Origin of the sequence: Atopomonas hussainii (assembly GCF_900109735.1) — a bacterium.
Lineage (GTDB): Bacteria > Pseudomonadota > Gammaproteobacteria > Pseudomonadales > Pseudomonadaceae > Atopomonas > Atopomonas hussainii.
Window position 1 is genome coordinate 55,305 of the sequence record NZ_FOAS01000011.1, and the last position, 108,515, is coordinate 163,819.

101 protein-coding genes and 8 tRNA genes are annotated in these 108,515 nt (G+C 58.3%); 70 read left to right on the top strand and 39 right to left on the bottom strand.

From position 1 onward, the window contains the following. Positions 1-59 precede the first annotated feature (59 nt). Positions 60-440, top strand: a complete 381-nt coding sequence (locus BMX80_RS11850) for a rhodanese-like domain-containing protein (RefSeq protein ID WP_074868759.1) — start codon at positions 60-62, stop codon at positions 438-440. 7 nt (positions 441-447) lie between these two features. On the opposite strand, the gene BMX80_RS11855 is transcribed toward BMX80_RS11850, so the two are convergent. After that, entirely contained in the window at positions 448-954 is a 507-nt protein-coding gene (locus tag BMX80_RS11855) for a DUF4442 domain-containing protein (RefSeq protein ID WP_074868762.1), read from the bottom strand. Between the two features lie 145 nt (positions 955-1,099). Continuing rightward, entirely contained in the window at positions 1,100-3,709 is a 2,610-nt protein-coding gene (gene acnB, locus BMX80_RS11860; protein WP_074868765.1) for a bifunctional aconitate hydratase 2/2-methylisocitrate dehydratase, read from the bottom strand. Between the two features lie 433 nt (positions 3,710-4,142). On the opposite strand from acnB, the gene BMX80_RS11865 reads away from it, so the two are divergent. The 4 genes from BMX80_RS11865 (at position 4,143) to BMX80_RS11880 (ending at position 8,179) form a co-directional block, all read left to right on the top strand. Beyond that, complete coding sequence (locus BMX80_RS11865) at positions 4,143-4,613, top strand: DUF1289 domain-containing protein (protein WP_071871287.1); 471 nt, start codon at positions 4,143-4,145, stop codon at positions 4,611-4,613. Between the two features lie 150 nt (positions 4,614-4,763). Continuing rightward, a complete protein-coding gene (locus BMX80_RS11870; RefSeq protein WP_074868767.1) occupies positions 4,764-5,546 on the top strand; it encodes a PP2C family protein-serine/threonine phosphatase in 783 nt (260 codons plus the stop codon). Next, a complete protein-coding gene (locus BMX80_RS11875; protein ID WP_083394320.1) occupies positions 5,485-7,290 on the top strand; it encodes a serine/threonine-protein kinase in 1,806 nt (601 codons plus the stop codon). Before BMX80_RS11870 ends, BMX80_RS11875 begins: the two co-directional genes overlap by 62 nt. A gap of 61 nt (positions 7,291-7,351) precedes the next feature. Further along, positions 7,352-8,179 (top strand): FHA domain-containing protein, encoded by an 828-nt coding sequence (locus BMX80_RS11880; RefSeq protein WP_074868960.1) that lies wholly within the window; start codon positions 7,352-7,354, stop codon positions 8,177-8,179. Positions 8,180-8,242: 63 nt separating this feature from the next. On the opposite strand, the gene BMX80_RS11885 is transcribed toward BMX80_RS11880, so the two are convergent. Together BMX80_RS11885 and BMX80_RS11890 are read right to left on the bottom strand one after the other, a co-directional pair. Further along, positions 8,243-9,856 carry a M28 family metallopeptidase gene (locus tag BMX80_RS11885; protein WP_074868773.1) on the bottom strand — a complete coding sequence of 538 codons (1,614 nt, stop codon included), beginning with the start codon at positions 9,854-9,856 and terminating at the stop codon, positions 8,243-8,245. Between the two features lie 223 nt (positions 9,857-10,079). Next, positions 10,080-10,943: a universal stress protein gene (locus BMX80_RS11890; RefSeq protein WP_074868775.1), complete on the bottom strand. Its 864-nt coding sequence runs from the start codon at positions 10,941-10,943 to the stop codon at positions 10,080-10,082. A 204-nt stretch (positions 10,944-11,147) separates the two neighbouring features. On the opposite strand from BMX80_RS11890, the gene miaE reads away from it, so the two are divergent. Beyond that, the gene (gene miaE / locus BMX80_RS11895) at positions 11,148-11,765 is read left to right on the top strand and encodes a MiaE family protein (protein WP_074868777.1); all 618 of its coding nucleotides are present in this window, start codon (positions 11,148-11,150) and stop codon (positions 11,763-11,765) included. On the opposite strand, the gene BMX80_RS11900 is transcribed toward miaE, so the two are convergent. Continuing rightward, complete coding sequence (locus BMX80_RS11900; RefSeq protein WP_074868780.1) at positions 11,766-12,488, bottom strand: UDP-2,3-diacylglucosamine diphosphatase; 723 nt, start codon at positions 12,486-12,488, stop codon at positions 11,766-11,768. 3 nt (positions 12,489-12,491) lie between these two features. Continuing rightward, positions 12,492-12,986, bottom strand: a complete 495-nt coding sequence (locus BMX80_RS11905) for a peptidylprolyl isomerase (protein WP_074868783.1) — start codon at positions 12,984-12,986, stop codon at positions 12,492-12,494. Positions 12,987-13,129: 143 nt separating this feature from the next. Between BMX80_RS11905 and BMX80_RS11910 the strand changes: the two genes are divergently transcribed. Together BMX80_RS11910 and cysS are read left to right on the top strand one after the other, a co-directional pair. Then, complete coding sequence (locus BMX80_RS11910; RefSeq protein ID WP_074868786.1) at positions 13,130-14,797, top strand: glutamine--tRNA ligase/YqeY domain fusion protein; 1,668 nt, start codon at positions 13,130-13,132, stop codon at positions 14,795-14,797. Positions 14,798-14,799: 2 nt separating this feature from the next. After that, positions 14,800-16,185 (top strand): cysteine--tRNA ligase, encoded by a 1,386-nt coding sequence (gene cysS / locus BMX80_RS11915; RefSeq protein ID WP_074868787.1) that lies wholly within the window; start codon positions 14,800-14,802, stop codon positions 16,183-16,185. A gap of 201 nt (positions 16,186-16,386) precedes the next feature. Here the strand turns inward: cysS and BMX80_RS11920 are convergent, their stop codons facing one another. After that, on the bottom strand, positions 16,387-17,187 hold the full coding sequence (locus BMX80_RS11920; protein WP_074868790.1) for a class I SAM-dependent methyltransferase: 801 nt from the start codon (positions 17,185-17,187) through the stop codon (positions 16,387-16,389). A 47-nt stretch (positions 17,188-17,234) separates the two neighbouring features. Next, entirely contained in the window at positions 17,235-19,115 is a 1,881-nt protein-coding gene (locus BMX80_RS11925) for a sigma-54-dependent Fis family transcriptional regulator (RefSeq protein WP_074868793.1), read from the bottom strand. Between the two features lie 324 nt (positions 19,116-19,439). Between BMX80_RS11925 and BMX80_RS11930 the strand changes: the two genes are divergently transcribed. From BMX80_RS11930 to BMX80_RS11955, 6 genes are all read left to right on the top strand, one after another. Beyond that, positions 19,440-20,534 carry an ABC transporter ATP-binding protein gene (locus BMX80_RS11930; protein WP_074868796.1) on the top strand — a complete coding sequence of 365 codons (1,095 nt, stop codon included), beginning with the start codon at positions 19,440-19,442 and terminating at the stop codon, positions 20,532-20,534. Next, positions 20,534-21,631, top strand: a complete 1,098-nt coding sequence (locus tag BMX80_RS11935; protein WP_074868798.1) for an ABC transporter ATP-binding protein — start codon at positions 20,534-20,536, stop codon at positions 21,629-21,631. Before BMX80_RS11930 ends, BMX80_RS11935 begins: the two co-directional genes overlap by 1 nt. Further along, positions 21,628-22,494, top strand: a complete 867-nt coding sequence (locus tag BMX80_RS11940; protein WP_074868801.1) for a carbohydrate ABC transporter permease — start codon at positions 21,628-21,630, stop codon at positions 22,492-22,494. The genes BMX80_RS11935 and BMX80_RS11940 overlap by 4 nt, the downstream gene beginning before the upstream one ends. A 7-nt stretch (positions 22,495-22,501) precedes the next feature. Further along, positions 22,502-23,302 carry a carbohydrate ABC transporter permease gene (locus tag BMX80_RS11945; RefSeq protein WP_071871303.1) on the top strand — a complete coding sequence of 267 codons (801 nt, stop codon included), beginning with the start codon at positions 22,502-22,504 and terminating at the stop codon, positions 23,300-23,302. 10 nt (positions 23,303-23,312) lie between these two features. After that, positions 23,313-23,585 carry a DUF2160 domain-containing protein gene (locus tag BMX80_RS11950; RefSeq protein ID WP_074868803.1) on the top strand — a complete coding sequence of 91 codons (273 nt, stop codon included), beginning with the start codon at positions 23,313-23,315 and terminating at the stop codon, positions 23,583-23,585. Between the two features lie 84 nt (positions 23,586-23,669). Next, positions 23,670-25,412 carry an ABC transporter substrate-binding protein gene (locus tag BMX80_RS11955; RefSeq protein WP_074868806.1) on the top strand — a complete coding sequence of 581 codons (1,743 nt, stop codon included), beginning with the start codon at positions 23,670-23,672 and terminating at the stop codon, positions 25,410-25,412. Positions 25,413-25,510: 98 nt separating this feature from the next. Here BMX80_RS11955 and folD read toward each other — a convergent pair whose 3' ends face one another. Beyond that, a complete protein-coding gene (gene folD, locus BMX80_RS11960) occupies positions 25,511-26,365 on the bottom strand; it encodes a bifunctional methylenetetrahydrofolate dehydrogenase/methenyltetrahydrofolate cyclohydrolase FolD (protein WP_071871306.1) in 855 nt (284 codons plus the stop codon). 257 nt (positions 26,366-26,622) lie between these two features. On the opposite strand from folD, the gene BMX80_RS11970 reads away from it, so the two are divergent. The 10 genes from BMX80_RS11970 (at position 26,623) to BMX80_RS12015 (ending at position 35,525) form a co-directional block, all read left to right on the top strand. After that, a tRNA-Arg gene (locus BMX80_RS11970) sits at positions 26,623-26,699 on the top strand. A 42-nt stretch (positions 26,700-26,741) separates the two neighbouring features. Continuing rightward, positions 26,742-26,817 (top strand) — tRNA-His (locus BMX80_RS11975). A gap of 48 nt (positions 26,818-26,865) precedes the next feature. Next, positions 26,866-26,950 (top strand) — tRNA-Leu (locus BMX80_RS11980). Positions 26,951-27,091: 141 nt separating this feature from the next. After that, positions 27,092-28,399 (top strand): trigger factor, encoded by a 1,308-nt coding sequence (gene tig, locus BMX80_RS11985; RefSeq protein WP_074868813.1) that lies wholly within the window; start codon positions 27,092-27,094, stop codon positions 28,397-28,399. 77 nt (positions 28,400-28,476) lie between these two features. Beyond that, positions 28,477-29,118, top strand: a complete 642-nt coding sequence (gene clpP / locus BMX80_RS11990) for an ATP-dependent Clp endopeptidase proteolytic subunit ClpP (RefSeq protein WP_071871308.1) — start codon at positions 28,477-28,479, stop codon at positions 29,116-29,118. 105 nt (positions 29,119-29,223) lie between these two features. After that, on the top strand, positions 29,224-30,504 hold the full coding sequence (gene clpX, locus BMX80_RS11995; protein ID WP_071871309.1) for an ATP-dependent Clp protease ATP-binding subunit ClpX: 1,281 nt from the start codon (positions 29,224-29,226) through the stop codon (positions 30,502-30,504). Between the two features lie 161 nt (positions 30,505-30,665). Next, entirely contained in the window at positions 30,666-33,062 is a 2,397-nt protein-coding gene (lon, locus tag BMX80_RS12000) for an endopeptidase La (RefSeq protein ID WP_071871424.1), read from the top strand. Positions 33,063-33,197: 135 nt separating this feature from the next. Then, positions 33,198-33,470: an HU family DNA-binding protein gene (locus BMX80_RS12005; protein WP_071871310.1), complete on the top strand. Its 273-nt coding sequence runs from the start codon at positions 33,198-33,200 to the stop codon at positions 33,468-33,470. Between the two features lie 40 nt (positions 33,471-33,510). Continuing rightward, positions 33,511-33,587, top strand: a tRNA-Asp gene (locus BMX80_RS12010). 87 nt (positions 33,588-33,674) lie between these two features. Next, positions 33,675-35,525, top strand: a complete 1,851-nt coding sequence (locus BMX80_RS12015) for a SurA N-terminal domain-containing protein (RefSeq protein WP_074868816.1) — start codon at positions 33,675-33,677, stop codon at positions 35,523-35,525. Positions 35,526-35,627: 102 nt separating this feature from the next. Here the strand turns inward: BMX80_RS12015 and fabI are convergent, their stop codons facing one another. Genes fabI through BMX80_RS12045 form a run of 6 tightly spaced genes read right to left on the bottom strand, consistent with a single transcriptional unit; the run spans position 35,628 to position 43,897 of the window. After that, on the bottom strand, positions 35,628-36,422 hold the full coding sequence (fabI, locus tag BMX80_RS12020; protein ID WP_071871312.1) for an enoyl-ACP reductase FabI: 795 nt from the start codon (positions 36,420-36,422) through the stop codon (positions 35,628-35,630). A 29-nt stretch (positions 36,423-36,451) separates the two neighbouring features. Continuing rightward, entirely contained in the window at positions 36,452-38,050 is a 1,599-nt protein-coding gene (locus tag BMX80_RS12025; protein WP_074868818.1) for an ABC transporter ATP-binding protein, read from the bottom strand. A gap of 3 nt (positions 38,051-38,053) precedes the next feature. Continuing rightward, positions 38,054-39,091, bottom strand: coding sequence for an ABC transporter permease (locus BMX80_RS12030; RefSeq protein ID WP_074868821.1), 1,038 nt, complete (start codon positions 39,089-39,091; stop codon positions 38,054-38,056). Between the two features lie 3 nt (positions 39,092-39,094). Further along, positions 39,095-40,168 carry a microcin C ABC transporter permease YejB gene (locus BMX80_RS12035; protein WP_074868823.1) on the bottom strand — a complete coding sequence of 358 codons (1,074 nt, stop codon included), beginning with the start codon at positions 40,166-40,168 and terminating at the stop codon, positions 39,095-39,097. Continuing rightward, the gene (locus tag BMX80_RS12040; protein WP_235821643.1) at positions 40,169-42,034 is read right to left on the bottom strand and encodes an extracellular solute-binding protein; all 1,866 of its coding nucleotides are present in this window, start codon (positions 42,032-42,034) and stop codon (positions 40,169-40,171) included. A 33-nt stretch (positions 42,035-42,067) separates the two neighbouring features. Then, positions 42,068-43,897, bottom strand: coding sequence for an extracellular solute-binding protein (locus BMX80_RS12045; RefSeq protein WP_074868828.1), 1,830 nt, complete (start codon positions 43,895-43,897; stop codon positions 42,068-42,070). A 161-nt stretch (positions 43,898-44,058) separates the two neighbouring features. Here BMX80_RS12045 and BMX80_RS12050 point away from each other — a divergent pair, with 161 nt between their 5' ends. Next, complete coding sequence (locus BMX80_RS12050; protein ID WP_074868831.1) at positions 44,059-45,498, top strand: HDOD domain-containing protein; 1,440 nt, start codon at positions 44,059-44,061, stop codon at positions 45,496-45,498. A gap of 101 nt (positions 45,499-45,599) precedes the next feature. Here BMX80_RS12050 and BMX80_RS12055 read toward each other — a convergent pair whose 3' ends face one another. Together BMX80_RS12055 and gloB are read right to left on the bottom strand one after the other, a co-directional pair. Then, complete coding sequence (locus BMX80_RS12055; RefSeq protein WP_074868832.1) at positions 45,600-46,967, bottom strand: LysM peptidoglycan-binding domain-containing protein; 1,368 nt, start codon at positions 46,965-46,967, stop codon at positions 45,600-45,602. Positions 46,968-47,044: 77 nt separating this feature from the next. Next, positions 47,045-47,839 carry a hydroxyacylglutathione hydrolase gene (gene gloB / locus BMX80_RS12060; protein WP_074868835.1) on the bottom strand — a complete coding sequence of 265 codons (795 nt, stop codon included), beginning with the start codon at positions 47,837-47,839 and terminating at the stop codon, positions 47,045-47,047. A gap of 141 nt (positions 47,840-47,980) precedes the next feature. Between gloB and BMX80_RS12065 the strand changes: the two genes are divergently transcribed. From BMX80_RS12065 to BMX80_RS12080, 4 genes are all read left to right on the top strand, one after another. Beyond that, positions 47,981-48,748, top strand: a complete 768-nt coding sequence (locus BMX80_RS12065; protein ID WP_071871425.1) for a class I SAM-dependent methyltransferase — start codon at positions 47,981-47,983, stop codon at positions 48,746-48,748. A gap of 9 nt (positions 48,749-48,757) precedes the next feature. After that, positions 48,758-49,192, top strand: coding sequence for a ribonuclease HI (gene rnhA, locus BMX80_RS12070; protein WP_074868836.1), 435 nt, complete (start codon positions 48,758-48,760; stop codon positions 49,190-49,192). A 55-nt stretch (positions 49,193-49,247) separates the two neighbouring features. Continuing rightward, the gene (dnaQ, locus tag BMX80_RS12075; RefSeq protein ID WP_074868839.1) at positions 49,248-49,997 is read left to right on the top strand and encodes a DNA polymerase III subunit epsilon; all 750 of its coding nucleotides are present in this window, start codon (positions 49,248-49,250) and stop codon (positions 49,995-49,997) included. Positions 49,998-50,252: 255 nt separating this feature from the next. Then, positions 50,253-52,508 carry an Orn/Lys/Arg family decarboxylase gene (locus BMX80_RS12080; protein WP_074868841.1) on the top strand — a complete coding sequence of 752 codons (2,256 nt, stop codon included), beginning with the start codon at positions 50,253-50,255 and terminating at the stop codon, positions 52,506-52,508. 70 nt (positions 52,509-52,578) lie between these two features. Here the strand turns inward: BMX80_RS12080 and nhaB are convergent, their stop codons facing one another. Beyond that, positions 52,579-54,090, bottom strand: coding sequence for a sodium/proton antiporter NhaB (gene nhaB / locus BMX80_RS12085; protein ID WP_074868844.1), 1,512 nt, complete (start codon positions 54,088-54,090; stop codon positions 52,579-52,581). 350 nt (positions 54,091-54,440) lie between these two features. On the opposite strand from nhaB, the gene BMX80_RS12090 reads away from it, so the two are divergent. Both BMX80_RS12090 and nudC read left to right on the top strand, forming a co-directional pair. After that, positions 54,441-56,105 carry a ferrous iron transporter B gene (locus tag BMX80_RS12090; protein ID WP_074868847.1) on the top strand — a complete coding sequence of 555 codons (1,665 nt, stop codon included), beginning with the start codon at positions 54,441-54,443 and terminating at the stop codon, positions 56,103-56,105. 2 nt (positions 56,106-56,107) lie between these two features. Beyond that, positions 56,108-56,929, top strand: coding sequence for an NAD(+) diphosphatase (gene nudC, locus BMX80_RS12095; protein ID WP_074868849.1), 822 nt, complete (start codon positions 56,108-56,110; stop codon positions 56,927-56,929). Here the strand turns inward: nudC and BMX80_RS12100 are convergent. Then, positions 56,903-57,676, bottom strand: coding sequence for a TSUP family transporter (locus BMX80_RS12100; protein ID WP_074868851.1), 774 nt, complete (start codon positions 57,674-57,676; stop codon positions 56,903-56,905). The genes nudC and BMX80_RS12100 overlap by 27 nt on opposite strands. A 96-nt stretch (positions 57,677-57,772) precedes the next feature. Here BMX80_RS12100 and BMX80_RS12105 point away from each other — a divergent pair, with 96 nt between their 5' ends. Next, entirely contained in the window at positions 57,773-58,423 is a 651-nt protein-coding gene (locus BMX80_RS12105; RefSeq protein WP_071871328.1) for a hypothetical protein, read from the top strand. Positions 58,424-58,486: 63 nt separating this feature from the next. On the opposite strand, the gene BMX80_RS12110 is transcribed toward BMX80_RS12105, so the two are convergent. Further along, entirely contained in the window at positions 58,487-59,254 is a 768-nt protein-coding gene (locus BMX80_RS12110; RefSeq protein ID WP_074868853.1) for an SDR family oxidoreductase, read from the bottom strand. Positions 59,255-59,266: 12 nt separating this feature from the next. Next, positions 59,267-60,340: a phosphotransferase family protein gene (locus BMX80_RS12115; protein WP_074868856.1), complete on the bottom strand. Its 1,074-nt coding sequence runs from the start codon at positions 60,338-60,340 to the stop codon at positions 59,267-59,269. A gap of 187 nt (positions 60,341-60,527) precedes the next feature. On the opposite strand from BMX80_RS12115, the gene BMX80_RS12120 reads away from it, so the two are divergent. The 16 genes from BMX80_RS12120 (at position 60,528) to nadA (ending at position 72,864) form a co-directional block, all read left to right on the top strand. After that, positions 60,528-61,649, top strand: a complete 1,122-nt coding sequence (locus tag BMX80_RS12120; protein ID WP_074868860.1) for an ATP-binding protein — start codon at positions 60,528-60,530, stop codon at positions 61,647-61,649. A gap of 29 nt (positions 61,650-61,678) precedes the next feature. Continuing rightward, the gene (locus tag BMX80_RS12125; RefSeq protein WP_074868862.1) at positions 61,679-62,473 is read left to right on the top strand and encodes a mechanosensitive ion channel family protein; all 795 of its coding nucleotides are present in this window, start codon (positions 61,679-61,681) and stop codon (positions 62,471-62,473) included. Between the two features lie 59 nt (positions 62,474-62,532). Further along, entirely contained in the window at positions 62,533-63,072 is a 540-nt protein-coding gene (gene ruvC, locus BMX80_RS12130; RefSeq protein WP_074868865.1) for a crossover junction endodeoxyribonuclease RuvC, read from the top strand. Continuing rightward, entirely contained in the window at positions 63,069-63,674 is a 606-nt protein-coding gene (gene ruvA / locus BMX80_RS12135; RefSeq protein ID WP_074868867.1) for a Holliday junction branch migration protein RuvA, read from the top strand. Before ruvC ends, ruvA begins: the two co-directional genes overlap by 4 nt. A 64-nt stretch (positions 63,675-63,738) precedes the next feature. Further along, a complete protein-coding gene (gene ruvB / locus BMX80_RS12140) occupies positions 63,739-64,794 on the top strand; it encodes a Holliday junction branch migration DNA helicase RuvB (protein WP_074868870.1) in 1,056 nt (351 codons plus the stop codon). A 51-nt stretch (positions 64,795-64,845) separates the two neighbouring features. Next, positions 64,846-65,280 (top strand): tol-pal system-associated acyl-CoA thioesterase, encoded by a 435-nt coding sequence (ybgC, locus tag BMX80_RS12145; protein ID WP_074868871.1) that lies wholly within the window; start codon positions 64,846-64,848, stop codon positions 65,278-65,280. Positions 65,281-65,295: 15 nt separating this feature from the next. Continuing rightward, positions 65,296-65,991, top strand: coding sequence for a protein TolQ (tolQ, locus tag BMX80_RS12150; protein WP_071871337.1), 696 nt, complete (start codon positions 65,296-65,298; stop codon positions 65,989-65,991). 10 nt (positions 65,992-66,001) lie between these two features. Next, entirely contained in the window at positions 66,002-66,466 is a 465-nt protein-coding gene (tolR, locus tag BMX80_RS12155) for a protein TolR (protein WP_071871338.1), read from the top strand. Further along, entirely contained in the window at positions 66,463-67,416 is a 954-nt protein-coding gene (gene tolA, locus BMX80_RS12160) for a cell envelope integrity protein TolA (protein WP_407922795.1), read from the top strand. Before tolR ends, tolA begins: the two co-directional genes overlap by 4 nt. A gap of 44 nt (positions 67,417-67,460) precedes the next feature. After that, positions 67,461-68,708, top strand: coding sequence for a Tol-Pal system beta propeller repeat protein TolB (tolB, locus tag BMX80_RS12165; protein WP_217641979.1), 1,248 nt, complete (start codon positions 67,461-67,463; stop codon positions 68,706-68,708). Positions 68,709-68,764: 56 nt separating this feature from the next. Continuing rightward, the gene (gene pal, locus BMX80_RS12170; protein WP_071871341.1) at positions 68,765-69,265 is read left to right on the top strand and encodes a peptidoglycan-associated lipoprotein Pal; all 501 of its coding nucleotides are present in this window, start codon (positions 68,765-68,767) and stop codon (positions 69,263-69,265) included. A 60-nt stretch (positions 69,266-69,325) separates the two neighbouring features. Beyond that, the gene (gene ybgF, locus BMX80_RS12175) at positions 69,326-70,123 is read left to right on the top strand and encodes a tol-pal system protein YbgF (protein ID WP_074868874.1); all 798 of its coding nucleotides are present in this window, start codon (positions 69,326-69,328) and stop codon (positions 70,121-70,123) included. A gap of 121 nt (positions 70,124-70,244) precedes the next feature. Beyond that, on the top strand, positions 70,245-70,892 hold the full coding sequence (queE, locus tag BMX80_RS12180) for a 7-carboxy-7-deazaguanine synthase QueE (RefSeq protein ID WP_074868877.1): 648 nt from the start codon (positions 70,245-70,247) through the stop codon (positions 70,890-70,892). A 1-nt stretch (position 70,893) separates the two neighbouring features. Next, entirely contained in the window at positions 70,894-71,571 is a 678-nt protein-coding gene (gene queC, locus BMX80_RS12185) for a 7-cyano-7-deazaguanine synthase QueC (RefSeq protein ID WP_071871344.1), read from the top strand. Positions 71,572-71,628: 57 nt separating this feature from the next. Then, positions 71,629-71,704: transfer RNA gene (locus tag BMX80_RS12190), tRNA-Lys, on the top strand. 101 nt (positions 71,705-71,805) lie between these two features. Then, positions 71,806-72,864: a quinolinate synthase NadA gene (nadA, locus tag BMX80_RS12195; RefSeq protein ID WP_074868878.1), complete on the top strand. Its 1,059-nt coding sequence runs from the start codon at positions 71,806-71,808 to the stop codon at positions 72,862-72,864. Positions 72,865-72,940: 76 nt separating this feature from the next. Here the strand turns inward: nadA and BMX80_RS12200 are convergent, their stop codons facing one another. Genes BMX80_RS12200 through BMX80_RS12210 form a run of 3 tightly spaced genes read right to left on the bottom strand, consistent with a single transcriptional unit; the run spans position 72,941 to position 75,195 of the window. Then, positions 72,941-73,492 (bottom strand): peptidylprolyl isomerase, encoded by a 552-nt coding sequence (locus BMX80_RS12200; protein ID WP_074868881.1) that lies wholly within the window; start codon positions 73,490-73,492, stop codon positions 72,941-72,943. Further along, the gene (locus BMX80_RS12205) at positions 73,485-74,288 is read right to left on the bottom strand and encodes an alpha/beta fold hydrolase (RefSeq protein WP_074868882.1); all 804 of its coding nucleotides are present in this window, start codon (positions 74,286-74,288) and stop codon (positions 73,485-73,487) included. Before BMX80_RS12205 ends, BMX80_RS12200 begins: the two co-directional genes overlap by 8 nt. A gap of 13 nt (positions 74,289-74,301) precedes the next feature. After that, positions 74,302-75,195 (bottom strand): LysR family transcriptional regulator, encoded by an 894-nt coding sequence (locus BMX80_RS12210; protein WP_071871348.1) that lies wholly within the window; start codon positions 75,193-75,195, stop codon positions 74,302-74,304. A 33-nt stretch (positions 75,196-75,228) separates the two neighbouring features. On the opposite strand from BMX80_RS12210, the gene BMX80_RS12215 reads away from it, so the two are divergent. Then, on the top strand, positions 75,229-75,546 hold the full coding sequence (locus BMX80_RS12215; protein WP_074868884.1) for a hypothetical protein: 318 nt from the start codon (positions 75,229-75,231) through the stop codon (positions 75,544-75,546). 3 nt (positions 75,547-75,549) lie between these two features. Here the strand turns inward: BMX80_RS12215 and BMX80_RS12220 are convergent, their stop codons facing one another. After that, entirely contained in the window at positions 75,550-75,870 is a 321-nt protein-coding gene (locus tag BMX80_RS12220; RefSeq protein WP_071871350.1) for an Arc family DNA-binding protein, read from the bottom strand. 259 nt (positions 75,871-76,129) lie between these two features. Here BMX80_RS12220 and BMX80_RS12225 point away from each other — a divergent pair. Continuing rightward, positions 76,130-76,206: transfer RNA gene (locus tag BMX80_RS12225), tRNA-Arg, on the top strand. Positions 76,207-76,331: 125 nt separating this feature from the next. Here BMX80_RS12225 and BMX80_RS12230 read toward each other — a convergent pair. Next, positions 76,332-76,408, bottom strand: a tRNA-Met gene (locus BMX80_RS12230). Positions 76,409-76,468: 60 nt separating this feature from the next. Then, a tRNA-Met gene (locus BMX80_RS12235) sits at positions 76,469-76,545 on the bottom strand. A gap of 146 nt (positions 76,546-76,691) precedes the next feature. Here BMX80_RS12235 and dinB point away from each other — a divergent pair. After that, positions 76,692-77,747: a DNA polymerase IV gene (gene dinB / locus BMX80_RS12240; RefSeq protein WP_074868887.1), complete on the top strand. Its 1,056-nt coding sequence runs from the start codon at positions 76,692-76,694 to the stop codon at positions 77,745-77,747. A gap of 35 nt (positions 77,748-77,782) precedes the next feature. Here the strand turns inward: dinB and BMX80_RS12245 are convergent, their stop codons facing one another. Genes BMX80_RS12245 through BMX80_RS12260 form a run of 4 tightly spaced genes read right to left on the bottom strand, consistent with a single transcriptional unit; the run spans position 77,783 to position 82,456 of the window. Next, the gene (locus tag BMX80_RS12245) at positions 77,783-78,190 is read right to left on the bottom strand and encodes an META domain-containing protein (protein WP_074868889.1); all 408 of its coding nucleotides are present in this window, start codon (positions 78,188-78,190) and stop codon (positions 77,783-77,785) included. Continuing rightward, on the bottom strand, positions 78,187-78,621 hold the full coding sequence (locus BMX80_RS12250; protein ID WP_074868892.1) for a hypothetical protein: 435 nt from the start codon (positions 78,619-78,621) through the stop codon (positions 78,187-78,189). Before BMX80_RS12250 ends, BMX80_RS12245 begins: the two co-directional genes overlap by 4 nt. A 48-nt stretch (positions 78,622-78,669) precedes the next feature. Beyond that, on the bottom strand, positions 78,670-79,662 hold the full coding sequence (locus BMX80_RS12255; protein WP_074868895.1) for a 2-hydroxyacid dehydrogenase: 993 nt from the start codon (positions 79,660-79,662) through the stop codon (positions 78,670-78,672). Then, positions 79,643-82,456: a response regulator gene (locus BMX80_RS12260; protein ID WP_074868898.1), complete on the bottom strand. Its 2,814-nt coding sequence runs from the start codon at positions 82,454-82,456 to the stop codon at positions 79,643-79,645. The genes BMX80_RS12255 and BMX80_RS12260 overlap by 20 nt, the downstream gene beginning before the upstream one ends. A 161-nt stretch (positions 82,457-82,617) precedes the next feature. On the opposite strand from BMX80_RS12260, the gene cysM reads away from it, so the two are divergent. From cysM to BMX80_RS12300, 8 genes are all read left to right on the top strand, one after another. Next, a complete protein-coding gene (gene cysM, locus BMX80_RS12265) occupies positions 82,618-83,523 on the top strand; it encodes a cysteine synthase CysM (RefSeq protein WP_074868900.1) in 906 nt (301 codons plus the stop codon). After that, positions 83,513-84,859: a 23S rRNA (uracil(1939)-C(5))-methyltransferase RlmD gene (rlmD, locus tag BMX80_RS12270; RefSeq protein ID WP_074868903.1), complete on the top strand. Its 1,347-nt coding sequence runs from the start codon at positions 83,513-83,515 to the stop codon at positions 84,857-84,859. The genes cysM and rlmD overlap by 11 nt, the downstream gene beginning before the upstream one ends. Positions 84,860-84,929: 70 nt before the next feature. Further along, entirely contained in the window at positions 84,930-87,173 is a 2,244-nt protein-coding gene (relA, locus tag BMX80_RS12275; RefSeq protein WP_074868906.1) for a GTP diphosphokinase, read from the top strand. After that, positions 87,173-88,012, top strand: a complete 840-nt coding sequence (gene mazG, locus BMX80_RS12280; RefSeq protein WP_074868910.1) for a nucleoside triphosphate pyrophosphohydrolase — start codon at positions 87,173-87,175, stop codon at positions 88,010-88,012. Before relA ends, mazG begins: the two co-directional genes overlap by 1 nt. Before the next feature lie 14 nt (positions 88,013-88,026). Beyond that, a complete protein-coding gene (locus BMX80_RS12285; protein WP_071871359.1) occupies positions 88,027-88,551 on the top strand; it encodes a DUF2058 domain-containing protein in 525 nt (174 codons plus the stop codon). A gap of 325 nt (positions 88,552-88,876) precedes the next feature. Further along, positions 88,877-90,619, top strand: a complete 1,743-nt coding sequence (locus BMX80_RS12290; protein WP_074868913.1) for a DEAD/DEAH box helicase — start codon at positions 88,877-88,879, stop codon at positions 90,617-90,619. A gap of 151 nt (positions 90,620-90,770) precedes the next feature. Further along, positions 90,771-91,823, top strand: a complete 1,053-nt coding sequence (locus tag BMX80_RS12295) for an alpha/beta fold hydrolase (protein ID WP_139214112.1) — start codon at positions 90,771-90,773, stop codon at positions 91,821-91,823. Positions 91,824-91,904: 81 nt separating this feature from the next. Then, positions 91,905-93,485, top strand: a complete 1,581-nt coding sequence (locus BMX80_RS12300) for a Na/Pi cotransporter family protein (protein ID WP_074868916.1) — start codon at positions 91,905-91,907, stop codon at positions 93,483-93,485. A gap of 10 nt (positions 93,486-93,495) precedes the next feature. On the opposite strand, the gene BMX80_RS12305 is transcribed toward BMX80_RS12300, so the two are convergent. Together BMX80_RS12305 and ppnP are read right to left on the bottom strand one after the other, a co-directional pair. After that, positions 93,496-94,848: a substrate-binding domain-containing protein gene (locus tag BMX80_RS12305; protein ID WP_407922796.1), complete on the bottom strand. Its 1,353-nt coding sequence runs from the start codon at positions 94,846-94,848 to the stop codon at positions 93,496-93,498. Between the two features lie 174 nt (positions 94,849-95,022). After that, complete coding sequence (ppnP, locus tag BMX80_RS12310; RefSeq protein ID WP_071871364.1) at positions 95,023-95,304, bottom strand: pyrimidine/purine nucleoside phosphorylase; 282 nt, start codon at positions 95,302-95,304, stop codon at positions 95,023-95,025. Positions 95,305-95,465: 161 nt separating this feature from the next. On the opposite strand from ppnP, the gene BMX80_RS12315 reads away from it, so the two are divergent. Next, positions 95,466-96,329, top strand: coding sequence for an NAD(P)-dependent oxidoreductase (locus BMX80_RS12315; protein ID WP_074868922.1), 864 nt, complete (start codon positions 95,466-95,468; stop codon positions 96,327-96,329). Between the two features lie 122 nt (positions 96,330-96,451). Here the strand turns inward: BMX80_RS12315 and BMX80_RS12320 are convergent, their stop codons facing one another. Then, entirely contained in the window at positions 96,452-96,790 is a 339-nt protein-coding gene (locus BMX80_RS12320; RefSeq protein ID WP_071871366.1) for a DMT family protein, read from the bottom strand. Positions 96,791-96,876: 86 nt separating this feature from the next. On the opposite strand from BMX80_RS12320, the gene BMX80_RS12325 reads away from it, so the two are divergent. From BMX80_RS12325 to BMX80_RS12340, 4 genes are read left to right on the top strand one after another with little or no spacing between them, the layout of a single operon-like run. After that, on the top strand, positions 96,877-99,129 hold the full coding sequence (locus BMX80_RS12325; protein WP_074868924.1) for an alpha-glucosidase: 2,253 nt from the start codon (positions 96,877-96,879) through the stop codon (positions 99,127-99,129). 8 nt (positions 99,130-99,137) lie between these two features. Continuing rightward, a complete protein-coding gene (locus tag BMX80_RS12330) occupies positions 99,138-99,389 on the top strand; it encodes a YkgJ family cysteine cluster protein (protein WP_071871368.1) in 252 nt (83 codons plus the stop codon). Continuing rightward, a complete protein-coding gene (locus tag BMX80_RS12335; RefSeq protein ID WP_074868927.1) occupies positions 99,386-99,766 on the top strand; it encodes a DUF4345 family protein in 381 nt (126 codons plus the stop codon). The genes BMX80_RS12330 and BMX80_RS12335 overlap by 4 nt, the downstream gene beginning before the upstream one ends. A 52-nt stretch (positions 99,767-99,818) precedes the next feature. After that, positions 99,819-100,433 carry an START domain-containing protein gene (locus tag BMX80_RS12340; RefSeq protein WP_071871370.1) on the top strand — a complete coding sequence of 205 codons (615 nt, stop codon included), beginning with the start codon at positions 99,819-99,821 and terminating at the stop codon, positions 100,431-100,433. A 69-nt stretch (positions 100,434-100,502) separates the two neighbouring features. On the opposite strand, the gene BMX80_RS12345 is transcribed toward BMX80_RS12340, so the two are convergent. After that, positions 100,503-100,817: an SCP2 sterol-binding domain-containing protein gene (locus BMX80_RS12345; protein WP_071871371.1), complete on the bottom strand. Its 315-nt coding sequence runs from the start codon at positions 100,815-100,817 to the stop codon at positions 100,503-100,505. 58 nt (positions 100,818-100,875) lie between these two features. Continuing rightward, entirely contained in the window at positions 100,876-101,586 is a 711-nt protein-coding gene (locus BMX80_RS12350; protein WP_074868930.1) for a histidine phosphatase family protein, read from the bottom strand. A 212-nt stretch (positions 101,587-101,798) separates the two neighbouring features. On the opposite strand from BMX80_RS12350, the gene sohB reads away from it, so the two are divergent. Together sohB and BMX80_RS12360 are read left to right on the top strand one after the other, a co-directional pair. Continuing rightward, entirely contained in the window at positions 101,799-102,833 is a 1,035-nt protein-coding gene (gene sohB, locus BMX80_RS12355) for a protease SohB (RefSeq protein ID WP_071871373.1), read from the top strand. Positions 102,834-102,844: 11 nt separating this feature from the next. Continuing rightward, positions 102,845-103,834, top strand: a complete 990-nt coding sequence (locus tag BMX80_RS12360; protein WP_074868932.1) for a YhdH/YhfP family quinone oxidoreductase — start codon at positions 102,845-102,847, stop codon at positions 103,832-103,834. 24 nt (positions 103,835-103,858) lie between these two features. Here the strand turns inward: BMX80_RS12360 and BMX80_RS12365 are convergent, their stop codons facing one another. Next, entirely contained in the window at positions 103,859-104,452 is a 594-nt protein-coding gene (locus BMX80_RS12365; protein ID WP_074868937.1) for a TetR/AcrR family transcriptional regulator, read from the bottom strand. Positions 104,453-104,555: 103 nt separating this feature from the next. Between BMX80_RS12365 and BMX80_RS12370 the strand changes: the two genes are divergently transcribed. Then, positions 104,556-105,764 (top strand): oxygenase MpaB family protein, encoded by a 1,209-nt coding sequence (locus BMX80_RS12370; protein WP_083394321.1) that lies wholly within the window; start codon positions 104,556-104,558, stop codon positions 105,762-105,764. A 61-nt stretch (positions 105,765-105,825) separates the two neighbouring features. Beyond that, the gene (locus BMX80_RS12375; RefSeq protein ID WP_074868941.1) at positions 105,826-106,119 is read left to right on the top strand and encodes a putative quinol monooxygenase; all 294 of its coding nucleotides are present in this window, start codon (positions 105,826-105,828) and stop codon (positions 106,117-106,119) included. A gap of 51 nt (positions 106,120-106,170) precedes the next feature. Here the strand turns inward: BMX80_RS12375 and BMX80_RS12380 are convergent, their stop codons facing one another. After that, complete coding sequence (locus BMX80_RS12380; protein ID WP_074868943.1) at positions 106,171-106,608, bottom strand: hotdog fold domain-containing protein; 438 nt, start codon at positions 106,606-106,608, stop codon at positions 106,171-106,173. 95 nt (positions 106,609-106,703) lie between these two features. On the opposite strand from BMX80_RS12380, the gene BMX80_RS12385 reads away from it, so the two are divergent. Further along, positions 106,704-107,282 (top strand): TetR/AcrR family transcriptional regulator, encoded by a 579-nt coding sequence (locus tag BMX80_RS12385; RefSeq protein WP_074868946.1) that lies wholly within the window; start codon positions 106,704-106,706, stop codon positions 107,280-107,282. A 54-nt stretch (positions 107,283-107,336) separates the two neighbouring features. On the opposite strand, the gene BMX80_RS12390 is transcribed toward BMX80_RS12385, so the two are convergent. Continuing rightward, positions 107,337-108,074, bottom strand: a complete 738-nt coding sequence (locus tag BMX80_RS12390; RefSeq protein WP_074868949.1) for a phosphoadenylyl-sulfate reductase — start codon at positions 108,072-108,074, stop codon at positions 107,337-107,339. A 169-nt stretch (positions 108,075-108,243) separates the two neighbouring features. Here BMX80_RS12390 and BMX80_RS12395 point away from each other — a divergent pair. Further along, positions 108,244-108,515: transposase (locus BMX80_RS12395; protein WP_139214114.1), on the top strand; the 272-nt coding region annotated here is incomplete at its 3' end.

A 108,515-nucleotide genomic window follows, 5' to 3' on the forward strand; every position in this document is an offset into this window, starting at 1 on the left:
GGCTTGCATCCTTCAGTCACAGCGTTAGGCTGAGTAAAACGTGGCTTGTGGAGGCTCTGATGCGTTTGCTGCGATCCTGTGGGTTTGCTGTGTTGCTGCTGTTAAGTGCTGGGCTGAGTGCGGCGCAGTGGGTGACGCAGCAGCAACTGCTCGCCGAGCCACCGGCTTTGCTGCTGGATGTGCGCAGCGCCAATGAATATGCCGCCGGGCATATCAGTGGCGCGCACAATATCAGTCACGATCAGTTAGGTATGCGCTTGGCCGAGCTCACGGCCTACCGCGATCAGCCGGTGGTGGTGTATTGCCACAGCGGCACTCGCACTCGCTATGCCATCGAGTTGCTGGAGGCCAAAGGCTTTAGCCACGTGCGGCACTTGCGTGGCGATTATTTGGAATGGCGCGGCGCCGGCAGGCCCGTGGTGATGGGCGACGCGCCATAAGGCGTGGTTAAGCGCTCTTGCGCTGTTTGCTGACCCAAGCCCAAAGCATTTCACAGGCGATGGGCTCGATGCCGGCTTCGTCGGTGACGACCACCTTAACCAGAACCTCGCCTTTATCTTGCGTGTGAATCGCGTGGATTTGCTCAGGCGTCAGCGAAGCCACGGCTTTTAGGCCGCCGGTGGTGCGCTTTAGGTAATCCACTTTTAACGACTTCATCAGCGGCAGCTTGTCGTCCGGCACATTCATGCCGACTAAGAAGCCGGTGGCCGACTCGGCCAGCAGGGCCATGGCAGCGGCGTGCACGCCCTGAATATGGTTTTGCACTTTCTTGCGGTTGGCGATGCTCAGCTCAGAGCGCTCGTGCGTCAGCTGATGCACGCGTACCTTGGCAGTGCCAGCAAACTTAACGCTCTTGCCGAACACCAGTGACAGCAGCCCAGTACGCCAGCCGGCGGGGGCTTTGTCGATTAGGTTAACGACACGGGTGAGGCGGTTGGCTTTGGTTTTACTCATACGGCTCTCCAATTCAGGTGCCGGCGAGTCTGGCATAGCGGTTAGGGTAGCACCAAGGGCTGTGCGGCAGTGCTGGCGGGCATTTGTGCCAATCAGAAACAACAAGCCCCGCACGAGGCGGGGCTTGTTGAGCTAAACGCTGCGATTAGGCCTGAACGACCGGAATCTTCGCGTTAGCAGCGGCTTCCTTGAACTCAGCGATCTGGTCGAAGGACAGGTAGCGATACACGTCGGCAGCCATGCTGTCGATGTTCTTCGCGTATTCCATGTACTCCGCCACAGTCGGCAGCTTGCCTACGATAGAGGCAACTGCCGCCAGTTCCGCCGATGCCAGGAACACGTTAGTCGCGTCACCCAGACGGTTCGGGAAGTTACGGGTCGAGGTCGACACCACAGTCGAGCCAGTCTTCACACGTGCTTGGTTACCCATGCACAGCGAGCAGCCCGGCATTTCCATGCGCGCACCGGCCTTGCCGTAGATGCCGTAGTAGCCTTCTTCAACCAGCTGGTGTTGGTCCATCTTGGTCGGCGGAGCCAGCCACAGGGTGGTCGGAATGCCGCCCTTGACTTTCTCCAGCAGCTTACCGGCAGCGCGGAAGTGACCGATGTTGGTCATGCACGAACCGATGAACACTTCGTCGATCTTCTGACCTTCAACGCTGGACAGCAGACGCGCGTCGTCCGGATCGTTCGGGGCGCAGAGGATAGGCTCTTTGACGTCGGCTAGATCGATTTCGATCACGGCAGCGTATTCGGCGTCTTTGTCGGCTTCCAGCAGTTCTGGGTTGGCCAGCCATGCTTCCATAGCCTGAGCACGACGCTCCAGAGTACGCGGGTCACCGTAGCCTTCGCTGATCATCCAACGCAGCAGGGTGATGTTGGACTTCAGGTACTCAGCAATCGCGTCTTCCGGCAGCTTGATGGTGCAGCCAGCCGCGGAACGCTCAGCAGAGGCGTCAGACAGTTCGAACGCTTGCTCAACGGTCAGTTCGTTCAGACCTTCGATTTCCAGCACGCGGCCAGAGAAGATGTTCTTCTTGCCTTTCTTCTCTACGGTCAGCAGGCCTGCCTGAATCGCGTAGTAAGGAATGGCATGCACGAGGTCACGCAGGGTGATGCCCGGCTGCATTTTGCCTTTGAAGCGCACCAGTACCGATTCCGGCATGTCCAGCGGCATAACGCCAGTGGCGGCAGCGAACGCCACCAGACCAGAACCGGCCGGGAAGGAGATGCCCAGCGGGAAGCGGGTGTGCGAGTCACCACCAGTACCAACGGTGTCCGGCAGCAGCATACGGTTCAGCCAGCTGTGGATGATGCCGTCGCCCGGACGCAGGGAAACGCCACCACGGGTCATGATGAAGTCAGGCAGGGTGTGGTGTGTGGTCACGTCGATCGGCTTCGGATAGGCCGCGGTGTGACAGAAAGACTGCATGGTCAGGTCGGCAGAGAAGCCCAAGCAAGCCAAGTCTTTCAGCTCGTCACGGGTCATCGGGCCTGTGGTGTCCTGCGAACCCACGGTGGTCATCTTCGGCTCACAGTAGGTGCCCGGACGCACGCCTTGGCCTTCCGGCAAGCCGCACGCACGACCAACCATCTTCTGCGCCAGGGTGAAGCCCTTGCCGCTGTCAGCCGGAGCAACCGGCTTCTTGAACACGTCAGACGGTGCCAGACCCAGCTCAGCGCGCGCCTTTTCAGTCAGGCCACGGCCGATGATCAGCGGGATACGGCCGCCAGCGCGAACTTCGTCGAGCAGTACGTCAGTCTTCAGTTCGAAGGTGCTGATCACTTCGTCGGTGCCGTGTTTGCACACTTTGCCGGCGTAGGGGTACACGTCGATCACGTCGCCCATGTTCAGGTTGGCAACATCCATTTCCAGCGGCAGAGCGCCGGCGTCTTCCATGGTGTTGTAGAAGATCGGGGCGATCTTGTTGCCGAAGCAGAAGCCGCCAGCGCGCTTGTTCGGCACGTAAGGAATGTCGTCACCGAAGAACCACAGCACCGAGTTGGTGGCGGACTTACGCGAAGAACCAGTACCGACAACGTCACCCACGTAGGCAACCGGGAAGCCTTTGGCTTTCACCGCTTCGATTTGCTTCAGCGGGCCAACCGAGCCCGGCTGCTCCGGCTCAATACCGTCGCGGGCCATTTTCAGCATGGCTTGCGCGTGCAGCGGGATGTCCGGACGCGACCAAGCATCCGGCGCCGGCGACAGGTCGTCGGTGTTGGTTTCGCCCGGTACTTTGAACACGGTCAGGGAGATTTTTTCTTCCAGCGCAGGGCGCGCCTTGAACCACTCAGCGTCAGCCCAAGACTGCAGCACGGCTTTGGCGTTAGCGTTGCCGGCTTTGGCTTTTTCTGCCACGTCGTGGAAGGCATCAAACATCAGCAGGGTGTGCTTCAGTTGCTCAGCAGCAACAGTGCCCAGCTCGGCGTTGTCCAGCAGTTCAACCAGTGTGGCGATGTTGTAGCCGCCCTGCATGGTGCCCAGCAGCTCAACGGCGCGTTGCTTGCTGATCAGCGGGGAAGTGGCTTCGCCTTTGGCTACGGCGGACAGGAAACCAGCCTTAACGTAGGCAGCTTCGTCAACGCCCGGCGGAATGCGGTTGGTGATCAGATCAAGCAGAAACTCTTCCTCGCCCGCCGGCGGGTTCTTCAGCAGTTCTACCAGCGCGGCAGTCTGCTCAGCGGTCAAAGGCTGAGGTACAACGCCAAGGGCGGCGCGTTCTTCTACGTGTTTGCGATAGGCTTCAAGCACAGTTATACCCTCATCAGTGATCCCACAGGCTGTGGGACTTATATCCAGCATCCCGTTACCTGACTGCGCTCGCCGCTTTGTGAGCGACCCCGCCAATCAGTGCTACGGCTTAAGCGAAGCTGCTTTCAAAGTTTTACGCCGCCTTGATAAAACGTGTGGGGTGCGCAGGGAGGGAACGCTGCGCGAGGCCCCAGGCGGATCGGAAGCTCGTGACGCTTTGAAAACAGCTTCGATTCTTGGGCTTTGGCAAAGATAGAAAACCGTCATGTTGGCCATGCTAGAGCATGTCTTGTGGTGACGACTTTCATCAAAAGCGCACCGATTCTAATGGAATGCGCCATCAAAGTTAAGCAGAGCGACAGACGTCCGGCGGGTGAATGGCACTCGACAAAGGGCTAAGATGCGCCGTTGTTTGCGTTAAGAGTTAGGGTTTATGCAGGGCGAGCGGGTTAAAACACCGTGTGTAGGGCTGTGCTCTACCGTGTATGGCGATGTGGTCTGCCGTGGCTGTAAGCGTTTTCACCATGAAGTGGTGGACTGGAATGGCTACGACGAAGAGGCCAAACGCGCGGTGTGGCGGCGTTTAGAGTCTTTATTGGTGCAGGTGATCAGCTCGCGCGTCGAGGTGTTTGACTTGCCGCGTTTAAAGAATGAGCTGAGTGCGCGCAGCATGCTGCCAAAAGACAGTCACAACGCTTATTTTTTGGCCTATCGGCTGATTCAGCGTGGCGCCGGGCAAATCAGCGATTTAACCGCCTACGGCGTGGCCGTCACCCGCGAGTTTCAGGACGTCAGCCTGACCACCCTGCGCGATGCTATCGAGCAAGAGTATTTTTTGCTCTCGCAGGCGCATTACCAGCGCTATATCGAGCCGGGCCTACTGCTCAATAGCGAGGCCAAGTGAACTGAACGGCTCAGCCACTTTGCCAAGCTAAGCGCTGAATAACCTCGACGTTTTAACACTTCGACGGTTTGTTACGCCTAAGCCGTGGTGTGCTTACAGCGCGCAAGGCATGATGGCGGTTTGTTGCCCAGTTGCGATTTAAGGCCTGCCATGTCTCTTGCCACCCAAGCGGCGTATCTGGATTTTTGCGCGCACAGTGTTGTTGGTGCGGTGCGTGAACATAACGAAGACGCGGTGCTCGCAGACCCAGCGCTGGGGCTGTGGGCCGTGGCCGATGGCATGGGCGGCTACCAGAAAGGTGAGTTGGCCAGCGCCTTGGTGATCGAAGCCTTGCAGAGCCAGTTGACTGCCGGGGCCACGTTAGAAGCGGCCATCCAGCATGCCAATGACTATGTGCGCGCCGAGGCTGAAGGCCATGCCGATCGCATCGGTATGGGCTCTACGGTGGTCGCGGCCCGCTTTGACGGTTTTCACTTCGAATTGGCTTGGGTAGGCGATAGCCGAGCCTATCGTGTAGGCGCTGGGTATATCGAACAGCTCAGCCATGATCACAGCTGGGTGCAAGCGATGATCGATGCCGGCCAACTGTCGGTCGATGAAGCGCGTGAGCACCCACGGCGCAATATCGTGACCCAGTGTTTAGGGCGTGAGCCCGGGCCTCTGCAGGTAGGCCTGCTAGACGGCGAGCTGCGCAGTGGCGAGCTGCTCTTATTATGTAGCGACGGCCTGACCGGCGAGTTGGACGATGCGCAGATTGCTCTGTTGGCACACGGCGAAGGCACGCTGCAAAGCCGCTTGCTGGCCTTGATTAGCGCGGCAGAAGCCGCCGGTGGCCACGACAATATTTCTTGCGTGCTGCTCGCGCGGCCTTATGATGCGCCGCCGCTGGCAGAAGCGCGGCCTTGGTACAAACGAATTTGGCGACGTGGTTGAGGGTGTGTTGGCGATGAGCGAAACGCTGATCGAAATTCCCGGTTATCAGGTGCATGGCCGCTTAGGTAAAGGCGGTATGGCCGAGGTGTATTTGGCCACCCAGTTGTCGCTCAAACGTAAAGTGGCGATCAAGGTGCTGCTCAAAACCGACGAGGACTTCAGCGCCCGCTTTGTGCGTGAAGGGCACATGTTGGCCTCGCTGAATCACCCGTCGATCATCACCATTTATGACATCGGCCAGCTGGACGATGGACGCCATTACATTGCCATGGAGTTTGTCGCCGGTGGCGATCTGACCCAGTTTAAAGGCCAGCCGTTAGATCCTAAGCGTGCGCTGGAGATTCTCCGTCAGCTGGCCAGTGGCCTGCGGGTGGTGCATGAGCGCGGCTTGGTACATCGCGATTTAAAGCCGGCGAATATCCTCTTTCGCGCCGATGGCAGTGCGGTGATCAGCGACTTTGGTATCGCCAAAGAGCTGGCAGTGGATAGCGAGCTGACTCAGTTCGGCATTGCTGTCGGTAGCCCCTCGTATATCAGCCCAGAGCAAGCACGTGGCGAGCAAATCGACGCGCGTTGCGACCTGTATAGCTTGGGCGTGATGTGGCTAGAAATGCTCACCGGCGTTAATCCGTTTCGTGGCGATAACTACACGCAGACGGTGCTCAAACATGTGCAGTTGCCCATTCCGCAATTGCCGGCGGGTTTGCAGCACTACCAGCCGCTAGTCAACAGCCTGCTGGCCAAAGACCCGGCGCAGCGCCTAGACAGCTGTGCCAGCTTGTTGCAGCAGCTGGATGCCCTAGAAAGCGACGACGAAGATCTAGACGAAACCCAATTACGTCCCGCTCTGGCGCTGCCTACGAAGACAACGCCAGCAGCGCCGGCAGTGGCCGGTAAACGCGCCGGGGCACAGGGTTTGAGCGTACTGAGCTGGACGCTTTTGAGCTTGGGTGTAGGTTTAGTGATTGCTGGTGCTTGGCTGTTTTGGCTGCGCCAAGAACGTATCAGCGATTACTTGCAGCTTGCCGAGCAGCAAATGGCGCTGGGCCAGTTGATGACGCCAGCGGGCGATAACGCGCAAGCCAGCTTTAACCAGGTGCTGCGCTTAGACGGTGATAACGAACAAGCGCTCAATGGCCTTGAGCGAGTCAAGGCGGCGCGCATTGCCGAGCTGCTGTTGCTGGCCGAAGAGCGCTTGCAACAAGGCCAGCTGCGCAGCCCGGCTGAAGATAACGCCGAATACTATTTCGAGCAGGTGCTCTTGCTGCAACCTGAGCAAGCCGAGGCAAGTCAGGGTTTAGTGCGTGTGCAGCAGGCGCATTGGGCGTGGCTGGTTGCGCAAGGCCATGCACGCTTACAGTCCGGCCAGTTGCTCGAGCCTGAGCAAGACAGTGCTGTGTACTACTTTAATCAGGTGTTGGCGCAAGACCCGGATAACGGCCCAGCGCGCACGGGGCTTGAGCAAGTGGGTAAACGCTTTGCGCAACTGGCGCGCGCGGCTTACCGTCAGCCGAATTTCCCGCAGGCGCTGGCGTATATCCAGCAGGGCCTCAGCGTAGCGCCGCAAGATGCCGAGCTGCTGCGTTTAAAGCGCGAGCACGAGTCGCTGTTAAGCTCGGCACGGGCGGCGCGCCAACAGCGGCAGGCTGAGCCCGCTAGGCCCAGCGCCGGCAGCGCAGCAGAGCAGCCCAGCCAGCCAGAAGCTAATCCGTTAAAACGCCTGTGGAATCGGGTGTTTAACTGACGTTGTGCTGCCAACGTAAGCGCAGCGTTTTTGTGTTTTGCACCCAGAGGTGATGCACACCATGTTGAAACTGCATTTTCGTGATCAATCGCAAGCCGACCGTTGGCTCACCGAAGACAGCTTGCTGCTCGGTAGTGGCGCTACGGCCACTTTGCAGCTGCAAGGTCAGGGCATTAGCGCTGAGCATGCACGCCTTGAGCACGAAGGAGGCCACTACTACTTAAGCGATTGCGGCAGCGAAAAAGGCACTTACGTTAACGGTGAGCGTATCGGCAGTCGTTACCAGTTGCGTGCTGGTGATGTGCTGCGCTTGGGGCTGACAGAGCTGGAGCTGAGCGACCCCAATCAGCGCCCGGCGCGTAGCCATCAGCCGGCTTTGTGGAGCCTGCAAGTGATGCAAGGCGAGGGGCAGGGCAAGAAGTTCCCGCTCAAGGGCTCGTTGACCTTGGGCCGCTCGGTGAAGTGCGATGCCTGCTTCGAAGACCCGCAGCTGTCGCGCCGGCATGCCGAATTTTTCTTCCGCGATGGCGTGCTGGAGGTGAAAGACTTAGGTTCTGCCAATGGCATTTTGGTTAACCAGAAGAAAGTCGCTGCTGCCAGCCTGCAACCCGGTGATTTGGTGCAGATGGGCGGTGTCTTGCTGCTGGTGATTGGCCCCAAAGTCAGCGGCGTGCAAGCGCACGAGGAAGAAGACGCTACCTTGTTCATGAAGGCGTTGGACTTGCCCAAGCCGGTACCTCAGTCGGTGCAGTCGGGGCGTATCGAAGTGCCACAAACGGCGCCGAAAGCGGCATTGGCTGCCGCGCCGGCTAGCTCGAAGGCACCGCTGTTACTGGGCCTGTCGGTGTTGGTGTTGGCTGTCGCCGCTGGGGTTGTGCTGCTGGCATAACGCTGCCCGCTGGTCTGTTCTATACAACAAGGCCCGCATGATGCGGGCCTTGTTGTTAACGGCTTATTTAATCCAGTGTTTGCCCCAATGGGTGATGTCATACGCAGCGGAGCGCGCTTTCATCAGCGGAGCTGGGGTTGGTGGAGTGGCTTTCTCGTCGTCGATCAGCTTGGTCGATAAGGCAAACCAGCTGGTGACAAACGCGATAGCGTCGCCGTTGACCTCCAAAGCGCGTCTATCCAAGTTATTGATGTTGTCGCAGGCTTGGTGATAGCAAGGGTCGAAGGCTTCGCCGGCCGTGCCGCCGTAACGGCTGGCTTGTTCTTCACTCTTGATGTCTTCGGCGCCGGTAAACAGGCCGCCAAAGGCAATGCCGTCCAAGAAGAACTGCGCATAGTCGGAGCGGAAGCTGATTTCATCACCCTGCGATGGCAGGCCGCGCAGGCGATAGTACTTCTCGAACAAGGCTTCGACCGCTTTTGAGCCGGGCGGGCCTTCAAGGCCGAACTCCGAGCCATCGCCGTCATAGATGAAGTAGGCAAAGTTCGGTGAGGCGATCATGTCAAAGTTCAGATAGACCTTGATCTTCGCCTTCTCTTCGGCAGGCAAGTTGGTGACGTAGTGGGTGGAACCCACCAAGCCCGACTCCTCCGCGCCCCACCAAGCAAAGCGCAGCTTGTTCACTGGCCGCGCTTTGCGCATCTGCAAGGCTAGCTCCAATAAGGCGGCGCTACCGCTGCCGTTGTCATTAACCCCGGCGCCTTCAAACACTGAATCCAAGTGCGCCCCGAGCATCACCACATTCTCGGGGTTGCCGCGCTTGCTTTCGGCAATCAGGTTGAAGGTTTCGGTTTGCTCGCGCACCACATCCACCGCTAGGGCGACTTGCGTGCCGGCGGCCTGATTCAGCTCTTCGCCCACCGCATAGGTGGCAAAAACTGCTGGAATACCGCCGGCGTAGGCGTCACCTAGCGTGGCGTTGAGCAGGCCTTTACGGTCTTCGCTGTTGCCTTGGTTGAAGATGATGACCGCGCTGGCACCAGCGGCGGCCGCGTTTTCGACTTTTTGCGCAAAGGTACAGGCGCCACGTTGCACTAACGCCACGGCACCGGCTGGGAAGCCGGTAAAGTCCTCGGTTTCGCAACCGCTGGTGGAGCTGTTGCCGTCACCCAATTGCAGGTCAACCGCGTGAATGCTCGCGGTCAGGTTGCCCGGCTCGGTTTGCGACAGGTAGGTGAAGTCGGTTTCCCAGGCATAGCTTTTCGGGCTGGGCAGGGTGATGGCCAATGCCCCGGGGCCTTGCGGGTAGAAGGCCGTGAAGGGGAAAGCCTGCAGCTGGGTACGGTAGCCAGCATTTTCTAAGGTGTTCTGGATGTAATCCAGTGATGCCTGATAGCCCGGTAAGCCGGCTGCGCGAGTGCCATTATTGGCTTGGGCAATGCTGTCGAGCATTTGTAGGTGATGCAGGGTGTTACTGGCCTGCATGCAGCGCGGCAGGGTGAGCGGGCTGTTGCTGAATAAGCCGCTACGGCATTCATGCGGATGCAGCCGTTCTGGGCTCCAGAAGTGGTCAAACAGCGAGCTGCTACTGGCGGGTGCGGCCAGCAGAGGGGCGCTCAGGCCAAAAAGACAGACAGCACCGAGTGTTGCGGTGGGTCGTAGGGTTTTTCTTAGCATGGCTCCAATCCTTATTTGGAGTGAGTTGGGTGCGGCCTAGGCTTGTGGCTGCAGCCGCGTGCGTCCTTTACTGCGTCGATCAGACCTGTTGCAGCGTAGATGCTTTATGGGCTCATGCTGAGAAATCGTCAGTTTTGTGCGCCTGCTGGCGAAAATGCTGTGAACAGGCACAAAAAAGCCCTGCAGAGCAGGGCTTTGGCTGGCAAGTGGCTATTAACTGGCGCTAGCTATTGCTGGCCAGCAGGGTTTCCAGATGCTCCATCACGTCTTCCGGCTTGAGCACCAGAATGTCGGTTTCCAGCGCATCCAGCACCACTTCGGCGGTGTTGCCGATCAGCGCGCCGGCAATGCCGGAGCGGGCCACAGTGCCCATCACAGTGACTACGGCGCCAATCTCATGCGCGGTTTGCGGAATCAGCACGTCGGCTGGGCCTTCGGCTAAGTGCAGTTGCGCTTCGCTCAAGCCGTGCTCTTGCATAAAGCCAGCACAAGCACTGCGGTAGCGCGCTTCGATGGTTTCTTTCAGTTGGAAGGTAGGGTCCGCCGCAGACAGCATAGGCGCTGGGTAAGCACTGACGATGTGCGCTTCGGTTTTCGCTAAGTTGGCGATATCCACAGCGTGGCTAACTAAGCTGGCATGCAGCATTTTGTGCTCGCCATCGTTGTTGCCGACATCCACGGCGGCCAACACTTTGCCATCGGCCCACGGACGGTCGTGCTTAACCATCAGCACCGGAGCGGGGCAGTGGCGCAGCAGCTTCCAGTCATCGGGGGTGAGCAGGGCTTTTTTCAGCGGGTTATCTGGCAGGTGCTGTTTAACCACTAAGCCGCAGCCTTCGGTTTGCTGCACCATGATGATGGTTTCGTGCAGGCTCTTGTGCCATGCAGTCTGCGCGCTGGCGCTAAAACCGTCGGCTTGGAGCTTGTCGGTTAGGTCAGTTAAGAAGTCGGTTTGCTCATCTTTACTGCAAGCCAGCAGATGCAGGTGCGATTGCGTCACGCCGGCAATCAGCTTGGCGCGTTTAAGAGCAAGGGTCTCGGGTAGGCTGGGATGAACCACAACCAAAATACTTCGAATGGCTTGCATACGTGTCTCCCTGAATGGTTCTAGTTATTTCTGCAAGTACTCTAGCCCGACAGCTGGCTGGGCGTTTGACGTATATCAATACGAGCTCAAACAGGCGTTTGATTTTTTATCGTTATAATCCGCCACCACGTTCAGCCTGCCACAGCTTATGGTGCGGGTGAATGGTTATTCCTGCATTGGTTGATTGATTGAAGGTTATTGGTGATGACTGCACCGGCGATTCTGGAGCCGATTATTGAGTTTTTAGGCCATGTGACCACGCCGCAAGCCTGGATAGAGCGTGCTTTGCGCGAGCAAGAGATACTGCTGCTCGATCACCGCGTGCTGGAATATAAAGCTGCGCAAAGTGCCTTGAGCTTGCTCGGCCGGCACATCAACCGCCCCGAGCTGACGGCCAAGATGTCGCGCTTAGTGCGCGAAGAGCTGGTGCATTTCGAGCAAGTGACGCGGCTGATTAAAAAACGCGGCATTGCCCTCAAAGGCTTAAGCGCCTCGCGCTATGCAGCCGGTTTACGCACACTGGTGCGCCCTCAGGAGCCGCACAAGCTGATCGATATCTTGATTGTCGGCGCGTTTATTGAGGCGCGTTCGTGCGAGCGCTTTGCCGCATTGGTGCCGCACTTAGATGCAGAACTGGCGAAGTTCTACGCAGGGCTACTGGAAAGCGAAGGGCGCCACTACCAGGGCTATATCGAGTTAGCGCGCCTGTATGCCGAGGGCGAGGATGTTGAAGCGCGGATTGCCGAGATTCGTGCCGAAGAAAACCGCCTGATTAGCACGCCGGATGAGCAGTTTCGCTTTCACTCCGGCGTGCCGGTCTGATTACAGGGGTTGTTGTTGCAGGGTTAAGCCTTGCTCATTGGCTTCAATAAACCACAGGGCTTTATCCCAGTCGCCCAATACCCAGCGCTCAGCGGTGTGGCCGTCGACGTTGTGCTGATGCTGCGCGGGGCGGTGGGTATGACCGTGGATCAGCGTGTTGCAGGCATAGCGCTCTAGATACTCGCTGACCGTGCGGTTGTTCACGTCCATGATCTCGGCGGCCTTCATCTGCGTGCTGTTTTTGCTCTGGTTGCGCAGCTTGCGCGCCAGTTGCTGGCGCTTGGCCAGTGGCAGGTGGCGCAAAATCCACAAGGTGATGGGGTTGCGCAGAATACGTCGCAGCTTTTGATAGCCCACGTCGTCGCTGCACAGCAAATCGCCGTGGGTGAGCAGCACGGGCTGGCCGTTGAGCGGGATGACGGTCGGGTCTTTCAGTAAGGTGGCGCCGGCCTGCTGGCAAAAGCGCTTGCCGAGCATAAAGTCGCGGTTGCCGTGCATCAGGTACAGCTTGCAGCCGCTGGCGCTTAAGGCCTTGAGCTTAGCGGCGATGTCGCGCTGAAACGGCGCTTGCGCATCGTCGCCAATCCACACTTCAAAGAAGTCGCCCAAGATATACAGCGCATCACAGCCGGTGGCCTGCTGATCAAGAAAACGTAGGAGCGCCCGGGTAATGTCCGGGCGCTCCTCTTCTAAGTGCAGGTCTGAAATGAACAGAACGCGCACGCGTTACTCGACGATCTCAGCACGCTCGATCACCACATCTTCCGCTGGCACATCTTGATGGCCCATGCGGCTGGTGGTGGCCACTTGCTTGATGCTGTTAACCACGTCCATGCCCTCGGTGACTTCACCGAATACCGCATAGCCCCAGCCCTGAATCGACTTGCTGGAGTGGTTCAAGAAGTCGTTATCCGCCACGTTGATAAAGAACTGTGCGCTGGCAGAGTGCGGGTCTTGGGTGCGTGCCATGGCGATGGTGCCGACTTTGTTGGCCACGCCGTTGTCGGCTTCGTTTTCGATCGGTGCGCGGGTGGATTTTTGCTCCATGCCCTGAGCAAAGCCGCCGCCTTGAATCATGAAGTTGTTAATCACGCGGTGAAACACGGTGCCGTCGTAATGGCCGCTTTTTACGTATTCCTTGAAGTTGGCGCAGGTCTTGGGCGCCTTGTCTTCAAACAGGTTCAAGGTAATCACGCCAAAGTTGGTATGCAGTTTGATCATGCCTGAGTGCTCATGCCGATAAAGAAAGAGGAGGGCCGACAGTTTTCGCCTGCTTGCCTGTCAGGGGCTTGGCCGCTTCGGGTATGATACGGCCTTTGATTTTTCTGGCCTACCCCGGCCGCTAAGCACAGCGAAAAGGACTCATGAGTAAACCCACCGTCGAAAAAGCTGCCAATTTCCTGCGCGCGGTCGTGCAGGGCGACTTAGAGAGCGGCAAGCACGCTGCCATCGTGACCCGTTTTCCGCCGGAGCCCAATGGCTACCTGCATATCGGGCATGCCAAGAGCATTTGTTTGAACTTCGGCTTGGCAGAAGAGTTTGGCGGGCAGTGCAACTTACGTTTCGACGACACTAATCCGGCCAAAGAAGACCAAGAGTACATCGACGCGATCAAGAGCGATGTGCAGTGGCTGGGTTTCCAGTGGGCGGGTGAAGAGCGCTATGCCTCGAACTACTTCGAGCAGCTGCATGATTGGGCGGTGCACCTGATCAACGCTGGCAAAGCTTATGTGTGTGACCTGTCGCCGGAAGAAGCCCGCGAATACCGCGGCAGCCTCACCGAGCCGGGCAAGAACAGCCCGTTCCGCGAGCGCAGTGTGGCGGAAAACCTCGACCTGTTTGCGCGCATGAAAGCCGGTGAGTTCCCCGATGGCGCCCGTGCGCTGCGTGCCAAGATTGACATGGCGTCGCCGAACATGAACCTGCGCGACCCGATTCTTTACCGCATTCGTCACGCCCATCACCATCAGACAGGCGACAAGTGGTGCATCTACCCCAGCTACGATTTCACCCATGGTCAGTCGGATGCACTGGAAGGCATCACTCACTCCATCTGCACGCTGGAATTTGAAGACCACCGCCCGCTGTACGAGTGGTTCTTGGAAAACCTGCCGGTGCCGGCGCAGCCGCGTCAGTACGAATTTGCCCGCCTAAACCTCAACTACACCATCACCAGCAAGCGCAAACTCAAACAGCTGGTGGATGAAAACCATGTGGCCGGTTGGGATGACCCGCGCATGAGCACGCTATCGGGCTATCGCCGCCGTGGTTATACCCCTGCGTCGATTCGCACCTTCTGCGACATGATCGGCGTTAACCGCGCCGGTGGTGTGGTGGATGTTGGCATGCTCGAGTTCGCCATTCGCGATGACTTGGATGCCAACGCGCCGCGCGCCATGTGCGTGCTCAAGCCGCTCAAGGTAGTGATTACCAACTACCCAGAAGGCCAAGTCGAAAACCTCGAACTGCCCTGCCACCCCAAGCAAGACATGGGCGTGCGCGTGCTGCCGTTTAGCCGTGAGATCTACATCGACGCCAGCGACTTCGAAGAAGTGCCTCCAGCAGGCTTTAAGCGTTTGATTCCCGGCGGCGAAGTGCGCCTGCGCGGCAGCTATGTGATCCGCGCCGATGAGGCGATCAAAGACGCCGCCGGCAACATCGTTGAGCTGCGCTGCAGCTACGACGAGAACACCCTGGGTAAGAACCCCGAGGGCCGCAAGGTCAAGGGCGTGATCCACTGGGTGCCGGCTGCCGAGAGCGTCGAGTGCGAAGTGCGTTTGTACGACCGCCTGTTCAAATCCGCTAACCCGGAGAAGAGCGAAGACGGCGGCAGCTTCCTCGACAACATCAACCCCGAGTCGCTGCAAGTGCTCACCGGTTGCCGTGCCGAGCCGTCGCTGGGCAATGCCGCAGCGGAAGACCGCTTCCAGTTCGAGCGCGAAGGCTACTTTGTCGCCGACTTAAAAGACTCCAAGCCAGGCCTGCCGGTGTTTAACCGCACCGTAACCCTGCGCGATAGCTGGGGAGGCTAAGCGTGGCGCTTTCCATTTACAGCACCCTGAGCAAAGAAAAAGCCGAATTCAAACCGCTGGTGGGCAACCAAGTGCGTTTGTACGTGTGTGGCATGACGGTCTATGACTTCTGCCACATCGGCCACGCCCGCGTGATGGTCGCTTTTGACGTGGTCACTCGCTGGCTGCGCGCGCGCGGTTACGACGTAACCTACGTGCGCAATATCACCGACATCGACGACAAGATCATCAAGCGCGCCAACGAAAACGGCGAGCCGTTTGAAGTGCTGGTCGAGCGCATGATCGCCGCTATGCATGAAGACGAAGCGCGCCTCAATGTGCTGCGCCCGGATATCGAGCCGCGCGCTACTGCGCATATCGACGGCATGCACAGCATGATCCAAACCCTGATCGACAAAGGCTTTGCCTACCCCGCCAGCAATGGTGATGTGTACTACCGCGTGGTCAAGTTTGTCGGCTACGGCAAGCTGTCGCGGCGCAAAATTGAAGACTTAAAAATCGGTGCGCGCATCGAGGTTGATGAGTCCAAAGAAGATCCGCTGGATTTCGTGCTGTGGAAAGCCGCCAAGCCCGGCGAGCCGAGCTGGGATTCGCCGTGGGGCAAAGGCCGACCCGGTTGGCACATCGAGTGCTCGGTGATGTCCACCTGCTGCTTGGGCGACACCTTCGATATTCATGGCGGTGGCCCAGACTTAGTCTTCCCGCACCACGAAAACGAAATCGCCCAGAGCGAAGCGGCCACCGGCAAGCAGTACGCCAACGCGTGGATGCACGCCGGCGCTGTGCGCGTGGATGGCGAGAAGATGTCCAAGAGCTTGGGTAACTTCTTCACCATCCGCGAAGTGCTGGAAAAGTACCACCCCGAGGTAGTGCGCTACCTGCTGGTGTCCAGCCACTACCGCAGCCCGATCAACTACGCCGAAGACAGCTTAAAAGAAGCCAAAGCGGCGCTGGAACGCTTCTACAACGCCTTAAAAGGCCTGCCAGAAGTGCCTGTTGCAGGCGGCGAGGCGTATGCCGAGCGTTTTGCGGCAGCGATGGACGACGATTTCAACAGCCCCGAAGCCTGCGCCGTGCTGTTTGAGCTGGCACGTGAAGTGAACCGCCTGCGCGACACCGACCTGCAAGCCGCCGCTGGCTTAGCGGCGCGCTTGAAAGCGTTGGCTGAGGTGCTGGGTGTGCTGCAACTGGCACCGGAAGAGTTCCTCCAAGCGGGTGCTGCCGGCAAAGTGGATGCCGCCGAAGTCGACGCCTTGATCGCCGCTCGCCTGCAAGCGCGTGCCGATAAGAACTGGGCGGAAAGCGACCGCATCCGCGACCAGCTCACCGCCATGGGCGTGGTGCTGGAAGACGGCAAAGGCGGCACAACCTGGCGCTTGGCGGACTAAGCCAGCGTTACTTAAGCGCCTTACAACAAAAAGCCCGGCAGCGTTAAGCGAGCCGGGCTTTTTGTTGTGTGCTGATCCCTATTGAGTCGGCGAACAGCCGAAGCGCAAGGCGCCCGGAGCGCAGCATACGAGACATACCTTTTGGTAGGCGAGGATGTGAGCACCGCGTAACGCCGTGCTTAGGTTGTGCAGCCACTCAATCTATTTGCAGGCTTCTAGCGTGTAACACATGGGCAGCTGAATCGCTTGGCTCTCGTACTGCTCGTAGCACTCTTCGCGATTGCAGTGCGGGTATTCGGCAAAGTGGCTGATCTGTAAGCCGTTGGCGAGTAGGGCGCTGAACACCTCCGCCAAACTGTGGGTAAACCACACGCTCGGGTGTTCGCTGGCCGGCGCTGCGCCCTCGTAAACAATCGCCTCATAATCGACGCAGGGGCCGGCCTGAAAGTAGCTGTTTACCAGTTGCAGCGGCGTGCTGCTGTATGGGTCGAGCATTTCCAGTAGCGGGTGGGTTTCGTAGATCAGCACTTGCCCGCCACTGCGTAATAGGGCGCTGGCTGCGGCAAAAAATGCCGTGAGGTTGGGCATCCAATTCAGCACGCCGATGGTGATCAGTAATACATCGAACTGGCCGTGCAACTCGCTCGGCGCTTGGTGGATGTCGCAGGCGACAAAACGCACCTCGTGCGGGCTCAGTTGGTTTAGCTCGGCGCCTTGGGCAAGAAACTCCGCCGATTGGTCGATGCCGGTCACCGCAGCGGCGCCGAGTGCATATAAGGCAAAACACTCGCGGCCATTGTTGCAGCCCACTTGCACCACGTGTTTACCGGCTATATCGAGGGCGGTTAAGCGGGCGAGCAGGGTGGCGTCGAAGCAATTAAAGTCTGCGGCGCGAATGGCCGTACACAGCGCCTGCCAGCTAGCACTTTGCCGGTGCAGGGCGGCGGAGTAGTCCCACGCTTGCCGATTGGCGTCGATGGGGTTGAGGGTGGTGCTGGTCATGGGGCTGTCCTTAGCGGTGAGGGCTTAAGCATGAGCTTGAATAGGCGTTATTTCAGGCCTTGCTCGCGCAAACGTTTATACAGAGTGTTGCGGCTAACACCTAGCTGACGGGCGAGCTCCGAGACATTGCCGTCACTGGCTGCCCATAGCGCGGCGAGGTCGTCGCTGTCGCTGCTGTCTCCCGGTGTTATTTGCTTAGGCATTAGATTGCTTGGCTGAGACGGCAAGTCGGCGAAGAAATCATCCGGCAGGTGCTCAGCTTGAATGGCTTGTTCGTCGGCCATGGCTAAGGCGATTTGCATCACGCTGCTGAGCTGGCGCAGGTTGCCGGGCCAAGGGTGTTGGTCAAACAGCGTCAGCACTTCGGCGCTTAAGCCTGCCTGTTGGTGGGGTTCGCGATGGTGTTGCCAGAGGCGCTGGAACAAAGCTTGGCGGTCGCTGCGCTCACGCAGCGGCGGCAGTTCAAGGTTTAGGCCACTGATGCGGTAATACAGGTCTTGGCGAAACAGTTGCTGCTCTACGTCTAAGCGCAGCGGCCGGTTGGTGGCGGAGATCAAGCGGATATCCACCGGATACAGCTCGCTACTGCCCAGCGGTTGCACGCAGCGCTCTTGCAGTACACGCAGCAGGCGAGCCTGCACGCGCAGCGGCATGTCGCCGACTTCATCTAAAAACAGGGTGCCTTTGTGCGCTTTGCGAATCAGCCCGACGCTGCCTTTTTGGCTGGCACCTGTGAAGGCGCCTTTTTCGTAGCCAAACAGCTCGGACTCCACCAGCTCGGCGGGAATCGCCGCGCAGTTAACCGCCACTAAGTTTTGCTTGGCGCGCGAGCTCGCGTGGTGCAGGGCTTTGACGAACACCTCTTTGCCCACGCCGGTTTCGCCCTGCACCAGAATCGGGATGTCTTTTTCCAGCAACCGCTCGGCTTGGCGCACAGCTTTATCCACGCGCGGGTCGCCTAGGTTAATCGCCTCTAAGGTCAGTACGCCAGGCGCAGCCTCGCTGTTGCTTGGCGGCGCTGGAGTGCTCGCTGCGCTGCTGGGGCGAAAGTCGCGGGCTTTGATCGGCGCTGGCTGAGTAGGGCGCTCAAGGCGTGCATGAAAGCGCAGCTGGCCGTGGGTGCGCAGGCTAAAGGGTAGGCCGTCAGGTTGATTGAGTAGGCGGTTTAACGGCGCGTCGAACAGTTTATCCAGACTTAAACGGGTGAGCTGCACGCCCAGCAAGCTGTCGGCACGGCGGTTGGCCGAGACAATAAAGCCGTCTTCATCAAACACCAGTAGGCCCGACCACGGGCTGGTGAGGTTCTCTAGGCTGGTGTTAAAGGTCAGCTGGAAATAGCGCTCGCGAAACAGGTTAAGAATCAGTCGGTTTTCCACCGACTGGCTCATCATTTTCACCATGCCCAAGGTGTGCGCCGCCGGCAGATAGCTGTCGCTGGAGACATCCAACACGGCGACCATCTCGCGCTGCTCGTTAAAAATCGGCGAGGCGGAGCCGGTCATAAAGCGGTTGGCTTTTAAGAAGTGCTCATCGTGTTGGATATGCACCGCATGCCCGCAAGATAGCGCCGTGCCAATGGCATTGGTGCCGGTGCCGCGTTCCAGCCAATTGGCGCCGGGGGCGAAGCCTGCGCTGTACGGCGCGTCGATAAAGCGCTGGTCGCCCCAGGTTTGCAGCAGTTGGCCTTGGTTATCGGCCAGCATGATCAAGCACTTGGAGTTGGCCAGAATATTGCGGTAATAGGGCAGCACTTCCAGTTGCGTGGTTTTTACCAGCTGATGGTGGCTGTCTTGCAGGGCGCTGACGGCACCGGCTGAGGCCTGGCCAAAGCTGGGGGCGCTGCCGTGTGTCAGACCAAAGGCGCGGCAGCGCGACCACGAATCTTCAATCAATGCTTCATGCGAAAGGGGCGTGTTGGCCTCTGTCATGGGGGTCCCTGCCTGTGCCGCTGTTTGTTGTTGTGCGCGGTGCTAATTGCTCACAGGGTGTTGTTCAACACTGTTCAGTGTCAACACCTTGCGCAGTGTTCAATTGTTCAGAGTGAACACGCCGCGCCATGTTCGCTAGGCAGGTGGAGGGCCGGTTTTTTTAATGATTTATCAATAAAAACAACAAGATAGAAAATTATTTCACCCAAGTTGCAGTGTTTGGCATGCGCCTCGCTTAGTGGTTGTAAGCAGCGTAAGGGCGTGCGCAGGTTGCGCAATCGCTCACAAGTACGCAAAAGGCATCAACAAGAATAAGGGCCTGCTATGTCTCTGACCCTCGAACACGTCAGCCGTGTCGTGGATAACCAGGTGTATATCGACGACGCCTGTTTAAGTTTCGAACCCGGATCGTTCAATGTTCTGCTCGGGCGCACCCTGGCCGGGAAAACCAGCTTGATGCGTTTACTGGCCGGCTTAGATCGCCCGACTTCTGGCCGCGTGCTGATGAACGGCGCGGATGTTACCGGCGTGCCGGTTCGCCAACGCAACGTGTCGATGGTCTATCAGCAATTCATCAACTACCCGACCATGACGGTGTTCGACAACATCGCCTCGCCGCTGCGTCAAGCGCGCATGGCGCAGGAGGAGATCGAACAGCGCGTGCGTGATACCGCGCGCATGCTGCATATCGAGCCATTGTTGGCGCGTTACCCGCTGGAGTTGTCCGGCGGTCAGCAGCAGCGCACCGCCATGGCCCGCGCCTTAGTAAAAGACGCCGAGTTGGTGCTGTTTGACGAGCCGCTGGTCAACTTGGACTACAAGCTACGCGAAGAGCTGCGCCAAGAAATGCGCGAGCTGTTCAAAACTCGCCACACCATTGCCGTGTACGCCACCACCGAGCCTAACGAGGCACTGGCGCTGGGCGGTACCACCACGCTGCTGCATGAAGGACGAGTGATTCAGAGTGGCAAAACCGCCGAGGTATATCACCGCCCGCAGCAGGTGCTGGCCGCTGAGTTGTTCTCCGAGCCGCCGATCAATCTGATCCCCGGCAAAATCAGTAGCACCGAAGTGAGCTTCGCCGATGCGGTGCATTTCCCGCTGAACAATGATCTGCAAGACCTGCCCGTGGCCGACTACCGCTTTGGTGTACGTCCGAGCCACATTGGTTTGGTGCCCTCCAATGACGATGACTTGGAGCTGGCTGTGCAGGTCGACTTGGCCGAGATCAGCGGCTCAGAAACCTTTTTGCACGTGCGCAACGAACACTTTGTGTTGGTGCTGCACTTGCCCGGCGTGCACGAATACGCCGTCGATAGCGACATCCTGATTTATATCCCCACCCACAAGCTGTTTGCCTTCGATCAGGCCGGCCAGTTGGTGCAGGCGCCACGCAGCAAAGTAGGGAGGGTCGCCTGATGGCCGAGATTCGCTTACAGGATTTGGCGCATAGCTACAGCGCCGCGCCACAAGGCCATGACGATTACGCCATTCGCGCCATGACCCACGTGTGGGAGCAAGGCGGGGCGTATGCCTTGTTGGGACCGTCGGGCTGCGGCAAGTCGACCTTGCTGAACATTATTTCCGGCCTGTTGGTGCCGTCTGAAGGGCAAGTGCAGTTCGATGGCCAAGTGGTTAACGAACTCACCCCGCAAGCGCGCAACATTGCCCAGGTTTTCCAGTTTCCGGTGGTCTACGACACCATGACGGTGTACGACAACCTGGCTTTTCCGCTGCGCAATCAGGGCATGGATGAGCCGCGCATCATGAGCAAGGTGCACGAGATTGCCGAAGTGCTCGAGCTGCACCCACTGCTGAAGAAAAAGGCCAGCAACTTAAGCGCCGACGAGAAACAAAAAGTCTCCATGGGCCGTGGCTTAGTGCGCGATGACGTGTCGGCGATTCTGTTCGACGAGCCGCTCACGGTGATCGACCCGCACCTCAAGTGGAAGCTGCGCCGCAAGCTCAAACAGATTCACGAGCAGTTCAATATCACCATGATTTACGTCACCCACGATCAGCTGGAGGCCTCGACCTTCGCGGATAAGATCGCGGTGATGTACGGCGGGCAGATCGTCCAGTTCGGCACCCCGCGCGAACTGTTCGAGCGGCCGCGGCACACCTTTGTTGGCTACTTCATCGGTAGTCCCGGCATGAATCTGATCGACGTTACCCCGTGCGACGGCGGCGTGCGCTTTGCCAACACCGAGGTGCCGTTGTCGGCGGCGCTGAATGCGCGATTGGCTGAGCTAAAGCCACAGCGCTTACAGCTGGGCATTCGCCCAGAGTTTGTCCACGTGTGGGAAGGCCAGCATGACGAGGCAATGCACGCCGAACTCGTGCATGTCGAAGACCTCGGCACCTACAAGATTCTCAGCCTGCAGTTGGATGGCCAGCCGCTCAAAGTGCGCCTGCAAGAAGACCAGCCGGTGCCGCAGCGCAGCGTGTACATCAGCTTCCCCAGCCAGTGGTTGATGCTCTACGCCGATGATTACCTGCTGGAGGTCGCGCCATGAATAAGGTGCCGAATAACAAGGCCTGGTGGTTAGTGCTGCCGGTATTTTTGCTGGTCGCCTTCAGCGCCATCGTGCCGATGATGACGGTGGTGAATTACTCGGTGCAGGACATCTTCGATGCCTCGACGCGCTTCTTCGTCGGCGCCGATTGGTACAAGCAAGTGCTGCAAGACAGTCGTCTGCACGACTCGCTGCTGCGCCAGTTTATTTTCTCCGCCTGCGTGCTGCTGATCGAGATTCCGCTCGGCATCGCCATCGCCCTGTGTATGCCCACCAAAGGCCGTTGGGTGTCGGTGTGCTTGATCGTGCTGGCGATTCCCTTGCTGATCCCGTGGAACGTGGTCGGCACCATCTGGCAAATCTTCGGCCGTGCGGATATCGGCCTCATGGGGTGGGCGCTGAATGCGCTGGGTTTTGACTACAACTACGCCGCCAACACGATGGATGCCTGGGTCACTGTGCTGGTGATGGATGTGTGGCACTGGACCTCTCTGGTGGCGCTGTTGTGTTACTCGGGGCTTAGGGCGATTCCCGATGTGTATTACCAGGCGGCGCGCATCGACCGCGCCACGCCGTGGGCGGTGTTCCGCTACATCCAGCTGCCGAAGATGAAAAGCGTGTTGCTGATCGCCGTGCTGCTGCGCTTTATGGACAGCTTCATGATCTATACCGAGCCCTTCGTGCTCACCGGCGGCGGGCCGGGCAATGCCACCACCTTCTTGAGTCAAACCCTGACGCAGATGGCAGTGGGGCAGTTCGACCTAGGGCCGGCGGCGGCGTTCTCGCTGGTGTACTTCCTGATCATCTTGCTGGTGTCGTGGCTGTTCTATACCGCCATGACCCATGCCGACCAGAATCGTTGAGGGGCCTATGAATATCCGCAAACGTGTGGTGCTGGCGCTGTTTATTGTGTTTTTGCTGGTGCCTATTTACTGGCTGCTGAACATGTCGTTCAAGAGCAATACCGAGATCTTGGGCGGGCTGACCTTGTGGCCGCAGGATTTCACCTTGGCTAACTACCAAGTGATCTTCACCGACCCGAGTTGGTATCAGGGCTATCTCAACTCGCTGTATTACGTGTGCCTGAACACGCTGATCTCGCTGTTGGTGGCGTTGCCGGCGGCTTATGCCTTCTCGCGGTATCGCTTCTTGGGCGACAAGCACTTGTTCTTCTGGCTGCTGACCAACCGCATGGCGCCGCCAGCGGTGTTTTTGCTGCCGTTCTTTCAGCTGTATTCCTCGATTGGCTTGTTCGATACGCACATTGCTGTGGCGCTGGCGCACTGTTTATTCAGTGTGCCGCTGGCGGTGTGGATTCTCGAAGGGTTTATCTCCGGCGTGCCGAAAGAGATCGACGAGACCGCCTATATCGACGGTTACAGCTTCCCCAAATTCTTCGTGAAGATCTTTATCCCGCTGATTGGCTCGGGCATCGGCGTGACGGCGTTTTTCTGCTTCATGTTCTCGTGGGTTGAGCTGCTGCTGGCGCGCACGTTGACCTCGGTGAATGCCAAACCGATTGCCGCGGTGATGACCCGCACTGTGTCGGCCTCGGGCATCGACTGGGGCGTGTTGGCCGCTGCTGGGGTGCTGACCATTTTGCCCGGCGTGCTGGTGATTTGGTTTGTGCGTAACCATGTGGCTAAAGGCTTTGCCTTGGGCCGAGTGTAAGGAGCAAAGCATGGAATGGATGGCGTGGACGCTGCCGACGGCAGCCTTCTTTAGCAGCATCGCGGTGCTCTTGGTGGTGATGACGGTGTGGGAAATCCGCTCGCCGTGTGTCGAGCGCAAGGGCTTTCTGCCTATCACCACCACCCGCGGTGACCGTTTGTTTATTGGCCTGCTGGGCAGTGCTTACTTGCACCTGATGGTGCTCGGGCTGACCAGCTGGCCGTTATGGATTGCCTCTGTACTGGCGCTGCTGTGGTTGGCGCTGGTACTGCGTTGGGGTTAGTAGCAAGCCCCAAGTGCGGGGTGCAAGGCAACAGCGCCGTTGGCTGATGGGTTGATGGCGTTTCATTACTAAAAGGAGAGCTCGATGTTTAACAAAAACAACAAAAGGCAACAGAGCCGAGCGTTGGCCGCGTTTATCGCGCTGGCCAGTGTGAGCGGGGCAGCATGGGCGGATGCCTATGAAGAAGCGGCGAAAAAATGGATTGCGGCGGAGTTCAGCCCATCCACCTTAACCGCCGAGCAGCAGCTGCAAGAGTTGCAGTGGTTTATCAAGGCGGCTGAGCCGTTCCGTGGCATGGAAATTAACGTCGCCTCGGAAACCATCGCCACCCACGAGTACGAATCCAAGGTGCTGGCCAAGGCCTTCACTGAGATCACCGGCATTAAGCTCAACCACGATCTGATCCAAGAAGGTGACGTGGTCGAGAAGCTGCAAACCCAAATGCAGTCGGACAAAAACATCTACGACGGCTACATCAATGACTCCGACCTGATCGGTACGCACTTCCGCTACGGCAAAGTAGTACCCATCAGCGACATGATGGCCGGCGACGGTAAGGACTACACCTTGCCAACGCTGGATCTGGACGACTTTATCGGCCTGTCGTTCACTACCGGCCCAGATGGCAAGCTGTATCAGCTGCCCGATCAGCAGTTCGCCAACTTGTATTGGTTCCGTGCCGACTGGTTTGAGCGTGCCGACTTAAAGGCCAAGTTCAAAGAAATCTACGGCTACGAGCTGGGCGTGCCAGTGAACTGGTCGGCCTATGAAGACATCGCCGAGTTTTTCTCCGAGAAGGTTAAAGACATCGACGGTCAACGCGTCTACGGCCACATGGACTACGGCAAGAAAGACCCGTCGCTGGGTTGGCGCTTCACCGATGCTTGGTTCTCCATGGCCGGTGCTGGCGACAAAGGCCTGCCCAATGGTCTGCCGGTGGATGAGTGGGGCATTCGTGTGGAAGGCTGCCGCCCAGCGGGCTCCAGCGTCGCGCGTGGTGGCGATACCAACGGCCCGGCGGCTGTGTATGCAACCACGAAATACGTGGATTGGATGCGCCAATACGCGCCGCCAGAAGCGCAAGGCATGACCTTCTCTGAAGCAGGCCCAGTGCCGGCGCAGGGTAACGTCGCGCAGCAAATCTTCTGGTACACCGCCTTTACTGCCGATATGACCAAGGCCGGTCTGCCGGTAGTGAATGAAGACGGCACGCCGAAGTGGCGTATGGCGCCGTCGCCTAAAGGTCCGTATTGGGAAGAGGGCATGAAGCTTGGCTATCAAGACACCGGCTCTTGGACCTTCCTCAACTCAACCCCGCAAAAGCAGCGTTTGGCAGCATGGCTGTACGCGCAGTTTGTGGTGTCGAAAACCGTATCGCTGAAGAAAACCTTGGTGGGTTTAACGCCGATTCGCGCCTCCGACATTAACTCGCAAGCCATGACCGACGCCGCGCCGAAGCTTGGCGGCTTGGTGGAGTTCTATCGCAGCCCCGCACGCGTGCAGTGGACGCCCACCGGCACCAATGTGCCGGATTACCCGCGCTTGGCGCAGCTGTGGTGGCAGTTTATTGCCGAAGCCGCCAGTGGCGACAAAACCCCGCAGCAAGCCCTAGATGGCTTGGCTAACGCGCAAGACACCATGCTGGCGCGTATCGAGCGTTCCGGCGTGCAGGGCGAGTGTGGGCCTAAGCTGAACGAGCCGCGTGACCCGCAGTACTGGCTCGACCAGCCGGGCGCGCCGAAGCCCAAGCTGGACAATGAAAAGCCGCAAGGCCAGACCATTGCCTATAAAGACTTGCTGAAGTCTTGGGAGCAGGCCGCCGAGTAACGCAGGCCGATAAAAAACGCCCCGGCTGCTGTTTGGCAGTCGGGGCGTTTTTGTTGCTGCCAGCAATAACGTCGGGCTGGCTAGACTGCTGATGCTACTTAAGGGTGCAAGCGCTCGGCAGCGTACAAGGTGTTTTCCAGCAGGCAGGCGCGGGTCATCGGGCCAACACCGCCGGGTACCGGGGTGATAAACGCAGCGCGTTCGGCGGCCACGGCAAAATCCACATCGCCCACCAAGCGGCCATCGTCCAAACGGTTGATGCCCACGTCGATCACGATGGCGCCTGGTTTAATCCACTCACCTTTAACCAAGCCCGGCTTGCCCACCGCGACCACCACCAGATCAGCGTTGCGCACATGGCTTTCTAAGTCGCGGGTAAAGCGGTGGGTCACAGTGGTGGTGCAGCCGGCGAGTAGCAGCTCTAGCGCCATCGGGCGGCCAACAATGTTCGATGCACCGACGATCACGGCATTTAAGCCGTGCAGGTCAACGCCGGTGGTTTCCAGCAAGGTCATGATGCCTTTCGGTGTGCAGGGGCGTAGCAGCGGCATACGCTGCGACAGGCGACCCACGTTGTAGGGGTGGAAGCCGTCGACGTCTTTATCGGGGCGGATGCGCTCTAACAGTTGCGAGGCGTCTAAATGCTCCGGTAGCGGCAGCTGCACCAGAATGCCGTCGATGGCGGCATCATTATTAAGCTGATCGATCAGGGTCAGTAGCTCGTCTTGTTTGGTGCTGGCCGGCAGGTCGAAGGCGCGGGACACAAAGCCCACTTCTTCACAATCTTTGCGCTTATGGCTCACGTACACCTGCGAGGCTGGGTCGCTACCGACCAGAATCACCGCCAAGCCCGGCGCGCGCTGGCCTTGGCTGCGGCGTTCTTTGACGCGTTCGGCAATAGTAAGACGAAGGTCGGCAGCGATTTGCTTGCCATCAATCAGCGTGGCGGTCATGGGAGCCCGTATAGAAAGGTAATGAAAACTGCCGCGTATTTTCGCATTGCCTGGGCCTTGGGGCCAAGGCTGTCCTGTGTTTTGCATGTAACTGATTGCTTAGGCTGAAATTTTTTGTTTTTTTCGTTGACGCCTATCAGGCCCCTGAGTATGATTCGCCCCGCTTGTCGAACGCTGCCAGCAGCGAGATAAGAAGGCGGTGCGAGCCGGTCTTGCGGCGGCATATCGAGGCTGCAAAGTCGTGATAGCCAAATCAAGCGCCCGTAGCTCAGCTGGATAGAGCATCCGCCTTCTAAGCGGATGGTCGCAGGTTCGAGTCCTGCCGGGTGCGCCAATTTGGCCGCTAGGTACAAGCGAAGTAGTTGTTCTCTATATGGTGGGCGTAGCTCAGTTGGTAGAGCACAGGATTGTGGCTCCTGTTGTCGTGGGTTCGATTCCCATCGTCCACCCCATATTTAGAAGCGTTAGATGCTCATCTGACGTTTGGCTGTAAGCCACTTGCGGAAGTGGTGGAATTGGTAGACACACTGGATTTAGGTTCCAGCGCCGCGAGGCGTGAGAGTTCGAGTCTCTCCTTCCGCACCATTATTACTGCACCCTCCCACCCCTTTATAAGTTGCTGTCACAGTCGTCGTCGGCTGCGTGACTTATGGGCGTTCAGGCACTAGAATGCCCGCCTTGGTTTGGGGCGGTGTGCCCTTCTGTATCTGTTGGTGAGGATGATTCATGCAAGTTTCCATTGAAGCCACCACGGCTCTCGAGCGTCGTATGACCATCGGCGTACCTGCCGAGCGCATCGAGAAAGAAGTGGACAAGCGTCTGCAGCAGACTGCCCGTCGCGTTAAAGTTCCGGGCTTCCGTCCGGGCAAAGTACCGATGACTGTTGTGCGTCAGCGCTACGAGGACTCAGCGCGTCAGGAAGTGCTGGGCGACGTTATCCAGTCTTCTTTCTATGAAGCTGTGGTGCAGGAAAAGCTGAACCCGGCCGGTGCGCCGTCGGTTGAGCCGAAAGTATTCGAAAAAGGTAAAGACCTCGAGTACATCGCGACCTTTGAAGTGTTCCCGGAAATCGACGTAGCCGGCTTCGAAACTATCGAAGTTGAGCGTCTGCAATCTGATGTGGCTGACGCTGATCTGGACAAAATGCTCGACGTGCTGCGTAAGCAGAACATCAGCTACGTCGATGCTGATCGCGCCGCACAAAACGATGACCAAGTGGTTATCGATTTCGTCGGTAAGAAAGACGGCGAAGCCTTCGCCGGCGGTAGCGCCAAGGGCACTCAGCTGGTGCTGGGCAGCGGCCGCATGATCCCGGGCTTTGAAGATGGCCTAGTTGGCGCCAAGGCCGGTGAAGAGCGCGTGCTCAACCTGTCTTTCCCTGAGGAATACCACAACAAGGATTTGGCCGGTCAAGCGGTTGAGTTCACTGTGACGGTTACTAAGGTGCAAGCCCCGCAACTGCCTGAGCTGAATGAAGAGTTCTTCGCTCAGTTCGGTATCAGCGAAGGTGGCGAAGCCGGCTTCCGCGAAGAAGTTCGCAAGAACATGCAGCGTGAACTGAAGCAAGCAATCAAAACCAAGGTGAAAAACCAGGTAATGGACGGCTTGTTGGCGGCTAACGCGATCGAAGTGCCGAAAGCCGCTATCGAATCTGAAGTTAACCGTCTGCGTCAGCAAGCTGTGCAGCAGTTTGGTGGTGGCCTGAAGGCTGACCAGCTGCCGGCTGAGTTGTTCGAAGAGCAAGCCAAGCGCCGTGTAAGCCTAGGTCTGATCGTCGCTGAAGTGGTGAAGAAGTTCGACCTGAAGCCCGACGAAGCACGCGTTAAAGCGATGATCGAAGAGCTGGCCGGTGCTTACCAAGAGCCTGAGCAGGTTGTTAGCTGGTACTACAAGAACGATCAGCAGATGAACGAAGTTCGCTCGGTTGTCTTGGAAGAACAAGTTGTAGATACTGTGCTCGAGAAGGCCAAGGTGACCGATAAACAGGTCTCCTACGAGGAGGCGGTCAAGGCCGCTGGAGCCGAGCAGGAATAAGCTCAGCTCAACCTCAAGCACATGCACATAAGCCAGCCTTCGGGCTGGCTTATGTTTTTCTGATTAAGGAGTGATGCATGTCCGTAATGAATAGCGGCAAATTCCCCCCGATGATTGAAGCAGCCGGCGGCTTAGTGCCTATGGTGGTCGAGCAGTCGGCCCGTGGTGAGCGTGCTTACGATATCTACTCGCGCTTATTAAAGGAGCGCGTGATCTTCTTGGTGGGGCAGGTTGAAGATTACATGGCCAACTTGGTCGTGGCGCAGCTGCTGTTTTTGGAAGCTGAAAACCCGGACAAAGACATTCACCTGTACATCAACTCGCCGGGCGGTTCGGTGACTGCCGGTATGTCGATCTACGACACCATGCAATTCATTAAGCCGGACGTATCGACCATCTGTATCGGTCAGGCATGCAGTATGGGTGCTTTGCTGTTGGCCGGTGGCGCCAAAGACAAGCGTTACTGCCTGCCGCATTCACGCATGATGATTCACCAGCCGCTGGGTGGTTTCCAAGGGCAGGCTTCGGATATCGAAATCCATGCCCGTGAGATCCTCACCATTCGCGAGCGCCTGAACAAAATCTTGGCCGATCACTGCGGTCAGCCGATTGATGTGATTGCCCGTGATACCGATCGCGACAACTTCATGAGTGGCGATGATGCGGTGAAATACGGCTTGATTGACAAGGTTTTGTCGCGCCGTGAGATGCCCGCCTGATTGACGTGATAGGTTTGATCGTCGCAGTAAGTGCTTTGTGGGCTTGAAAATAGCCCACTTTGCCTTCATCTTGTTTTTGAAGCCTTTTACGACTGGATTGAGCGAATGAGTAATTCCCGCAACGGCGAGGACAACGGCAAGCTGCTGTACTGTTCCTTTTGCGGCAAGAGCCAGCATGAAGTACGCAAGCTGATTGCCGGCCCGTCGGTTTTTATCTGTGACGAATGTGTTGATCTGTGTAATGACATCATTCGCGAAGAAGTGCAGGAAGCGCAGACTGACAGTGCCAGTCAGAAACTGCCCGCACCGAAAGAAATTAGCGGCATTCTTGACCAATATGTGATCGGTCAGGAGCGTGCCAAGAAGGTGCTTTCAGTAGCGGTGTACAACCACTACAAGCGCCTGAACCAGCGTGACAAAAAAGACGATGTTGAGCTGGGTAAGAGTAATATCTTGCTGATTGGCCCCACTGGCTCGGGTAAAACCCTGCTGGCTGAGACCTTGGCGCGCTTGCTGAATGTGCCATTCACCATCGCCGATGCCACCACCCTGACCGAAGCCGGTTATGTGGGTGAGGACGTTGAGAACATCATTCAAAAGCTGCTGCAAAAGTGCGACTACGATGTAGAAAAGGCCCAAATGGGCATCGTCTACATCGACGAAATCGACAAGATTTCCCGTAAGTCCGACAACCCGTCGATCACTCGTGACGTATCGGGTGAGGGCGTGCAGCAAGCACTGCTTAAGCTGATCGAAGGCACGGTTGCTTCGGTACCGCCGCAAGGTGGCCGTAAGCACCCGCAGCAGGAGTTCTTGCAGGTCGATACCCGCAATATTCTGTTCATCTGCGGTGGTGCGTTTGCCGGGCTTGAGAAAGTTGTGCAAATGCGCTCCACCAAAGGTGGCATCGGCTTTAATGCCGAAGTGCGCAGCAAGGACGAAGGCAAGAAGGTCGGCGACGCGCTGCGCGAAGTCGAGCCGGAAGATCTGGTTAAGTTCGGTCTGATTCCTGAGTTCGTCGGCCGTCTGCCGGTCTTGGCAACGCTGGAAGAGCTGGACGAAGCGGCCCTGGTACAAATCTTGTCTGAGCCGAAAAACGCCCTGACTAAGCAGTACGCCCGCCTGTTCGATATGGAAGATGTGGAGTTGGAGTTCCGCCCCGATGCGCTGACGGCAATCGCCAACAAAGCGCTGGAGCGTAAAACCGGCGCCCGTGGCCTGCGTTCGATCATGGAAGGCATCTTGCTCGACACTATGTACGAAATCCCCTCGCTGGAAGGCATCAGCAAGGTGGTGATCGACGAGAGTGTCGTGACCGGTGACTCCAAACCGTTACAAATTTACGAGAACAGCGAGCCTAGCGCGAAAGCCGCGCCAGACGCCTGATTCCTAAGGGAGCCGTAAGGCTCCCATTTTGTTTGTGCCGCTAATGTTTTAACGCGCGGCCAGTCTATTGCGCTCTTTTCCTTGTTTTTTCCCTAGGCTGCCCCCATCTTGGAGGTAAGCCTATGCGCGTCGACGCGCTTCACCGTCGCCCGAGAATGAATATGACCGAAGTAGTGAATCTCCCTCTGTTACCCCTGCGCGATGTGGTGGTGTTCCCCCACATGGTCATCCCGCTGTTTGTCGGTCGGGATAAATCCATCGCTGCGCTTGAGCAAGCGATGCGCGGCAGTAAGCAGATTCTGTTGGTGTCGCAGCGCAATCCGGGTGACGACGATCCGTCTGCCGACGCCCTGTATGACATGGGCTGTGTTGCCACCGTATTACAGCTGTTAAAACTCCCCGATGGCACCGTGAAGGTGTTGGTCGAGGGTGAGGCGCGCGGCACGCTGCAGGCCATTCAGCAGCAGGACAATTACCTGACCGCCGATGTTGCGGTGCTAGCAGAAAGTGCCCCCAATGATCGTGAGATGGAAGTGCTGGGGCGCAGTCTCATGACCCAATTTGAACAGTACGTGCAGCTGGGTAAAAAAGTCCCGGCTGAGGTGCTGTCGTCGCTGCAGAGCATCGAAGAGCCAAGCCGCTTGGTCGATACCATGGCGGCGCATATGCAGCTCAAGCTTGAGCAGAAACAAGCGATTCTTGAAGTTGTACCCTTGGTTGAGCGTGTCGAGCAGGTATTAGGCCTGCTCGAGGCGGAAATCGATCTGCTGCAAGTTGAAAAGCGCATCCGTGGTCGGGTGAAAAAGCAGATGGAACGCAGCCAGCGCGAGTACTACTTGAATGAGCAAATGAAAGCCATTCAGAAAGAACTCGGTGATATCGACGAAGGCCATAACGAGATTGATGAGCTGAAAAAGCGCATCGACTCGGCCGGGATGACCAAAGAAGCGCAAACCAAAGCCATGGCTGAGCTGAATAAGCTCAAGCAAATGTCGCCGATGTCGGCAGAGGCGACCGTGGTGCGCTCGTATCTGGATTGGATGCTTAACGTGCCGTGGCAAGCCAAGACCAAAGTGCGTTTGGATCTGGCTAAAGCTGAGGATGTTCTCGAAGCCGACCATTTTGGCCTTGAGGATGTCAAAGAACGCATCCTTGAGTATCTCGCCGTGCAAAAACGGGTGAAAAAGCTCAAAGGCCCAGTACTGTGCTTGGTGGGACCGCCGGGTGTGGGGAAAACCTCGCTGGCCGAATCGATTGCCCGCTCAACCAACCGTAAGTTCGTGCGCATGGCTTTAGGTGGTGTGCGCGATGAGGCGGAAATTCGTGGTCATCGCCGTACCTACATTGGCTCTATGCCGGGTCGCTTGGTGCAGAAAATGACCAAGGTAGGGGTGCGCAACCCGCTCTTCTTGCTCGATGAAATCGACAAGATGGCCAGCGATATGCGCGGCGATCCGGCTTCGGCGCTGCTCGAAGTGCTTGATCCTGAGCAGAACCACACCTTTAACGATCACTACCTGGAGGTCGATTACGACCTGTCGGACGTGATGTTCATCTGTACCTCCAACTCGATGAATATCCCCGGGCCTTTGCTCGACCGCATGGAAGTGATCCGTATCCCGGGTTATACCGAGGATGAAAAACTCAATATCGCCAAGCGTTACCTGCTGCCTAAGCAGCTGAAAGCCAATGGCTTGAAAGACACCGAACTGAGCATGGCCGATGCGGCGCTGTTGGATGTGGTGCGTTACTACACCCGCGAAGCCGGCGTGCGCAGCCTGGAGCGTCAGCTGGCTAAGGTGTGCCGCAAGGTGGTGCGTGAGAACGCAGCGAAGAAGAAATTCAGCGTTGAAGTGCAGGCTGATCAGCTTGAACACTACTTGGGTGTGCGCAAGTTCAAATACGGTTTGGCCGAAGAGCAAGACCAGATCGGCCAAGTTACTGGCCTTGCCTGGACACAAGTCGGTGGTGAGTTGCTTACCCTAGAAGCCGCTGTGGTGCCCGGTAAGGGCGCTGTGACGAAAACCGGCTCGTTGGGTGATGTGATGCAGGAATCCATCGTGGCGGCGCTCACAGTGGTTCGTAGCCGTGCTCGCTCGTTGGGGATCGCCAGTGACTTCAATGAGAAGCACGATGTGCATATCCACGTGCCCGAAGGTGCCACCCCCAAAGATGGCCCCAGTGCCGGTATCGGTATGTGCACGGCGCTGGTTTCAGCGCTCACCGGCATTCCGGTGAAAGCCGATGTGGCGATGACCGGTGAAATCACCCTGCGTGGGCAAGTGCTGGCCATTGGCGGCTTGAAAGAGAAGCTCCTAGCGGCGCATCGTGGCGGGATCAAAACCGTGGTCATTCCGGAGGATAATCGCCGTGATCTACGCGACATCCCCGACAACATCTTGGCCGATCTGACCATTAAGCCGGTGAAATGGATTGACGAGGTCCTGCAAATTGCGCTGCAATACGCCCCGGAACCCTTGTCCGAAGCGGCTTCCGGTTTGGTAGCCGGGGACGAGAAACGAGAGCCTGACGCAAACGATCGCGTTAGCACACATTGAGCTTGGGGGCTTCCTTGACACTGGTTTTTCGCGCTTGCTATAAAGCGGCGCCTATAGTGTCGGCAAGCCACTCAGCCCGAATTGCTTAGACCAGACATTAGAAACATAACTCCGTACCAAAAAGGGGACATAAGAGTGAACAAGTCGGAACTGATTGATGCTATCGCCGCATCTGCTGATATCCCGAAGGCTGCTGCTGCTCGCGCACTGGACGCAGTGACCGAATCCATCACCGACGCGCTGAAGAAAGGCGAGTCTGTTGTGTTGGTAGGCTTTGGTACTTTCGCGGTTAAAGAGCGTGCTGCTCGTACTGGCCGTAACCCACAGACTGGCAACCCGATCGAAATCGCGGCTGCTAAGATCCCGGGCTTCAAAGCCGGTAAAGCTCTGAAAGACGCCGTTAACTAAGCGTCGGTCGGACTAGGAGTGCTGTAAGGCGCTCCTCTGCGCAGCGGTAGTTCAGTCGGTTAGAATACCGGCCTGTCACGCCGGGGGTCGCGGGTTCGAGTCCCGTCCGCTGCGCCACTATTCCAGAAAGGCGCATCCTTACGAGGATGCGCCTTTTTTGTTAAGGCCCAAGGTTTTTGGGCAGACAAGCACGCTGGGGGAAGCATGCTGCAAAACATTCGTGACAATTCGCAGAGCTGGATCTCGAAGGTTGTGATCGGCGCTGTGGTGCTGGTGATGGCACTGTTTGGCTTTGACGGCATCGTGAACTTGGCCTCCAACAGCCAAGACGCGGCTGAAGTGAACGGCGAAGTGATCAGCAAGGTAGAGCTGGAACGCGCGGTTGAGCGTCAGCGTCGTGCGCTGTACCAGCAGTTAGGTAATCAGTTTGATGAGTCGCTGATTGACGACAAACTGCTGCGCGAAGCGGCCCTGAAGGGCTTAATCGAGCGCAGTGTGCTGATCCAAGCCGCCCGCGACGGCAAAATGGATCTGGCCCCGCAGGCACTCGATCAGTTGATTCTGCAAGAGCCGGCCTTCCAGCTGGAAGGCAAGTTCAATGCCCAGCGTTTCGATCAGCTGATTAGCCAGAGTGGCATGAACCGCCAAAGCTTCCGCGATTCGATGACTCAAGATGTGCTGCTCAATCAGCTGCGCTTGGGCGTTGGTGCCAGTGATTTTTCCACCGGCAAAGAAGTGCGTGAGCTGGCTGCGTTAGAGCAGCAAAAGCGTGATTTCGCCCTGCATGTGATCAAGGCAGACAGCAGCGCGATTACTCCCAGCGATGACGAAGTAAAAGCTTACTTTGAAGCGCATAAAGCGGAGTTCATGAGCCCTGAGCAGGTCGTGGTTAACTACCTGAGCCTGAACAAAGCGCATTACTTCGATCAGGTGGAAATCACCGAAGAAGCGCTGGAAGAGTTGTATCGTCAGCAAATTGCTAATTTGGGCGAGCAGCGCCGCGCTGCGCACATTTTGGTAGAAGTCGGCGAGCTGAACGACGACCAAGCCAAAGCCAAACTAGAAGCTGTGCAAGAACGCCTGAACAAAGGCGAAGACTTTGCCGCGCTGGCCAAAGAGCTGTCTGACGACAAAGGTTCAGCCACCGACGGTGGCGATCTGGGTTACGCCGGTACTGGCGTTTATGACCCAGAGTTTGAAAAAGCCCTGTATGCGCTGGGCGCTGACGAAGTGTCGCAGCCGGTGCGTACTGAGTTCGGTTGGCACCTGATCAAGCTGTTGGGCGTGCAAGCGGCTGAAGTTCCTACGCTGGAAGCCCTGCGTCCGCAGCTGGAGCAAGAGCTGAAGAACAGCGAAGTGGAAAAACTGTTTGTCGAAGGCAGCCGTCAGCTGGAAAGCTTTGCTTACGAGTCGTCAGACCTGCAGCAGCCTGCTGAAGAGTTGGGCCTGAAGGTGGAAACCAGTGCCGCGTTTACCCGTAACGGTGGCGAAGGCGTGCTGGCTAACCCGCAGGTAGCGCGTGCAGCCTTTAGCCAAGAAGTGCTGGAAGAGGGGGCCAACAGCTCACTGATCGAGCTGGATGCCGACACTGTGTTGGTGCTGCGCGTAAAAGAGCACCTGAAGCCCAAGCAGCAGAAGCTGGAAGACGTCTCTACCGCGATTGCCGATCTGCTCAAGCAAGAGCAAGCCAACGAGCAAGCTAAAGCGGCTGCTGACGCTTTGCTGGCCAAGCTTGAGGCTGGTGAAGCCGCTAATGTGGCTTGGGAAGAAACCAAGGCCGGCACACGCATGCAAGAAGGCGTGAACCCGCAAGTGCTGCAGGTGGTGTTCCGCCAGGCTAAGCCTGAAGCCGGTAAGCCTGTGTATACCCAGGCAGTGCTGGGTAGCGGTGACGTTGTGGTGATCCGTGTGGATGCTGTGACTGAGGGTGAGGTTGAGCTCGCTAGCGAAGAGCAGGCGATGTTCCAGCGCTACTTGGCCTCGCGTAATGGCCAGCAAACGTTTGAGGCTTATCGCAACGCGCTGCAAAGCACAGCGGAAGTCGAGAAGTTTTAAGCGATATTGCCCGGCGCGGGAAACCGCGCTTGGGCTTTAGCGATAAACAAAGAGGCCGCTCATTGAGCGGCCTCTTTGTTTATGGGGTAGTAGAGACTGTGATTACTCCTCTAAGCCACCCATAGCGGTGATATTGAAGCCGCCGTCGACATAGGTGATTTCACCGCTCATGCCTGAAGCCAAATCAGAGCAGAGGAAGGCAGCCACGTTACCGACTTCGTCGATGGTCACGTTGCGGCGCAGCGGGGTTTGCCGTTCGTTCGCGGCGAGCATCTTGCGGAAGCTCTTAATGCCACTGGCCGCCAAAGTACGGATTGGGCCGGCGGAGATCGCATTCACGCGGGTGCCTTCTGGGCCCAAGCTGGTGGCTAAGTAGCGCACACCGGCTTCCAAGCTGGCCTTGGCCATGCCCATCACGTTGTAGTTAGGCATAGTGCGCTCGGCGCCCAAGTACGACAGGGTCAGCAGGCTGCCGTTGCGACCGGCCATCATCTTGCGACCAGCGCGGGCCAGGGCGACAAAGCTGTAAGCGCTGATGTCGTGGGCAATCTTGAAGCCTTCGCGGGTGGTGACGTCGGTAAAGTCGCCATCCAGTTGATCGCCGGGGGCGAAACCGACCGAGTGCACGATGCAGTCGAGGCCGTCCCACTTTTGGCTAAGGGCTTCGAACACTGATTCAATTTCGGCGTCGCTGGCCACATCACAGGGGAAGCACAGCTCAGGGCCGGAGCCCCAGCCAGCGGCGAACTCTTCGACACGGCCCTTGAGCTTGTCGTTCTGGTAGGTGAAGGCCAGTTCTGCGCCTTCACGGTGCATGGCGGCGGCGATGCCGGAGGCAATCGACAATTTGCTGGCTACGCCAACGATCAAAACGCGTTTACCTGCGAGAAAACCCATGGTCATTCCTTCCTTTTGTCTGGGCAGTGTTAGTGGCGCATAAACGCCGCTTCTAACAGCTGCCGGGTATAGGCATGCTGGGGATCACGGAAGATTCCGGCTGCCTCGCCTTGCTCCACCACTTGACCTTGGCGCACCACCATCAGGTGATGGCTGAGCGCCTTGACCACGGCCAAATCGTGGCTGATGAACAGGTAGGTCAGGTTGTACTTGACCTGCAAGTCGCGCAATAACTCGACCACTTGCCGCTGCACGGTGCGGTCTAGGGCTGAGGTGGGCTCATCCAACAGGATCAGCTCAGGTTTCAGCACCAGTGCACGAGCAATGGCGATACGCTGGCGCTGCCCGCCAGAGAACTCGTGCGGGTAGCGATGGCGCGTTTCGGGGTCGAGCCCCACTTCCGTGAGCACCTCAATAATCGCTTGTTCACGCTCGTCGGCAGAGCCCATGCCGTGGATCTCAAGGCCTTCACCAATGATCTGGCCCACCGACATACGCGGGCTCAGACTGCCGTAAGGGTCTTGAAACACCACTTGCAGTTGCCGGCGCAGCGGGCGTACTTCGTGCTGCGACAGCCCTTGCAGGCTTTGTCCGTGAAAGCGGATTTGGCCCTCGCTACCCAGCAAGCGCAGTAGCGCCATGCCGAGGGTCGATTTGCCAGAACCACTTTCGCCGACAATCCCTAAGGTGTGCCCGCGCGGCAAACTGAAGCTGATGCCGTTAACCGCTTTAACGTGGTCGACGGTGCGGCGCAGAATGCCTTTCTTGATCGGGAACCAGACCTTCAGCTGTTCGGCTTGCAGAATAATCTCACCGGGGGCGTTAGCCGCCGGATCGCCACTGGGGTCGGCTGCGATCAACTCGCGGGTATAGGGATGACCGGGCGAGGTGAACAGTGCTTCACAATCGTTGGTTTCGACGATCTCACCTTGCTTCATGACACATACGCGATGGGCAATTCGCCGCACCAAGTTCAAATCGTGGCTGATCAGCAAAATCGCCATGCCCAAACGGGCCTGCAAATCTTTCAGGAGATCGAGGATTTTTAGCTGTACGGTGACGTCCAGCGCGGTGGTCGGCTCGTCGGCGATCAGCACGTCGGGCTCGCAGGCCAGCGCCATGGCGATCATCACGCGCTGCCGCTGGCCGCCGGACATTTCGTGCGGGTAGGCGCTTAAGCGCTTGGCTGGCTCTGGCAGACCGACTAAGTCAAATAGCTCGATGATGCGCTGCTTGGCTTCTTCGCCGCGTAGGCCTTTATGCAGCTCCAGCACTTCGGCGATTTGCTTGCCGACACTGTGCAGCGGGTTCAGCGAGGTCATCGGCTCTTGGAACACCATGGCCACACGATTGCCGCGAATGCCGCGCAGGGCGCTTTCATCCATGCCCAGCAGGTTTTGCCCGTCGAGCAGAATCTCTCCGGCAGGGTAGCGGGTGATGGCTTTGGGCAGCAGGCGCAAAATCGAGTTGGCCGAGACGGATTTGCCGGAGCCGCTTTCGCCCACGAGGGCTAAGGTTTCGCCTTTACGAATCTCAAAGCTCACCCCGTGCACCACGCGGGTGGGCTTCACGCCTTGTAAAAACTCGACGGTTAGGTTGTTAACGCTGATTAAGGCTTGTTCGCTCATGGCTTACTTCCGTGGGTCGAAGGCGTCACGGGCGGCTTCGCCGATGAACACAAGAAGGGTGAGCATGACCGACAGCACCATAAAGGCGCTGATGCCGAGCCACGGCGCTTGTAGGTTGCTCTTGCCTTGGGCAACCAGTTCACCCAGCGATGGCGAGCCAGCAGGCAGGCCAAAACCTAGGAAGTCCAGCGAGGTCAGGGTGCCAATCGCGCTGGTGAGAATAAACGGCATAAAGGTGATGGTAGAGACCATGGCATTGGGCAGGATGTGCCGGTACATGATCGCGCCATTGCCCATGCCCAGTGCCCGTGCAGCACGCACGTATTCGAGGTTACGGCCGCGCAAAAACTCAGCGCGCACCACATCAACCAAGCTCATCCACGAGAACAGCAGCATGATGCCCAGCAGCCACCAAAAATTCGGCTGCACGAAGCTGGCGAGAATAATCAGCAAATACAGCACCGGCAGGCCCGACCAGACTTCTAAGAAGCGCTGGCCGACCAAGTCGACCCAGCCGCCATAGAAGCCCTGCAAGGCCCCGGCAAACACGCCAATGATCGAGCTGATGATGGTCAAGGTAAGGGCAAACAGTACCGAGATGCGGAAGCCGTAAATTACCCGCGCCATCACGTCGCGGCCTTGGTCGTCGGTGCCCAGCCAGTTATCCGCTGAGGGCGGCGCGGGGGCCGGTACTTTAAGGTCGTAGTTAATGCTGTCGTAGCTAAAGGGGATCGGCGGAAAGACCATCCAGCCGTCTTTCTCGGCGATCAGCTCGCGGATGTACGGGCTTTTGTAGTTGGCCTCTAGGGGGAATTCGCCGCCGAAGTCGGTCTCGGCATAGCGCTTGAGTACTGGCACATAAAGGCCGCCGTCATAGACCACCAGCAAAGGTTTGTCGTTGGCGATCAGCTCGGCGCCGAGGCTCAAAATAAACAGGGCGAGGAACACCCATAGCGACCAATAGCCACGGCGGTTGGCCATAAATCGGCGCAGACGACGTTGATTGACCGGATTTAGGCGGGGCAGTAAGCGATGCAACATGACTCAGCCCTCGCGACTTTCGAAGTCGATACGCGGATCGACCAAGGTGTAAGTGATATCGCCGATCAGCTTCACGATCAGGCCCAGCAAGGTAAAGATAAACAGGGTGCCGAATACCACCGGGTAATCGCGGTTCAGTGCTGCCTCGAAGGACAGCAGCCCCAAGCCGTCGAGGGAGAAGATCACCTCAATCAGCAGGGAACCGGTAAAGAACACGCCGACAAACGCTGCGGGAAAACCAGCGACGATAATCAGCATGGCGTTACGGAATACATGGCCGTACAGCACGCGGTTTTCGGTGAGGCCCTTGGCGCGCGCGGTGACCACGTACTGCTTGTTGATCTCATCGAGAAAGGAGTTTTTCGTCAGTAGGGTTAAGGTGGCGAAACCGCTGATGGTGAGCGCCGTGACGGGCAGCACTAAGTGCCAGAGGTAATCGACGATCTGCTGGCCGAGGGTCATTTCTTCGAAGTGATTGCTGGTCAGGCCGCGCAGTGGGAACCAATCCAGATAGCTGCCGCCGGCGAACACCACAATCAACATAATCGCCAGCAAGAAGCCGGGAATTGCATAGCCGACGATCACTGCCGTGCTACTCCAGACATCAAACGGGCTGCCATGATGCACGGCTTTGCGGATGCCTAGCGGAATAGATATCAGATACGTGAGCAGGGTGCTCCACAGACCGAGGGAGATCGACACGGGCATTTTTTCTTCGATCAGGCTGATCACCGAGGCATCGCGGAAGAAACTGTCGCCAAAGTCGAAGTGCAGGTAGTTCACCAGCATGATCCAGAAGCGCTCGACCGGTGGTTTGTCGAAGCCGTACATTTTTTCGATTTCGGCAATCAGCTCGGGGTCGAGGCCTTGCGCGCCACGGTAGTTGGAGCCAGCTACCGAGACCTCCGCACCGCCACCTGAGATGCGGCTGGTAGCGCCGTCAAAGCCTTCTAGCTTGGCGATCATCTGCTCAACCGGGCCACCGGGGGCGGCCTGAATGATGACGAAGTTGAGCAGCAGAATCCCCAAGAGGGTGGGGATGATCAGCAGCAAGCGGCGAATGATGTAGGCGAGCATTTACTCGGCGTCCTTGTCGGTGACAGCAGCGTCGGAGATAGCGGCATTGTCAGGCGCCGGGGTGGGTGCTGCCGTGGCGGCGGCAGATGGCTCGGTGGGGGCTTTCCACCAGGTGAACAGGGCGTAATCCAGCGGTGCCGGGTTGGCTGGGCGTTGCAGCGGTTGCCAGTAGGCAACGCGCCAGGTGTCGACATACCAGTTGGGCACTACGTAATGGCCCCACTGCAGCACGCGATCGAGGGCGCGCACATGATTGATTAAGTTTTCACGGGTGGTGGATTTGATCAGGCTTTCTACCAGCGCATCCACGGCCGGGTCTTTTAGGCCCATCAGGTTGCGGCTGCCGGGGTTGTCGGCGCTGCTGGAATGCCAATATTCCAACTGTTCGTTGCCCGGTGAGCTGGACTGGCCAAAGCCAGAAACAATCATGTCGAAATCACGTGAGCGCAGGCGGTTGATGTACTGCGAGACATCCACGCGGCGGATTTCCATCTCGATGCCCAGCTCTTTGAGGTTGCGCTTGTAGGGCAGCAGTACGCGCTCAAAGTCGGTTTGCGCCAGCAGAAATTCAAAGCGCAGCGGCTGGCCTTGAGCATTGACGAGTTGGTCGCCTTCAATACGCCAGCCAGCCTCTTGCAGCAGCTTAAACGCCGCGCGGCGTTGCTCGCGGATTACTCCAGAGCCATCGGTTTTGCTCGGCTGGTATTCCTTATCAAACACCTCGGCTGGCAAGTGTTTGCGCCAAGGCTCCAGCAGGTATTGCTGGTGGGTGTCCGGCAAACCGGTGGCGGCCAGTTCTGAGTTGTCGAAATAACTGCGGGTGCGGGTGTAGGCGCCGTAAAACAGCTGACGGTTGGTCCACTCGAAATCGAATAGCAGGCTCAGCGCTTCACGCACGCGGCGGTCGGCAAACAGCGGGCGGCGCAGGTTGAAGACAAAGCCTTGCATGCCAGCTGGGTTGCGGTTGGCCAGCTCTTCTTTAATCAGGCGGCCGTCTTTGATGGCGGGGGTGTCGTAGGCGGTGGCCCAGTTTTTTGAGCTCATCTCTAAGAAAAAGTCGAACTGCCCGGCCTTAAAGGCCTCTAGCGCTACGGTGTTGTCGCGGTAGTAGTCGATCTGCACCTTGGCGAAGTTATAAAAGCCGCGATTAACCGCAAGGTCTTTGCCCCACCAGTCGGCCACTTTACTGAAGCTTAACTGCCGTCCGGCTTCGACTTGAGTAATCTTATACGGGCCGCTGCCCAGTGGTGGCTCTAAGGTGGTTTTGCTGAAATCGCGCTCGGCCCACCAATGCGCGGGCAGTACCGGCAGCTGGCCGAGAATCATCGGCAGTTCGCGGTTGTGGCTGTGTTTAAAGTCAAAGCGCACTTGCCGTTCGGACTCAACCACGACCTTATCGACATCGGCGTAATAGGCTTTGTAGCCCGGCGCACCATGCTCCATGAGGGCATTGAAGGTGAACGCTACGTCGTTAGCCGTCACGGGTTGGCCATCGTGAAAGCGGGCCTGTGGACGCAGAGTGAAGCGCACCCATTGGTTGGCCGGGTCTTTCTCGATGGTTTCCGCCAGCAGGCCGTATTCGGTAAACGGCTCATCGAGGCTGTGAAAGGTCAAGGTTTCGTACAGCAGGTGTAATTGATCGCCGGCCACCCCTTTGCTGATATACGGGTGCAGGCTGTCAAAGCTGCCAAAGCCACCTAAACGCAGGGTGCCACCCTGCGGTGCGTCTGGGTTTACATAGTCGAAGTGCTGGAAGTCAGCGGGGTATTTAGGCGCTTCGTCATACAGGGTAATGGCATGTTGGCCAGCAGCTAACAGGTGGCTGCTGGAGAAGCAAAAGCCCAGCAATAAAGCGATGTGGCGCATCTTAGACATGCGAGTTCCTTGCAAAGACGGGCGTTACAGGCGGTATTCAGGCTTCAGCCACCAGGCGCGTAGGCCCAGGGTATAAGGCGGCGTGGCGCCTTTTTCGAAGCGGTTCCAGTAGGCAACGCGGTGGTAGTCGATATACCAGTTGGGAATCATGTAGTGCTCGTGCATCAGCACGCGGTCAATCGCACGTGCCGCGCCGACTTGCCGTTCGCGGGTTTTCGCGTTGATCAGTTGGTCGAGCAATGCGTCGATGATCGGGCTGCGCACTCCCGCATAGTTACGCGCGCCACGCACATTGGCTTGGCCGGAATGAAAGTACTGCAACTGCTCAAGACTGGGGCTTAACGACTGCGACAGGGTCATTAGGATCATGTCGAAGTCATAACCATCGAGGCGCTGTTTGTATTGCGAGCGATCAACGGTGCGCAGTTCAGTGATGATGCCAACGCGGGCGAGGTTCTCGCGGTAGGGCTGCAGAATGCGCTCAAAATTGGGGTTAACCAGCAGCATTTCAAAGCGTAGCGGTTGACCATCGGCATTGACCATAGCGCCGCCGCGGTGGCGATAGCCGGCTTCATTGAGCAAGGCGAGGACTTCGCGCAGGGTGTCGCGCGGAATGCCGTGGCCGGCGGTTTCCGGGATCTCAATCGGTTGGGTGAACAGCTCTGCGGGCAGCTGTTTGCGGAAGGGCTTAAGCAGCAGCCACTCTTCGCCAGAGGGCAAGCCATCGGCGCGGAATTGGCTGTTGGGGTAATAACTGCGCGAGCGTTTGTAGCTGGAGTTAAACAGCGTGCGGTTAGTCCATTCAAAATCAAATAGCAGGCTCAGCGCCTTGCGCACGCGCACATCGGCAAATACCGGGCGGCGGGTGTTAAAGAAAAAGCCTTGGGTTTGCGTGGGAATTTGGTGGGCAATTTCTTCTTTTAATACCGCGCCACGGTGTAGGGCAGGGAAGTTGTAGCCGTTGGCCCAGTTTTTCGCTTGATGCTCGATATACACATCAAATTCGCCGGCCTTGAAGGCTTCAAAGGCCACGTGGCTGTCGCGGTAGAACTCCACGGTCATGCGGTTGACGTTGTACTTGCCGCGATTAACCGGCAGTTTCTCACCCCACCAATTGCGCACGCGCTCGAAGGTTAAGCGGCGCCCGGGCACCACTTCAGTGATCTTGTACGGGCCGCTGCCTAGCGGCGGCTCGAAGGTGGTGGCGCGGAAGTCGCGGTTTTTCCAGTAGTGCTGGGGCAGTACGGGCAGTTCAGCGAGTTGCAGAATCAGCTGTGGATTGCCGCTGCGCTTGAGCACAAAGCGGATGCGGTGGCGATCCAAGATATCCACCCGCGCCACTTCTTGCAGGTAGGTGCGGTACTGCGGGTGGCCTTCTTTTAATAGCAGACGGTACGAAAACGCCACGTCATAGGCGGTGATCGGCTTGCCATCGTGAAAGCGTGCTTCGGGGCGCAGGTTAAACACCGCCCAGCTGCGATCGTCCGAGTACTCGACGCTTTTGGCAATCAAGCCATAGGCGGTGGAGGGCTCCTCCCCATTGGGGTCGTAGAAGCCATTGCCGACCATCAGTGGCTCGTTTAGCTCGGTGATGCCGTACTGAATAAAGTTCGGTGTGCCAATCGGGCTGGTGCCCTTAAGGCTGTAGGGATTCAGGGTATCGAAGGTGCCGTTACCCATAATGCGCAGCGTGCCACCCTTGGGCGCATCGGGGTTCACCCAGTCGAAGTGAGTGAAGTTGGCGGGGTACTTAAGGCTGCCAAACTGCGTATAGCCATGGCTTTCTGTTACGCCGCCCAGCACAAGCGGAGAGCAAGCAAGGCTGGTTAATAAAAAAGTAAACAAGCGCAACATGATGTGGATGAAATCCGTAGATAAACGACGCGTTACGTTACCAGTTTGCGGGGCGGTGAAGAAAGCCTGTCACCGTGGAGGTGTGATGGCGTTTTGCTGTCTACACTCTGTAATGGGATCTTCAGTTTGCTCCACGGAAGGCTTTGACGTGTGAGGCTTGTGTGACGCAAACAACCGGACTTGATTACTGGCTCAAACGGTTCACCGACAGCGATTTGCCGGCTTTGGCGAGTGTGGTGAACGATTTACAGCAGCTCGCCGCCGACGACGACACCTCGGTTAAACAGTTGGCTGATGTGCTTTTGCATGATGCAGCGCTGACATCGCATGTGCTTAAGGTAGCCAACAGCATTTATTACAACCCTATGCAGGAAAGCATTCGCACCATTTCGCGGGCGATTGTGTTGCTGGGGTTTGCCAATGTGCGCAGCATTTGTTTGTCCACCAGTTTGGTCGATGCCTTGCTGCAACAGCGGCCGCACCAACAGCTGCTGGAGTTGCTCGCACGGGCCTTTCATGCTGCCGTGCAAGCCCGCAATATCGCCAGTTACCTGATGGCGCGTGATCAGGAAGAAGTGTTTATCGCCGCTTTGCTTTATCACCTCGGCGAGCTGGCGTTTTGGAGCTGTGCCGGCGAAGCCGCAGACCGCTTGGTAACCCTGCAAAGCGCGCCGGGGGCCGATGCGGATGCGTGCGTGCGCCAGGTGTTGGGGGTGAGCTTTGCGCAGCTGAGCCAAGGCTTGGCCAAGGCGTGGAATTTGGGAGAGAACGTCGTGTTGGCGCATGCCGGCGGCACCCGTAAAGAGCCGCAGGTGCAGGCGATTGTGTTGGGCGTGCAGATTAGCGATCAGTCCTTAACTGGCTGGGACCACCCTGCGATGGAAAAGCACCTGCAGGAATTTGCCCAGCTGGCGGGGATTACCGCGCAAGAAGCCTTAGAGCAGGTACTGCAAAGTGCCGAAGAGGCAGTGCGGGTGGTGGCTACCTTTGGCGATGAGCGCTTAGCGGGGCTGATACCGGCCACCGACCCCGAGCAAATCGCTCGCCAACAGCAGCAACGTAAAGCCTGTTTGTTGCAGCCGGATTTGACGGTGTTGCAAAGCTGCCTGCAAGACATGGGCATGCTGGCCAATAAGCAGGTCGGCGTGGATGTTTTGCTGCAAACCTTGCTGCGTGGCTTACATCAAGGCGCGGGCCTTGAGCGGGTGATGGTTGCGGTGCTCGCGGAGGGGCAGAGTTGCTTTCGCGTACGACAGGCGGTGGGTGAGGGCTTTGCGCACAAGCTGCTGGATTGGCGCTTGCCGGTCGACAATCCCGCGCAGCGGCACTTGTTCAGCTACGTGCTGCGCGATCGAGAGGTCTTGTGGATGGGCGTGCCGGCGACCAGCAGTTTGCTCGATTTGGTCACCCAGCCCATGTTGCAGTACCTAGAAAAAGGCATGTTCTTTATTGCCCCGGTGATGGCCGGCAGCAGGCCGGTGGGCGTGCTCTATGCCGACTCGCGGTTGTCTGGACGGGCGCTACTCAATGAGCAATTTGTCGCCTTCAAGCGCTTTGTGCAGCTGGTCAATCGCGCCTTAGACAAAATGACCGCACGGTAGAAAAGCAACAGGCCACCGCTGGGTGGCCTGTTTGAAGAGGGGACCTGTAAGCATCCTTGCAATACAGGTCAGAGGGGACCGTTAAAGCAGGTCGTGCCGAATTAGCGACTGTATAAGGTGAGCAACTGTCCGGGTTTGAGTGCTTTGTTGGCACTTGGGTTCCAGCGCTGAATATCTTTTACGCTGACGCCATGATTACGGGCGATCAACCATAAGTTATCACCACGTTTGACGGTGTAGCGCTTATGGCTTTTGTCCGCTTTGCCGGCCTTGCTGGTTGCCTGAGCTGAGCTGGGCTTGCCGGTATCGGGCACCACTAAGGTTTGCCCAATGCGCAGGTTGTTGCTGCGCAGGTTGTTTAGCTCTTTCAGGCTGCTGACCGACAGCGAATAGCGACTAGCAATGCCCCACAGGTTATCCCCCGAACGCACCGTGTGCTGCGCCCAAGCGCTGGCCGGTTGCTTGTCTAGCGATTGAAGGCTGAGGGTGAAATCTTCCAGCTTATCCACCGGCACTAGCAGTGCTTGCGGGCCATCTAGGGTGATGTTCTTTTTAAAGGCGGGGTTGAGCTGTTTGAGCTCGTCTTCGGTAATCTCTGACAGGCTGGCCAGTTTGCGCAGATTAACCCGCTGCTTCAGCTCAACCACTTCGAAGTAGGGCTCGTTGGCCACCGGGGTAAAGCTCACGCCATAGGCTTTGGGGCTCATCAGCAGTTCCGAGAGCGCCAGTAGCTTGGGCACGTAGTTCATGGTTTCGCCGGGTAGCTGCAAGTTCCAGTAGTCGGTCGGCAGACCGCGTTTCTGGTTGCGCTCCATGGCGCGCATCACTGTGCCTTCACCGGCGTTATAGGCGGCCAGCGAGAGCAGCCAATCACCGTTAAACATAGTGTTTAAACGCTGCAGATAACGAATCGCCGCTTGCGTAGAAGCCATCACATCGCGGCGGCCGTCGTACCACTGAGTTTGCTTCAAGTTGAAGTTGCGCCCGGTAGAAGGAATGAACTGCCACAGGCCGCTGGCATGGCTGCGCGAGTATGCATAGGGGTTGTAGGAGCTTTCGATGATCGGCAGCAGCGCCAGCTCAAGCGGCATGTTGTTGGCTTCGAGCTGCTCAATGATGAAATACAGGTACGGTTCGCTACGCTCGGCGGCGACGCTGATGACTTTGCCATTGCTGACGTACCACAGGCGCTGCTGTTCGATACGCGGGTTGGCGCCGATCAGCTCGTCCTGCAGCTGCAGGCCGTCACGCACGCGCTGCCACAGGTCTTCTGGGCTGGCGTCTTCTTCAATCACCACTAACTCTACCGGCTCCTGCAAGTGCAGGTTGGTATCTAAGGTGTCTGGGTCGGGCTGCGACTGAAAGCTTTGACAAGCACTCAGTAGCAGCACGGCTAAGACAAGGCTAGCGGTTTGGCAGGCGCTGCGCCCGCGATCCCAACCATGGGACTTGCTTGGCTTTTGCGGCATGGGCAAGGTCTGACATGTGGCTCGACAAGCGGGCGATTTTGTTGATCGACGGCGCTTTGGTCAAGATGACCGGCGTCTCAAAATTCGTTCTTCCACTGGCGGAGCAAGGCGAAGGCGTTGTGATTGCTGGATTTGGGCTGATTTTTTGACGCCTGCCATTCGTCGATTTTTTTACGGATCTGTGCTGAGTCACTGCGTAAAAAGGGGTTGGTGGCCCGCTCCAAAGCGATGGTCGAGGGCAATGTGGGCAGATTGGCGGCACGTAAACGCTGCACTTCAACAATGCGTTGTGCCAAAGCCGGGTTATCTGGTTCGACGGCGGCGGCAAAGCGTAAGTTGCTGGCGGTGTACTCATGCGCGCAGCACACCAAGGTGTTGTCGGGCAGGGCGCTTAGCTGGGTGAGCGAGTGATGCATTTGTTCCGGGGTGCCTTCAAACAACCGACCACAGCCACCGCTAAACAAGCTGTCACCGCAAAACAGCCAAGGTGCTTGGGCACCATCGCTGATTAGATAGGCGATGTGGCCAAGGGTATGCCCCGGCACGGCCAGCACTTGGCAGGTTAAGCCGTGCAGTGGGGTGAGTTGTTCGCCGCCGTGCAGGGCAATGTCGCGCGCGGGAATTTTCTCGCTGCTGGGGCCGTACACCTGAGCCCCGGTGAGCTGCTTGAGCTCACTAATGCCGCCAATATGATCGGGGTGGTGATGGGTGATCAGGATGTTGGTCAGCTGCACTTTGGGGTGCTGGCTCAGCCAAGCTTTCACCGGCTCGGCAGTGCCGGGGTCTACCACCAAGCAGGTTGCTGTGGGTGTGTGTTCCAGTAGCCAAATGTAGTTGTCAGTAAAAGAAGGCAGGGCGATTAACTGATACATGGCAGATCTCGGTAGGCAGCGTTTACAGAGGTGGATTCGAGGTTGACACCGGCTTGCCCAGTGTTATCTATGGAGATGTTAACAAGCTTTGCACACGCCATTGGCGTGGCAACTAAATCGGCTTACATCACAGGTGAGGGCATGTTGGAGCTACAACCCCCCCCGCAATGGACATCCTGCGAAAACCCCTTGGTCGCGGCACGTCAGTGGTTTGCCGGTGATGTGGGTAGCCAGCTATGGCAGGCCGAGCAGCAGCACTTGCAACAGATGCTGGAAAGCTTGTTCGGCAGTTATTGGGTGCATTACGGCCCCTGCCACGGCTTGCCGCTAAAGGCCGAGCAGATGCGCCACCGCATCAGTTTGGGGCCGCAAGGCATGGCGGCCGAGATTATCTGCGCCGAGCAAGCGTGGCCGGTGCTGGAGCATGGCGTGGATATGGTGTTGTTGCAGCATGGGCTGGATTTCAGCCCGGCGCCGCATACCTTGCTGCGCGAAGCGGCGCGCGTGGTGCGCCCCGGTGGTCATTTGCTGATCTTAGGCTTCAACCCGTGGAGCACTTGGGGCGTGCAGCACCGTTGGCGTCAGCGTGGCTTTGCGGGGCTTAAGCCGGTGGCGGTCAACCGCTTGGTCGACTGGTTACACCTGCTGGGCTTTGCGGTGGAGAAACGCCGCGCTGGGTGTTATTGTCCGCCGCTTTCCAGCCCCGACTGGCAGCAGCGCCTGGCTTGGTTAGAGCCCGTAGGCGCTCGTTTGCAGTTGCCGGGCGCCGGGTTTTATCTGCTGCAAGCGCGCAAATTGATGAGCGGCTTGCGCCCGCTGCAACAACCGCGCAGCGGCAAAGTGGTGCAGCTGCTGCCTATGCCAGTAGCACGCGCCAATCGCCGGCAGAATGACCCCTTAGATCCGTAAGGAAACCGCATGACCGACGTGGTCGAAATTTTTACCGACGGCGCCTGTAAAGGTAACCCCGGCCCCGGCGGCTGGGGTGCACTGCTGTGCTACAAAGGCCATGAGCACGAACTGTGGGGTGGCGAGCGCGATACCACCAATAACCGCATGGAGCTCACCGCCGCTATCCAAGCTTTAGCCACCCTCAAACGCCCCTGTGACGTGCGCTTGGTCACCGACTCGGAATACGTGATGAAAGGCATCAATGAATGGATGCCCGGGTGGAAAAAACGCGGCTGGAAGACCGCCGCCAAGCAGCCGGTTAAAAATGCTGACTTGTGGCAGCAGCTTGATGAGCAAGCGGCACGCCACAAGATTGAATGGCGTTGGGTGCGCGGCCATACCGGTCACCCCGGCAATGAGCGCGCCGATGCCTTGGCCAACCGTGGCGTCGCTGAGCTGTAATTTGCATTGTTCGCCGCGTGCCTAGTGCGCGGTCATCACCGATTGAGGAAACCCCATGCGCCAAGTGGTGTTGGATACAGAAACCACCGGTATGCCGGCCAGCGATGGCCACCGCATTATTGAGATTGGTTGCGTCGAAGTGATTGGTCGCCGTCTCACCGGGCGGCACTACCACGTCTACCTGCAGCCGGACCGCGAAGTGGATGAAGGCGCGTTCCAAGTGCACGGCATCAGCAACGAGTTTCTCGCCGATAAGCCGCGTTTTGGCGACGTGGTGGCCGAGTTCGTCGAGTTTGTGAAGGGCGCCGAACTGGTCATTCATAACGCCGACTTCGACGTCGGCTTCTTGAATGCCGAGTTCGAGCGCTTAAACCGCGCCAAAGGCACAAGCCATCCGCTGGTCGAAGACATCTGCGGCGTGCTCGATACCCTGAAGATGGCCCGCGAACGCCATCCGGGTCAGCGCAACAACCTCGATGCGCTGTGTAAGCGCTATGGCGTAGATAACTCCGGCCGCGACTTGCACGGTGCCTTGCTCGACGCCGAGATTCTCGCCGACGTGTATCTAGCCATGACCGGCGGGCAGACCAGCCTGTCGCTGGCTAATCAAGGCGCCGAAGGCGGTGGCGATGCTGCCTCTGCCACCGCGATTCGTCGTTTGGCCGCTGGGCGCGCGCCGTTGCCGGTGGTGCAGGCCAGCAGCGCCGAGCTGGAAGCCCATGAACAGTGGCTGGCTAAGTTGGATAAAGCCAGCGGCGGTAGCAGCGTATGGCGGCAGCTGGAAGGCGGCGAAACGCTGAACTAAGTCAGCACGGCTTTATGGAAACGCTGATTTAATCGGCGAATGGTTCAAGCGCAAGGCTTACGGAGCACAGCAGCCGAGACATATCGCCTGGTAGGCGAGGTTGTGTGCACCGCACAACGTAGTGATTGCGCCGTGCAGGCATTAAATCAGTGTTTCCTTATATCTAGGCGACATTTCACGCGCTTAGCAGTTCCATCCCTTTGCTGGGCGTTCTAGGCTCAAGCGAATAACAAAATTCGCGTCAAAGGGATGCGCATGTACAAAGACCTGAATTTTCCCGTGCTGATCGTGCACCGGGATATTAAAACCGACAGCGTTGCCGGCGAGCGCGTACGTGCCATTGCCAAAGCTTTGGAAGAGGAAGGCCTCGGCGTACTGCTCACCGCCAGTGCCAGCGATGGCCGCATTGTGGCGGCCACTCACCATGGTTTGGCGTGCGTGTTGGTCGCCGCAGAAGGCGCAGGCGAGAACCAGCGTTTGCTCGCCGATGTCGTCGAGTTGATTCGCGTAGCGCGGGTACGTTCGCCCAAGCTGCCGATTTTTGCCTTGGGTGAACAAAGCACCATCGAAAATGCCCCCGCTGAGGCCATGGCCGACCTCAACCAGCTGCGTGGCATTCTGTATCTGTACGAAGACACTGTGTCTTTTCTAGCTCGCCAAGTGGCCCGCGCCGCGCGCAGTTATTTAGATGCCTTACTGCCGCCGTTTTTTCGTGCCTTGCTGCAACACACTGCGCAATCTAATTATTCGTGGCATACCCCCGGGCACGGCGGTGGCGTGGCCTACCGTAAAAGCCCCGTAGGGCAAGCGTTTCACGAGTTTTTTGGCGAGAACACGCTGCGTTCCGATCTGTCCGTTTCGGTGCCAGAGCTTGGCTCGCTGCTCGATCACACCGGTCCCTTAGCCGAGGCAGAAGCCCGCGCGGCGCGCAACTTCGGCGCCGATCACACCTTCTTCGTGATTAACGGCACCTCGACAGCGAATAAGATTGTCTGGCATTCCATGGTCGGGCGTGGCGATTTAGTGCTGGTCGACCGTAACTGCCATAAATCGATTCTGCATTCGATCATCATGACCGGGGCGATACCGCTGTATCTGTGCCCGACGCGCAACGAGCTGGGCATTATCGGGCCAATACCGCGCAGCGAATTTAGTGCCGAGTCCATCGCCGCGAAAATTGCCGCTAACCCATTGGCGGCTGGCCGTGAGGCGAAAGTAAAGCTCTGCGTGGTGACCAACTCGACCTACGATGGCCTGTGCTACAGCGCGGATATGATTCGTGATGAGTTGGGCTCGCGCGTTGATGTGTTGCACTTTGACGAGGCGTGGTTTGCCTACGCGGCCTTCCACGAGTTTTACGCTGGTCGTAACGGCATGGGCGTATCGCACGGCCGCGAACGCTGTCAGCACCCGCTGGTGTTTGCTACCCATTCCACGCACAAAATGCTCGCCGCGTTCAGTCAGGCTTCGATGATTCATGTGCAGAACAGCGAGGCGCGCAGCCTTGATGTGGCGCGCTTTAACGATGCCTTCATGATGCACACCTCGACCTCGCCGCAGTACGGCATCATCGCCTCGCTGGACGTCGCCTCGGCGATGATGGAAGGCCCGGCAGGGCGCTCGCTGATTCAAGAAACCTTCGATGAAGCGCTGAGTTTCCGCCGTGCGCTGAGCCATATCCGCCAGAACCTCAAAGCCGATGAGTGGTGGTTTAGCGTCTGGCAGCCCGAAGCGGTGGAGGGCACCGATGCCGCGCAAAGTAGCGACTGGCAACTGGCGCCTGAGGCCAGTTGGCATGGCTTTGACGGTTTGGATGAAGGCTACGCACTGCTCGACCCGATCAAGGTCACCTTGTTGATGCCGGGCTTAAGCGTGGATGGTCAGCACGCCGAGTGGGGCATTCCCGCTGTGGTGGTGAGCAAGTTCCTCTGGGAGCGCGGCTTGGTGGTGGAAAAAACCGGCCTGTACTCGTTTTTGGTGCTGTTCTCCATGGGCATCACTAAGGGCAAGTGGAGCACGCTGGTTACTGAACTGTTGGAGTTCAAGCGCCTTTATGACGATAACGCGCCGCTGGCTGAGGCCTTGCCGTCGATTTGCGCGCAGCACCCGCAGCGGTATGCCCGTTTTGGTTTGCGTGATTTGTGCGATCAGCTGCACGCCTGCTATCGCCAACACAAAGCCCCGCGCACGTTGCGCGCTATGTATACCGCGCTGCCGGAGCTGGTGCTGAGCCCTGCCGAGGCGTACGACGCCTTAGTGCGTGGCGCCGTGGAGTCGGTGCCGCTAGATCAGCTGGAAGGCCGGATTGCCGCGGTGATGCTGGTGCCGTATCCACCGGGTATTCCGTTGATTATGCCCGGCGAGCGCTTTGCCAAAGGCGACGACGCGATCCGTGGCTATCTGCACTTTGCCCGGCAGTTGGATGCGCAATTCCCCGGCTTTGAGAGTGATATTCATGGTCTGCGCCGCGATGACAACGGCCAGCTTTTGATGGATTGCTTGAGCGAATAAAACCACTGCCAACAAAAAGCCCCGCAGGCAAAATGCGCTGCGGGGCTTTTTTATGACTGTCAGTGACGGGTTACAGCCAGTAGCTCACGCCAACCCAGCCAAGACCACCCATTACGATGGTGTACGGCAGGGCCATCCACACCATGCGGCCGTAAGACAGCTTCACCAGCGGCGCAATCGCGCTGGTGAGCAAGAACAGAAATGCCGCTTGGCCATTGGGGGTGGCCACGCTGGGCAGGTTAGTGCCGGTGTTAATCGCCACGGCGAGCTTTTCGAAATGCTCGCGCGAGATAGTGCCGGCATCCAGCGCTTGTTTCACTTCGCTGATATACACAGTGGCAACAAACACGTTGTCACTGATGGCCGAAAGCAGGCCGTTGGCAATAAAGAACATGCCCGGCTGCTGGGCTTCGGGCAGCGACAGCACCCAGTTGATTACCGGGGTGAACAGGTGCTGTTGGTGAATCACCGCAACCACGGCAAAGAACACCACCAGTAGCGAGGTGAACGGCAGCGCTTCTTCAAACGCCTTACCAATCGCATGCTCTTCGGTGATGCCGACAAACGCGGTGATCAGTACGATGATCATCAGACCGATCAGACCAACCTCGGCCACATGGAAGGCGAGGGCCAAAATCAGCAGCACCGCCGCGCAAGCTTGAATCATCAGGTGAGCGCGGTGGCCGTGGGTCATGCTCAGGCGCTCATGCTCGGCGAAGTCCCACAAAATTAAACGCACCGGCTCTGGCAGCTCGGCGCCATAGCCAAACCAGTGGGTTTTCTCTAGTACCAAGCAGGTTACTAAACCGGCAGCCAGTACCGGCAGGGTGATGGGCGCCATCACGGTGAAGAACTCGACAAAGTGCCAGCCGGCCTCGTGGCCGATCAGCAGGTTTTGCGGCTCGCCGACCAGCGTGCAGACGCCACCTAATGCGGTGCCGACCGCGCCGTGCATCAGTAGCGAACGTAAGAAAGCGCGGAACTGCTCGAGGTCGTTATGGTGAACGGCCACGACGTCGGAATCGCTGAGAATGTGGTGGTCATCGTGCAGTTTTTTGCCGGAAGCGACCTTGTGGTACACCGAGTAGAAACCCACCGCCACACTGATGATCACGGCCGTTACCGTCAGGGCATCAAGGAACGCCGACAGTACCGCGCACATCAGCGAGAAGATCAGCGACAGCACCACCTTGGAGCGAACCCCGAGCAAGATGCGGGTAAAGGTGAACAGCAGCAGGTCCTTCATAAAGAAGATGCCGGCGACCATAAACATCAGCAGCAAAATCACCGGAAAGTTGTGTTCGACCTCTTTGTAGAGGGTTTCCGGTGTGGTCAGGCCGATAATCAGCGCCTCAATCACCAGCAAGCCACCGGGCTGTAATGGGTAGCATTTCAGCGCCATGGCGAGGGTGAAAATAAACTCCAGCACCAGCAGCCAGCCGGTGACGACCGGGCCAAACACAAACAGCATCAGCGGGTTGATGAGCAGGAAGGCAATGATGGTCTGCTTGTACCAGTTCGGCGCATGGCCTAAGAAGCTCTGGCGGAAAGCCTGACCTAGCGAGGCATAGGCGTGTGGCATGGCGTGATCCTTATTATGAGTAAATCGTTATCTCGGGCTCTAATGGCGCGCTAGAGTAATGCTCGAGGGCTAAAAGTGCACCCATCAGCAAACGCTTCACGGCACGCTTGTCGGATGTAGTTGGACTTAGCGCACAAACCTAGAACGTGTCGGCATCGACATTTATCGGTTGCTTGTTATAGTGAACGTCAGTCTGGCAGAAGTATTTCTAAATCCAGAGCTTAGCCGATGAATCTGTCACACAGTGAAAAGAACATGACGCAGTTGCGTAGGGACTTTTCCGGCGTTCTGGTGCGGCAACATTAATAATCAAAAGGCTGATACAAAGCAGCTTGGGAGATGCATAAGGCATGAGCAGTGGCGCCAACTCTTTGAGCATGGTTCGCGATGTGCTGTTTGCGACCATGGAGCAGGCGGAGCAGAACCTCGAGCACTTTATTGCTGAGCGGGACAACAGCAGTCTGTTGCAGTCGTCGGTAGAGTGTCTGCAGCAAATCTATGGCAGCCTGAAAATTATCGATCTGCCCGGTGCTGCCTTGCTGGCGCAAGAGCTTTGCCAAGCCGCGATGGATATCCCCGAAGGTGCGGGCAATGAGCGCGATGGCCAACTCTCTGCCATCAGTAATGGCTTGTTTGTTTTGCGCCGCTATCTGGAAAACCTCGAAACCAACCGTGTTGAGTTGCCGGAACTACTGATTCCGGTGATTAACGAGCTGCGCCAAGTGCGCAGTGAACCCTTGTTGGACGAAAGCTTCTTTTTCAGCGTGCGTCTGGATCACACCCGCGCCACGCAAGGCGCCGTGCAAGATAACCCAGAGCTGCAAAAGCGCCTGCGCCAGATGTACCAAGTGGGCTTGCTCGACTTACTGCGCGAGAATAAGCCCTACGCTGGCATGAAGATCATGCTGCGCGCGCTGCACCGCTTAGATGGCCAACTCGGCGCGGGGCCGCTGACGCGTCTGTGCTGGGTTGCCGCTGCCGCGCTGGAAACCATGGTTGATGCACACATGCTGCTGCGTCCGTCGCGTAAGCGCCTGTTCGCGCGCGTCGATCGCGAGCTGCGGCAAATACTGCAAGCCACGGCGGGCTACGAAGCGCCCAAGCCGCTGCTCAAAGAGTTGCTCTACTTAGTTTCGCTGGGCGATGGCAAGGGCTCGTTGGCCCAGCAAGTGCGCACGGTATTTAACCTAACGGCGCTGCCGTTCAACGATCAGTACCTGGAAGAGCAATACCAGCAGATGGCTGGTCCCGGGCATTCGGTGATGCGCTCGGTGTCTGTCGCGCTGCGCGAAGAGCTATCCAGCCTGAAAGATTTGGTCGATCTGATCGAACGTGGCGCTGCGCAAAGCGATGCGTTTGCCCAGCTGCATGCCTTGATGGGCCGCTTGGCGAAAACCTTGGGCGTGGTGGGTTTAACCTCCGCCGGCAATGCCTTAGATGCCCAATTGCCAGTGGTGAAAAACTGGATTGATGCCGAGCAATTAGGCAGCCGTGACGAGCTGAATAACCTCGCCGATGCTGTGCTGTATACCGAAAGCATGGTGGCCAGCCTTGAGCGCGGTGAGCGCAAATTGCGCCCCAGCGAAGCGCAGCCGGGCAGTGAGGCGGAGTCTTTCGCGGCTAACCAACTGGCTGAAGCACGCATTGTGCTGTTGGATGAAGCGGCGTCTGGTTTGGCTTTGGCCAAGCGTGCAATTACCGCGTATCTGGAGTCCAACGGCGACAAGATGCACTTGGCCAATGTGCCGGCCAGCTTGCAAGCGGTACGCGGTGGCTTGTGGTTCTTGGGCCAAGAGCGTGCTGGCGAGCTGATTGGCTTGTGCGCCGACTACATTCTGCAGCAAATGATTGAAAGCCCTGCGATGCCGTCGGAGCCCATGCTGGAAACCTTAGCCGATGCGCTGACCAGCTTGGAGTACTTCTTAGAAGGTGGCGCCACACAAAGCGCGGGGCAGCCGGATGTGCTCGGTTTGGCGGGTGAAAGTGTGCGTGCCTTGGGCATGAACGCGGCCTAAAGATGAGCTGGCTGCCGGAGCTGTTTGACGACCACGGCGCTGCACCGTGGGTGTTGGTGCATAGCCAACAGCAGTTTCTCTGTGACGAACTCGGCGCCCTGCTGCCGCAGGCTTTTTGGCGCAGCCGTGGTGCGGCGAGTCTGCTGGAAGTGCCGCTCGGCCAGTGGCGCGGTGAGCGCGTGTTATTGGTCGAGTTGGACGCGCCGGATCACTCGCTTGGCCAGTGGCAAGCAGTCCGCCAGCTGATGTTCAGCGCCACGGGCGATGAGTTCTCGCTATACCGTTATGCCACGCAAATTGGCTTGTGGGCACGCCAGCACCGCTTTTGTGGCAGCTGTGGTGCACCCACGCAACTGCTGGGTTACGAGCGTGGCGCACATTGCCCGCACTGCCGATTAACCCAATACCCGCGCTTGTCGCCTTCGATCATCACCCTGATTACCCGTGGTGATGAGGTGCTGTTGGGGCGTGCGCCGCATTTTCCACCGGGTATGTACAGCACCTTGGCGGGTTTTGTAGAGCCCGGCGAAAGCCTAGAGGCGTGCCTTAAGCGTGAAGTGCGTGAAGAGGTGGGTGTCGAGCTGGGCGCTACGCGCTATCTGGCTAGCCAAAACTGGCCGATGCCGCATTCGCTGATGGTCGGCTTCTTCGCGGAATACGCCAGTGGCGAAATTCGTGTGCAGGAAGAAGAGTTAGAAGACGCGCGCTGGTTTGCACTCGATCAGCTGCCGCACTTGCCGCCTCGGCAAACGATTTCACGCTACCTGATCGACACCTATCTGCTTGAGCGTGGCCGGTTAGTGGAACCAGTGCTGCCAGGCTAAGCGCGCGGTTAATGCCAACACCACCAAAATAAATACCGGGCGAATCAGTTTAGAACCGCCGGCAATGGCTGTGCGTGCACCAAAAAAAGCGCCCAGCATCAACGCTAAGCCCATGGCAATGCCCAATACCCAGGCCACGTGGCCGTGGATGGCAAACACGGCCAGCGCCATGCCATTGCTGACAAAGTTCATCGTCCGCGCCACGCCGCTGGCACGCACTAGCTCTAGCGGGTAGAGCAGCAGGGTAGAGACCGTCCAGAAAGCACCGGTGCCGGGGCCCGCCACGCCGTCGTAAAAACCAAGGCCTAAGCCTTGCGGCCACTGCCGGCCTTGGCGAATAGGAATGTCATCGTGCTTGGGGTGTTCGGGCGTTTTACCCAACAGCAGATACAGGCCACAGGCAAACACCACCGCCGGCAGCATTTGGTTGATCCATTCTGCCGGCAGCGCATCAGCAATCAGGGCGCCGATCGCAGAGCCAATGGCGGTGGCGATCAGCGCCGGTTTCCACTGCGTAGGGTTAAACAGTTTGCGGCGGTAAAAGGTTACCGTGGCGGTGGCCGAGCCAAAGGTGGCGGCTAGTTTGTTGGTGCCTAATACCAAGTGCCCAGGCAGGCCTGCCATCATCAGTGCGGGAATGGTTAAAAGGCCACCGCCGCCGGCAATCGCATCAATAAAACCTGCGGTAAATGCCACCGCGGCCAGCACCAAAACCACCTCTGGTGAGACCATCATTTCAATCAGCATGAGTGACCTTTGTGCAGACTGTGACCGTCTCGGCTGGCGGTGTGCCGGCGGGCCACGCATAATTCGGGCATTGATCCTAACAGGGAAGCAAAGTGCATGCAGTATCTGGGTTTGGCGCTGTTGGTGGGTTTGCTGGCGCTGGTGTGCGTGTTGGTGGCGCTGCGTATTTTGCTCGGCGGCAATTGGCTGCTCGGTTGGCTGCGCGGCACCTTAGGCCTGTTGGTGTTAGCGGTCAGCGCGGTGATCGGCGTGGTCGCGTGGGACGTCACCAGCTATCAAGTGTTGCCGCAAGATAAGCCACTGGCGACGCTGAGCTTTCAGCGCCAAGGGCCGCAACAGTTTCGCGTGACTTTGCAGGAGCACGGTGACGAGCGCCTGTATGAAATGCGCGGCGACCTGTGGCAGCTGGATGTGCGCGTGCTGCACTTTAAAGGCGTGGCGGCGTTGCTGGGCTTTCAGACGGCCTATCGTTTAGAGGCCTTGGCGGGCCGCTATTTGGCCTTGGAGCAGCAAAATAACTCGTTGCCGAGCCAAACCGCACTGGCCAAAAGCCCTTACGGCATCGATTTTTGGCGTTTGCTGCGGGAAAACCAGCGCGATTTGATGCTGTTTAAGCCCGAAGCCGGGCGCATCACCTTTTTACCTATGGCCGACGGCGCGCTGTTTGCCGTACGCCAGAGTGCCACTGGCTTAGTGGTTGAGCCGTTGAACACGGCGGCTGAGCAAGCGCTGCGCGATTGGCAGTGATTCTCTCGCGCTAAAACAACACAGGGGCCGATTGGCCCCTGTGTTGTTTTACTGAGTAGCGTTTTAGGCTAAGAAGCCGCCATCGACGTTCAGCGTCACGCCGGTGGTGTAGCTCGAAGCAGCGCTGGCTAAGTACAGCACGGCACCGGCCATTTCTTCCGGCATCGCCACGCGGCTGGCGGGGATGCGCTGCAGAGCGGTTTTCAGAATCGCATCGTTGCTGGTCAGGGCAGAAGCGAACTTAGTATCGGTCAGGCCCGGTAGCAGGGCGTTGCAGCGAATGCCAAGGCCAGCGCACTCTTTGGCGAACACTTTGGTCATGTTGATCACGGCGGCTTTAGTCACCGAGTAAATGCCTTGGAAGTGGCCCGGTGTGACGCCATTGATCGAGGCTACGTTGATGATGCTGCCGCCGCCGTTTTTCTTCATCAGCTTGCCGGCTTCTACCGACATGAAGAAATAACCACGGATATTCACATCGACGGTTTTCTGGAAGGCGACTAAGTCAGTGTCCAGCACGTGGCAGAACTGCGGATTCGTGGCCGCGTTGTTGACCAGAATATCCAGCTTGCCGAACTGCTCGCTGATGGTGGCGAAGGCGGAGCTGATTTGCTCCATTTCGCCAATGTGGCAGGCCAGTGCGGTGGCTTGGCCGCCGGCTTCGCGAATGCTCGCGGCTACGGCTTCGCAGCCATCCAGCTTGCGGCTGGAAACAATCACGTGGGCACCTTGTTGGGCCAGCAGGCGGGCGATGGCCTCACCAATGCCGCGGCTGGCGCCAGTGACGAGTGCTACTTTGCCTTCGAGGTCGAACAGATCGGTCTTTTGCATGGGAATCTCCGCTTACAGCTGTGATTGTTTGATGACGTTAAGGGCGACCTGCTCCAGCAGCTTGTTCATCATACTGAACTGCGCAAAGCGCTTGTCCTGGGTTTGGCCATGGTAATAGCGGTAGTAAATCTGCTGCACGATGCCGGCTAGACGGAACAGCCCGTAGCAGTAGTAGAAGTTGATGCACGGTAGCTCAATGCCGGCTTTCTCCGCGTAATAAGCAGCGAACTCGGCGCGGGTCAGCATGCCGGGGGCATTGCTCGGTTGGCGGCGCATCATCTGCATGGGTTGTGGGTCGCCGGCTTCAATCCAATAGGCGAGGGTGTTGCCCAGATCCATCAGCGGATCGCCAATGGTGGTCAGCTCCCAGTCCAGCACGCCGATGATGTTCATCGGGTCTGCGGGGTCGAGTAGCACGTTGTCGAAGCGATAGTCGTTGTGCACGATGCCGGGCTTGGCGTGGTCGGCGGGCATTTTTTCGCGCAGCCACGTTTTCACGCTGTCCCACTGTGGCACATCGGGGGTGATGGCTTTTTCGTAACGGTCGATCCAGCCTTCGATTTGCCGCTTCACGTAGCCTTCGGGGTTGCCCAAGTCGCCTAGGCCGCAGGCCTTGTAGTCGACGTTATGCAGCTCAACCAGTTTGTCGATAAAGCTGTGGCACAGGGCGCGGGTTTGCTCGGCGCTAAAGTTCATTTCGCTGGGCAAATCGCTGCGCAAAATGATGCCTTTAACGCGCTGCATTACATAAAACTCATCGCCAATCACGCTGTCATCGGTGCAATGCAGATAGGCTTTAGGGCAGTAAGGGAAGCCGTCGTTAAGCTGATTAAGAATGCGGAACTCGCGGCCCATATCGTGGGCCGATTTGGCGCGACGACCAAAGGGCGGACGACGCAGCACAAATTCGTGTTCGGGGTACTTGATCAGGTAAGTCAGGTTGGAAGCGCCACCGGGGAACTGGCTAATTTCCGGTGTGCCGCTTAAGTTCATAGCAGGCAGGTGCTGCTTTAGATAGGCGTCGATGGTCTGAGAGTTGAGCTCTTCGCCTTGGCGAATCTGGGTGGCCTGATCGGTTAAGGTCATGCTTATCCCGCCTGTTTATGATGGTAGGGGAAAACTATTTGTTAATCTAATGATCCTGCGGCTGGCAAACAAGCGAGCCAAGAAAGGATCAGCTTGGGTGTTGTAGCAGAATTTGCGGGGGTTATAAGTGACGGCGCAATGGCGTTTTTGGCGCAATTGGTTAATCAAGGATGGACAACCGCCCTCGGTGAATTGGAGCTTAGGGCCCGGTGCGTTTTTGTCCTATGACGAGTTGCTCAAGCACAGAGCCGGCTTGCCGGAAGATTTGCAGCAGGTATTGAGCCTAGAACCTTTACCGGCGGGCAGTCCGCTCTTTGTGCTCAACCAGCAAGCCCGTCAACAGCTGCACCAGCAGTTAATCCGTTGGCAGCAAGGCGGTGTGGCGAATATTGCCTTGGTCGGCCCGGAAGGCGTGGGTAAAACCACGTTGCTCAATCAGCTTGAAGCCGATATCGAACAGGATATTTTGGTCCAGCGCTTGAGCGTGTCGGAGCGCATTCGTTCTGAGCCCGATTTACTGCGCTTTTTTGCCAAGGCCTTTGCCTTGCAGGATTGCCGCGATGTGCCCAGCCTGTGTGAGCAGCTAGAAGGCCTGTCGCCGCGCGTCATTCTGTTAGATGAAGCGGCGCTGCTAAACCTGCGGGTCTTGGATGCCGGCGTTGTGCTGCGGGCTTTGTGGCGCATCATGCTGGCGTCGCGGCATTTGGCGTGGGTGCATGTGTGGCCCGAGCAAACGTGGCGGCGGATTAAATGGCAGTGGCAGCTTGAGCCGTTGGTAAGCCAAGAAATCAACCTGCCGTGGCCGAACCAAGAAGAGTTTCTGCATGCGCTGCAGGTGCGTTTTGCGCTGTTAAAAGGGCAGGATCGCGACTTGTGGTGGCAAGCGCTCGATGCTCTGCCGGCCAGACCATTTGATCTGCAACACGAAGGGCTCACGGCCTTATATAAGCCTTGTCAGGGTAATTTTTTTAGCGCGGTGTATGCCGCCTTATGCGCCCTGCACCGTGATGTGGATGGGCGCATTTGGTTGCGTGGTTTTCGCATTCCCGAGCAGATAAGTCTTCAGAATGTTGATGCTCGCACGCGGCTGACCTTGGCGGAGATCATGGCTCACGGTGCCTTATCAGCGGCTGAGCACGCCGAGATTTTCCAGCAGTCGGCAGATAACAGCGCATGGCTGCTGGGAGCTTTGCAGGCACGGCAGTGGTTGTTGCACGACCAATTGGGCGAGCAAGAGGTATTTCGTATTAATCCCTTGTTCGCACGCAGCTTGCTGACGGCACTGCGTGCCGCCAATGCGCTGTATTAACGGGCGCAACAGGGCCGCGAGGAGGCAACATGGATAACGCGTTCGTACAGTTTTTGCAGCAAATATCGTGGTGGCAGTTAGGGCGCATCGCGCTGGTGTTGCTGGTGACGGCTGCGGTGTATTGGGGCAGTGCTTGGCTGCTGTTGAAAGCAGCTGAAAAACACCCCAAGCGCCGCTTGTTACTCTTGCGCTGGCGGCCGGGGGTTGGCCTGTTGCTGTGGAGTTCGGCGCTGGTTTACATCGCCATGGTGATTCTGGCCTTGCCGACGCAGCTGTTAATGGGCGTTTTGGCCACACTGGGCTTGGCGGTGGGGCTGGGCGCGCAAGACTTACTGCGTAACCTGATTGCCGGTTTGGTGATTGTCTTCGACCGCCCGTTTGGCGTCGGCGATATGCTCGAAGTGGCAGAGCGCTATGGCGAAGTCACTCATATCGGTCTGCTCAGCACGCGCTTGCAGACCTTCGACGACAACGAAATTTACGTGCCCAACCAGCTGTTACTGCAGCAGACCTTAAGCGACAGCAACGCGGGCTCCGTGGTTGAGCAGGTCAAGGTGCCCGTTAAAGTGCGTGCCAGCAGTGATTTAGCGGCACTGCGGCGCGTGGGCGAGCAAGTGGCGCGGGTGTCGCCGTATTGCTACTTGGCGCGGCCCGTGAGTGTGCAGCTGGAAGAAAGTAATGACTGGCAAGGCAGCGTGACGCTGAATATCAAGGCCTATGTGCTGGATGTGCGTTTAGAACGCGAACTGGCCAGCGATATCTTGGCGCGCTTTAAAGCGCATGTGCCGGAGGCCTTGCTCGAGGCGGCGCCCAGTCAACATTAAGCTGGCCTCGCTAACCGCAACTGGTTAGACTGCGCAAAACATCTGTATGGATAACCAGTTTGGCGCTTATTCTCGGTATCGACCCCGGCTCACGCTTAACCGGCTTTGGCATTGTGCGCAGCTTGGCGCGCGGCCAGTGCGAATACATTGCCTCGGGCTGCGTGCGAGCCGGCGACGGCCCGTTTGCCGAGCGCTTAGCGTTGATTTATCGCAGCCTTCGTGAAGTGATTAGCCAATATCAGCCCGAGTACGCGGCTATCGAGCAGGTGTTTCTGGCCCGCAACGCCGATTCAGCCCTTAAGCTTGGCCAAGCCCGCGGCGCGGCGGTTGTTGCGTTGGTGGAGTCCGGCTTGCCGGTGGAGGAGTACACAGCCACGCAGGTCAAACAAGCCTTAGTCGGCAAAGGCAGCGCCGATAAAGAGCAAGTACGGCAGATGGTCATGCACTTGCTCAAACTCACGCAAGCGCCGCAGATGGATGCCTCCGACGCATTGGCTATCGCCATTTGCCACGCCCATCATCAGCAGTCGCTGGTGCCTCACCAATTAACCGCCACGCGCCGCCGCAGTGGCCGTTTGCGCTTTAAGGAAATGCCATGATTGGTCGCTTAAGCGGCACTCTGTTGGAAAAACAACCGCCGCACTTGCTGATTGATGTTGCCGGCGTGGGTTATGAAGTCGATGTGCCGATGAGTACTTTGTATCGCCTGCCGGCGCTGAATAATCCGCTCACGCTGCACATCCACATGGTGGTGCGTGAGGATGCGCAGCTTCTATATGGCTTTTATGAAAAGCGCGAGCGCGAACTGTTCCGCGAGCTGATCCGCTTAAACGGCGTCGGGCCCAAGCTAGCGCTGACGTTAATGTCCGGGCTGGATGTCGACGATCTGGTGCGCTGCGTACAAGCGCAGGACACCTCCGCACTGGTGAAAATCCCCGGCGTGGGCAAGAAAACCGCCGAGCGTTTGTTGGTCGAACTCAAAGACCGCTTTAAAGCCTGGGAAGCACTGCCGCAAATGGCCCCGCTGGTGCTGCCCAGTCAGCCAGAACCTTTGCCGGCCAGTGCTGAGAGTGATGCCGTGGCTGCGCTGGTGGCGCTCGGCTTTAAGCCGCAAGAGGCGAGCAAAGCGGTGGGGCGGATTAACGGCGAAGGCCTCAGCAGCGAAGAGCTGATCCGCCAAGCCTTAAAAGGCATGGTGTGAGTGCGTGGCTCGTTCTGCGTGGCGCACACAGGTACACTGCGGCCACGACGTTTGAGAGTGCCCCATGATTGAACAGGACCGCCTGATTACCGCCGCTGCCAGCCCGCGTGAGCGTGAAGAGCAGCAAGACCGCGCCATCCGCCCGTTAAAACTGACCGACTACACCGGTCAAGCCACGGTGCGTGAGCAAATGGCGCTGTTTATTCAGGCCGCCCGCCAGCGTAATGAAGCGCTCGACCACACGCTGATCTTTGGCCCGCCAGGCCTTGGTAAAACCACGTTGGCGAACATCATCGCCAACGAAATGGGCGTGTCGATCAAAAGCACCTCAGGCCCAGTGCTGGAGCGCCCGGGTGATTTGGCGGCCTTGCTGACCAACCTTGAAGCCGGCGATGTGCTGTTTGTCGATGAAATCCACCGCCTTTCCCCGGTGGTGGAAGAGGTGTTGTATCCGGCGATGGAAGACTACCAGTTGGATATCATGATCGGCGAAGGCCCCGCCGCACGCTCTATCAAGCTGGATTTGCCGCCGTTTACCTTGGTCGGTGCTACCACGCGTGCCGGCTCGCTGACCTCGCCGCTGCGTGATCGCTTCGGCATTGTGCAGCGCTTGGAGTTTTATCAGGTGGCTGACTTAGCGACGATTGTTAGCCGCTCGGCGCAGATTCTGGGTTTGAGTATCGATAACCAAGGCGCGTTAGAAATTGCCCGTCGCGCCCGTGGCACCCCGCGGATTGCCAATCGCTTACTGCGCCGTGTGCGCGATTTTGCCGAGGTGCGCGGGCAGGGTGTGATCAGCGCACAGATCGCGGATCAGGCGCTGAATCTTTTAGATGTGGATGCCTGTGGCTTCGACCACCAAGACCGACGTCTACTGCTGGCGATGATGGAAAAGTTCGATGGCGGCCCAGTGGGGGTAGAAAGCTTGGCCGCAGCCATTGGCGAAGAGCGCCACACCATCGAGGATGTGCTCGAGCCTTATCTGATTCAACAGGGTTTTATGATGCGCACGCCGCGCGGCCGGGTGGTCACACGGCATGCCTATTTGCACTTTGGTTTGAACTTGCCCAAGCGCCTAAACGAGCCTGTGAGCAACGATTTATTCGCAGGCGACGAATAACTGTAAAAAGTCATGTCTGGCCGATTGGCAAGACCTAAGCGAGGCACTAATATGCGCGCGCCCAATGGCGTCCTGCCATTTGCCCACACGGTGCGGGTCTACTACGAAGACACCGATGCGGGCGGGATTGTTTATTACGTCAATTATTTAAAGTTTATGGAGCGGGCTCGCACCGAGGCGCTGCGTCAGCTGGGGTATGCCCAGTCGCAGTTAGCAGAGGCGAACCTGCTGTTCGTTGTGCATAGCGCAGAGGCGCGTTATCTCAAGCCGGCCAAGCTAGATGACACGCTTTTGGTGCGCAGCGCGGTGGTGGAACTTGCCCGCGCGAGCCTGGTCTTTGAACAGGTTATCGAACACCAAGACAGCAAAACGCCGCTGTGTCAGGGGCGTTTTAAAGTGGCCTGTGTACGGGCCGACAATTTAAAACCGCAGGCTTTGCCTGCCACGCTGCGCGAGGCCTTTTCCCGCCAGCTATTGAGTGAATGACAGGAGAGTCCTTAGGTGGAAGCTAACGCCGCAGATCATATGTCCATGTGGAGCTTGATCAGCAACGCCAGTTTGCTGGTGCAGCTGGTCATGCTCAGCCTAGTCGCCGCCTCGGTGATCTCTTGGGTGATGATTTTCCAGCGCAGCACCGCGATGCGTGCGGCGAAAAAAGCCCTTGAGAATTTCGAAGATCGCTTCTGGTCAGGCATCGACCTGTCCAAGCTGTATCGCCAAGCTGGCAGCAGCCCAGACCCCGACAGCGGTGTGGAGCAAATCTTCCGCGCCGGCTTTAAAGAATTCTCGCGCATGCGTCAGCAGCCGGGTGTTGACCCTGATGCTGTGATGGACGCCGTGCAGCGCGCCATGCGTGTAGCTATCTCGCGCGAAGAAGAAAAGCTCGAACAAGCGCTGCCGTTTTTGGCCACCGTGGGCTCGACCAGCCCGTATGTGGGGCTGTTCGGCACCGTGTGGGGCATCATGAACTCCTTCCGTGGTCTGGCCCAAGTGCAACAGGCCACACTGGCCACGGTGGCGCCGGGTATTGCCGAAGCGCTGATCGCCACTGCGATTGGCCTGTTTGCCGCGATCCCGGCGGTGATTGCCTATAACCGCTTCTCTGCCCGTGCAGAAAACCTGATCGGCCGTTATTACACCTTCGCCGATGAGTTCAGCAGCATTCTGCACCGCAAAGTACACACCAAGGACGACTGAGGACAGACTGATGGGTCCGATGCGAGTGCGCAGCAAGCGCAAGCCAGTCGCCGAAATGAACGTAGTGCCGTACATCGACGTGATGTTGGTGCTGTTGGTGATTTTCATGGTGACCGCCCCGATGCTTAACCAAGGCGTTAAGGTGGATCTGCCGAAGGTTTCCAGCGAAGTGTTGCCGCAAGACAACAACGCCAAAGTGCTGACTATCTCTATCAAGGCTGACAAAACCTACTACTGGAACACCGGCGATGCGGTACAAACCGAGCAGGAAAAAAGCAGCGAAACGGCCGTTAGCCTAGAAGAGCTAGTGCAAGCCGCTGGTGCCATCCTGCGCCAGAACGCTACAGGCGGGCAGGCTATTCAGGTATTTGTGCGCGCCGACAAAGCGGTGGATTACGGCAGCGTGATGGCGGTGATGGGCGGTTTGCAGGAAGCCGGTATTACTAATGTTGGCTTGATTACCGAAGCACCCTGATGGAAGAGCGCGCGCGTCCCTCATCGCAGAGCTATTTCTGGCCGATTACTTGGGCAGTCACCATTCACGTGGTGTTGTTTGCTTTGCTGTTTGTGAGCTTTCAGTTCACCCCGGATTTGCCGCCGGCTAAGCCGATCGTGACGGCGACTTTAGTGTCGTTAAAGTCCAAGAGCCCAGCGCAGGTGCAAACCAATCAGAAAATTGCTGGCGAAGCGAAGAAAACTGCTGCCCAGCAATACGAAGCTGAGCAGCTAGAGCAGAAAAAAGCCGAAGCGCAAAAACAAGCCGAGGCGAAGAAGGCCGCTGAAGTAAAGAAAGCCGAAGACGCTAAGAAACAAGCCGAAGCGAAGAAGCAAGAAGACGCGAAAAAAGCTGCCGAAGCGAAAAAGCAGGCCGAGATAGCTAAAAAGAAAGCCGCCGACGAAGCCGCAAAAAAGAAAGCGGCCGAAGACGCGAAGAAAAAAGCCGCTGAAGAAGCGCGCAAAAAGGCCGAAGCCGAGAAGGCGCGTAAGAAAGCTGCCGAAGACGCCAAGCGAGCCGCCGATGCCGCTAAGCGCAAGGCGCAAGCCGATGCTAAAGCCAAAGCGCTGGCTGAGCTGATGAGCGACGAGCCGCAGCACCAGATGGCCATGGGCGAAGAGTTGGGCGACCAAGTCACCGCCAGCTTCGATGACTTGATCGTGCGTTTGGTCAGTGAGCAGTGGTCGCGCCCGCCGTCGGCACGTAACGGCATGAGTGTGGAAGTGCTGATTGAAATGCTGCCGTCGGGGCAAATCATTAACGTCAGCGTCACGCGCAGCAGTAACGATGCCGCGTTTGACCAGTCTGCTATCGCCGCTGTGCGCAACGTGGCACGCATCCCAGAGATGCAGCAGCTGGATCGTGCTAGTTTTGACCGCTATTACCGTCAGCGGCGAATGATTTTTAAACCGGAGGATTTGTCTCTGTGAATATCGTAAAGAGCCTGGTTTTATTGGCGTTGGTCTGGGCTGGGATGGCCCAAGCGGCCGACCCATTGGTGGTGTCACATGGCGCCGACCGCGCGATTCCTATCGCTGTGGTGCCGTTTGGCTGGCAGGGCGGCGCTATGCTGCCCGAAGACATGGCCGAGATCATCGGTAACGACCTGCGTAACTCCGGTTACTTCGAGCCGATCCCACGGCAGAACATGCTGAGCATGCCCAACAGCGCTGAAGGCGTGTTCTATCGCGACTGGAAGGCCCTCGGCGCGCAGTACGTATTGGTTGGTAATGTGGTGCCCGACGGCGGCCGCTTGTCGATCACTTACGGCGTGTTTAACGTCTCCACCGAGCAGCAGATTCTCACCGGCAACGTCGGCGGCACGCAGCAGCAGCTGCGCGACATGGCGCACTACATCAGTGATCAGTCGTTTGAAAAAATGACCGGCGTAAAAGGCGCGTTTTCGACCCGTCTGCTTTACGTCACGGCAGAAAACCTAGCCACCAATAACACCCGCTACACCTTGCAGCGTGCCGACTACGACGGTGCCCGTGCGGTGACCTTGCTGCAATCGCGTGAGCCGATTTTGTCGCCGACCTTCGCGCCGGATGGCAAGCGCATTGCCTACGTGTCGTTTGAACAAAAGCGCCCGCGCATTTTTATTCAGCATATCGATACCGGTCGCCGTGAGCAGATCACCAACTTTGAAGGCCTAAACGGTGCGCCGGCGTTCTCGCCGGATGGCAACCGCTTGGCGTTTGTGTTGTCGCGTGACGGCAACCCAGAAATCTATGTGATGAATTTGATGACCCGTCAGTTGAGCCGAGTGACCAATCACTTCGCCATCGATACCGAACCCTTCTGGGGCGCTGATGGGCAAACGCTGTATTTCACTTCGGACCGCGCCGGTAAACCACAGATTTACCGCACCAATGTTAATGGTGGCAGCGCTGAAAGGGTGACGTTCGTTGGCAACTACAATGCCAACCCCAAGCTGTCGGCTGACGGAAAGACCATGGTGATGGTGCATCGTCAGGATGGTTACCACGTGTTCCAAGTGGCGGCGTTTGATCTACAAACCAGCCGCTTACGGATCCTGTCGCAAACCAACCTTGATGAGTCGCCAACGGTTGCCGCTAATGGCACCATGCTTATTTACGCGACCCGCCAGCAAGGCCGTGGTGTGCTTATGCTCGTTTCTACCAACGGGCGTGTGCGCATTCCGCTGCCAACCGCACAGGGTGATGTGCGTGAACCTTCTTTGTCACCGTTCCTGCGTTAAGGTCGGGACAAACAACCTTTGTTAACTGATGCACTTTTGCAATCTGGGGAAATACCATGGAAATGTTCAAATTCGGTAAGTTGGCTGCTCTGAGCCTGGCTCTGGCTATCGCTGCAGGCTGTTCTTCTAAAGGCGGTGACTCTGCCGGTGAAGGCGCTGTTGATCCTAACGCTGGCTACGGCGCTAACAGCGGTGCAGTAGATGGCAGCCTGAGCGCTCAAGAAGCCGCTCTGCGCGCTATCACTACTTTCTACTTCGAGTACGACAGCTCTGACCTGAAGCCAGAAGCTATGCAGGCTCTGGACGTGCACGCTAAAGACCTGAAAGCCAACGGCAACCGCGTAGTGCTGGAAGGCCACGCTGACGAGCGCGGCACCCGTGAGTACAACATGGCTCTGGGCGAGCGTCGTGCCGGTGCGGTACAGCGTTACCTGGTCCTGCAGGGCGTGTCTCCGGCTCAGCTGGAGCTGGTGTCCTACGGTGAAGAGCGTCCGGTGGCTATGGGCACCAGCGAAGAAAGCTGGGCGCAGAACCGTCGCGTAGAACTGCGCAAGTAAGTTCTGAGCGAGGCGCTAGTCATCTGGCGCCTCACCCCTGTTACGCAAGAGGATCGAAGAATGTCGTTGACCAGGAACGTACTGTTTACTGCTGCACTGTTGCCGCTGTTGGCGCAGGCCGAAGTCCAGGTGGTGGATAACTCCGCTCAGCTGGGTGGCTATGCCAACAATGCCTATGGCAACAACACGGCGTATGCGGGCGGCCCAGCGACGGCACCTTCGGCGCAGGGTGGGTTGTTTCTCCAGCTGCAACAGATGGAGCAAGAACTCACTCGCTTGCGTGGCATGGTTGAAGAGCAGCAGTACAAGATTCAGCAGTTAGAGCGCGACAGCAAAGAGCGCTATGACGATTTGAATAGCCGCTTGGGCTCGGGGGCGCCTGTCGCTCCAGTGCAGGCAGGCAGCGGTGCCGTGGATGCTTCGCAAGCACCGACACCACCAGTGGCGCAACAACCAGCGCCTGCGGCCAACGCCGCTCCGGCTGACCCGGAAAAAGAAAAGCTGTATTACGAAGCCGCGTTCGATCTGATCAAGAACAAAGACTTCGATAATGCCATCAAGGCCTTCAATGCCTTCCTGCGTAAGTATCCGCAGAGTGCCTATGCCGGTAATGCTCAGTATTGGCTGGGTGAAGTGCATTTAGCGCAAGGCAGCCTGCAAGACGCCGGTAAGGCCTTTGCCTTGGTGAATCAGAATTACGCCAGCCATGCCAAAGTCAGCGATGCGCTGTACAAGTTGGGCGTGGTGGAACAGCGCTTGGGCAATGCCGATAGAGCGCGCACTATCTTCCAGCAAGTGGCTGCGCAATACCCGAGCTCTTCAGCAGCGGGTTTGGCCAAGCGCGAACTCGGCCAGTAACACCCTCTAACTGACTGGCTTGTCAGCAAGGCAAGCCAGTTAAGTGTTTTTTCAGTACAATCCCGCGCCTGTTTAACTGCGGAGGCGGACAGCCTGTTTCGCTGTCACGCCCGTGGATGGTATGAAAGACACCCTGCGTATTACCGAAGTCTTCTATTCGCTGCAGGGCGAAACGCGCACCTTGGGTTTGCCCACCGTGTTTGTTCGCCTGACCGGTTGCCCCCTGCGTTGCCAATACTGCGACACCGCTTACGCCTTTGCCGGCGGCGAGCTGATGAGCCTTGAGGCGATTGTCGCCAAGGTCGCCAGCTTCAACCCGCGCTATGTCTGTGTGACTGGCGGCGAGCCGTTGGCGCAGCCCAATGCACTGCCTTTGCTACGCCTGCTGTGTGACGCCGGTTATGAGGTATCGCTGGAAACCAGCGGCGCCATCGATGTCACCGGCGTTGATCCGCGAGTGGTGAAAGTGCTGGACTTAAAAACCCCAGGCTCGGCGGAAGTGGCGCGCAATCGTTACGACAACATCGCACTGCTTAATCCGCACGATCAGGTGAAGTTCGTGATCTGTTCGCGCGAAGACTACGACTGGGCCGTCAGCAAGCTGATTGAATATCGCCTCGCGGAGCGCGTGCAGGATGTGCTGTTCTCACCAAGCTTTAGCGAGCTGGACAGCCGAGCGCTGGCCGACTGGATTGTCAGCGACAATCTGCCAGTACGCTTTCAGCTACAGCTGCACAAAATTCTTTGGCAAGACGAACCGGGGCACTGAGATGAGTCACGAAAAACGCGCCGTCATTTTGCTCTCTGGCGGTTTAGATTCGGCCACTATCTTGGCCATGGCCAACGCCGAGGGCTTTGCCTGTTACACCATGGCGTTTGATTACGGTCAGCGCCATCGCGCTGAATTGGTCGCGGCTGAGCGTGTCTCGCAAGCGCTCGGCGCGCGCGAGCACAAAGTGGTGGGGCTTAACTTAAACGGCATTGGCGGCTCAGCGCTCACCGATAGCAGCCTTGCGGTGCCGGAAGGCCCGACTGAAGGTATTCCGATCACCTATGTGCCGGCGCGCAACACCACTTTTTTAGCCTTGGCCTTGGGTTGGGCTGAGGTGTTAGAAGCCAGCGATATTTTTATCGGCGTGAATGCGGTGGATTACTCCGGCTACCCCGATTGTCGACCAGAGTTTATTGAGGCCTTCGAACGCACCGCCAACTTGGCGACGCGTGCCGGTGTGGAAGGCGCGGGCTTTAAGATTCGTGCGCCGCTGCAAAACCTATCGAAGGCGGAGATTATTCAGGCGGGTGTGCAGCTGGGGGTCGATTACGCTTTGACCATCTCTTGCTACCAAGCCAACAGCCAAGGCTTGGCGTGCGGCAAGTGCGATAGCTGTCGTTTGCGCGCGCAGGGTTTTGCCGCTGCCGGTGTCGCTGATCCGACGCCATACGCGTAAAAAAGTTTTCCGAAGGTGTTGATTAATCTAAAAAAATCAGTAAGATAGCGCGCCATTGGGTCGTTAGCTCAGTCGGTAGAGCAGTTGGCTTTTAACCAATTGGTCGTAGGTTCGAATCCTACACGACCCACCATTATTTCAAGGGCCAGCCATCGTGCTGGCCCTTTTCATTGGTGCCGGCAAAAACTGCCCGAGGTGTATACTCGCAGGCCGGATTAGCCAGGGTTTACCGTGATGTCGCAAATTCCTGAACGGGTACTGGTCCAAGCGCACTTGGAAGCCAGACAGCCGAAGCCATTAACCGCAGAAGAGATCGCGCAGTATAAGCGCGACATCGCCGCCGAGCTGAAAAAGCAAAACGCGGTGCTGGTGGCGCATTACTACACCGATCCGCTCATTCAGGCGCTGGCTGAAGAAACCGGCGGCTGCGTCTCTGATTCGCTGGAAATGGCTCGTTTTGGCAATCAACACTCGGCGCAAACCGTGCTGGTGGCGGGCGTTAAGTTTATGGGCGAAACCGCCAAGATTCTTAACCCAGAAAAGCGCGTGCTGATGCCGACGCTGGATGCCACTTGCTCGCTGGACTTAGGCTGCCCGGTGGATGAGTTTTCGGCGTTTTGCGATGCGCGCCCCGATCGCACTGTGGTGGTGTATGCCAACACCTCGGCAGCCGTTAAAGCACGGGCCGATTGGGTGGTGACCTCCAGTTGCGCGCTGGAGATTGTCGAAAGCCTGATGGATAAAGGCGAGAAGATTATCTGGGCGCCGGATCAGCACTTGGGTCGCTATATCCAGCGCGAAACTGGCGCCGATATGTTGCTTTGGCAGGGCAGCTGTATCGTGCATGAAGAGTTTAAGGCCAAGCAGCTGGCGGACCTTAAGGCGATCTACCCGGATGCTGCCGTGTTGGTGCACCCAGAATCGCCGGAGTCAGTGATCGAGCTGGCCGATGCGGTGGGTTCTACCAGTCAGCTGATCAAGGCGGCGCAAACGTTGCCGAACCCGCAGTTTATCGTCGCTACCGATCGCGGCATCTTCTACAAAATGCAGCAGCTGTGCCCGGGTAAGTCGTTTATTGAGGCGCCCACGGCGGGTAACGGCGCGGCGTGCCGCAGCTGTGCACATTGCCCGTGGATGGCTATGAATACTCTTGAGCGCACGCTGAATTGCCTGCGTGAGGGCTCTAATGAGATTCATGTGGACCCGGCATTGGTGCCTGAGGCGGTGCGGCCGCTCAAGCGCATGCTGGACTTCACCCAAGCGCTGCAGCTTAGTCGTGTGGGTAATGCCTGAGAGGCGTTGCGGCATATAGAGTGAGACACAAAAAAGGCTGTCGTGATGACAGCCTTTTTTATTATTGGGGCGGGGGTTACAGCTTTTTCGCCTCAAGGATGAACACCGGGTCTTTCGGTACGTTTTGGTGCATGCCGTAGTTGCCGGTTTGCACGCGTGCGATCTTGTCCACCACATCCATGCCGCTCACCACTTTGCCAAACACGGCGTAGCCGAAATCGCGCGAGCCGTGGTTGAGGAAGTCGTTGTCTTTTAAGTTAATAAAAAACTGGCTGGTCGCACTGTCGACCACTTGGGTGCGGGCCATGGCAATGGTGCCGCGCGCGTTTTTAAGGCCATTGTCGGCTTCGTTTTTCACCGGTGCTTGGGTGGGCTTTTGTTCCAGTGTCTCGGTGAAGCCGCCGCCTTGGATCATAAAGCCGGGAATCACCCGGTGAAACACGGTGTCGCGGTAGTGGCCGGCTTCCACGTATTGCAGAAAGTTGCGCACGCTCAGCGGAGCGGCGTCGCCATCCAACTCCAGCTCGATATCGCCATAGTTAGTGCTCAGCAGTACATGAGGACGGTCGGCGGCATGCGCCAGTGAGGTAACGAGCAGGCTAGCGGCCAGCAGCAAATGCTTAAGCATTGAGAGGTTCCTTGTTCAGGCTGTGGAGGAAATTCAGCACGCATTGATTAAAGCGTTCGGGTTGATCCAGTGGTGTAGCGTGACGCGAGTCTTCGATCACCACCAGGCGCGCGTTGGGCATTTCGCGCACATATTGGCGCTTGAGTTCGACGGGGCTGTAATCGCGGTCGGCAGTAATCACTAGGGTTGGTGTTTTGATGTCGACAAGGTGCTCGCGCACGCCCCAGCCAATAATGGCGTGCAGGGCGCTTAAATAGGCACGTTTGCTGTTCTCGGGCCAGCGAGTAGCGATTTTTTCGCGCAGTTCAGCTTGTTCAGGCTTGGGGAAGAGCATATTACCCAGGGCTTTGCCGAGGGTTTTCAGGCCCAGCACGCGGGCCAGAAAAAGGCGTTTGAACACCTGTAGGCGATCACTGGCGGTGCGCACTTTAACCTCGGGGCTGCTGTTAACAATGATCAGGCTTTTTAGCCGCTGCTGATCGCTGCTGGCGAGCTGGAAGCCAATCATGCCGCCCATGGAAATGCCTAGGTAATGCACTTGGGCGAGTTGCAGGTGGTCGAGTAGGGCGCGTACGTCGTCAGCAAAGCCGGCGATGCTGTAACGCTCGCGGGGTTTATCAGACTGGCCGTGGCCGCGCACATCCATGCAGATGACTTGATAATGCTCGGCTAAAAACGGCACTTGATACTCCCAGTCACGCAGGCTGGAGCCCAGGCCGTGAATTAACAGCAAAGGTTCGCCGCTACCGTGGACTTGGTAGTGCAGCTGGCAGCCTTTATGGGTGAAATAGGCCATGGCGGGCTCCTGATTATTCCGTGTCGGTGGGCGACTGGCGCAGTAAGTCGGCGAGGATTCGCGCTGCCGGGCCCAATGGGCGATTGCGGTTGGGGTAAAGGCTGAAGCGTACTTCGCGATGGCTGCCATTTTCCAGTGGCAAGATTTTCAGCAGGCCGCTTGCTAGGTCGTCGGTGATCAGTTGCTGCGGTAGCCAGGCAAAGCCCAGGCCTTGGCGCACTAAAGTGGCGGCCGTGGCTAGGCTGGTCACTGTCCAGCGCTGTGCGGCGCCGAGCCAGCCGACATCTTTGGGGCTGTGTTTGCCGGAGTCGCGAATCACCACTTGCAGCTGGCTGATCAGGTCTTGCGCGGTGATGGAGCGGCCCAGCTGGTGCAGTGGGTGATCGTGGTGGGCGACGGCGTGAAAGCTTGAGCTGCGTAGGTCGTCACCCAGGTAACCGGGAATGTTCAGGCCGCTGATCGCCAGATCGGCACGATCTTCGCGCAGTGCATCTTCCACGCCGGAGAGGGTTTCTTCATGCAGCTGCACGCGGCAGCCATGGCTAAAAGGCTGGAAGGCAGACAGGGCATGGGTGAGGCGTGTGGTGGGGTAGGCGGCATCGACCACTAAGCGCACCTCGGCTTCCCAGCCTTGCTCCATTTGTTCGGCAAGTTCTTCTAGCTGATTGGCTTGCGTGACGAGGTTACGTGAGCGCTGCAGTAGTGTGGTGCCGGCTTCGGTGAGCACAGCTTTGCGCCCTTCGATATGCAGCAGTGGGACACCCAGCTGTTCTTGCATGCGCGCTAAGGTGTAACTTACCGATGATTGCGAGCGGTGCAGTGCCTCGGCAGCTTGTGCATAGCCGCCGTGATCAATCACAGCTTGTAGCGTGCGCCATTGATCGAGTGTGACACGCGGTGTTTTCACAGCTTAAGCCTTGCCTAACGGAGAGGAGCTTGCATGCTAAAGCAAATTGTTGCCTGGGGTGGACTGTGTTGTGCGTTGCCGGCTTGGGCTTTTCCCATTGAGGTAACGCCGCAGTTTGTCGGTGCGCCCCTGCAATACGAGGCTCAGGCATTGGCACGCAATATGGCGGTGCTGCATGTGCGCAATGACACGTCGCAAGCACAGCGCTGCTCGGTGCGCTTAAGTAACGGGCCGGAAGGGGATCAGTGGCGGCGCGTGCAGTTGGCGCCCGGTGAGAAAGCCGCTGTATCGGCAAGCTTTCAGCGTGAGGTGGTGCGGCTGCGCATTTGGTTGAATTGCCAGCCGCAGTAGCTGTTATTCCGCGTCGTTGTTGGGCGCTTCTTGGGCAATAAGAGCAACCAAGGCGTTTTGTTGGCGTTGGGTCAGTTGACGGAAGCGCAGCAGCAATTCGCGTTCGTGATGGCTGAGCTTGTTGCTGTCGAGGGTAATGCTGCTGGCATCGCTCTCGGGCAGGTCAATGCTCAGGCTTTGCTCGAGGCGATTGATGATCTCTGAATTCATGCTGCGGTGATGCTGGCGCGCCACTTCGGCGACGCGGTCGCGCATCCCTTCCGGCAAGCGCAGAACAAACTTATCGGCGGTGCGGCTGGAGTACAAATTTTGCGCGTGTTTCATGGTATTGCCTGAATAAGTGAGGTTATTTTTGCGCCATCACAATCATCTCATGGTGATTGCAGATTGCTGTCAAAAAAATGGTGCTATTAATTTGACGCCCATTTTAAACCCTTTAGCAAAAAGTTTCGACCAGAAGCAGTGGGCTGGCCACTACCGAATGTCTGGAATTGTGCACCAGTTCCGTGCTATGGCGGCCTTTTGCGGCCTGTATCGGGCATGACAAGCGCGTGGGTGCTGGGTAAGATGCACACCCTTGCGTGCGCTTGTAGCTCAGCTGGATAGAGCAACCGCCTCCTAAGCGGTAGGTCCCGGGTTCGAATCCCGGCTCGCGCACCAGTTTTTTTGCAGGGGCTTTATTGTCTGTGCCTAAGTGGCGGCTGGCCAGTTAGCGAGTGTTATTAGATGTTGCGCAGGTTTGTGCGCGCATAAAAAAACCCGAAGCAATGCTTCGGGTTTTTTATTGGTTGCGGGAGCTGGATTTGAACCAACGACCTTCGGGTTATGAGCCCGACGAGCTACCAGACTGCTCCATCCCGCGTCAAAGCTGACGCTGTTCGATTCGCCTTGGCGAATCAGGCAAGAAGACCTTGCCGAAAAGTGGTTGCGGGAGCTGGATTTGAACCAACGACCTTCGGGTTATGAGCCCGACGAGCTACCAGACTGCTCCATCCCGCGTCAGAGAGGGCGCATTCTATGAGCCAAGTTGTTGTCTGTCAAAGAATATTTTTCATTTAGTGGAATTTCCTCGGCTTGGCCTGCGGAGCGCGCAGGGGTAAGCTTGCCTGTATGTAATCACAGTATTTCTTGGCTGAGGTTAGTGCGTGACGGCGCGCAAAATTATTCATATTGATTGCGATTGCTTTTATGCCGCGATTGAAATGCGCGATAACCCGCAACTGGCCTCGCGCCCCATCGCTGTGGGTGGCAGCGCCGATCGCCGTGGGGTGATCGCCACGTGCAACTATGAAGCACGGGCTTACGGAGTGCGCTCGGCGATGGCCACACGTCAGGCGTTGCAGTTATGCCCGCAGCTCACCTTGGTGAAGCCACGCATGGAGGTATACCGCGAGGTTTCGCAGCAGATTCAGCAGATTTTTCGCCGCTACACCGAGTTGATTGAGCCCTTATCGCTTGATGAGGCGTATCTGGATGTCACCGAAAGCCCGCATTGCGGCGGCAGTGCCACGCGGATGGCCGAAGAGATTCGCCAGCAGGTGTGGGAGAAGTTGCGCATCACCGTCTCGGCTGGGGTGGCGCCGAATAAGTTTCTCGCCAAAATTGCCAGTGACTGGCGTAAGCCCAATGGCTTGTTTGTGATTACCCCGGCAGAGGTTGAAGCGTTTGTCAGCGATTTGCCGGTCAAGCGCCTGCATGGCGTGGGGCAGGTTACGGCGCGCAAGTTAGAGCGCTTAGGCGTCACCACCTGCCGTGATGTCCGGCGCCTAGATGCCCTGTCGTTGGCCAAAGAGCTGGGCGGTTTTGGTGAGCGGCTGTGGCAGTTGGCGCAAGGCATCGATGAGCGGCCTGTGGTGGTCGATAGCCGCCGGCAATCGTTGAGCGTTGAGCACACCTTTGATCAAGATCTGCCCGATTTACCCGCCTGCGAGGCAGAGCTGCCGATGTTGTTTGCGCAGTTTGAAACGCGTTTAGCGCGGTTACGCAGCCGCTATCGCGCAGAGAAGCCGTTTGTGAAGGTGAAGTTTCATGACTTCAGCCAAACCACCTTGGAGCAGGCGGGCACCGGCTGGACGGAAGAAGGTTTTCGCCAGCTTTTGCAGCAGGCGTTTGCAAGGGGTAATAAGCCGGTGCGTTTGCTGGGCGTTGGCGTGCGGCTATCGCCGTTAGGGGTGCCCGGTGAGCAATTTCGCTTGTTTTAAAAGGCGGCGCGCAGCGTGGCTACGCGCCGTTTGTCTTATGGCGCTTTGACTAGGCGCAGGGTGTGACTGCCTTTTAGCTCTAGCGTGTCGCTGTTGACCAGCTGCCAGTGCGTGACGCCTTGCAGCGCTTTGAGATAGCGCTGTTCTTGCTCCATCAGCGCTTCGCTGCAGGCCATCATAGTGCTGCCTACGGGGCCGAGCGTGAGTTTGTCGCCTTCTACGGTGTACGGGGCAAACCAGCGATTACAGCCTGCGGTGCCGACGGCGCGGCCTTCTTCGTGCAGGGTGAAGCTCAAGTGGCTGCGATCAACCAGCGGCAGGCTATCAATACTTTCGGCTTTCCATTCGGTGCCGATTGCCAGCGACGGCGCGCTGGGTTGTTGGGCGCAGCCGGCCAGTAGAGCACCGGTGATCAACAGGCTAAGCCAAGGGCGAAAAGTCATGTGTGCTCCTTTAGGCAGCGGGGACAAAGGTGTTGTGGTTCTGCTTGCCAGCCTAGCTCCAGTAAGCGCGCATTGGCGGCCTTCGGCAGGCTAGCTTTGTCGGCTTTGGCATCGGTAGCGAACTCAAGTTCCTCACGGTTACCACATTGTTCGCATTGCACTTGCCATTGGTGAATGGCTAGCTCGTTAAACACTGGGCCGCTGGCCACGGCAAGCCATTGGCCGGCGGGGCGAATCATGTGGCGAACCTTTTCTACACACAGGCGCAGCGGCAAATCGCGACTGCCTTTGAGGGTGACGATTAAGGTATCGCCACTGTGGATAGCGCCGCCAATGCCGGTCACTTGGTAACGCCCGGGGCTCAAGGCGCGGCACTCGGTGAGGGTGTGCTGCGGGTTGAGAAGGGCGTAACGAAAATCATGCTCGGCCATCAGTAACGCTCATCAAATAAAACGGGTGGGCATGCTAACTGCTTACGTTCAGGCATGCACCTGATTGCACGGCTGGCCTTGTTGCCAGTGATGCAGGTTGCCCAAGGTGGTGCTGGCAATCGCGTGGATGGCCTCTTGGGTAAAAAACGCCTGATGCGCGGTGACAATCACGTTGGGGAAGGTGAGCAGGCGGGCTAAGACGTCATCCTGCAGGGGGTGATCGGAGTGATCGGCAAAAAACAGCGACGCCTCTTCTTCATAGACATCCAGCCCGACATGGCCAAGTTGGCCGCTTTTCAGTGCGGCAATTAAGGCTTTGGTGTCGACCAGTGCACCACGGCTGGTGTTGATCAGCATGGCGCCGCGTTTCATGGTAGCTAGGCGTTGCTGGTTGATCAGGTGTTCGGTGGCGTTGGTCAGTGGGCAGTGCAGGCTAACGATGTCAGCCTCTTGAAGCAGGGCAGGTAGTTCGCAGTAGTGCACGCCTTGCTGCGCTAGTTGTGTATCGGGTTGCGGGTCGCAGGCTAATACCTTGCAACCGAAGCCGAGCATGATCTGGCTGAAGGCGCGGCCAATTTTGCCGGTGCCGACCACGCCAACGGTTTTGCCGTGCACATCAAAGCCCAGCAAGCCGTGCAGCGAAAAGTCGCCCTCGCGGGTGCGGTTGAACGCGCGGTGAATGCGTCGGTTGAGGGTAAGGATTAAGCCCACGGCATGCTCAGCCACCGCATACGGCGAATACGCCGGCACGCGCATAATGCTGATGCCCAGCTCAGCGGCGCTTGGCAGGTCGACTTGATTGAAGCCGGCGCAGCGCAAGGCAATCGCGCGCACCCCCACGCAGTGCAGGGCGCGCAGGGTGCTGGCATCGACGGGGTCGTTGACGAAGGTGCAGATGGCGCTAAAACCTTCGGCCAGCGCGCAGCTGGCTGGGGTTAGCGGGGCTTCGGTGAAGTGCAGGTCAATGCCGGGAAAGTCGGCCGCTACGGCCTCGAAACTGTCCCGGTCATAGGGGCGGCAGCTATAAAGAAGTACTCGCATGGGCTTCATCCGGCGTGTGCTGGTCTTTCTCGTAGAGTGCCTGTTGCAGGCGCTCGATGGCCTGATCTAGGTCATGCAGGGCTACTTCCGGCAGCGGCAAGCCATCGGCGAGGCGCGACTCTTTGAGCAAGGTTTCGCACTGCTGGCAGGTGGTGCGTAGCTCAGGCACGCCGCAATAGCGGGTGGCGCCGTGCAGGCGGTGTACTTGGTTGAGCAGCTCTTCTTTATCTTTGTTGCGCAGTGCTAAGCGAATGTTGGTGCGCGCTTCGCCAAGGCTGGCGGCCAACATGCTGAGCATGTCGCGGGCCAGATCGGCTTTGCCGGCGGCTAAGCGTAAGCCTTCTTGCTCATCCAGCACGGGCAGGTCACTGGAGCGGCGCATAGGTAAATCTTCGTGACTGCCGTGCAGACTTTTGCCCGTCCATTTTTCGATCACTTGCACCAGCTGGCGCTCGCTGATCGGTTTGGTCAGGTAGTCATCCATGCCGCCTTGCAGCAGCGCGCGTTTTTCGTTGGCCAGCGCATGGGCGGTGAGGGCGATGATGGGCATGGCGGTTTGCCCTTCTAGCTGCTCTTGGCGGCGGATCTCTTGGGTTGTTTGCAGGCCATCGAGGCCGGGCATTTGTACATCCATAAAGATCAGGTCAAAGCGCTGCTGGTGACACAGACGCAAGGCGGCAAAGCCGTCTTCGGCCGCCGCCGTTTGCGCGCCCAAATCACTCAGTAGCGTGGTGACTAGCTTGAGGTTGGCCGGGTTGTCATCGACGCAGAGAATGTGCGGCGGGCGCGCTGGATCGTGGGGGGCTGGCAGGCTGACCGCTTTGGGTTGCGCATGGCTGGCGTAGAGCTGCTCGATAGCTTCTTTCAGCTTGCCCGGGCATACCGGCTTGCTGAGGATGGTGGCAACCTCTTCGCCGATCAGGCTGGCGTACAAGCTTTGCTCGGTGCTGGGGCAGAGTACGATCACTTTGCAGCCGTCTTCGTGCCAGTTTTCTAGCAGGCCTTCCAGCCTGCCGGGGGGGAGTTGGCGGTTATCGGCGCTGATAATCAGCAGTAAGTCTTGAGTGGTTTTGGCGATGCGCTGCTTCACGTAGGCGCTACGCAGGGCATCTATCTGGCTGAAACTTTGGTGCTCAAGACCTAAGTCTTCCAGCTCATTGCTCAGCACGGTATGGGCCAGTTTGTGTGGCTCAAACAGCAGGGCTGGGTATTTGAGTGGGTGTTGCAAACGGCACGGTTCGTCTTGCTCTTTGCTCAGCGGCAGGGTCACGCTGATCCAAAACTCCGAGCCTTCGCCGGGCAGTGATTGCACACCAATTTCGCCGCCCATTTGCTCGATCAAGCGTTTGGAAATCACCAAGCCAAGGCCGGTGCCGCCTTGTTGGCGATACTTGCCATGCGAGGCTTGGCTAAAGGCGAGGAATAGGCGCTGTTGCTCGGCATCCGATAGACCGATGCCGGTGTCTTGCACGCTGATGCGCAAGGTGGCGCGCTGCTGAATGTCGTCTTCGAGCATCACCCGCACGCACACGCTGCCGTGCTCGGTGAACTTGATCGCGTTGTTGATCAGATTGGTGAGGATTTGCCGCAAGCGCAGCGGGTCGCCGACCAGATTGACCGGGGTGTCGCGGTAAATCAGGCACAGCAGCTCAAGGTGTTTGCTGTGCGCTGCCGGGGCCAGCAAGGTCATGATTTCTTGCAGCAGTTCGCGCAGGTTAAACGGCAGGTTATCCAGCACCAGCTTGCCGGCTTCGATTTTCGAGAAGTCGAGAATTTCGTTGATGATCGCCAGCAGGCTTTCGGCAGAGCTTTCGATGGTGTTAACAAAGTCGCGCTGGCGGTTGTTGAGCGTGCTTTTTTGCAGCATGCGGGTGAAACCCAGAATGCCGTTGAGCGGCGTGCGGATTTCATGGCTCATGTTGGCGAGAAATTCCGACTTAATCCGGCTGGCTTCGAGGGCTTCCTTGCGCGCCATGTCCAGCTCGATGTTTTGCACCTCGATGGTTTCCATGTTCTCGCGCAGGTCTTCGACGGCAATGTCGATGTTGTGTTGCATTTCTTCCTGCGCGCCTTGCAGGGCTTCGGCCATGCGGTTGAGGGCGCTGGCAAGGCGATCAAGCTCAGGGTTGCCCAGCGCAGGCAAGCGCGTGTCGAGATGGCCTTCACGCAGGCGAGCCACGGCGGCACCAATTTTGCGCAGCGGTGCGCTCACGCTGCGTTGCAGGTGCAGGGCCAGCAAAGTAATGGTGATCATGCCGGTGGCCAGCAGCGCCAGACTGATCAATAGCGTGCGGTAGGTGCGCACTAAGGTGCTGTGATGGCTTAGCTCGATCTCGACCCAGCCGAGGATCGGGTCTTCTGAGGGTTGCAGCTGGTTGCCGCGCGGCTCCAGCTGGCTTTGTCGTACCGGCAGGCTAAAGCGGCTGACGCCGTCGAGGTGTTCGGTTTGCAAGCGGTGCACGGCCAGCCAGTTAGGTAAGCCGGGCATGCGCGGGCCAGCATGCGCGAGCAGCTCGCCGTTTCTATTAAAGATGCGCGCGGCGCGCACGTCTTCATCGTTGAGTGCTTCATCGCACAGCGCTTCCAGCACTTCTTCGGCCTGTTCGGCTTTTAATTGGCTGGCGGCTAGGCGGCCAAGTTGGCGCACGTTGAGTTCGCCGCGTTCTACCAAGCGCAGTTGGTGATCGGCTAGCTGCCAATACACAAAGACCCCGGCCAACAGCACACTGAGCACGCTGGCTGGCAGCAGGGTCAGTAGCAGAATCCGTCCTCTCAGGCCCAAGCCTGTGGTCATGGTGAGCTCTCCAAGCAAATGCGGCGGGCGCTGGGGTGCGGGCTGCCGGGTGGCTTTCAGTGTAACCAGATGCGCAGCGCTTCCCAACAAGACCGCGCCGCTGCTTTGCCGTTATCATAGAGCGTTTGATGCTAGTCACAGTTATGAGGATGCCCGCTGCCATGTCCGACGCCTTGCCGCCTTTCCCCAGCATTGCCGAATGCGTCGGCAATACGCCGTTGGTGCGTTTACAGCGCTTGCCGGGTAATACCAGCAATACCGTGCTGGTGAAGTTAGAAGGCAACAACCCGGCCGGTTCGGTGAAAGACCGCCCAGCGCTGTCGATGATTAGCCGTGCCGAAGCACGCGGGCAGATCAAACCGGGCGATACGCTGATTGAAGCCACCAGCGGCAACACCGGCATTGCCTTGGCCATGGCTGCCGCCATTAAGGGCTACCGCATGGTGCTGATCATGCCGGATAACTCGACCGCCGAGCGTAAAGCGGCGATGACGGCCTACGGCGCCGAATTGATTTTGGTGACTAAAGAGCAGGGCATGGAAGGCGCCCGCGACTTGGCTTTGCAGATGCAGGCCGAGGGTAAAGGCTTAGTGCTTAACCAGTTTGGCAATTTCGATAACCCCGAAGCGCATTACCAAGGCACCGGGCCAGAAATTTGGCAGCAAACCGCCGGCTGCGTGACCCACTTTGTCAGCGCTATGGGCACCACGGGCACCATTATGGGTACCTCGCGGTACCTGAAAGAGCAAAACCCCGCGGTGCAGATTGTCGGCTTGCAGCCGATGGAAGGCGCGTCGATTCCCGGTATCCGCCGCTGGCCCGAGGCGTATTTGCCGACCATTTTTGAAGCCTCGCGGGTTGATCAAGTGATCGACATGAGCCAAGAGGAAGCCGAGCAAACCATGCGCCGTTTGGCCCGCGAAGAAGGCATCTTCTGTGGTGTTTCCTCGGGTGGCGCGGTGGCCGGTGCACTGCGTTTGAGTGCGCAGGTCGAGAACGCCGTGATCGTGGCGATTATTTGTGATCGCGGCGATCGCTACTTATCGACGGGTATTTATGAAGCGTAAGGCCACCAGCCAACTGCGTCTGCAGCCCGCTGGCGGTAAAGCGGCGGCGGTGCCGGTGGGGCGCAAGGTGCAACTGCAGATCGAGCGCATGGCGCACGATGGCCGTGGCATCGCCTACCTGGAAGGCCGCACTTGGTTTGTCAGCGGTGCCTTGCCCGGTGAGCAGGTGCAGGCGCAAGTGCTTGGCGGTCGGCAGAAGTTGGTCGAAGCGCGCATGCTGGCGGTGTTAACGCCCAGCGCGCAGCGCCGTGAGCCAGCTTGCCCGCATACCGAACGCTGTGGCGGCTGCAACTTACAGCATTGGCCTGAGGCGCAGCAGCTGGCTTTTAAACAGCAGAGCCTGGCTGATCAGCTCAAGCGTGTCGCGCAACTGGAGCCCGAGCATTGGGCGGCGCCCTTGGCCGGCGAGCCGTTGGCTTATCGCCGCCGCGCGCGGGTTGCCGTGCGTTGGAACGCGCAGCGCCAGCAGCTGGATGTCGGCTTTCGTGCCGAAGCCAGTCAAGAGGTGGTGGCGCTCAACGACTGTGCGGTGCTGGTACAGCCTTTGCAGAAAATCCTTCACGCTTTGCCCGCTACGCTAAACGCCTTAGAAGCCCCGCAAAGTGTCGGTCATGTTGAGCTGTTTTATGGCGATGCCAGCGCTGTTTTGGTGCGCCACACCAAGCCACTGAGCGAGAGCGATCAGCAAGCGTTGCAGCGCTGGGCAGACAGCCATGCGGCGCAACTGTGGCTGCAAGGCAAAGGCGAGCCTGAGGCTAGTGTGGCCGGTCAGGTGCTGAGTTACAGCTTGCCAAGCTGGCAGGTGCAGCTGGGTTATCGGCCGGGTGATTTTGTTCAGGTCAATGCCGCGCTTAACGAGCGCATGGTGGCGCAAGCGCTGGATTGGCTGGGTGATGTGCAAGGCTTGCGCGTGCTGGATTTGTTCAGTGGCTTAGGTAACTTCAGCTTGCCGTTGGCACGCTGTGGTGCCGAGGTGACTGCGGTGGAAGGCGTGGCCGGTATGGTGGCACGGGCGCAACAGAATGCCGAGGCCAATGGCCTGAATGTGCGCTGTGTGCAGGCTGATTTGTTTGCGCCGCTGGCAGGCAATTGGCTGGCGGATGGTTGCGATATCGTCTTGCTCGACCCGCCGCGTGATGGTGCGCAGCAAGTGGCCAAGCAGATTAAGGAACTTGGCGCGGCGCGGGTGCTCTATGTTTCGTGTAACCCGGCGACCTTGGCGCGCGATGCGGCGCTGCTGGCCGAGCAGGGTTATCGTTTGGTCAAGGCGGGGCTGTTAGACATGTTTCCGCAAACAGCGCATGCCGAAGCCATGGCGTTGTTTGCACAGTACTAGGTAGGCGCCTCGGCGCCGCGACAATGGCCCCGCCGCTTGCGGTGAGAAGGCCGGTAACGATGGAGTTGTTATGGTTCAGGTGCGGGCCCAAAACGCCGTCAACGAGGACGGCAGTGTTAATCAGGAAAGCTGGCTCAACGAGATCGGGCCGCAGGTGCCGGGGCTGGATATCCAGCTGCTGCGCGATGCCTGCGACTTTGCGCGCGAGGCCGAAGAGCGTGCCTTGGCCAGTGAAAACGTCTGGATTGAAGGCGTATCGAGCTACCGCACCGGCCTAGAAATGGCCGAAATTCTCGCTGAGCTGAAACTCGACCCAGAAAGCATTATCGCCGCCGTGGTGTACCGCGCCGTGCGTGAAGGCAAAACCAGCCTTGAGTCTGTCGCCACCCACTTTGGCCCAGTGGTGGCCAAGCTGGTGGAGGGTGTGCTGCGCATGGCGGCCATCACCGCGAGCTTGAACCCGCGGCAGTCGATGGTGATGGGCACCCAAGCGCAGGTCGAGAACCTGCGCAAAATGCTGGTCGCCATGGTCGATGACGTGCGTGTGGCGCTGATCAAGCTGGCAGAGCGAACTTGCGCCATCCGCGAGGTTAAAACCGCTCCGGAAGACAAACGCTACCGCGTAGCGCGCGAAGTGTTCGACATCTATGCACCACTGGCGCACCGCTTAGGTATCGGTCATATCAAGTGGGAGCTGGAAGACCTGTCGTTCCGCTACCTAGAGCCTGAGCAATACAAACGCATTGCCAAGCTGCTCGACGAGCGCCGTCTCGATCGGCAGGAGTACATCAAGCAAGTCATGCAGCGTTTGCGCGCGGCCTTGGGTGAGAACGGCATCGATGCCGACATCACCGGGCGCGCCAAACACATCTATTCCATCTGGCGGAAGATGCAGCGCAAAGGCCTCGACTTCGACCAGATTTACGACGTGCGTGCCGTGCGTGTGTTAGTGCCGCGCGTCGCCGACTGCTATACCGCACTGGGGGTGATTCACTCGCTGTGGCGGCATATCCCGCGCGAGTTCGACGACTACATCGCCAACCCGAAAGAAAACGGCTACCGCTCGCTGCACACCGCAGTGATGGGCCCGGAAGGCAAAGTGCTCGAAGTGCAGATCCGCACCAAGGACATGCACGAAGAAGCCGAGCTAGGTGTGTGCGCCCACTGGCGCTATAAAGGCACCGACACCAAGAGCAACTCCAACGCCTACGAAGACAAAATTGCTTGGCTGCGCCAAGTGTTGGAATGGCACGAAGAACTCGGCGATATCGGCGGTTTGGCCGATCAGTTGCGCGTCGATTTCGAGCCCGATCGGGTTTACGTGCTCACCCCCGAGGGCCATGCGATCGACTTGCCCACCGGCTCTACGCCGCTGGACTTTGCCTACCGCGTGCACACCGAAGTAGGCCACAGCTGCCGTGGCGCTAAGGTTAACGGGCGCATCGTGCCGCTGACCTATCAGCTGCAAACCGGCGATCAAGTGGTGATCATCACCGCCAAGAACAGCGGCCCCAGCCGCGATTGGCTGAACCCCAACTTGGGCTACGTGAACACCTCGCGCGCGCGGGCCAAGATCGTGCATTGGTTCAAGCTGCAGGCACGTGATCAGAACGTCGCCGCCGGTAAAGCTCTGCTCGACCGCGAACTATCGCGTTTGGCGCTTACCGCAGTGGATTACACCGTGCTGGCCGAGCGTTGCCAGCAAAAAACCGTCGAAGACCTGTACGCCGCCTTGGGTTCGGGCGATCTGCGCTTGGGGCCGGTGATGAACCAGGCCGTTGCGCTGATCGAGCCGGAACGTTCTAGCGAGCAGCTGGAGCTGATTCCGCGCCGGCACGCGGGCACTAAACCCGGCAAGCGAGATGTGCAAATTCTCGGCGTGGGCAACCTGCTGACCAGCATCGCCAATTGCTGCCAACCGTTACCCGGCGATGCGATCACCGGCTACATCACCCAAGGCCGTGGCGTGAGCATTCACCGCCAAGACTGCCCTAGTTTGTTGCAGCTGGCCGAGCGCGAGCCAGAGCGCATCGTGCAGGTCAGCTGGGGCGAAGGGCAGAAGCAAACCTACCCGGTGGATATCTTGGTACGTGCCTACGACCGCTCTGGTCTGCTGCGCGATATCTCGCAACTGCTGCTCAACGAGCGACTGAACGTGATTGCGGTGAACACCCTCACCGATAAGCAAGACAATACCGCCGATATGAAATTGACCATCGAGATTCCCGATCTCAATGCGCTGGGCCGCTTGTTGTCGCGCATTTCGCAGCTGCCCAACATCATCGAAGCCTACCGGCAGAAGGCGGGCAGCTGATGTACAACATAGATGATCTGAAAAACCTCATGGCGCGCTTGCGCCACCCCGAGCACGGCTGCCCGTGGGATGTGAAGCAAGACTACGCCAGCATAGTGCCCTACACCTTAGAAGAAGCCTACGAAGTGGCCGATGCCATTGAACAAGGCGACTTTGCCCAGCTGGAAGGCGAGTTGGGCGACTTGTTGTTTCAGGTGATCTACTACTGCCAACTTGCCAGCGAAGAACAGCGCTTTGCCTGGGAGCAAGTGGTCGATGGGATTACCCGCAAGCTGATTCGTCGCCATCCGCATGTGTTCCCCGATGGCGATTTGTACGGCCCGCTGGATGCGCCCAAGTTGTCTGAAGCGGCGATCAAATCACGCTGGGAAGCAATCAAAGCCGAAGAGCGCGCCGAAAAAGCTCAGCAGCCGGAGCAACTCTCGCTGCTGGATGACGTGCCGCAAGCGCTACCGGCGCTAAAGCGTGCCGCCAAACTGCAAAAGCGTGCCGCGCAAGTCGGTTTCGATTGGCCCGCTGCTTTGCCGGTGGTGGATAAACTGCGCGAAGAACTCGACGAAGTGCTTGAGGCCATGGCCGATGGCGATGCCGAAGGTATCTTTGAAGAAGTCGGCGACCTGCTGTTTGTGGTGGTCAATTTGGCTCGCCACTTAAAGGTGGATGCGGAAAGCGCTTTGCGCGCGGGTAATCAAAAGTTTGAGCGGCGCTTTCGTTATATCGAAGCAGTGCTGCGCAGTGAGCAGCGCGCCATTGCCGACTGCTCGCTAGAGCAACTGGAAGCACTTTGGGTGCTGGCCAAGAAAGAAGAGAAGCAAGCCGCCGCACATTGCGGCGCATAAGGGTTAAGTACGTCATGAGTAATTCGCTGCGCGACCAGTTGTTAAAGTCCGGGCTGGTCAACGAGAAGCAGGTCAAACAGGCCGAGCGCAAGCAAAAGAAAGAGAAAAAACTCGAGCGCCAAGGTCTTGCCGAAGAAAAGCCCGTGGCCGCGCCCAAAGGCCCAAGCAAAGCCGAGCGCGACCGTGAACTGATGCGTCAGCGCCAAGCCGAGCAGCAACAAAAAGAAGCCCAAGCGCAAATTCGTCAGATGGTCGAGCAAAGCAAGATCAGCCGCGAAGGCGCGGACGTGACCTACCGCTTCACCCACGGCAGCAAGGTCAAGCAGCTGCTGGTTACCGCCGAGCAACAAGAGCACCTAAGCCGTGGTCGCTTGGCCGTGGTGTCGGTCAATGGCAAGTACGAGATCGTCCCAGCCAAGCTGCTGGAAGGCCTGCGTGCGCGGGATGAGCGCTGTATTGTCTCGCACCACGCGGCGAAAACCGTGGACGAAGATGACCCGTATAAAGACTTCCAAATCCCCGATGATTTGATGTGGTAAACACCGTCGGTCGCACTGACTGATCTTTGTTACCAATATTCTCAGAAAAACCACCGTTGGCCCGGCGTTTGCTGTATAGTGCGCGCCGGCCAATGATTGGCCTCGTCAGGTTTTTACGCGCTCCGGTCTCTCCCGGCTTGCTTCGCCAGCAACTCAGGCTTTGCTTAATCAGGTACAGCGAGTACCGATCGCCTGCTCTGGCTGCCTAACGCCACATATCCATTATCTTTGATTCGGTTGCACAGCATCCCACCCGTCGCTGCCAGGGGCTATTTTATTGGTTTAGCAGCACGGCCTCGGTGCATGGCAACCCATGAGGCACACCATGTCCGAACAACTCAGCGGCTTTGCCGCACTTAATCTGCATTCTGACGTTCTCGCCGCGCTGACCGCGGTGGGCTACGAAGAGCCGTCGCCGATTCAGGCGCAGGCTATCCCCGTGATTCTTGATGGCCACGACGTGATTGGCCAGGCGCAAACCGGTACCGGTAAAACCGCCGCCTTTGCGCTGCCGCTGCTCAGCCAGTTGGATGTCAAAGCCAACACCCCGCAGGCGCTGATTCTGGTGCCGACCCGCGAGCTGGCCATTCAGGTGGCTACCGCGTTTGAAAAATATTCCAGCCAAATGCGTGGCGTAAAAGTGCTGGCCATGTACGGCGGCGCACCGATGGGCCCGCAGCTCAAAGCCCTGCGTATGGGCGCACAAGTAGTGGTGGCTACTCCGGGCCGTCTGTGTGACCACCTGCGCCGCGACGAAGCCCTGCTGGACGACGTACAACAGCTGGTACTCGACGAAGCCGACGAAATGCTCAAGCTGGGCTTTATGGAAGACCTCGAAGTGATCTTCGATGCCTGCCCGGAAGACCGCCAGAGCGTGCTGTTCTCTGCGACTTTGCCGGCATCAATCAAGGCCATTGCGGAAAAACACTTAAACCAGCCCAAGCACATCAAGATTGCTGCCAAGACACAAACCGTATCGCGCATCGAGCAGTCGCACGTGTTTGTGCATGCCGACCAAAAGCCGGCCGTGGTGCTGCGTTTGCTCGAAGTAGAGCGCTTCGACGCCCTGATCGGCTTTGTGCGTACCAAGCAAGCGACCGTCGATATGGCCGAGCTGCTGGTCAAAAACGGCTACCGCGCCGCTGCCCTGAACGGTGATATTCCGCAGGCGCAGCGTGAGCAAGTGGTCGATAAGTTACGTGATGGCAGCCTCGATATCGTTATCGCGACCGACGTTGCCGCACGTGGCTTGGACGTGGCGCGCATCACCCACGTACTGAACATCGACATGCCGTATGACCCCGAGTCTTACGTGCACCGTATTGGCCGTACTGGCCGTGCCGGTCGTGAAGGCCGTGCCTTGCTGTTGGTCACCCCGCGCGAGCGCCGCATGCTGCAGGTGATCGAGCGTGTCACCAACCAGCCGGTTCCGGCAATTGACCTGCCTAACGGCCAAGCGGTGCGTGAAGCGCGTTTGCTGCGTTTGCTGGACCAATTGCAACCGCTGGCTGAAAAGGCCGAAGCCCACCGTGGCGCGGTGCGTGATGAGCTGTGCCAGCGCTTAGGCTGCGATGCTGCAGCTTTGGCCGCCATGCTGCTGAGCCGCATGACTGCCGGCCAAGCCTTTACCGAGGCAGAGCTGGCCGCCGAACAACCGGCACAGCCGAGCAGCCGCCCCGAGCGTAAGCGTGGCGAGCGCCCGGAGCGCGGCGAGCGTAGCAGCCGTGGTGAGCGCAGCGAGCGTGCCCCGCGTGGTGATCGCGCCGGTGCTGAGCGTGGCGAGCGTCCGCGCCGCCAGCGTGAAGAAGCGCCCTACGAGCCGACCCCCGGCCGCGTGCGCGTGCGCATCGGTTTAGGTCGCCGTGACGGCGTGCAGCCGAAGAACCTGCTCGGCGCCATCCTCAATGAAGGTGGTCTGAACAAAGACCAAGTCGGCCGCATTCAACTGCGCGACACCTTCAGCCTGATCGAACTGCCGGAACAAGGCCTGAACCAGATCATGGATCGCCTGAAAGAAACCCGTCTGGCCGGTAAGCCGCTGAAGATGCGCCGCTACCGCGAAGATTAATTCGTTTTTTTGTGGTTTTAGCCCGCCCGGACACGCGTCCCGGCGGGCTTCTTTTTGTCTGTCATTAAATCTTCATGGTTTTGTGGCAGCGCCAGCGAACAACTTTCATCACACTCTTGCATTCTGGGGTGACTAACGAAAGGGCAGGGTGATGTGCGCTTGGCGGCCAATCGGGGTGCTATGGATCGGTTTATGCGCAATGCTGTGTGCCACACCGCTGTGGGCCAGCTGTGCCCCGCAGGCAGCGACAGAAATCGTTGAGCTGGGCGAGGTGCGCTTGGCCTATCAAAGCGTGGGCCGCGAGCAGGACCCGGCAGTGCTGCTGCTGATGGGGCTGGGCGGGCAACTGATCGACTGGCCCGATGAAGTGGTTAGCGCCTTGTGCCGCCAAGGGTTGCGGGTGATTCGTTTCGATAACCGGGGCATTGGCTTGTCGCTGTGGCATGGCCAGCCAGAGAGCTTGCCCAGCCTTGAGTTTCAGGCGCTCCGGTATCGGCTCGACCTGCCGGTCTCGGCGCCGTACGGCTTGCGTGATTTAGCCGGCGATGCCTTGGCGCTACTTGATGCACTGCAGATCCACAAGGCGCATATTCTCGGCGCCTCGATGGGTGGCATGGTGGCGCAACATGTGGCGGCCTTAGCGCCGCAGCGCGTGTTGTCGCTGACCTTAGTGATGTCGACCAGCAGCGATCGGGGTTTGCCGCCGCCCGATGAGCACGTGCTGCGTTTATTGGCGCGGCGCGGCGCGACCGATTATGAGCAGCGCGTTAATCAGCAGGTCGAGCTATTGGCTGCGCTGGGTAATCGGCAATGGCCCACCGATATGCAGCAGCTCAAAGAGGGCGCCGAGCAGAGTCTGGCTCGTGCCGGTAGCCCTGATGGCATTCGTTTGCAGTTATTGGCCCTGCTGGCGGAGGCGCCGCGTACTGAGCTGCTGCATCGCTTGCAGGCGCCCACCTTAGTGGTGCACGGCACCGCCGATCCGTTATTGCCGGTGATGCACGGCGTGCATTTGGCCGCCCAAGTGCCGGGGGCGCAGCTGCGCTTGATTCCCGGTTTGGCGCATCGTTTTCAGCCGGCCTTTGCCGCGCCTCTGCTGGCGGCGGTGTTGCCGCATTTGCGCGCGCATACTCAGCCGGCTTCGTTAGCCGCCGATTGGGCGCTACGGCTGCCGTTGCATAGCCGTGCGCCGTTCGCCCTGTAAGCCGTAAGCCTGCCTGGGGTCAATAAAGCCGACAGCGTCTGCCTTACACTGAGCGCCTGATCAGCGTGCAAGGGGGCGGGGATGGCCGTTGCGGTATTTTTATTAGGCGGGCTTGGGCTGCTGTTACTGGGCATGGAGTTGCTCACCCAAGGCTTGCGTCAAGCGGCTGGCGAGCGCTTACGCGTGTGGCTGCAACGCTCCACGCGTACCCGCTGGCGCGGGGCGTTGAGCGGCTTTTTGATCACCGCGCTGGTGCAGTCTTCCAGCGCCGTTACCGTCGCCACCTTAGGATTAACCAACGCGGCGATGGTTAATTTGCGTCAGGCAGCGTGGGTGGTGTTTGGCAGCAACCTAGGCACCACCATGACCGCCTGGATCGTCGCTTTGATCGGCTTAAGCTGGAAGGTAGAAGCCTTAGCCTTGCCGCTGATTGGTTTGGGCGTATTGCTACACGTGCTGCGTAGCGGCAAAACCTCGGGCTTTATAGGCACCGCCTTGGCCGGCTTCGGCTTGCTGTTTTTTGGCCTGGAAATGCTCAAAGATGCCTTCGATGGCGCTGGGCAATGGTTGCCGGTTGAGTACTTAACCCTACAAAGCCCGCTGCACTTGTTGGCCGGTGTGCTGCTGGGCATGGTGCTGACCACGCTGCTGCAATCTTCCAGCGCGGCGCTGGCTGTGGTGCTGACAGCCGCTTCACAAGGTTTTATCGGCCCATTAATGGGCGCCGCCTTAGTGATTGGCGCCAACCTAGGCACGACGTCGACGGCCTTGTTGGCCACCTTAGGCGCCACCAGCGAGGCCAAGCGCTTAGCCTTGGTGCATGTGATGTTCAATGTGCTGACGGCGGTGGTGGCACTCGTGCTGCTCTGGCCGTTGTGGTGGGTGACGACGTGGCTGACCGATGCCGCCAGCAGCGCGGTGTTGGCCACTCAGCTGGCGCTGTTTCACACCTTGTTCAATGTCTTGGGCCTGTTGCTTATGTGGCCCTTGGCCGACCCGCTGCTGCGCTGGGTAGCGGGGCGCTACCGAACTCAGCAAGAAGATGCCGCCGCTTTACGCTTTTTGGATGACACCGTGCTCGGCGTGGCCGAGCTGGGCTTGGCGGCGCTTAACCAAGAGCTCAAGCAGGTGTTAGCCGAGCAAATGCAGCAGCTGGCCGCGCAGGCCGACAGCGACCGGCAAGCAGCGGCGCGGGCGGCACTGGAGCAGCGCCTGTTAAAAATCGCCAGTGCAGCCGGGCACTTGCCCAGCGTGTGCGCCACCGGCGAACAACAGCGTGGCTTACTGCATGGTTTGCATGCCCTTGAAGAGCTGCGTGAACTGAGTGAATTGCAGCCGCACTTGCACGTGAGTTCGCGCGAGCCGTTACCGGCAGAATTACAAAGCGCGCTGCATAGCCTGCTGGCGGCGCTGCACCGCGGCGCCATCGCCGCCGATGAACTGGCGGCGTTGCGCTTGGGGGTGAGTGAGGCACGCCAAGCCGTGCGTGAGCGTTTACTGCATCAGCTACAAGGCACTAACCAGCAGACTTCGGCAGAGGCCGTGGCGCGTAGCTTGGCCTTGTGCGCGCGCTGGGAGCGCGTCGCCGATCAGCTGGCCCGTTGTGCGCGCCTGTTGTGGCTAAAGGCGGCCGACACAGATCAACCGTCGGCCACCGTTTAACCGGCGCCGTTTAGTAAACCCACACCTCAACACGGCGATTTTTAATCCGCCCGTCGTCGCCATCATTAGCGGCTACGGGCAGGGCGTCACCTAGGCCGATAAAGTCGCGGAACATCACGCCTTGCTTCACCAGCTCGCGGCGGACTGCCATGGCGCGCAGCTTGGACAGCAACTCAGCACGGCCGGGGCGACTCGCCGCTTTCGGGTCACCAAAACCGACCAGCACCACATCGCGCTCCAGTTTGTCGGCTTGGTAGAGGTAGTCGAATACGCGCTCAAGATCGCGCTGGGCCTTGTTATCCAGTTGCGAGCTGCCTTCAGCAAAACGGAAGTTCACCGTTAAGCGCTGTGCCTCGCGGGCTAGCTGCTGATAGTCCGCCGGCATTTGTGGGTTAACGGCCACCTGCATGGGCTTGATCTGTTGGCCGACAAAGCCGAACTCTTCGACCAATTGCTGGCCGGCTGTGCTGGTGGCGAGCTCCATCAGTGCCGCTACCCAGGGGTTATTGCTGTTGGGGGCTTGATACAAATACAGGCGGCGCGACAGCGGGTAGTCTTCGGTGGCTAGCAAGCCAATGTCGGGCGCCATGGGTTGTGAGTCGCCAGCGGCGATGGCCAAGGCTTTGGCTTGGCGAATATATGGCAGGCCAATAAAGCCGATGGCACCGGGGTCGCGGCTGACGTCATCGGATAACTGATCGCTAGACTCATAACGCTTGGCGTTGCCGATAAGCTCTTTACCGTTGGCCTTTAATACCAACTCTTTGAACGTGTCGTAGGTGCCGGAAAGCTCATCACGGGCATACACAGTGACCGGCAGATGGCTGCCGCCAAGCTCTGCCCAGTTAGTGATCTCCCCGGCGAACAGACGCGCGAGGGTGGCGGTATCCAAATGGGCGATGGGGTTTTTCGGGTTGACCACAATGGCTAGCCCGTCGATGGCGATGATGTGCTCGGCTGCGCGGCTTTTTAAGTCGCCCAGTGCGCTCAAGCTTGCCGCTTCGTCGTCTTTAATGGCGCGCGACGCGGCACCGATATCGGCGCTGCCTTGGGCAAGGCCGCTAAACGCAGTGCTTGAACCGTGTGCTGCCAGTTCGGCGCGAATCAGCTGGCCTTCGGCATTGCGGCCTTCAATGGCGAGCTCGTTTTCTGCGGCGCCGGGCAGGCGCTTGATGTGGCTGTAGCCTTGTTGGCGAAACAGCGCTTCGACCAGCGCGGGCGATAGCTGCGAGCCTATCGTGTTCGAGCCTTGAATACGCAGCACGGTGGCTTGCTGGGCCGTTGGGGTGAGGGTTTGTGCCTGCAGGTAAAACGGCCAGAGATAAAAGGCCGCGGCGAGAATAAACAGCGCGCAGGCTGCCAGAACGTTTTGTCGGCTGGGGAGGTTGTCGCGGGTCATGTTCTTGTCCTCGAACACTTGGGATGCGCGGCGACAATAAGTCAGAAATGTTTCGTTTAGATGAAAGCGATATAAAAAAGCCGCTCAGTAGAGCGGCTTAGCGTGTATCAGCGGTGCTGCTGACACCACGGCGCGGGCTTAGCAGTATTCGCACAGGTAGGCGGTATCCACTTCAACCTTGAGCTGGAACTTGCTGTCGCCCGGTACATTAAAGCGTGTACCAGCGGCGAAGGTTTCCCAGCTGTCGCTGCCCGGCAGTTTAACGGTCAGGGCACCGGCTACGACGTGCATCACTTCCGGCTTGGCAGTACCAAATTCGTACTCGCCCGGGGCCATCACGCCAACGGTGGCCGGTGCTTGGTTCAGTTCGAAGCCCAGCGACTTCACCTTGCCATCAAAATACTCATTTACCTGGATCATGCTGTGCTCCTAAGGCGTGCGGTAAAAAGGGCGCCAAGTATGCCCAAGGCCGTGGGCAGCGTCACTAGGGGCTGTTATGGCGCTTGTCGGCAAAACTGTGGCTAGGCGCGTCTTAACAGGCGGTGCTAGGCTGCCGACCAGCTTTGGATAAGGAGTTAGTCATGGGCAAAGTGGCATTCATTGGTTTGGGCGTTATGGGGTATCCCATGGCCGGGCACCTGCAAAAGGCCGGTTTTGAGGTGTGCGTCTACAACCGCACGGTGGCCAAAGCCGCGCAATGGGTGAGCGAATACGGCGGCACCAGCGCAGCTACCCCGCGTGAAGCGGCCGCAGGCGCTGAGTTTGTTTGCGTGTGCGTGGGTAACGACAACGATTTGCGCAGTGTGGTGCTCGGTGAGCACGGCGCGCTAGCCGGTATGCAAGCGGGCAGCATCTTAATCGACCACACCACGGCCTCGGCCAATGTGGCGCGTGAGTTGGCGGTGGCCTGCGCCGAGCGCGAAGCAGGCTTTTTGGATGCGCCGGTCTCAGGCGGCCAAGCCGGTGCAGAAAACGGCGCGCTGACGGTGATGGTCGGCGGCGATGAGGCGTTTTATCAACGCGCCGAGCCAGTGATTGCCCACTATGCACGCATGTGCAAGCGCATGGGCCCGGTGGGCAGCGGCCAACTGACCAAGATGGTCAACCAGATTTGCATCGGCGGCTTAGTGCAGGGGCTGTCTGAAGCGCTGCACTTTGCGCAAAAAGCCGGGCTCGATGCCGAGCTGGCCATGAGTGTGATCAGCAAAGGTGCGGCGCAGTCGTGGCAGCTGGAAAACCGTCACAAGACCATGCTGGCCGATCACTTTGAGCACGGTTTTGCCGTGGATTGGATGCGCAAAGACTTTGCCATCGTGTTGGAAGAAGCGCGCAGCAACGGCGCGCAACTGCCGGTCACCGCCTTGGTCGATCAGTTCTATGCCGACGTGCAGGCCATGGGCGGCGGCCGTTGGGATACCTCAAGCCTGATTAAGCGGTTGAAGTAACTCCGCAAGGCGTGGCGTGATGGGTGAGGCTTCCTGTCACGCTGCGCCTAGCAAGTCTATACAGGCGCGGATTTAATCGGTGAACGCCCTAAGCACCGCGCGTACTTGGGCTGTGCAGCTCTCTAGCTGCGAAAGATAAAGTACACCGCACCCAGCAGGCACAGCCCGGCCCACAGGTAATCCAGTTTTAGCGGTTGCTGCAAAAACCACACGCTAAAAGGCACAAACACCGCCAAAGTGATAACTTCCTGCATGATTTTTAGCTGGCTGACATTCAGCTCGCTGAAACCAATGCGGTTGGCCGGCACCATGATCAGATATTCAAAAAAAGCGATGCCCCAACTGGCAAAAATGGCAATCCACAACGGCTTGTTATGAAACTTCAGGTGGCCGTACCACGCGAAGGTCATAAACAGGTTGGATAAGGTCAGCAGTAACGCGGTTTGTAACCAGACTGGCATGGCGAGCTCCGAAAGTGCGCGCGGCGAGCCTAGAACTCGCCGCAGCGTTTGCCAAGACAATAACGATAAGACACCCGAGGAAAACCATGGGACGCGTGACAAAAACACTACTAGGCCTCACCGCGGTCGGTGCCTTGGGCTGGTTAGCCCACGACAGCTATCAGGCCTGGCTCAAGCGCCCGGTGTGGAGCGAACTCGTTGTGCCGTCGGCCTTGGCGCAAGCGCGGCAGTTTGATTTTGGCGCGTATCGTTTGGATTGGCGTGGCCAAGGTTTCAGCATCAGCGCGCAGAGTAATCCAGAGAAAACCCTCTGGGCGGTAGACGGTGGCTTTCTTGCCGCCGGCGTTGGCCATGCTGAGGTAGAAGAACATCGCGGCGCGCTGTTTGTCGATGAGCGCCGCCAGGTGTTGTGTCAGCAGCAATCATTGGAGTCGTTCACTCAGCAAGGCGAGCGCTTAACCCTGCGCGGCCATCTGCAATGTGATGACGGCCGCGTGAGCGGCTATGCGCTGATCCTGCAGGCCGATGGTCAGCGTGGCGTGAGCATGGCCGTGGCGGTGGATGAACCGGCGCTAAACCGTTTGTACTTAAGCTGGCAAAGCGAAGCCGACGAGGCTTTTTACGGCTTTGGCGAGCAATTTACCGAATTCAATTTAAAGCACTGGCGCTTGCCGATTTTGGTGCAAGAGCAGGGCATTGGTCGCGGCCTAGAGCCGCTGACCACCGGCGCGAATTTAAACGCCCGCGCAGGTGGTGATTGGTGGACCAGCTACGCGCCGGTGCCGCATTACTTAACCAGCAAGCTGCGTAGTTTTTTCAGTGAGTCAGCGGCGTATCAAGTGTTCGACCTGCGTGCGGAAGACAAAGTGCAGCTTGAAGTACACGCTAGCACACTGGTGGCGCGTATTTACCAAGGGGAAGATCCCGCCGCACTGATCGAAGCGCACACCTCGGTGGTTGGTCGCATGCCGCCGCTGCCAGCGTGGACGCAGCAGGGCGCCATCCTCGGTATGCAAGGCGGCACCGACAAGGTGCGTGAGGTGCTTAACACCTTAAAAACCGCCGACGTGCCGGTCAGTGGTCTGTGGGTACAGGATTGGGTCGGCCAGCGCACCACCACCTTTGGCAAGCAACTGTGGTGGAGCTGGACGTTGGACCAACAGCATTACCACGGCTGGCCAGCGCTGAATGCCGAGTTGAACGCGCAAGGCATCCGCACCTTGGCCTACGTGAACCCGTTTTTAGTGGACGTGGCGGAGAAGGGCGACGACAGCCGTAACCTCTATCAAGAAGCGCTGAAAGCCGATTACTTAGTCAAAGACCACAGCGGCAAGCCGCTGGAGCTGCTTAACACCAGTTTCTCGGCAGGTTTGGTGGATTTGACCAACCCGGCGGCGCATGCCTGGCTTAAAGGCGTGTTGAATGAAGAAATGCTCGCGCAGGGCTTCTCCGGCTGGATGGCTGACTTTGGTGAGGCGCTGCCGTTTGAATCGGTGCTCGCCAGTGGCGAACCGGCTGAGCTGGTGCATAACCGTTTCCCCGAGCTGTGGGCGGGCCTTAACCGCCAAGTGGTGGAAGAAAGCCCGCGCCGTGATGAGCTGTTTTTCTACACCCGCGCCGCCTATAGCCGCAGTCCGGGGCTGACCACCGCCATGTGGTTGGGCGATCAAATGGTCACTTGGGATCGTCACGATGGCTTGCACAGCGCGCTGATTGGCTTGCTCTCCGGCGGTTTGTCTGGCTTTAGCATTAACCACAGCGATATCGGGGGTTACACCACCATCAATCACCCGATCAGCAACTATCACCGCAGCGAAGAATTGCTGCTGCGCTGGATGGAGTTCGCCGCGTTTACCGCGCTGTTCCGCAGCCATGAAGGCAACCGCCCGGATGAAAACGTGCAGCCGTGGAGCAACGAGGTCACTCAGCAGCAATTTGCCCGCATGGGCAAAGTCTTCGCGGCGCTGGCAGATTACCGCAGCACGTTAATGGCCGAGGCCAGCACACGCGGCCTGCCGCTGGTGCGCCCGCTGTGGCTGCATTACCCGCAAGACCCAGCCAGCCAAGCACCGGTGCCAGAAAGCTTTATGCTCGGTAGCGAACTGTTGATTGCCCCGGTGCTGGCGCCGGATGTCACTGAGCTGGAAGTTGCCCTGCCAGAAGGCACTTGGGTGCACCTCTGGTCGGGGCAAACCCATCAGGTAAACGCAGCTGATAAAGTGCGCACCCCAGTGCCAGTCGGCGAACCGGCGGTGTTCTACCGTGCCGGCTCTGCCGCTGGCCAAGCCTTGCGGGAAACCCTGCAAGCACAGGGCCTGATCACCGCCAGTCAAGAGTAAGAGGTTGTATGGAGTGCCGTTTGGGCTGCGCTGCCTGTTGCATAGCCCCTTCGATCAGCTCACCGATTCCCGGCATGCCGCAGGGCAAGCCGGCCGGCGTGCGCTGCGTGCAGCTCGATGAACGTAACCTCTGTCGCTTATTTGGCCAGCCAGAGCGCCCCAAGGTGTGCTTAGGCTTTACTGCTGAGCCGTGGGTGTGTGGCGACTCTGCCGAACAAGCGCTGCGCATTATTAGCGACTTAGAAGGGCTCACTGTGTGAGCGCGGTGCGGGTCTACCTCACCTTAGTGTCGGCGCTGTGTCTTGGCTTGGGCTTAATGGGGCTTGTGTGGCCAGAGCGTTTGGCGTGGCTGCTGCTGCACAGCGAATTGCCTGATGTGGCGCTGGGAGAGTGGCGCGCCCGCACCGGTGGTGTACCGCTGGTGCTGGCCTTGTATGCCCTGTACGCCGGGCTTAGCGGACGCGGCCAAGTCAGTGCCGTGCTAGTGCTGGTGCTGTTCAGCGGTGGTCTGTTACTGGGGCGCTTGATCAGTATTGCTGCTGATGGCTGGCCCGGTGGCTGGGGCGCGGGATTTACCATACTCGAGGCCGGGGCGCTTATCGTCGGTCTACGCTTACTCTTGCGCTGGCCGCGCTAAGCTTGGATCAGTACCTCGTGCTGTGGCCGCAATAACAACAAGGAGTGCAGTAATGGTGAAGGTTTGCAGGTCTGTGGTGGCTGTCGTGGCAGCAGGCATGATGAGTGTGGCGGTGCAGGCCGCCGAGCTTAACTGGCAGTTGGCCAAAGATGAGCAGGGCGTGAAAGTCTATTTGGCCAAGGTCGAAGGCTCTAAATACAAGGCCTACAAAGGCGTGGCGGTGATGAACACCACGCTGGCACGCTTAGTGGCGCTGCAAGAAGACGTCAGTGGCTCATGTAAGTGGATGTACGAGTGCCGCGAGCAAAAGCGCGTTGCCCAAGAAGGTGAAGCCGGTGTGGTGTACTCGCGCATCAACACCCCGTGGCCGGTGACCCCGCGCGATACCTTCACCGAAGTGGTGACGGAAAAAGCCGCCGATGGCAGCATCACCCGCCGCTTAACCGGCAAGCCCGATTATCAGCCAGAAGAGTCCGGCTTTGTGCGCGTCAGTAAGCTGGAAGGTTTCTGGCAGTTTGTGCCCAAAGGCAACGGCCAAGTGGAAGTGATCTACCAAGTGCACACCGAGCCCGGCGGTAGCGTGCCATCGTGGTTGGCCAACAGCTTTGTGGTGGATGCGCCGTTTACTACCTTGGTTGAGCTGAAAAAACTCGCCGAGCAAAAGTAACCCGCGCTATGCAAAAAGCCCCGGCAGTGCCGGGGCTTTTTTATGCGTGACTGCTAAGCAGTCGCGGCATTAAACCGGGAACAGTTCGCCCAGTTTCATCGCCAGCATCATGTCGCCTTCAGCGCGCAGCTTGCCGCCCATGAAAGCTTGCATGCCGTCGGTTTCGCCGGTCATGATGCCAACCATGGTAGCGCTGTCCATGATCAGGGTAACGTTCGGCTCAGCAGCGTCGCCTTGTTGGATGTCGCAAGCGCCATCTTTAACAACCACGTAATGGTTGTCGCCGTCTTCAATGTTGAACTGGAAAGTCAGGTCCAGGCCGGCAGCGGCGCTGGCGTTAAACTTGGACTGCATTTGAGCGACGATGTCAGCAACACTAGTCATGGTTCTATCCTTTGTTTGCAGGTTTTTCGGCAGCTTGATGGCTGCTTTATTAGCCGCCTCAGCGATAAGTGATGAGGTCGGGGTTCTTCAACAGCTCCAGATGGCTGTGGCTGTTGAAGGAGGCCAAAGTCATTCGACCGCCGCGAAAGCGTAGCCGACTGACCGAGGTGTTCACAATCTGCCAGTTAAGCTCGAAGGCGTGATTGGCCGAAATGCCGGTGATCAAATGTAGTGCAGCGGTGATAGTACCGCCTGAGGTGAACACGGCAATGTTTTCGCCTTTTTCGGCGCGCTCCAACAGACGCGCTAGGCCTTGCTCGACGCGGTTTAAAAAGTCTTGCCAGCGCTCAAAACCGGCGCGCGGCTCGTTATCGGCCAGCCACATCTCAATCACTTGCACAAACAGACGCTGAAAAGCACCCCGTTGCTGCGCGGCATTTTGCAGCACCTCCAGGGCGCCGGGTTCACGCTTAAGAAGCTCCGGCAGGTAGGTACGAATCACTTGGTCGGCATCGAACTCATCGAAGGCGGCATCGCATTCCAGTTCTGGAATGCGCAAACCGCGCTGCGCCTGCTTGGCGAGGGCGGCATTGCCGGTGTGCTTTTGCCGTTGAAGTTGGCCACTCACGGCGCGATCAAAGGTCAGCTCCAGATCACTTAAATAAGTGCCCAAGTGTTCGGCTTGCTGCACGCCGACAGCAGACAGCACGTCATAGTTGGCGGCGCCAAACGATGCTTGACCATGACGGATTAAGTAGATGCTGCCCACGCGAAGCCCTGTGTTGTGATGCCAAAGATGGGCCGAGGTTATCGACCCCCAGCAAAGCCTGTCAATGCAAAAGCATACGCTTGTTTGAACGCAAATACAGGCCTATTCAGCAGGCTCGGGGTTGTCTTGCTGGGCATAGTGCTGGAGCTAGCCAGCCGGCATGGGTATCCTCGGGCGTTTGCTCAAGCACAGTGTTTAGAAAGGGGACGTTCGTGGAGCACTTGATTGAATACGCCGGCTTCTTGGCCAAAACCGTGACCGTGGTGATCGCTATTATCGTGGTGCTCAGCATGGCGGCGGCGCTGCGCATGCGTGGGCGTGAACAGGGCAGTTTGCAGGTCAGTAAGCTGAATGACTTTTACGACGACCTGCGCGATGAGCTTAAAGAGCAGGTGGTCGATAAAGCCGAGCTAAAGGCCGAGCGCAAAGCGGAAGCCAAAGCAGAAAAGGCGCGCAAGAAAGCCGCGAAAAAAGGCGAGGTGGATGAGGTCAAGTCGCGCACCTATGTGCTGGACTTCGATGGCGACATTAAGGCCTCGGCCGTTGATCAGCTGCGCCATGAAGTCAGCGCGGTACTGAGCTTAGCGCGCAGCGAAGATGAAATTGTTCTGCGCCTAGAAAGCCCCGGCGGCATGGTGCATGGCTATGGTTTGGCCGCTTCGCAGCTGGCGCGCATTCGCTCGGCCGGTGTGCCGCTGACCATCTGCGTGGATAAAGTCGCTGCTAGCGGCGGTTACATGATGGCCTGTTTGGGGCAGCGTATTCTCGCCGCGCCGTTTGCCATGATCGGCAGCATTGGCGTGGTCGCCCAGGTGCCTAACCTGCACCGTCTGCTGAAAAAACACGACATCGATTACGACGTGTTCACCGCCGGCGAATTCAAACGCACTGTGACCGTATTTGGCGAAAACAACGACAAAGGCAAAGAGAAATTCCAACAAGACTTGGAAGACACCCACGAGCAGTTCAAGAGCTTTATTAGCCAATACCGCCCGCAAGTGAAGATCGACCAAGTGGCCACCGGCGAAGTCTGGCTGGGCCAAGTGGCGGTGTCGCAGCAGTTGGTGGATGAAGTGATGACCAGCGACGAATACCTCACCCGTCGCGCCAAAGAAGGCGATGTATTTCAGCTGCGTTACGTGGAAAAGAAATCTTTGCAAGAGCGCTTTGGTCTAGGTGCGGCCGTAGCGCTCGATCGCTTTATGCTTAACTGGGTTTCACGCTTGCAACAGCGTTACTGGTCTTAAGGAGTTTATCGATGAGCGCGTTTAAAGCCCTGTGGGTAACAGAAAACAGCGAAGGCGGCACCACGATTGAAATCACCGAGCGTGACAGCAGTGCACTGCCCGCTGGCGAAGTGCTGGTGCAGGTCAGCTACTCGTCGCTGAACTACAAAGACGCTCTATCGGCCAGTGGCAACAAAGGCGTGACGCGCAACTACCCGCACACCCCCGGCATCGACGCAGCGGGCACTGTGCTGGAGTCCAGCGTGGCGGAATTTAACCCCGGCGATGAAGTAATCTGCACCGGCTACGACTTAGGCATGAACACCTGCGGTGGCTTTGCTCAGCAGATTCGCGTGCCGGCGGCATGGCTGCTCAAGCGCCCGCAAGGCCTGAGCCTGCGCGAAGCCATGGTGCTGGGTACCGCGGGTTTAACCGCCGCGCTGTGCGTCGATAAGTTAGAAAAAGCCGGTGTCGAGCCCGGCCAAGGCCCTGTGCTGGTCACCGGTGCCACCGGCGGCGTGGGCAGCGTGGCGGTTAAGCTGCTGGCGCAGCTGGGCTATGAGGTGGTCGCGGCTACCGGCAAAGAGGCCGAGCACGAGCTGCTGTTAAGCCTCGGCGCCAGTGCGGTGATTAGCCGTGCCGAGTTAGCCGCTAATGCCAATAAGCCCATGCTCAAAGAGCAGTGGGCCGCTGCGGTGGATACTGTCGGCGGTGAGCTGCTGTTTAACGTGGTCAAGTCGCTGAAATACGGTGGTAGCGTGGCGTGCTGCGGCTTAACCGCCGGTACTAACTTTAATGCCAACGTGTTTCCGTTCATCTTGCGCGGGGTAAACCTGCTGGGTGTCGACTCGGTCGAGCTGCCGCTGGTGGTCAAAGCCTCTATGTGGGATAAGCTGTCGCTGCAGTGGAAACTCGATCTGTCGGCCTTGGTGCGTGAGGTCTCTCTGCACGAACTGCCCGCTGCCATCGAGCAGATTCTGGCCGGGCAAGCCACCGGGCGCACCTTGGTTAAGCTGCGTTAATCGTTAGCCAACACGGCGGCATCATCAAGCGCACGTCTCTGGCGCCACAAAGCGGTTGATGATGTCGCAGGCGACCGGAGCCAGCTCCAGCAAGGCGCTGGCATGGTCGTCGATCAGATAGTGCAGAATCAACTCATTGATGCCCGCCACAATGGCCACGGCGCAGGCCTGACTAATCGGGCGAATCTTTTCCCCTAGCTGACGCCTGTGCTCCACCTGTTGCTGCAAAAACGCCGCAAAGGTTTCGGCAATGCGCCGCCGCACCTGCAAGCCTTCAAGCCCCAGAGTGGCGGTTTCGATATACAGCGCCTTCATAAGCGCCGGCTGCGCCTGAATCACGTTTAAGTAAGCGTGGGTGACCTGCTGCACGGTGGTTGACCAGTCTGCGGCCTGCTGCACGGCGCTGAGCAGTGTGTGCATCATCTTCGTGCTGGTGTCGGCGGTGAGCGCCAACAGGCAGTCATCTTGATTGGCAAAGTGTTGATAAAACGTGCGTCGCGACACGCGGGCGGCGGCGGTGATATCGCTCAGTGTTACTTCGCGGTATGGCTTATTTGCCAAGCTGTCTGTCAGGCCTGCGAGCAGGCGTTCGCGGTGATCGGTAGCGGCTTGAACCATGTTGGCTGCTCAGGTTATTTGCCCGCAGCATAGCATTGGGTACTTGACCGTACCAATGTGTCGCTCTAGCGTTGGTACTTATAAGTACCAATGAGGATGCAGCATGAGCCACTCTTACCCCGCACGACACGGCAAAGACTTACCCATCGCCCGGCGCATTGCGGCACCTCTGTTGTGGCTGGTGCGCCAGCAAGACGCCGAACCCAGTGATGCCGAATGGACCCGACTAGGCCAAGCGCTGCTTGAGGGCGACCCGTTAGCCGATGACGTGGTGAGGTATTTTCAGCATGTGGGCCACCGCGCCGGTTGGGGCGAAATGCAACGGGCCACAGCCGGGCACTGGCACGAGTTGCCGCATAATAGTGCGGTGCGCGCGTTGTTTGCTCGCTGCGCACAGACGCCTGACTGGGTCGATGAGCCGGCGTTACGTCGCGGCGCTGCGGTGATCGCTCGCTCCGGTAAAACCGGCATGCGCGTACTGCGCGACTTCGGTTTGATGGCCGGCTATCAAGCCAGCGCCATCAATCAAACCTTGGTGAAAACCGGCGCGCTGGAAAAGGGCGCCCAGCGCCGCGTGGCAGAAACCACCAAATGGTGGATGGATTGCACCGCTGAAGGCGGCGTGCTGCCGGGCCACACAGGCTTTAACACCACGCTAAAAGTGCGCGTCATTCATGCCTTAGTGCGCGCCAACTTAAGCCAGCGTGACGATTGGGATACGGCGTATCTTGGCCTGCCGGTGAACCAGTTGGATATGCAAGTCACGTGGCTGGCGTTCTCGGTCATGTTCTTGATCGGCCAGCGGGTACTCGGTGTGCCGGTATCCAAAGCCGAAGCCGCCGATGTGATGCAGCTTTGGCGCTATATCGGTTGGTTGATGGGTGTCGATGAAAAGCATTTGTGTGCCTCGGAGTACGCAGGGCGGATTGCCCTGTACCGCAACCTGCTAAGCCAAGCGCAGGCCGACGAGACCACAGTGCAACTGGCGCAGGCGCTGGCGGATGAGCCTTTGCAGCGCTATTACGGCGAGTTTCAGTGGTTGCGCAGCCATTGGGATAAACAGGTACACCTGAGCATTATTCGCCTGTTTGTCGGCGCTAAAGGTATGCGGGCTTTGGGTTTATCTCGCTGGGTGCTGCCGTGGTATCCGCTGCTGTTTGCGCCGGTTAATTTCCTTTTGCACAGCACTGTACGTGTGTTGCCGGGCGGCAAGGCGTGGCTGACGCAGCGCGGGCGACGTAGGCAGGAGCACATGCTCAGCATCTTGTTTGGCACGGCTGCGCCAGACATTATCCAGCTGGCTGAGCATTGATCGCGCTATGGGCGATTTGGCACTGACTCAGCGATAGAACCCACAAAGCAAGGAGGCTGCTATGCAAGCTATCGATCTATTGGTGTTTATCGACGTACAACCGGGTAAGCGACAGGCGCAGTTAGAGGCCTTTGCGCGTCTAGAACCGCAGGTGTTAGCTGAGCCCGGCTGTCTGCGTTACGAGCTATTGGCTGATGCAGAGGATGACCACAAGTTTGTCATCGTCGAGCGTTGGGCTAGCGAAGCAGCGCTGACTGCCCATGAAAACAGTGCGCATATGCAGGCCGCCGATGCCGGTAATGCGGCGTTCAGGGCTAAGCCGGCGACGGTGCTTAAACTACAGCAAGTTATCTAGAGAAAAGGGCATCCCAGCGATGCCCTTTTTTATTGCGTGACGGCGCGCTGCTTACGCTTCGCTCACATACATGGTGATTTCGCCACGCAGCACCACTTTATCGCCCACATAGGCCGTGACCGGCACTTTAAAGTCGCCGGTTTCGCCCCACGGCAGACTGCTGCCGTCGGCGATGACTTTCACGTCGCCATCGGCTTTGGCGGTGTATTCCACCGTCATGCCGCGCGGAATCCAACGCTGGCCTTGGCTGATAGACGCATCGGTCATGGTGCCGGCGGCGAGTTCCGCGCCGTTACACAGCGCAATCGCGTGTACGGTGCCGATGTGGTTACACACTTCGCGGCGCTTAGGGAAGTGCACTTCGGCAAAGGTAGGGCGCAGCTCAATGACTTGCGCCGCGATGCTGCCGAAATACGGGGCGACTTGACCAATCATGCCGCTAAAGGCGGCGCTGCCAGCGCTCTGGAACATCTGTAACATCTGACTCATAACGGTTCTCGCAGTTATTTGAGGAAGTTGCGCGCCGAGTCAGTATAATCAAGCTAGAATTTAATTCTAGAAAAATATTCTATTTGTGAGGGCGTATGCCACGCGCATCGCGTAAAGACAGCATCCTAGAGGCCGCGCTGGCGTGCTTTAGTGAGCACGGCGTTGAAGCCACCACCATTGAAATGATTCGCGACCGCTCCGGCGCGAGCATCGGTAGTCTGTACCACCATTTCGGCAATAAAGAGCGCATTCTCGCGGCGCTGTATGTGGCAGGCACCGAGGCCTATCACGGCTTTCTGCAAGATGCTTGGCAGCACGTCGATGGTGCGCAAAGCGCGGTAGAAACCTTAGTGGGCAGCTATATCGACTGGGTTGGGCAAAACCCTGACTGGGCGCGTTTTCTGTTGCACTGCCGGGGGCGGGTTGAGGCAGGGGAGCAGGGTGACACGCTGCGCCAGCACAACCGCGAGCATTTCTTGTGGATTGAGCGGCAGCTCAAGATGTACCGCGAGCAGGGCTTGCTGCGCGAATTGCCGCGCGATGTGTTTACTGCACTGTTGATTGGCCCCACACAAGACTACATGCGCCACTGGTTGGCTGGCCGCGTGCAAACGCCGCTGGAGCAATGCCGACCTTTGCTGGCGCAGGCGGCGTGGATGGTAGTGAAAACATAAACGACCAAGGGCGACTTGAAAGTCGCCCTTGGTCACTGCGCTGACGCTGGCCGATTAGGCTTTGGAAATAATGTTGCCGGCGTGCAAGCCACACTCTTTATGCGTGGCTTCTTCCCACCACCAGCGGCCTTCGCGCTCGTGCTGGTTGGGTAGCACGGCGCGGGTGCACGGCTCGCAGCCGATGCTGATAAAACCGCGCTCGTGCAGGCTGTTGTAGGGCAACTCGAGCATGCGGATATAACCCCAAACCTCTTCGCTGCTCATGTTCGCCAGCGGGTTGAACTTGTACAGCGGGCGCTCGGCGCTGCCGAAGCTGCCGTCGAGTTCGACCACCGCCACTTGGCTGCGGGTGCCGGGGCTTTGGTCTTTACGCTGGCCGGTGGCCCATGCGCGCACGGTGCTCAGTTTGCGCTTGAGCGGGGCGATCTTGCGCACGCCGCAGCATTCTTGATGGCCGTCTTTATAAAAGCTGAACAAGCCTTTTTGTTTTACCAAGGCCTCCACGGCGGCGGCCTCGGGGTAGAGCACTTCCAGTTCGATCTGGTAATGCTCGCGCACTTTTTCCAGAAACTGGTACGTCTCGGGGTGCAGGCGGCCGGTGTCTAAGGTGAAGACTTTTACCTTGGGGTTGATCTTCCATGCCATGTCCAGCAGCACCACATCTTCGGCGCCCGAGAAGGACAGCCACAGCTGGTCATCGAACAATTCCAGCGCGCGCTTGATGATGGTTTGCGGGGCTTGGTCGGTCAGTTCGGCGCGCAAGGCGTCGATATCAGGCAGAGTCTGCGACATGGGTGTCCTTGGAATTTAGGCTAATCGTTTTAGTGCGGCGATCTTAGCAAAGCTTGCTTATGCCTTGAATGAAGCTTTTCCACTAAGAATCTAAGGAAACGCTGATTTATTCCTCAGCAGCTCTCTTGGCTGGCACAATCGCGGGAAGCCCATCGCCTGAGTCAGCCGCATGCAAAAAACCTTTTCCGAAGCCGAATATGCCGGCAAGAAAAAGCTGACACGCCGCGATCGATTTCTCAGCGATCTTGAGCAGCTCACGCCTTGGACCTTGCTTGAAGCTCAGATTGCCCCCTTCTATGCAGACAACACGGGCAAGCGAGGGCGTCCCAGCATTGGTTTGCCACGCATGCTTCGCTTGTACGTTGTGCAGCAGTGCTTTGGTCTTTCGGACGAAGGCACAGAAGATGCGGTTTACGACAGTCAGGCTATTCGCGGCTTTGT

Excerpts from the sequence above, each read along its gene's own strand:
- BMX80_RS12255 (WP_074868895.1), bottom strand. The coding sequence starts at position 79,662 with ATGCGAGTACTTCTTTATAGCTGCCGCCCCTATGACCGGGACAGTTTC.
- rnhA (WP_074868836.1), top strand. The coding sequence starts at position 48,758 with ATGACCGACGTGGTCGAAATTTTTACCGACGGCGCCTGTAAAGGTAAC.
- tolB (WP_217641979.1), top strand. The coding sequence starts at position 67,461 with ATGGCCCAAGCGGCCGACCCATTGGTGGTGTCACATGGCGCCGACCGC.
- queE (WP_074868877.1), top strand. The coding sequence starts at position 70,245 with ATGAAAGACACCCTGCGTATTACCGAAGTCTTCTATTCGCTGCAGGGC.
- ruvB (WP_074868870.1), top strand. The coding sequence starts at position 63,739 with ATGATTGAACAGGACCGCCTGATTACCGCCGCTGCCAGCCCGCGTGAG.
- BMX80_RS11940 (WP_074868801.1), top strand. The coding sequence starts at position 21,628 with ATGAATAAGGTGCCGAATAACAAGGCCTGGTGGTTAGTGCTGCCGGTA.
- BMX80_RS12090 (WP_074868847.1), top strand. The coding sequence starts at position 54,441 with ATGAGCAGTGGCGCCAACTCTTTGAGCATGGTTCGCGATGTGCTGTTT.
- BMX80_RS11875 (WP_083394320.1), top strand. The coding sequence starts at position 5,485 with ATGATGCGCCGCCGCTGGCAGAAGCGCGGCCTTGGTACAAACGAATTT.
- ybgF (WP_074868874.1), top strand. The coding sequence starts at position 69,326 with ATGTCGTTGACCAGGAACGTACTGTTTACTGCTGCACTGTTGCCGCTG.
- clpX (WP_071871309.1), top strand. The coding sequence starts at position 29,224 with ATGAGTAATTCCCGCAACGGCGAGGACAACGGCAAGCTGCTGTACTGT.
- BMX80_RS12105 (WP_071871328.1), top strand. The coding sequence starts at position 57,773 with ATGCAGTATCTGGGTTTGGCGCTGTTGGTGGGTTTGCTGGCGCTGGTG.
- BMX80_RS12040 (WP_235821643.1), bottom strand. The coding sequence starts at position 42,034 with ATGCGCCACATCGCTTTATTGCTGGGCTTTTGCTTCTCCAGCAGCCAC.
- BMX80_RS11885 (WP_074868773.1), bottom strand. The coding sequence starts at position 9,856 with ATGCTAAGAAAAACCCTACGACCCACCGCAACACTCGGTGCTGTCTGT.
- BMX80_RS12260 (WP_074868898.1), bottom strand. The coding sequence starts at position 82,456 with ATGACCACAGGCTTGGGCCTGAGAGGACGGATTCTGCTACTGACCCTG.
- BMX80_RS11950 (WP_074868803.1), top strand. The coding sequence starts at position 23,313 with ATGGAATGGATGGCGTGGACGCTGCCGACGGCAGCCTTCTTTAGCAGC.
- ruvA (WP_074868867.1), top strand. The coding sequence starts at position 63,069 with ATGATTGGTCGCTTAAGCGGCACTCTGTTGGAAAAACAACCGCCGCAC.
- BMX80_RS12045 (WP_074868828.1), bottom strand. The coding sequence starts at position 43,897 with ATGTTGCGCTTGTTTACTTTTTTATTAACCAGCCTTGCTTGCTCTCCG.
- BMX80_RS11955 (WP_074868806.1), top strand. The coding sequence starts at position 23,670 with ATGTTTAACAAAAACAACAAAAGGCAACAGAGCCGAGCGTTGGCCGCG.
- BMX80_RS12125 (WP_074868862.1), top strand. The coding sequence starts at position 61,679 with ATGGATAACGCGTTCGTACAGTTTTTGCAGCAAATATCGTGGTGGCAG.
- BMX80_RS12365 (WP_074868937.1), bottom strand. The coding sequence starts at position 104,452 with ATGGTTCAAGCCGCTACCGATCACCGCGAACGCCTGCTCGCAGGCCTG.
- mazG (WP_074868910.1), top strand. The coding sequence starts at position 87,173 with ATGTACAACATAGATGATCTGAAAAACCTCATGGCGCGCTTGCGCCAC.
- BMX80_RS12345 (WP_071871371.1), bottom strand. The coding sequence starts at position 100,817 with ATGACTAGTGTTGCTGACATCGTCGCTCAAATGCAGTCCAAGTTTAAC.
- BMX80_RS12205 (WP_074868882.1), bottom strand. The coding sequence starts at position 74,288 with ATGGCCTATTTCACCCATAAAGGCTGCCAGCTGCACTACCAAGTCCAC.
- BMX80_RS12115 (WP_074868856.1), bottom strand. The coding sequence starts at position 60,340 with ATGACCTTAACCGATCAGGCCACCCAGATTCGCCAAGGCGAAGAGCTC.
- BMX80_RS12375 (WP_074868941.1), top strand. The coding sequence starts at position 105,826 with ATGCAAGCTATCGATCTATTGGTGTTTATCGACGTACAACCGGGTAAG.
- BMX80_RS12200 (WP_074868881.1), bottom strand. The coding sequence starts at position 73,492 with ATGCTTAAGCATTTGCTGCTGGCCGCTAGCCTGCTCGTTACCTCACTG.
- BMX80_RS12035 (WP_074868823.1), bottom strand. The coding sequence starts at position 40,168 with ATGCTCGCCTACATCATTCGCCGCTTGCTGCTGATCATCCCCACCCTC.
- lon (WP_071871424.1), top strand. The coding sequence starts at position 30,666 with ATGACCGAAGTAGTGAATCTCCCTCTGTTACCCCTGCGCGATGTGGTG.
- cysM (WP_074868900.1), top strand. The coding sequence starts at position 82,618 with ATGTCCGACGCCTTGCCGCCTTTCCCCAGCATTGCCGAATGCGTCGGC.
- BMX80_RS12065 (WP_071871425.1), top strand. The coding sequence starts at position 47,981 with ATGTTGGAGCTACAACCCCCCCCGCAATGGACATCCTGCGAAAACCCC.
- BMX80_RS11870 (WP_074868767.1), top strand. The coding sequence starts at position 4,764 with ATGTCTCTTGCCACCCAAGCGGCGTATCTGGATTTTTGCGCGCACAGT.
- BMX80_RS12295 (WP_139214112.1), top strand. The coding sequence starts at position 90,771 with ATGTGCGCTTGGCGGCCAATCGGGGTGCTATGGATCGGTTTATGCGCA.
- BMX80_RS12370 (WP_083394321.1), top strand. The coding sequence starts at position 104,556 with ATGAGCCACTCTTACCCCGCACGACACGGCAAAGACTTACCCATCGCC.
- BMX80_RS12385 (WP_074868946.1), top strand. The coding sequence starts at position 106,704 with ATGCCACGCGCATCGCGTAAAGACAGCATCCTAGAGGCCGCGCTGGCG.
- pal (WP_071871341.1), top strand. The coding sequence starts at position 68,765 with ATGGAAATGTTCAAATTCGGTAAGTTGGCTGCTCTGAGCCTGGCTCTG.
- BMX80_RS12285 (WP_071871359.1), top strand. The coding sequence starts at position 88,027 with ATGAGTAATTCGCTGCGCGACCAGTTGTTAAAGTCCGGGCTGGTCAAC.
- BMX80_RS12055 (WP_074868832.1), bottom strand. The coding sequence starts at position 46,967 with ATGCCGCAAAAGCCAAGCAAGTCCCATGGTTGGGATCGCGGGCGCAGC.
- miaE (WP_074868777.1), top strand. The coding sequence starts at position 11,148 with ATGACTGCACCGGCGATTCTGGAGCCGATTATTGAGTTTTTAGGCCAT.
- BMX80_RS12330 (WP_071871368.1), top strand. The coding sequence starts at position 99,138 with ATGGAGTGCCGTTTGGGCTGCGCTGCCTGTTGCATAGCCCCTTCGATC.
- BMX80_RS11925 (WP_074868793.1), bottom strand. The coding sequence starts at position 19,115 with ATGACAGAGGCCAACACGCCCCTTTCGCATGAAGCATTGATTGAAGAT.
- BMX80_RS12325 (WP_074868924.1), top strand. The coding sequence starts at position 96,877 with ATGGGACGCGTGACAAAAACACTACTAGGCCTCACCGCGGTCGGTGCC.
- BMX80_RS12220 (WP_071871350.1), bottom strand. The coding sequence starts at position 75,870 with ATGAAACACGCGCAAAATTTGTACTCCAGCCGCACCGCCGATAAGTTT.
- rlmD (WP_074868903.1), top strand. The coding sequence starts at position 83,513 with ATGAAGCGTAAGGCCACCAGCCAACTGCGTCTGCAGCCCGCTGGCGGT.
- BMX80_RS12110 (WP_074868853.1), bottom strand. The coding sequence starts at position 59,254 with ATGCAAAAGACCGATCTGTTCGACCTCGAAGGCAAAGTAGCACTCGTC.
- fabI (WP_071871312.1), bottom strand. The coding sequence starts at position 36,422 with ATGGGTTTTCTCGCAGGTAAACGCGTTTTGATCGTTGGCGTAGCCAGC.
- nhaB (WP_074868844.1), bottom strand. The coding sequence starts at position 54,090 with ATGCCACACGCCTATGCCTCGCTAGGTCAGGCTTTCCGCCAGAGCTTC.
- BMX80_RS11935 (WP_074868798.1), top strand. The coding sequence starts at position 20,534 with ATGGCCGAGATTCGCTTACAGGATTTGGCGCATAGCTACAGCGCCGCG.
- ppnP (WP_071871364.1), bottom strand. The coding sequence starts at position 95,304 with ATGATCCAGGTAAATGAGTATTTTGATGGCAAGGTGAAGTCGCTGGGC.
- BMX80_RS12320 (WP_071871366.1), bottom strand. The coding sequence starts at position 96,790 with ATGCCAGTCTGGTTACAAACCGCGTTACTGCTGACCTTATCCAACCTG.
- BMX80_RS12245 (WP_074868889.1), bottom strand. The coding sequence starts at position 78,190 with ATGACTTTTCGCCCTTGGCTTAGCCTGTTGATCACCGGTGCTCTACTG.
- gloB (WP_074868835.1), bottom strand. The coding sequence starts at position 47,839 with ATGTATCAGTTAATCGCCCTGCCTTCTTTTACTGACAACTACATTTGG.
- BMX80_RS11850 (WP_074868759.1), top strand. The coding sequence starts at position 60 with ATGCGTTTGCTGCGATCCTGTGGGTTTGCTGTGTTGCTGCTGTTAAGT.
- nadA (WP_074868878.1), top strand. The coding sequence starts at position 71,806 with ATGTCGCAAATTCCTGAACGGGTACTGGTCCAAGCGCACTTGGAAGCC.
- BMX80_RS12080 (WP_074868841.1), top strand. The coding sequence starts at position 50,253 with ATGTACAAAGACCTGAATTTTCCCGTGCTGATCGTGCACCGGGATATT.
- BMX80_RS12030 (WP_074868821.1), bottom strand. The coding sequence starts at position 39,091 with ATGTTGCATCGCTTACTGCCCCGCCTAAATCCGGTCAATCAACGTCGT.
- tolR (WP_071871338.1), top strand. The coding sequence starts at position 66,002 with ATGGGTCCGATGCGAGTGCGCAGCAAGCGCAAGCCAGTCGCCGAAATG.
- BMX80_RS12100 (WP_074868851.1), bottom strand. The coding sequence starts at position 57,676 with ATGCTGATTGAAATGATGGTCTCACCAGAGGTGGTTTTGGTGCTGGCC.
- folD (WP_071871306.1), bottom strand. The coding sequence starts at position 26,365 with ATGACCGCCACGCTGATTGATGGCAAGCAAATCGCTGCCGACCTTCGT.
- BMX80_RS11930 (WP_074868796.1), top strand. The coding sequence starts at position 19,440 with ATGTCTCTGACCCTCGAACACGTCAGCCGTGTCGTGGATAACCAGGTG.
- nudC (WP_074868849.1), top strand. The coding sequence starts at position 56,108 with ATGAGCTGGCTGCCGGAGCTGTTTGACGACCACGGCGCTGCACCGTGG.
- BMX80_RS12025 (WP_074868818.1), bottom strand. The coding sequence starts at position 38,050 with ATGAGCGAACAAGCCTTAATCAGCGTTAACAACCTAACCGTCGAGTTT.
- BMX80_RS11890 (WP_074868775.1), bottom strand. The coding sequence starts at position 10,943 with ATGCAAGCCATTCGAAGTATTTTGGTTGTGGTTCATCCCAGCCTACCC.
- BMX80_RS12340 (WP_071871370.1), top strand. The coding sequence starts at position 99,819 with ATGGTGAAGGTTTGCAGGTCTGTGGTGGCTGTCGTGGCAGCAGGCATG.
- ybgC (WP_074868871.1), top strand. The coding sequence starts at position 64,846 with ATGCGCGCGCCCAATGGCGTCCTGCCATTTGCCCACACGGTGCGGGTC.
- BMX80_RS12290 (WP_074868913.1), top strand. The coding sequence starts at position 88,877 with ATGTCCGAACAACTCAGCGGCTTTGCCGCACTTAATCTGCATTCTGAC.
- BMX80_RS11905 (WP_074868783.1), bottom strand. The coding sequence starts at position 12,986 with ATGATCAAACTGCATACCAACTTTGGCGTGATTACCTTGAACCTGTTT.
- BMX80_RS12380 (WP_074868943.1), bottom strand. The coding sequence starts at position 106,608 with ATGAGTCAGATGTTACAGATGTTCCAGAGCGCTGGCAGCGCCGCCTTT.
- BMX80_RS11865 (WP_071871287.1), top strand. The coding sequence starts at position 4,143 with ATGCAGGGCGAGCGGGTTAAAACACCGTGTGTAGGGCTGTGCTCTACC.
- BMX80_RS11945 (WP_071871303.1), top strand. The coding sequence starts at position 22,502 with ATGAATATCCGCAAACGTGTGGTGCTGGCGCTGTTTATTGTGTTTTTG.
- relA (WP_074868906.1), top strand. The coding sequence starts at position 84,930 with ATGGTTCAGGTGCGGGCCCAAAACGCCGTCAACGAGGACGGCAGTGTT.
- BMX80_RS11880 (WP_074868960.1), top strand. The coding sequence starts at position 7,352 with ATGTTGAAACTGCATTTTCGTGATCAATCGCAAGCCGACCGTTGGCTC.
- BMX80_RS12215 (WP_074868884.1), top strand. The coding sequence starts at position 75,229 with ATGCTAAAGCAAATTGTTGCCTGGGGTGGACTGTGTTGTGCGTTGCCG.
- BMX80_RS11910 (WP_074868786.1), top strand. The coding sequence starts at position 13,130 with ATGAGTAAACCCACCGTCGAAAAAGCTGCCAATTTCCTGCGCGCGGTC.
- BMX80_RS12300 (WP_074868916.1), top strand. The coding sequence starts at position 91,905 with ATGGCCGTTGCGGTATTTTTATTAGGCGGGCTTGGGCTGCTGTTACTG.
- dnaQ (WP_074868839.1), top strand. The coding sequence starts at position 49,248 with ATGCGCCAAGTGGTGTTGGATACAGAAACCACCGGTATGCCGGCCAGC.
- BMX80_RS11855 (WP_074868762.1), bottom strand. The coding sequence starts at position 954 with ATGAGTAAAACCAAAGCCAACCGCCTCACCCGTGTCGTTAACCTAATC.
- BMX80_RS12390 (WP_074868949.1), bottom strand. The coding sequence starts at position 108,074 with ATGTCGCAGACTCTGCCTGATATCGACGCCTTGCGCGCCGAACTGACC.
- BMX80_RS12360 (WP_074868932.1), top strand. The coding sequence starts at position 102,845 with ATGAGCGCGTTTAAAGCCCTGTGGGTAACAGAAAACAGCGAAGGCGGC.
- BMX80_RS12315 (WP_074868922.1), top strand. The coding sequence starts at position 95,466 with ATGGGCAAAGTGGCATTCATTGGTTTGGGCGTTATGGGGTATCCCATG.
- tig (WP_074868813.1), top strand. The coding sequence starts at position 27,092 with ATGCAAGTTTCCATTGAAGCCACCACGGCTCTCGAGCGTCGTATGACC.
- BMX80_RS12015 (WP_074868816.1), top strand. The coding sequence starts at position 33,675 with ATGCTGCAAAACATTCGTGACAATTCGCAGAGCTGGATCTCGAAGGTT.
- clpP (WP_071871308.1), top strand. The coding sequence starts at position 28,477 with ATGTCCGTAATGAATAGCGGCAAATTCCCCCCGATGATTGAAGCAGCC.
- queC (WP_071871344.1), top strand. The coding sequence starts at position 70,894 with ATGAGTCACGAAAAACGCGCCGTCATTTTGCTCTCTGGCGGTTTAGAT.
- BMX80_RS12250 (WP_074868892.1), bottom strand. The coding sequence starts at position 78,621 with ATGGCCGAGCATGATTTTCGTTACGCCCTTCTCAACCCGCAGCACACC.
- BMX80_RS11920 (WP_074868790.1), bottom strand. The coding sequence starts at position 17,187 with ATGACCAGCACCACCCTCAACCCCATCGACGCCAATCGGCAAGCGTGG.